Raw genomic sequence first — 115,343 nt, forward strand, 5'->3', positions numbered from 1 at the left:
ACATATAGTTCGGAATTTAATGAGGATTACTATAAAGAATATTGGGGATCTGTATCCAACTTTATTAAAAATGGTTTCGGTTTCTGTATCCTTCATAAAGGAAAAGTGGTTAGTGAATGTACTTCCATTTTTTCTTCACTTCAATTCTCAGAAATTGATATTGCAACTCACGAAGATTATAGGGGACAAGGATTAGCATCTATTATTGCCAAAGCCTTTATAGATCATTGTCTCGAAAATGAAATAATACCACGCTGGGATTGTGACAAATTAAATAAGTCATCTATAAAATTAGCTGAAAAATTAGGATTTGGAAATCCTGTGAAATATTCAATTTTTGTATAAAAACATCTATTCTTTTATTTCAGAAAAGGGCGGCAGCTAACCTTCTAGGCTCTGCCTTTTATATGTAAACTAAGGAGAGAAATAATGAACGAATTACAGGTATTTAGTGAACTACATAAATTTTTAAATAGTTTAGGCCCTATGGAATTTACTCTTGCACCCAAGAGTTTAACCTTAGGATATAAACCCATCCGTTTTGCTGGTAGAAGGCAAAAGTTTGCCACTTTATATGGTGAAAAACGCTACAACTGTCTGATTCTCCATGTTGACCAGGGGAATCTAGAGTCTAAGAAAGGTAAAATGACTCAAAAAGAAATTCAACAACTTTTACATTTTGATATCCAACAAATAAGAGGTTTTGCTTTAAAGAAAAATGAGGCTTATATTCCGTTTGAGGTAATTGACACTAAAGAAAAAATAGAAGATTTAAAAGACTTTGTTCAAGAACAATATATGATTTTCATCAAACGATAATTAGTTTAAAGAATAAGGAAGTCTCTCCAGCACTGATGAGGTTTTCTTAACTAACAATACTAGATCAACTGAATTTGGCTCATAAATGATTTTGTCATAAAACATCCTTATTTTTATAAATTCCCCACCTTCCTTTCTCTTCATCAAACACTATATATAAATGAAAAGACCTTAAGGAGAAGAAAGGACAGTGGTGGATGATGGTAAAATTTCGAATGGTGCGGACAAATTTTTGGAGTAATCCGATTGTATTAGAAGAAATGACTCCGGAGGACAAATATTTTTACCTTTATTTGCTTACGAATCCTTACACAACTCAAATTGGAATCTATAAAATTACAAAAAAGCAAATGGCTTTTGATTTGGGTTATTCGATTGAAAGTGTCCAATCGTTAATGGTTCGGTTCATCGAGCACCACAAATTGATTCGTTACAATCCTGTAACGAGAGAACTCGCTATTAGAAACTGGGGGAAAGATAACCTGGATAAATGCGGGAAGCCGGTTATGGATTGTATCCTGTCCGAATTAAAAGAAGTCGAGGACCGTTCTCTTATCCGTTATGTTGCGGAATTGATTCGTAATCAAGACGTTCACAGCCTATATGAATCTTTTTATAACCAAGAAATAACGGTTTTCAGCAAGGAAGATAGAGACCCTGAAGAAAATGATACATATATAACCGAATGTGGAGATGTTGACGATTCGTTCGTGCAACGAAATACGATACGTGGACAAAAAGAAAAAGAAAAACAAAAAGAAAAACAACAACAAAAAGAAAAACAGCAAAAAGCTTTCTACCCAAGTATAGAAAAAATTCCAGACAAAGATCAGTCCTTGCTGTGTAAACCAAAAACAGAAGATGTAAAAGAAATGGCTGAGTTTTGGGAGGCTAATGGATTTAGTTCACTGGATGTAAATGCGAAACAGCAGCAGTTGACCTTAATGCAGAGATCCAAAGGTTTGCTTTATGAGTTGTCTCGAGATGGATGATACTGTAGATGTCATTTAGATTGTGAATGTTACTATTTAACCTGGTAGGTAAAGTGAAATGTTCCTTCATTTGTTCTTAATTGGGGTAGAATTTATTCTCAGAGTCGAACATTTTCAAATGAATGTTCTTTTGAAATTAGGTAATATCAGAAACGTGAGAGATTAAAATTCAACCTGAGTCAAATGGATTAATAATATTCAAGGATGAAGGAAGGAATTTTAAAAACAAGGTCTAAATATATCAAGCGAGGAGGTTTTAGTATGAAAGATGAAAAAATAAAGTTGTCATCAGAAGAACGTGAGGAATTACTCCAAACATTGAAGGCCCGTTTTGAGAAAAACATGAATCGCCATCCAGGACTTGAATGGGCTAAAGTACAAGCAAAACTAGAAACTAATAGTGGAAAACTGTGGTCTCTTTATGAAATGGAGAGAACTGGCGGTGAACCGGATGTTATTGCTCATGATAAAAAGTTAGGCGAATATACTTTTTGTGACTGTTCAGCGGAAAGTCCTAAAGGCCGCAGAAGTGTTTGTTATGATCGTAAAGCGCTGGAGTCGAGGAAAAAACATAAACCAGAAAACAGCGCTATTGATATGGCTGCTGACATGGGCATTGAGATTTTAACGGAGGAGCAATACCGGAAGCTGCAGGAACTTGGAAATTTCGATACGAAAACATCCAGCTGGGTGAAAACACCTGCTAATATTAGAACACTAGGTGGGGCCATCTTTTGTGATCGCCGCTACGACACTGTCTTTGTGTACCATAATGGAGCGGATTCCTACTATGCTGCCAGGGGATTTCGAGGCTCGCTAAGGGTCTAGGACTGAATCCTAATAAGAGTATCAGCACCCAAATCTCGTAAAGTTAACTTTACAGAATAATTATGCAATATAGACTATAAGTTTTTAATTTGAAGATGTATTATTGCATGAGAATACCTCGAAGGGAATTTTCCTCATGAATATTACATCTTTAAAAAAAACTGTATTACTTTTACATAAATTAAATTTACCGAAAATTACGTTTGTCAGACTACTCATTGCTCATACTGGAATTTTACCATGGGGGAAATAACGTATGAAAAAATCCAACATTATTTTTTTTGAAAGGAAATTTCCAAGTGCAAATATGATTCTAATAAAGGATCAGCTTCCAATTCTTATTGACACTGGATTTGGGAGTAATGCGCATGAAACAGAACAATTAATGAAAGAAGCAGGCGTTACCCCAGAAGAATTACAGCTTATTGTGAACACGCACTATCATAGTGATCATGTAGGAGGCAATTTTCATCTTCAAAATAATTATGGGGTTAAAATTGCTGCTCATAAATGGGATGCTGATTTAATTAATTCATGTGACCCTGAATCCTGTAATGCAGAATGGTTAGATCAGCCTGTAGAACCTTATCGGGTCGATATAAAGCTGTCAGATAACGATGAGATTTATACAGGAAGCAGAACATTGAAAGTCCTGCATACACCGGGGCATACGCTAGGGCATATTTCTTTATATGAACCTGAAGAAGAGATATTAATTTGCGGGGATCTCTTTCACAAAAATGATGTCGGCTGGTTAAACATCTTTCGAGAGGGCGTTGCATCTATCCAACGATCAATGGAAAGTTTGAATCGGTTATCCCAGCTCCGAATTCGGCAGGCCTATTCAGGACATGGACCTCAAATCGATTACCCTCTAGCTGCCATTGATGCAGCAAGGAAACGGTTTGAAAAGTGGCTTAAGGCCCCAGAAAAAATTTCATGGCATGCCTGCAAAAGGATTTTTGCATTTACACTCATCATGAAAAACGGATTACCTAAAGAAGAAATTGATAAATATTTATTAAAATGTGGATGGTTCCTAGACTTTTCACGCTACGCTTTTCAGCTTCAGCCAGAAGAATTTATCCAAGTCCTGGTTGATGAAATGATTCGTTCCGGTGCGGCAAACTGGCATAACAATCATTTAATCGCTACAGCTCCCTACGTAGCACCACAAAAGGAATGGATGGATAAGAACATCAAGCCGAAAGATTGGAAGCCTCAAGATTTTCTTACATAGTATTTAAAAGCCACCCGAAAACAAATTACCTAACCAATACTTCAACGACGAGTTATTAGCTTTTAAGAAAGAAATTGCGTTTTATCCGCGGGGATTAAACATATATTATAAAACCTTAAAAGGGGGTAGTTTATATGACATTAAAAGTAGGAGATATTATTACGTTTGAACGGACCTTTACAGGTAGGGATGTTGAATTATTCACAGAGATTTCCGGTGATGAAGGGATTCATCATGTGACCCCGGATGAACAAGGAAGACTTGTAGTTCAAGGGTTATTAACGGCAACCCTGCCAACAAAAGTAGGCGGCGATCATAATGTACTGGCTCGTACGATGAATTTTGAGTTTCTAAGACCTGTGTTTACGGGGGATGTCATTATTTGTGAAGTGAAAATAGAAAAATATGAAAGGCAAGAAAATAATAGAACCGCTATTATTGCATCCTTTTTATGTAAAAATCAAAGTGAAAAAGAAGTACTTAAAGGGGATTTCGCAGGTGTAATACTTTAAATTTTTATCTTTTCTTTAACTAGTAGTTGCCTTTGTAAAATAGCTGAGGTGACATTTTGTAAATTCCTGTCTTATCCACTTGATATTGCCAACAACCTCCTCTCCTTATATCATTAGGTATATAAAGAGAGTTAAGGGGGGACACATTATGATCCCAGCAAAGCAAGATCCCATTTCAATCACCACAATAAGAGAAAATGGCGCAGAATCCATCGTCGGTTGGTTTGAGCAGCATAAACAATCGTTCTATATTCTCGGCTGGTGCTATCTTAGGAATCAGCAGCAAATCGAAGAGCTTTTTTACCGGTCTATTATAAAAGTGAAAAAGGAATTGCCTCGATTTAAAAATGAAGCATCATTCGAAATGTGGGTTACATCCATTTTTATACATATCTGCCAGGAGCTTTCTGACGATACCAGTGTACAAGTTTCTGAGGAAAGTGAACAACATAAGGATTTATTTAAAGCACTCTATCAGTTGAAACAGCCTGAGAAAGAAGCGGTTGTTCTTAGATATATAAAAGGAATCTCTAAGGAGGAGACAGCACATCTTCTCCAATTTTCTGTGGAAAAGTTGAAAGAGCATTTGTTTTCGGGAATCCAGTCACTTAAAAAAGAATTGGGGTATGGCTCAAGCTTTAATGGCTGTAAGGAGTATCATAAGGATTATATCGATTACTTGGAAAGAACCCTTGATCGATCGAAAAAGATAGATTTAGAGAAACATATTTATCATTGTCAAGACTGTCAGGAGGATTTGGGTACCTTTCAGGATGTCATGTTAACCATGGTAAATCTTACTGAAAGGATAGAGGATTTCCATGTGCCATTTGGTTTCATGGAGAACGTCAAGGCTAAGCTGGCAGAAAGGGATAAGCAAAGACAACAGAAGCACAAGAAACGAAAGAGAATCGGGATTGCTTTGGCAAGTGTCTTAGCATTATTAATCGGTATAGAAGTTTTTACAAGGGCTTTTACCAACCTCTACTACACATGGACTGAAGAGGATCCGCAATTGCGAGCCTTTCTGCAACAGGGACTGGGTGAAAGGCTGAACCTGGAAGCGGAAAGCAATGGGATAAAAATTAGAATCAAGAGTGCGATTGCGGATGATATGCAGACACTTGTTATGTATGAAATAGAAGATACAGCAAAGGATAATCAATATTTCATAGATTATTATGAGGGTGTTGCTGTAGAGAACAAACGTGAAATCATGGATCAGGAAACATATCAAACGCAATATTTTCCAGACATTAAATCGGATGAAAATAATAAAGTAAAAAACGTGTTTCACGGGAAGATGAGTCTGCGGCCGCTGATAACGGATCACGGAACAATCAAACTTAAAATTACCAAGCTTCTAACATTGTTTGATCCTTCCTCTGATAGAAATCGTCTTTCTTACGAAAACCTGGAATATGATACAGGGGAGTGGAACTTCGAGATTCCTGTAACAAAGCATCCCTCTATCGAATATGCATTGGATGGGAAGACAGAAGTCGAGGGTGTTCAGGTTCGATTTGATAAACTAAAGATTGCTCCAACGATGACGATTCTCGAGCTTGCTGTTAATAATGGAGAGCAGCAAGGAAAACGGGTTGAGAATCTGACTGTTGGCAATCTAGAAGTGAACAATAAAAAACTGAAAGCAGACAAATATGGAAGCTTTTTTACAAATCAACACACGGATTGGGATATTTTTCAAACACGCTTTAACTCTCTTTTTGGAGAAAAACCAAAAGAGGTGAGTGTACAATTGGAATCGGTTAACCTATCGATAGACGACCGAAAAAACATCCCGCTGAATCTTTCTAGAGGATTTCCGCAGCCGTTTGAATATGCAGGCAGCACTATTTCGATCGACAAGGTGGAAATTGGGCAGCCTACCACGATTGTAATCAGCAATCATAAAGTTGAGAATCGAGCATATGAATCGTTTCAATTCAATATTATCGGTGAGGATGACAATCAAATTGAATCAATGCAAATGAGCTCTGAAGGTGTGATGGTGGATAAAAACGGGACAAAGTATGATCTGAATCAAAGTCCTGCCGCTTATGAAGAAGTCGAGCAGCCCCGTTACTTCGCTACAGTCGAAAAAATAAAGTTACAGGGTGAAGACACGACAGAGAGCGTAATTCCTAAAAGGCTGGAGATTCATGGATATACTACAACAAAATATTTGGATGATGTTGTGAAGATTTCCCTGGATTAACACGTGAAAAAGAAGGTGTTCAGCGAGCATAATAAAGTGTCTGGACCACTGGGGATTTGTGCTTTTCTAATGCACTAAAAAAATTACCTGGAAAAGATTATATTTAAATATCATGAAGTGATTGCTATAATACTAGTTGAGAATATTGCTTGACCAATTGAATCTTTCATAGCTAATAGGTGCCTTATCATTGGATAAGGTTAAAAGGGAAGCCGGTGTGATTCCGGCGCGGTCCCGCCACTGTTAATCGGGGATAACCTCGCAATACCACTGTTCCACCAGAAGGAATGGGAAGGAGAGGAAGTCGCGTTACCCGTAAGCCAGGAAACCTGCCTATCTAGCTTGCCAACGAAATCCTTCGCGGAAAAGGATGGGCATAATCAGTTAAAATTATTTTATTTGTCTGGTTTTCGCATGCCTTGTTTCCGAATGGAAGCAGGGCTTTTTTCGTTGTTCAAGACAAGAATTCAAGATATCAAGCTCATCTCGAACCATAAAAGATAAAAGAAGGGAAGAGGATTGAGTATGAAAAAGTTTTTGGCATTACTATTAACTGTATTGGCAGCGATGACGATCAGTGCTTGCGGGACAGGAGATGACGGGGGAGGAAAGAACAATTCTGCTCAGAAAGCATCTTCGGAAGTTGAAAATAACGGAAAGTCCAACAATGAAACAAGTGAGAAAGCAACGGTTTACCCGCTTACAGTGAAGGATGCAACGGGTTTAGAATTAACTTTTGATAAAGCACCTGAGCGCATTGTTTCCACTTCTCCATCAGAGACGGAAATTTTATTTGCCCTAGGTTTAGGCGATAAAATTTACGGTGTATCAGATTATGATGATTACCCGAAAGAAGCATTAACGAAGCCTAAAGTAGGAGGGGTAACCAAGCCGAATGAGGAAGCAATTATAGCGGCCAATCCAGATCTAGTCATTGGCGGCATTTCAATGAAAGATGATATTGTGAAGAAATTCCGAGGTTTAGATCTTCCGTTATATAAAACGGAGCCGAAAAAGATAGACGATATTTTAAACAATATTATCCAAATTGGTGTCATTACAGATACGCAGGTAAAAGCAGAAGAACTTGTTGCGCAAATGAAGAAGGATATTAGTACTGTAACGGATGCCGCTGCCACTCTAAATGAAAAAGATAAGAAAAAAGTATATATTGAATTTTCCCCAGGCTGGACGGTTGGGAAGGGTGAATTTATGGATGAACTGATTACGATGGCTGGAGGGATTAATATTGCCTCAGATATGGAAGGCTGGAACGCAATCAATGAAGAGAAGATCATTCAGGATAACCCAGAAGTGATTCTGTATACCGCTAAAGCTGTAGATGATAAATCGGGCAAACCGCTGGAAGAATTAATTAGATCAAGAAATGGCTGGGGGAAGATTACAGCCATTCAAGACAACAACTTGACTGGGATAGAAGGGGGTATTATGTCTAGGCCAGGTCCGCGGATAACAGATGCTCTTAAACAAATTGCGGAAGCCATATATCCGGACTTGTATAAGAAATGAAGAGAAGATTAGCAATATGGGGGGGAGCGGGGGTCGTTCTCCTTCTTCTTTCAGTGATTGTTAGCTTATCACTTGGATCTGCCAACCTGCGTCTTTCGCATGTTTGGGGAATTATTCTGCACCAGCTTCCGTTTCTAGAAGGCATTATAGATAAAAACTGGGCGCCATCATCTGAGCAAATCATCTTAAAAGTCCGTTTGCCGCGGGTTTTTCTTGCTATCCTGGTTGGCGCGTGTTTGTCACTTGCGGGTGCTGGTTTTCAAGGGGTTTTGCGCAACCCATTAGCTGACCCGTATACATTAGGGGTAGCGTCTGGTTCCGCAGTAGGTGCTGCTTTCCTCATTTTATTCGGCTTTCATACGATTTTATTTGGTGTTTGGACCATCCCATTGGTTGCATTTGTGACAGGGTTAATCAGTTTGCTTGTAGTGCTTCGCTTAGCGAATGTACAGGGAAAGTATAAATTAGAAACAATCATTTTATCTGGTGTTGTTGTCTCTGCTTTTCTAGGTGCGATTGTATCCTTTATGGTATCAATGTCCGATCAGGTGGTGAATGAAATCGTCTTTTGGCTAATGGGGAGTTTAGCCCTAAGAGGCTGGTCATTCACCTTTGTGCTCATGCCTTATTTAGCGATTGGGCTAGTGGTACTGCTGTCATACGGACGAACATTGAATTTATTTGCATTAGGAGAAAGGCAGGCAGCACACTTGGGTGTCAATATTAAACGTACACGGGTAGTTGTATTGGTTGTTTCCACCCTCATTACTGCTGCTGCAGTGTCTATTGTTGGCACCATTGGCTTTGTCGGCTTGGTCGTTCCGCATTTAGTCAGACTGATGGTTGGACCGGATTACCGAATATTATTGCCTTTGTCAGTGATCTTCGGGGCCATATATGTACTCTGGGCGGACACGATTGCCCGTACAATCCTTAGCCCGACGGAGATTCCACTCGGGGTTGTGACCGCAGTCCTTGGCGCGCCATTCTTTGCATACTTGCTTCGGAGAAACAAGCAAATGTCAGGGGGGAATTGACGGATGTTTATTGAGGTTGATAGGCTGTGTAAACGGTTTGATAATCAGTCAGTGCTTGAGGAGATTAGCCTTTCCGTTAAACGTGGAGAATGCCTGGGGATTATTGGACCGAATGGAAGCGGGAAGTCTACATTATTGAAGCTGTTATCAGGCGTGGAAAGTGCAACAGCTGGAAAAATTGAATTAAATGGGAAGCAGATTGAACAATATTCTCGAAAAGAACTGGCCAAATGGCTGGCAGTCTTGCAGCAGGAATCTTTACCTCCTATTGGTTTTACAGTAAGAGAGGTAATCGAGATGGGACGGTTTCCTTTTCAAAATTGGCATGGAGAAGAAGAAGCTGACGTTGAACGGCTTATTGATTCCATTCTCGATAAATTGGGGTTAAATGATTTAAGTGAACGCCATCTTGAAAACTTAAGCGGTGGAGAACGTCAGCGAGTAGCTCTTGGCAAAACGATGGCACAGCAGCCAAAGCTCCTTATGCTTGATGAACCAACCACTTATCTCGATATTGGCCATCAGATACTCCTAATGGATCGGATTCAAGAATGGCAGCAGCAGGATGATTTGACAGTTATTTCGGTTCTACATGATTTAAATATAGCTGCGCTCTATTGTGACAGGTTGTTGCTTTTACATAATGGGAGAGTTGTAGCGGCGGGATCTCCAGAGGATATTATTCGAACTGATTTGATTGAGGAAGTTTACGGTACTGTACCCATTGTGATGAACCATCCTGTTTATGGGTTACCGCAAATTATCCTTCAGGGAGAAGGTATCGCTCAGCGGACAATTTTACATAAGATGAGAAGAAAGCGGAGGAATGGTTATGTCCATCAATAGAATTGTAGTGGCAGGAACGGGGAGCGGTGTTGGAAAGACTACGGTAGCTGTAGGCCTAATGGCAGCTTATAAAGCACTGGGCTATACGGTGCAAGGGTTTAAATGCGGACCAGATTATATCGATCCAACCTACCAAACCGCAGTGACCGGCAGGAAATCTCGAAATTTAGACAGCTGGATGTGTAGTGATTTAGCCGTGAAGGAAATTTTTATACGCGGTTGTCAAGGTGCGGATGTGGCTATTATCGAAGGGGCAATGGGATTATTTGATGGGAAGGACCCTCTCGCGGATACGGGGAGTGCGGCAGAAATTGCCGAGATTACAAATAGTCCAGTACTGCTCGTTGTTGATTGCGGCGGGATGGCAAGAAGCGCAGCTGCAATAGTAAAGGGGTTTCAAATGTTGTCCCCTGCTATTCGCCTTTGTGGGGTGGTTGCTAACCGTGTAGGAAGTGTGGGACATTATGAGTTAATTCGAAAAGCAGTCGAAAAAGAATGCGGGATTCCTGTTATTGGTTACTTATCAAAGGATGATAGGCTTTGCATGCCAGAGCGTCATCTTGGACTTGTTCCTTCCATTGAACGCGGAGAACTGAAGCCTTTCTTTGACTTGCTTTCGGAAATGATTCTAAATAACTTTGACTTAGAGCGTCTTTATCAAATAATGGGCTCAGATGTTATTGAATCCCCGTCTATTTTATTTGGAACTCCAAAAAAGCAAGAGAGTAAAGTAAGAATCGCTGTTGCAATGGATGAGGCGTTTCATTTTTACTATCCCGAAAATCTGGAACTGTTAGAGTATTATGGAGCGGATCTTGTCTTTTTCTCACCACTTAATGGGGAACAGGTCCCTGCGGATGTACATGGGCTCTATATAGGCGGCGGCTTTCCGGAGGAGTTTGCAGCTTCTTTATCAGCGCAGGACGATGTACTCGTGTCTGTTAAGGAGGCTATCCGAAGTGGTATTCCTACGGTCGCGGAATGTGGCGGATTTATGTTCTTGTCCGAATCTATTGAAACAGTAGAAGGAGTGGAATATCCGATGGTAGGCATGATTCCCGGCAAGGTGAAGATGCATACGAAGCTTGCCGCACTTGGTTACCGGGAAGTAACAGGAATGGACAAGAATTTCCTAATTGGACCGGATGAAAGAGTCAGAGGACATGAGTTTCATTATTCAACCTTCGAGTCATCTCAGTCGTTTACTCCATCCTATATCACAACTGGATTACGGGGTATGAAGCGTGAAGGCTTCTTGTTAAATAATCTTGTCGCAGGCTATACCCATATACATTTTGCTTCTGCACCAGTATTAGCTCGTCGCTGGGTAGAACAATGTTCGATTTTTAAAAAGGGATTAATATTAGAGTATTAACGAGCACCCCATGTTTTGCACATACAAGCTGGACATCCTCCTCCTAATAATAGGAGCGAGGATTTTTTTCTTTTTGTTACGACTTAGTGCGATATCAATTTTACAATGGATATTAAAATGTTATGAGATTTTTGAGTATTGTACTATGATAAATTTGAATTGGGCAATTGTGGTATAGGGCCCTTTGACTTATCCAAAGGTCATTTTTTATAAGGAGTTGTGATCATGGCACGAGTTTTATTTATAAATGGCGGATCGGAAGGGCATGTCAATCCAACAATCGGAGTGGTGCAGGAGCTGATTACGCGTGGCGAAGAGGTCGTATATGTTACAATCGAGGAATTTCGTGAGCGAATGGAGAAAACAGGGGCGACAGTAAGGACCTTTGATGGTCAAGAATTTATAAAAGCCTTTATCTCCGGCGGGAGAAATAATTTACTCGAAAGAATCAATGGTCTTTTGCGAACAGCAGATATTATGGTGCCTAGTGTTCTAGAGCAAATCGAAGGAGAGCATTTTGATTATATCATCCACGATTCGATGTTTGGCTGCGGACGGTTGCTTGCTCAAATCCTTAAGCTGCCAGCCATCAATTCTTGTACTTCTTTTGCACAGAGTAAAAGCGCATTCGATAACATGTTCAAACAGCTTTCTAAAAATATTCCTGCAGAAACATTTGATGAATATCATAGACTGACGGATAGCGTAAAGGAGAATTATGGTGTGGAAATCCATTCGCCTTATGAAGTCTTTTGTAATCCAGCACCGCTTACAATCGTCTATACAACCAGGGGGTTTCAACCTTTTGGAGAGGAGTTCGACCAAACATATAAATTTGTAGGTCCATCCATCACTTCAAGGCCAACGCATGAAAGCTTTGACTTAGCTGCAATTAAAGGGAAAAAACCAATTTACATATCCCTGGGAACAGTCTTTAATCAAGCCATTGATTTTTATAAGCTTTGTTTCGAGGCATTTGGCAGCACGGAACATACGGTGATCATGTCTATTGGGGAAAAAACTCGAGCTTCTGATTTGGGGGATATACCTGAAAACTTTATTGTGAAAAATTATGTTCCGCAAACGCAGTTGCTGAAATACACGAAATTGTTTATTACACATGGCGGAATGAACAGTGTCCACGAAGGTCTCTATTATGGGGTTCCGCTCATTGTCATCCCGCAAAGCGCCGATCAGCCGGTCATTGCCGGTCAAGTAGCCCATATCGGTGCTGGTATTCAATTACAAATGCAAGGCTTGACGGCAAATCAGCTGCGTGAATCCGCAGACCTCGTGCTGAACCAGCCATCATTCCATAAAGCGGCGGCAAAAATGAAAGGTTCCTTGCAGGAATCGGGCGGGTATCAGCAGGCCGTTGATGAGATTTTTGAATTTAAAAGACAATTTAACAGCTAACGAACATTGCGGCCAGTCCTTAAGTAAGGACTGAGCCGTTGTTTTTTAGAACAATACTAATAAAAACACAACAAATTCATTTAAAAGTTGTGTTAATATGGCAATACTAGATAAAGAGAATGGAGAGGACAGCCGGTGAAAATAAATCAATTAATTGCTAATAATATTAACCGTTTAGATGTCATCTTGCCGGAAGATCAGACGCTCGGAATTGCTGGTTTGTCCGGATCTGGTAAAACGACATTTTGCCAAACTATTGGGGAAGAATCCAAAAAGCGTCTCGTATCGTTATTGCCAAAGGCTGAATATCAGTATTTATTTCCTAATATTATGGAAACGAATTTCAGTGCTATCAAGATGGAAGACATGCCTTTAGTTCTGTTTCTCGGGAGATCATCCATTTCGTCCAATCCGCGTTCAACAATTGGCACACATACGGGGGTTTTTACAGAGATTCGTGAGCGGCTTGCAGAAATCTTTCATCTCTCGCCAGAAGTTTTTTCCTTTAACAATGAATTAGGCTGGTGTCCTGCTTGTAAAGGGCGCGGAACTACTAAAAATGTTGAATGTAAAAAGTGTGAGGGCAGGCGTTATAATCCAGAAGTTGAGCAAAAAAGAATGGAATTATTGGGGCAGCCACATAGTATTTCAGATATCAATAACTTAAGCATTGAATCGATTCTTTCCCTTTCAGAGGAATTACATATTAGTGAAGCGAAACAACTTACCCTTAAACATATTATCAATATGAATATTGGTTACTTAACATTAAATCGCATAATGGGTACATTGTCAGGGGGGGAATTAACACGGCTTTATTTGGCAGAATTCATGGCGGCAAGTGAAAATACCGTGATTATTATTGATGAAATCTCGGTTGGTCTTGATCACCAAACCCTATTGAAAATTTTAGAACAGATTAAACAATTGGGCTATAAGAACCAAATTTGGCTGATTGATCATTCAGACACGGTGCTAGATACAGCTGATGAGCAATTGTTCTTCGGGCCTGGCAGTGGGAAATACGGTGGAAAAATTGTCGAAGAATCCCCTCGTCCAAAACCTGTTTTTTGCGAACGGAATCAGGCGTTGCCAACAGAATACTATCAATTTGGTGATCTTTACTGCCGTAATATTCAAATGGCTGAAATTCAGATTCCTAAAAATAGACTTGTAACCGTTACGGGTGAATCTGGATGTGGTAAGTCTACCCTTGTCAATGAATGTATAGCCAAAGAGTTTGTGAAGCGATATCCAAAAGATAAGCTGGTCATGGTGGGGCAGGACCGAAACCAATCGATTACCAGCCGGTCAACCGTCGCGACGTTTCTTGATATTAAAAGGAAACTCACCAAATACAGTGACGAGATTGACGATATTTTTCAGCGCTCGATTGAAGATATTATTGACGAACTGCCACATGAAGACATCGCTCATAAACGCTTGAGTTTACTGATCAAACTAGGACTCGGTTATTTGACCTTGGAAAGAAAAACACAAACTCTGTCGACGGGTGAATTTCAATGTGTACATTTAGTTTCGGAGCTCTTTGCCAACTCTAAAAACCCGCATACGCTGTTTATTTTTGACGAGCCTTCAAAGGGGTTATCACAAAATATATTAAATCAATTCATTGATAGTGTCAGAGGCATTCTGCAGGATGAATCTGTCAGTATGATGATGATTGAACATAACGATTATATGTTGGAAAGCTCTGATTTTATCATTGATTTTGGTAAAAGACAGCTTGAACCTGTCAAGCATCTTGATGTAGTCAGTCATGATGATTATATTGATCTGAAAAATAGGGAAGATACCGCTGCTCCATCGCCTATTTCGTCAACACTAAAGGTACAAAACGGTATTCACTACTTAGGAGAAAATCATATTGCCTATTTTAAAAATGCAGAAAACGTCTATAAGGGCGGCATTTTAAAAAGCTTATCATCAATGGCTCGTCTGATTTATGGTGAATACGATTCTAATACAATAGCGCCCGTCATTGCTATTGATCTTGAAAGGCATTTGTATAGCCAGTATAGTTTTCTCTATGAGATAGGCGGCCTGATCAACCATATTGTGGCTGCTCATCCAACCAATAAAGATACAGGAAGCTTCGATTTCTATAATCAAGAAAATCATTGTCCGGTTTGTTCTGGCCGCCGGGTTATTGAAAAATTTGATTTTGATGTTGTTATTCAAGACAAAAACGCACCATTCTGGGATGGCTTACTACATCCAGAAGTAATGAAAATATTAAAATTTTATCAATATCCCAAATTGCAATTCCTTTTTGATGAGATCAAGAATGAACTTGGTCAAGATATTAGTAAAACCTATAATGAGATGACAGAAGCAGAAAAGCATACCTTTTTATACGGGTATTGGGAAAAGTCATTCTATGATAAAGCTGGTAAGACACGGAGGACATGGGAGGGCTTTAATAAGATTATTGGAATGTATATAGTCATTTCTAAATCAATTATTAAAGAGCAGATAAAAGAATCAAAAGAGAAGATTACCTGTCCAATTTGTGAAGGAACCGTGCTAAACCACCATAAAAAACTAACATTTGGTGACAAGGATATTCGAGAGATTATTCAACAACCTATTGATCAGGTTATAAATACTGTAGGGGAGTTACCAGAATTAATAAAATTGAAATCTATTGTCGGCGGCGATATAGCTCTGACGGAAGATGTCTCACTATTGCCTAGGGAGACACAAGTCGCGCTGAAAATGTTTGAATTAGAACAAGCAAGTTTTACGGGTTATGAGATGGTATTGCAAAATGTTTTACCATTCTGGGGTACAATCAAGGACAATATCGAATCCATTAGCAGCAAGAATAAAGTGACCATCTGTGATTTTCCTGCTATCAATCAAACAAGGGAAACGATCATAGATAAGTATTTCACCAATGGAAAATACAAAAAACTAACGTATGTCTATGAAGCATTTGGTTACAAAAAATTAGTTACACAAATTAATAAAATTAAAAAAAGCCATCCATGTCCGTTCTGTAAAGGAAAGAAAGTAATATCAGAAGATAATCTGCATGATGGCGTGTTAAAATTAACAATTCCATGTGTTAGTTGTTATGCGAGCGGCATCAATGATGAAGGTCGTAAGGAAATCGTTGAAGGCATAGACGTGCAAACTTGGCTGACTGGGAAAGTAAGTGATGTTGTAGCTGAAGGCTTACTAACCCAGGGTGTTGCGGATATTCTAATTTTCAATCGTATTCGTGAGTTGAACAAACGAGAGATGATGGCGGTTTATCAATACCTTGAGCAAACTAATTAAATTTGAATGATTAAAACAAATAGATTCAATCAAAGTTTTTCAAGATCGATAGGCTGCTATCGTAGTATAATAATGATATCGTTAAAAATAGACCTAATCATGTTGATTATTAAGGGAGGGGAGAAATTGATGAAAAAGATTTTTGCTGCCTTTGTTGCAATCCTCGTTATAATTTCAGGATTTCAAATGGCTGAGCCAGCTCATGCTGCAACTAGCAAAACAAAATATGTCACAGCTAGTACATTGAATGTTCGAAGTGGGCCAAGCACTAACTACAAGGTGATTACAACCGTTAAGAAGAATCAAGCTGTAAAAGTGACTCAAACTAAAGGGGATTGGGATAAGGTAACAGTTGGAAGTAAAACAGGCTGGGCATCAAATAAATACCTTATAATCAAGAAAACTACAACTGCAGTAACTGCTTCTAAAACGAAGTATATTACAGCTGATGTATTAAATGTACGTAGCGGTCCAAGTACAAAATATAAAGTAGTGACTACGGGTAAAAGGAATCAGGCCGTAAAAGTTACACAGACCAAAGGATCATGGGATAAAGTCATTATTGGAAGTAAAACAGGCTGGGTTTCAGGAAAATATTTGACGACTAAAAAGCCAGCCTCACCTAAAAATTTAGCAGAAGGCTTAAAAACAGTAGGAAGTAATATGCAGCTAATTCTCGTAACTTCGAATGGTTACAATACATCTTCAGCTGAAGTTCGTACCTTTGAGAAGAATTCACAAGGTAAATGGGTCCCTGTTTTAACAACAACAGGATATATTGGAAAATATGGATTCGCCACAGCTTCAAGTATGAGTGAAGGCGGTAAAAAGGCTCCAACTGGAAAATATACAATTGGAACAGCTTTTGGCAGGTATGGAAATCCGGGAACAAAATTACCTTTCCGAAAGATTACGAGTGATGATGTTTGGGTGGATGATCCGGAATCTTCTCTTTACAACACCTGGCAATCTCGTAAGGAAACACAAGGGAAATGGAAGAGTGCCGAAAACATGAATATTTCCGCCTATACCTACGGTTTCGTCATCAACTATAACACCAAACGAATTCCGTATAAAGGAAGTGCGATCTTCTTCCATATCGGCAGCAGTTACACACTCGGATGTACAGCAACGTCTGAAAGTAATGTCGTAAAAATTTTAAAATGGCTAGACCCTAAAAAGAATCCAGTCATCATTCAAACACCTATCCAGGAGTTAAACAAATATTAAAATAAAAAAACCTACAATGGGTAATATCCCCTTTGTAGGTTTTTTTGTCCTAAATCAGTAAATAATACCCATAAAAACTATTGACTAGGGACTTTATACCTCTTTTTCCATATATTTTAAATAATTCCAAATATTCATGAAATTATAGTTTGTTTGACCTATAATAAAGTTGATAAAAATAATAGGGGGTCTCAGGTGTTGAAGAAAAAATTTATTGTTCCTGCAATATTGTCGTCTGCGCTGTTGGTAGGTTCTATTCCAGCTATTAATGTACTTGCAAAGCCGGTGGATTCAAATGTGGTTAATAGTGTACAAGCTTCTAAGAAATGGAATGAGAAAGCAAGCGTTCCTTTATTTGTGAAGGAGCGATTTGCGGAAAAGTTCTCTTCCAGCACCCCTTCCAATGCACTAAATTATTTAAAGAAAAATGAAGGAAAAACTGGTATTAAAAATCCGGATAAAAAACTAAAAGTTAAAGATACGCAAAAAGATAAATTGGGCATGACCCATGTCCGCTTTAATCAGTCAATAAACGGAGTTAACGTAGAAGGCTCGGAAGTTATTGTACATTTTAATAAGGATAATGAGGTCGTATCCGTCAACGGAAGAATCAACCAAACGATTGATGAGGCTGCAGTGGACACAACTGCCACCTTAAGCAGTGATGCAGCATTAAAGAAGGCGATGTCCTCTGTTAATGCACCTGCTGAGTTGACATATGAGCCGACTACTGAACTTGTAGTCTATCCTTTTGAAGGTGAAAATCATACAGCTTATAAGGTGAATGTAAACTTCATGGGGGATGAGCCAGGAAACTGGTTTGTCTTTGTAGATGCAAAAACAGGTGAAGTTGTAGACAAGTATAATGGCTTAATGCATGCGGATGAAATGAAAACACAAAAAGGTGCTGGAAAAGGTGTGCACGGTGCTCATAGGGAATTACATATTTCCCAAGTGAAGGATCCTCAATCGGGAACTAAATTCGCGTTAGCAGATTATGCTCATGAGGGCCTTGAAGGAATACTTACGTATGATGCTAAAAACGATAATATTGCCAGCAATGATACATTGTATGTAGGGGACTCTGCTTCGTTTAAGGGAGACTACGACCGAGCTCTAGTCGATGCACACTATAATTCAGAAAAGGTATATGATTATTACCTTAATGAGCATGGCCGCAATTCCCTTGATGGTAATGGAATGGCGATTATTTCTAGGGTTCACTATGGCAATAATTACAACAATGCATCCTGGAATGGACGTTGGATGACCTATGGTGATGGTGACGGTGAGTTTATGATTTCTCTTTCAGCGGGTCTTGACGTTGCTGCGCACGAAATGACTCATGGCGTTATCACACATTCAGCCAATTTAGTATACCGCAATCAGCCTGGGGCATTAAACGAATCCTTCGCTGACGTCTTTGGTGCACTTGTTGATGATAAGGATTGGGAAATGGGCGAGGATATTATGGCGCCGGCTGCTAAAGCTAACGGCACGACAGTTTTGCGTAGCTTAAGTAATCCAAACGGTGTTGTGGTCGCAAACGAGCAAAGAAGGGCATATAGTACAAATGGCGGAGTCTATCCGGCTCATATGGATGAATTTTATCACATGCCGCTTAACGTAGACAATGGCGGAGTTCACGTGAATTCCTCGATTACCAACCATGCCGCTTACTTAATTGGACAAGAAATTGGAAGGCACAAGTTAGGGCAAATCTACTATCGTGCATTAACCGTTTATTTAACTGCAAATTCTGATTTCAGTGATGCACGTAAGGCCATCGTTCAGTCGGCAATTGATCTTTATGGTGAAGGAAGTAAGGAAGTTGCTGCAACTAATTCAGGATTTGATGCGGTGGGAATTTACTAAAATAACAGCAAAATAATAATAGAAGGATGTTGTATGCCCCCCGGACTAATAGTCTAGGGGGGTTTTTGTTATGGCTTACGAAACTATTAAAGAAGAAAAATTAGGGAACTGCCAAGCACTTATAAATAATTATGGTAAAATTTATTAATAATATTCTAAAAAATGCAGGTGATAGTAGATGAATATGGTTGCTTCAAAGAAAACAGAAAGAATGGCGACAAGTATTTTTACAGAGTTAGCAGATAAAAAACGAGAGGCAATAAAGAAAGGGATGGATGTTATTGATTTAAGTGTCGGCAGTCCAGATTTGCCGCCTCCTCCTCATGTTGTTGATACAATCGTTAAATATAGTAAGGATACTACAAAATATGGATATACCTTGAAGGGAATTGATGAATTTAACGAAGCAGCAGCCTACTTTTATAAGGAGCGCTACGGAATTGAACTTAATCCTGAAAGGGAAGTATTACAGCTAATGGGTTCTCAAGATGGTCTGGCTCATTTGGCGACCGCAATGATTGATCCTGGAGATTATGTTCTCGTTCCGGATCCTGGTTACCCTATATACGAACAAGGTGTCATGATTGCTGGTGGTTCCATTTATCCAATGCCTTTATTAGAAGAAAATAACTTTTTACCACAATTACATGAAATTCCTTTAGAAATTTTACATAAAACGAAGATGATGATTATCAGTTATCCGGGTAATCCTGTTACAGCCTTAGCTAATAAGGAATTTTTTGAAGAGGTTGTTGCTTTTGCTAAAAAATATAATATTCTAGTCGTACATGATTTCGCTTATTCGGAACTGATTTTTGATCAAAATCCACAAATCAGTTTTATGTCAGTTCAAGGGGCAAAAGAGATAGGTATTGAATTTAACTCATTGTCCAAAACGTTTAATATGGCTGGCTGCCGGATTGGCTATGCCGTTGGGAACGAAGAGGCATTGAAAATATTAGCTTCCTTTAAGTCCAATATTGATTATGGAATTTTTTATCCGATTCAAATGGCGGCGGTTTCTGCTTTGACAGGTGATTTCAGTGTGCTTCAAAAACAGGTTGAGGAATACGAGAAACGAAGAGATATTTTAATTTCCGGGCTCGCAAAAGGCGGCTGGCAAGTGGCTAATTCACCCGCGACAATGTTTGTTTGGGCAAAAATTCCTTCCGGCTGGACATCCCGCCAATTTGCTTTTGAATTGATTGAAAAGACAGGAGTAGTGGTTGTTCCAGGAGATGCTTTCGGAAAACAAGGGGAGGGCTATGTGAGGATGGCGATTGTACAATCTCCTGAAAACCTGGAAAAAGCAGCAAAAGGAATAGCGGAGTTTCTTCAATAAGTTTGCAAACTAATCACTCGGAGGAAAAAGGTGAAAAACGGGAATTCGGCTTAAAATAGTCGAATTCCCGTTTAATTAAGTATGGCTTAATGGGTAGTCCCGCCGATTTCCTTCATATCTTTGGTTTCATTAGCCGCAACAAGCGCAGCAATTTTAAGTCCTTTTACAATCACGTCAAGGCTCAGACTTGGAGCATTATTGTCGACCGTTTGCTCTGGAATATAGGGAATATGAATAAAGCCACCGCGGATTTCTGTAGCGTTTGTATTTATATAATGCATTAATCCGTAAAATAGATGATTGCAGACGAAAGTTCCTGCTGTATTGGAAACAGCAGCCGGTACACCAGCCTTTCTCATTTCGTGAACCATTCGTTTAATGGGCAGGGTTGTCCAATAGGCAGCAGGTCCATCCTCGAATATGGCTTCATCAATTGGCTGCTCTTTCTGATTATCCGGAATGCGGGCATCATCAATATTGATTGCAATCCGCTCAGGTGTCACTTGGGTACGGCCGCCTGCTTGACCAACGCAAATAACCACATCCGGATTATGGGTTTCAATTGCTTTAATTACTACCTCAATTGAATCATGAAAGACAGTGGGCACTTCTTGAGTTACTATTTGTACATTATCGATAATAATTTCATCTAACTGTTTCACAGCTTCAAGTGCAGGGTTTACTTTTTCATGCCCAAAAGGGTCGAAGCCTGTCACCAATACCTTTTTCTGCATTCATCAACTCTCCTATTTTATGAAGAAATAACATAAACATCCTTTATATCATACAATTTGCTGACATGTTAGAAAAGCAAATTTACTCCATGATGGGTTCAATTTCCTTTTGTGGAAAAATAAAAAAATCGTCCATTGTGTGTCAAAATACACATCAGATTTCCCATTCCTGTGTTATGATAACCTTATACTAACTTTTGGAGGTTTCGAGCCATGCAACTTACATTAGATGACACTAAAAATGCCAAAAGTGATAAACCGGTCTTTTCAAGGACTAATCCATTCCAAGCGAAGGTTCTTAAAAATATTAATTTAAATGGAACAGGCTCTAGCAAGGAAACAAGGCATGTTGAGTTATCATTAAAAGATTCAGGTCTTTCTTACAAACCAGGTGATGCACTTGGCGTTATTCCATCCAATGATCCTGAACTTGTGGCTGTGCTTATTAGCGAAATGGGATGGGATGAAGAAGCAGTTGTAACTGTTGGAAAACAAGGTGAAACCATGCTGCTCAAGGAAGCGCTGACAAACTATTGTGAAATTACATTGCTAACGAAGAAAATTTTACAAGGAGCGGCTGCATTTACAGAAAATGAAGAGCTGCAAAAGCTTGTGCTGGTTGAAAATGCAGCCCAGCTAAAAGAATATTGCAATGGGCGCGATCTGCTTGATATGTTACGTGAATTCGGGCCATGGAAAGCAACAGCTCAAGATATCGTCTCTTTATTAAGAAAAATGACAGCACGTCTCTATTCAATTGCAAGCAGCATTACCGCTAATCCGGATGAAGTTCATCTGACGATCGGGGCTGTACGTTATACAGCGCATGGTCGCGACCGAAAAGGCGTATGTTCTGTTTTATGTGCAGAGCGCGTTCAAGAAGGAGATACGCTTCCGGTCTTTGTACAAGCTAATAAACACTTCTTCTTACCAGAAACTTTGGACAAAGATATTATTATGGTGGGTCCTGGTACAGGTATTGCGCCATTCCGTTCGTTTATCCAAGAACTTGCGGTTAATAAAGCAACGGGCCGCTCATGGCTGTTCTTCGGGGACCAGCATGCAGCGTCAGATTTCCTTTATCAAGGCGAGCTGGAACAATATCAAAGGGATGGAGTATTAACAAAACTTGATACTGCATTCTCACGCGATTCGGATCAAAAGGTCTATGTACAGCATAAAATGCTTGAACATAGCAAAGACTTGTTTGAGTGGATTGAAAAAGGAGCTTATTTCTACGTTTGTGGGGATAAGGAACATATGGCAAAAGACGTCAACGAAGCACTTCTTACTGTCATTGAAAAAGAAGGCGCGATGGACCGTGATGCTGCCGAAGCGTATCTAAAAGATATGCAGCAGCAAGGCCGTTATCAACGTGATGTGTATTAATTAAATTTTGTTTTAAAAGAACTCTTTCGTACTTAGTGATACGAAGGGGTTCTTTTTTTGAAAATCAGCATAGGAAATTATAGGAAACTATAATCTAGCATGGTAAAATGTTTTATATGAATCTAGAAGATTATAAGATTGGAGAATGAAGGAATGAAATCAATCTTAATGAGGACAGGGATATTGGTTTGTTTGCTGTTCCTCGGATGGTCTTTTGATAAAGCATCCGCGGAGATGACATGGCCATCCAAATGTAAAGCATTATATGGTGAGGTTAAACCCAATCAAAATCCATCCCCGCAGCATATTAACTGCCTATTGACGAACGCAGCATTGGCAGCCAATATTCCTCCGGAAGTGGTAAAAGCAGTGGCTAAACAAGAAAGTGATTGGATGCAATTTAAAAATGGTCAGCCTAATATATCAAATGATGGCGGAATTGGCATCATGCAAATTACCAAACATGAGGGATATAAAGATCAGGAATTGAAAGATGATATTTATTACAATATCCAGGCGGGTGTCGAAATTCTTAATATCAAGTATAAGGATACACCCAAAATAGAAGGTGTAGGACCAGAGGTTATTGAAAATTGGTATTTCCCAGTAATGGCTTATAACGGGATTAAGCCTGTAAACAGTCCTATTTCACAAACTGATGAGAAGAGAAATACGAATGCTTATCAGGAAAAAGTCTTTTCTAAAATTAAGGACGATAGCTTTTTAGGAGATACGAAGTTAGCACAATTCTCTTTTACTAGAAATGATTTTGATTATGATTCTAACAGTAATGATAATATTGTTTTCATAACGAAAGAATATACCATAACTGATCAAATGCATATTTCCACCCATCTTTTTCAAACGGGTAATAAGGTAATTGTAACAAAGGACGGGGTGAATTTAAGGTCAAAACCAGGGAATGATGGAACTCCCTCGTCAAGTGTAAAAGAGTTATCGAAAAATACAACACTCACGATTGACGGGAATTTTGCCTTTGATAAATTTTCGGACAGTAACCAATATGTATGGTATCCGGTCAAAATAGAAAACTCGCAAGTTCAAGGTTTTATTTCTTCGGCCTATATTAGTAGAAAATTAGATTCTCCTAAAGTCAATCCCGTAGGAGATAATGATAAATCGCTATCTGGCAAAGTTACTGCGGGTGTCAGAGTACAAGTAAAAAATGGAACACAGTTGATTGGTAATGCTGTGGCTGATGGAAATGGGAGCTTTAATGCTGCCATTCCTGTGCAAAAGGCAGGATCGAAATTAGCAGTAACCTATATGGATCAGTTAAATGCTGTCAGCCTTGTTACAACCATTGTAGTAGCAGATAAAACAGCTCCAATTGCGCCAAAGGTGAATAAGGTTACAAATAAATCTTCGGAAATATCCGGTAAAACAGAAGCGAATGCAGCTGTGTCCGTAGTAATTGCCGGGAAAACCTATAGCAAAAAAGCGGATAAGTACGGAAATTACAAAATAGTCATACCGGTACAAAATACGGGAGCTAAGATAACGGTTACTGCGAAAGACAGTGCAGGTAATGTAAGTGTGGCTAGCAAAGTTACTGTGGTAAGAGCGGCGCCGAATATGCCTAGTGTGAATAAGGTGAATAACAAAGCAACAACAGTGTCGGGTAAAACAGAAGCAAAAGCAACCGTAACTGTAAAAATCGCCAGTAAAACCTATAAAGGAAAGGCGAATAGTTACGGGAATTACAAAGTGGTAATACCAGTTCAAAATACAGGAACTAGTTTATCAGTCACAGCAAAGGACGGCGCTGGCCGGGTAAGTGCTTCTAGAAGCATTAAAATCATTCGTGTCGCACCAAACCTTCCTATAGTAAATAAAGTCAGATACAATTCTAATACAGTGTCTGGAAAAACCGAAAAGTATGCAACTGTAACCGTGAAAATTGGTAAAAAGAACTATACAGCAAAAGCAAATGTTTATGGAAATTTTAAAGTGAAAATTCCAAAGCAGCGGGCAGGAACAAAATTATATGTGAATGCCAAAGATGCAAAAGAGAAGATAAGTGCAACAAGAACCGTTGCTGTATCAAAATGAAAAGGTCAATAACTATTTAGAATCTGCCCAGTCTTAGGACTGGGTTTTTATGTTTTGGGAACAATCCCTAATCCGGGAGGTGCATTGTAATTTTGCGAGTGCAAAATGTTTTGGCGCATAATCCTTAAAAAAGCAAAAATAATTGGCGGCATTTAAGTGCAAAAACATAATAAAATCCTAATTTCTTGCGGGGAAACAAGTTGGCATGGTTTTTGCATTATAGAATATGAATATATGGTGCAAATGATGAAAATCAAAATGAATCAGAAACTAATTTCACCATACGGATTCAGAAAGTTCAATTATAAAAAGGAAAGGGGAAATGACTTTTTATGTGGATCATTACTGTGCATTCCACAAGCAATGTCCAAATGTTTGAATTCGACAATCAAGATGAAGCAAAAGCGGCTTTCAAGGATATAAAAGGGTGTAAATATCTCAGCCATGTGATTTACTATAATGATTTTGATTTAGCTGAAGCGCATTAATTCATATAGAGATATTTTAATTTGAAAATAATAAAAGTATATCATTATAGTTTTGAATTTTACTAAGATATTGATAGTAAAATATTTTTCAAATTAATAAAAAATTATTTTACATTTTAAAAAAATATAAGTATTATATTGATATTATAGTTTCAATTTTCTAAATCGCTCAAACCATTAGGTGCGGGGGAACCAATTAGATGGAAATCGTCTAAGGGGTGAATCCTTTTTAGGTAGGGCTACTCAAGAGGCCCGAATCCGACAGCTAACCTCGTAAGCGTTTTATGAGAAGGAAGGTGGAGCTTGTGACGCAAGAAATCATGTGTCTACAGGTCTATTTTACGAGGACTTGTGGGCACTTTTTTTATCCTCCTCATTATTAGACTCTTCTGATAATATGAGTGAATTTTTTAATTTTTATCAACCAGGAAAGGACTGAATAAGGATGTTAGCCCAAAGGAAACATGAAATTTACCAGCAGCCAGAGGAACAAGATAATGGACCAAAATTAAAACGCGATTTAAAATCACGTCATTTAACGATGATTTCAATTGGAGGAGCTATTGGCACAGGGCTGTTTCTTAGCAGCGGTGCAGCGATTAATACAGCCGGACCCGGTGGTGCCTTGCTTGCTTATGCGTTTGTCGGAGCGATGGTCTTCTTTGTTATGACGAGTTTAGGAGAAATGGCTGCGTTTATGCCTGTAAGCGGTTCATTTAGTACATACGGATCGAAATTTGTTGATCCTGCTTTTGGCTTCGCAATTGGCTGGACGTATTGGTTTAACTGGGCCATGACGATTGCGGCGGAGTTAGCGGCCTCGACGATGATCATGAAGTTTTGGTTTCCAAACAGCCCATCATGGGTATGGAGCGGATCGTTCTTGGCATTAATTTTTCTGTTAAACTATTTATCTGTAAAAGGATACGGTGAAGGGGAATATATTCTTTCTTTTATCAAAGTCTCTGCCATTGTGCTCTTTATCATCGTTGGCGTACTGATGATTTTCGGTATTATGGGCGGCGAGGCAGTAGGCTTTAAAAACTTTACAGTCGGCGATGCGCCATTTTCAGGCGGTATATTAGGTACTTTTGTTGTCTTTATAGCAGCCGGATTTTCCTTCCAAGGGACAGAAATTGTTGGTGTGACTGCAGGTGAAAGTGAGGATCCTGCAAAAAATATCCCGAAGGCAGTTAAAAGTGTTTTCTGGAGGATTCTATTATTCTATATTTTTGCGATCTTTATTATTGGACTTCTTATTCCTTATACAAATCCTAATTTACAAAATGATAGTGTTATTGTCAGCCCGTTTACCCTTATTTTTAAAAAGGCCGGGATTGCATTCGCTGCTTCACTCATGAATGCTATTATTTTAACAGCTGTATTATCTGCAGGGAATTCGAGTCTTTATGCCTCAACCCGTATGCTATATTCAATGGCTAAAGCTGGGCAGGCACCGAGGATTTTTGAAAAACTTAACAGCCGCGGGGTGCCAGTTGCGGGCATGGTTTTAACTTGTGCGATTGGCGCACTTGCATTTTTAGCTTCTTTCTTCGGTGATGGGGTTGTCTATATTTGGTTAATGAATGCTATTGGGATTACTGGATTTATCTTTTGGCTTGGTATTTCCATCAGTCATTATCGTTTCCGAAAAGCCTATATTGCTCAAGGCCATTCTTTAGATCGTTTACCGTATAAGGCCAAATGGTTTCCGCTTGGACCTATCTTCGCTATTGCTTGCGGCGTAATCGTTATTTTAGCGCAAAATTTCCAAGCATTTTTGGCGGATAAAATTGATTGGGGCAGTGTTGTAGCTGCGTACTTAGGAATTCCGCTCTTTCTATGTTTATGGTTTGGTTTTAAATTCTTTAGGAAAACAAAAGTGGTTAAACTTGAAGAAGTTGAATTTGAGTTTGATAAAAAATATGATTAATAAATATAGCAAGGGATAGCCGCACACACATGCAGCTATCCCTTGCTATTCTCTGCTAGTCCTTTTGTATCTGTCTACTCGAATAATTCCCGTAATTCAGCAGGGACTTCACGGCTTTTTCTCGTCTCTGCGTCCATCGTTACACATGTTATCAGTGCATCAGCACATTTTTCACCATGTTGATTATAGATTTCCTGAAAAAGCACATAACTGCTTCGTCCCACCTTTTCCGGCCGGGTTTTGATCGAAAGCTGATCATTTTGTTTACATTCTTTACGATAGTTAATATTGATGTTTACTGTAACAGTTTGGATTCCCATCTCGAGAAATTTATCATAAGGAAGCTTAGCATTTTCATACCAGTTTTCGCGCCCCCACTCGAGGTACTCCAAATATTTCGCATTGTTGACATGACCGTTTACATCAATTTCCGTAGAACGCACAACAATCTCTAATACATCCTCCATTACCTTTTCACCTTCCATCGTAATTTATTTTAATAATATCCTATCATAATCAACACATTCTTAGGACGGGTTTTAAAAGGAGAGGGGAAAATAATATTCCCTAAATTTTTTCTGGTATTTAACTAATGTATATAATGGCAGTATGTTTACTAATATTTACACGTGACTTTGAAGTTATGCTTATACAACAACAAATGGGCCATATTGTGAAGTATAGACATATTGATACAGGGAAAATTAAATTAATGCTAAGCTCAACTTAAGCCCAAGATTATAATGAGTGGTTTTCTGATGAGTAGGTACAAATAACACAAACACTAATACATTTTTAATCTTAGGTTAATAGAAATATTTAGGGTGTCTTTTAATGAAGCTGCCTGTATAAACGGCAGCTTTATTACGTTAATGGCACCTATTACTATCGGAATTATTCGACGTAGTTGGCTAGTAAAATGTCGCCATTTGCTAGTTACGAGGCGACATTGAATAGGTAATATAATATTTGTCCCGTTAATTAGGTAGAACGCAATCACAACCAAAACTAGTGAATGTGTAGATCGCTAAAGGAGGACCCAATATGAAGTCTCATACTCGTATTAAAATCCCGGCAGGATTTTGGACAGGCATAGATCAATTAGGGATTGCCCCCCACGACGTGGTTCGAAAAGCACGACTGCCGCTCACCATTATTACTGACCCAGTTGTCACCACCGACCAATATTTCGCAATTTGGCAGGCTTATTCGGATCTCATTGACGACACTGCCGAAGGAATTATCAAGCTTACGACCGTCTTTGAAACAGCGCATTACCCACCCGCAGTCTTAGCGACTTACCATGCTCGTGACTACCGTGACGCTCTAAAACGAATGGCACGGTACAAGCCGCTGTGTCCCCCTGAAAGCTTACGTATCACGGAGGGAAGTGAGTACTGTACCATTGAACTAGATTGGTTGTCTACCGAGCAGCCAGGTCCACCGATGCTGGTTGGAATCACTCTGGCATTTCTTTTGGAGCTTGGACGTCGAGGCACAGGTAAACCGTTGAAAGCGAGATTTGTCGAATTTTCTCACTCAATGGGAGACATACAGGCACTTGAAGCTTACTTCGGCTGCCATATCCGGATTGGTGCAAATTGTAACAGGTTGACGCTACATCGAGGAGATCTAGACCTCCCCTTTGTCTCGTACAACGAAGAGTTGCTGGAGATTCTGACTCCCGTATTGGACAAATCGTTAGATGAGCAGCAAAGCAGTCGCTCAATCACCGAAATGGTTAAGTGGATCATGAAACGTAGCCTAGCAGGAGGGCGCCCTGACATACAGACTGTCGCAAGCGAGTTGGGGATGAGCAATCGTACCTTGCAGCGACGTCTTACTGACGAAGGTACGAGCTTCAAGCATCTTTTGACACAAGTCCGACATGAGTTGGCTCGAGAGTACTTGGCAGACCCCTCGTTCGATATTAAAGAAGTAGCCTTCATGATTGGATATGAAGACCAGAACTCGTTCTACCGCGCCTTCCGCATTTGGGAAGGTGATACTCCCTCAAATTGGCGTACTGAACATTTAGATACAAACTCGACAAATTAACTTTGTCTTAAAAGGAAATTTTTTAACACGATATTAAAAAGATTAACCTAATAATTACCTTAAGGGGTAGGAGCGTTTTTATATTAACTTTTTATAATCATAAAAGGTAAATGAAATGGAGAAATGTATTATGGATATGGGATTAAACAATAAAACAGCTTTAGTTACAGGATCAACGAAAGGTATAGGTAAAGCAATTGCCATTGAACTTGCCAAAGAAGGTGTCAATGTACTAATTAATGGACGAAATTATGAAGAGGTAGAGCGAATTGTAAATGAAATTAAATCGGATTTCCCGGCTACTTCTCCTCAAAATGCTACAGCTGATATTGTTGATATTCAACAAAGAGAAGCTTTATTTAAAAAATACCCCGCTATTGATATTTTAGTTAACAATATGGGTATTTATGAAATTATGCAATATGAGGACATTGACGATGAAGTATGGGAGAAATACTTCCGTACTAATGTTCTTGCTGCAAATGGATTATCTAAATTTTATTTACCTAAAATGTTAAAAAATGATTATGGTCGCATTATTTTTATTGCGAGTGAAGAAGCAATCATGCCTTCAGGACAAATGCCTCAGTATTGTATGACAAAATCAATGCTATTATCATTGTCAAAAAGCTTATCAAAAATAACAATAGGAACAGAAGTTACAGTCAATACGATCATGCCAGGACCAACGCTATCTGAAAATGTTCATCAAATAATTGAGGGTATATATCCTAATGATGATATGACTTTTTCAGAAAAAGAGAAAGAATTTATGACTACAAATCTACCTCACTCTGAAATACAACGATTTATCAAGCCGATTGAAATAGGTAGACTAACTACATTTGTGTGTAGTCCTTATGCATCCGCATTTAAAGGTTCTCCAATCCGTATGGATGGGGGAATGGTACCGACAATTTTTTAGCACTTTTCTATTTCAAATATTGTATATAAGTTTAACAAATGTATAACAATAGGATGCTCTAATACTATAGAATTGGAGTTTCCTATTTCCTTTCTTATTCCACAAAAAGGGTGCTTTTCTTCAATATCCCAAATAATAAATAAGCCGAAAAAAATACAAGTTTTCATTCATTATATGCATATTTTTACCTTTTTTACATTTAAAAAACTTATTGATATAAACAGCATTTTTTAATTATCAAATATAACTAAATACTTCTAAAGTAACTATTATTTAGAAATCAGAATTGTTAAACTACTAATAACATCATGGGTTGGCTTCAATTTAATCCTATAGGAGGGAAAAAAATGAAGCACAATGAAAGTTTGATTCCGTTTCTAGTAGTTGAACAAGCAGAAAGGGGCAAATTACTGACTAAAGAACGGGAGGACGCAAAGGCGGCCTATTTGGAATTCAGCAAAAATCGCAGCTACTACGAGGAACAAAGAGATCTAGAAATTCAACAAACGTACTATGAAAATGCTGAATTTGAGAAAAACAGTATTCATCGTTTATTAGAAAAGACTCATAAGAATAAGCTTGGATACTCTCCGCATCGTTATGTTTACCCATGGGTGGATCTCCAGGAAAATGGGCAACTGAAAAGCTTATATTCAGGGAAAGGAATGGATCCCCTTGCTGTGATTGAGGAGGATATTCGGATTCTTGAAAACATAGAAAGTGGGAACATTACTAGTTTAACAGAGGAAATGACCTTTAATTGTGAGCATGTGGTACCTCAGTCATGGTTTCATAAACAAGAGCCAATGAGGGGAGACCTGCATCATTTATTTTCCTGTGATCCCGTATGCAACAGCCGCCGCGGAAACAGCCCTTATACTGACTTTGTTGATTATGTTCCGGAAAAGCTGGCTTTAGGAATCCAGGAAGGCTGTGGAAAAGCAGATGAAGGAAAATTTGAGCCTGAGTACGGAAAGGGAATTGTTGCAAGGGCCACATTTTATTTTTTAACCCGGTACCAAGGAGCAATCAATACTAATCAAGTGAATCTGCAGGTTCTACTAGATTGGCATAAGCATTTTCCAGTTTCTCTTTATGAAAAACACCGCAACCTGGCCATCTATGATTTACAAGGGAATCGGAATCCGTTTATTGATTTTCCGGAAATGGCTGAGAATTTGTTATGTGAATAAGAAGATTTTGGCGTAAAAATTTTTTCGCGGTTTTTTAAATAGTTACTCAAATGAAACAGCAGCACTTAATTTAGTGCTGCTGTTTCATTTATGCATTTTGTTTTTTTCTATTCGCTGTAATACTCCCATTAGTCTTGAGAGTGCTTAGATGAGCAATCCGATTACCTTTTGTCCCTTTAACTATAGCTCCGTTTCGTTTGATGGTGGAGGAACCAATGGTGTGTGGTTTCACTGTACTCGCCATAAAAGCCGTCTCCTAATTACCCGCATTCTTTTTCCTTTTGAATTGTCTCAAAAATCGGTTATTCGTTCCTAATAAGATTATTTTCGAGGTGTAGTAGGTAAATTCCTTTAAGTTTTCATTTGTAAATATGTTATCTTTGTGAATAAATACGGCTAGTCCTAATTTTAATTGCCCGTAATTGCGAACCGAAATGAACTGTCTAATAGGACTTTCACTTAATTCCATTCTACTGTTGACAGCAGATTCTTGAACCCGCACATAAGGCATATCTAGTGCAGAGTTTATTAATTTAGCAACACTTTCGAGATCTGTTGGCGTTTTTAAATAAACTAATTCTATATCGTTGTTTTTACCTGCAAAGTACCAAACAAATTCAATTTGACGTTCAGGAAGACCAAATATTCTTTTGATTTCTGTGTGTTTACTCATCATGAATATCGTGACTTTTTCGTCAATTATTCTAAGTGCAGATTGTTGATCGAATGCTGTTAATACATCTCCTAACTTGTCTTCAAGATCTAAGTATGAATCGAAATCATCAGCCTTACCTGAAAGAAGTGCAGGAGTTTTTTTCATGATTACATTTTTAATTATTAATACAGCATTTACCAAACCCACAAGGAATAAACCGTAAGTCAAGATTAAAAGGATAAATTGCAATGCTTGTAATAAAGGACTTTTCTCTTCGTGGTATTTAAAAAAATCAGCAGTAATAAAATTGGACAGCTTTTTATGGAGATCTTTTAGTAGGTCGGAGTCATTGGTGATTAAATAAATGGAAAATAAAGATATGATTAAAAATAAAATGAAGCCTGGCACGCCAAATTGTTTAAATCTCTCTTTCCAAGCCAAATAAGCACCGCCCCCCTTATTTGGCTTAATTTTACAAAAGTAATGGTATATTTACAAGGTGTTGAAGAGTAATTGGTTAGTATTTACCAGGAAGAATAGGTCGAGCTCTTTGTAAAGTAGTACAGAATACCTTGGTCCCATTTTTAAGGGCTTTTTCCCTTTCGTTAGATATTGTAACTTGTATGTTAATGTCCAAAAGATTTTTAATCTTGGAGCGAATCATCAAAACATCTCCTTTCCCAATGGCTATATTATTTATCATTTACCCCGGATAGAACATATTATGTGTAAAAGGTAAATATTGCATTTAGGTGGCCAAGTTACCAGGAGGCAACAAAGGAATCAGACCCCCGATTATTAATGCAGCGGGGGTCTGACCTTTTTCAAATCCCATAAATTAATGATCTCTGTTATCTTTATTAAAATGCAAGGAAGCATTAAAATAATTCTACAATCTTCCTTGCAGATTCTATTCCGTTTTCGATACAATCGGGGATCCCAACCCCATAATAGGAACAGCCAGCAAGGATGATTCCCGGGTAGTCTGCTGCCATTTTGCCTTCAAGAGCCTCGACACTTTTGGGATGACTGATTAAATAATTCGGCATTTGACCGGTCCAATTCGTGATTTCACTGGCAACCGGCTGGGCACTAATGCCAAGGGATTTGTAAATGTCTTTAAGTGCTGTCTCAAGCAGATTTTCCTTACTCATTTCCTTTAATGAAGCAAAAGCTGGATGACTGCTCTTATAAAATAACCGAACAAGCAGGTTCCCGGATGTTGAGGTATGCTCCCATTTCCGGCTTGTCCAGGTACAGGCATTGCAGGACAATTCATCAGTTTTCGCGGTAATAAAACCCGTTCCGTCTGCAGGAAGTATGGTGTCAGGCACCTCAAAGCCGAGATACACACTGATCAGTGAACTGTTTTTCAGGTTGGAAAATTCACTTCGTAGTTCAGGGTCATCGATTAAGCCTTCTGCGGCTGTGTGCGGAATGCTAAGCATGACATAATCTGCTTCGATGATTTCCTGATTGTTTAGAATCAAATGATAACGACTGCCAGCTTTATCGATTTTATCAACCTTTGTATTTTTGAAAATTTCTGTTTCGCCAAGCTTGGTCGCATACGCGTCAATCAATGAGTCTAAGCCATTTTTGAAGGAAAGAAACTTCCTTTCCCCACCTTTGAATTTCTCCTTATTGGCTTCAAATCCTTTTATAATACTTCCGTATGTTTCTTTATAATCAATCAAATACGGAAGGGTAGAGGCGATGGTTAAGTCGCTGAGTTTCCCCGAATAGACCCCAGAAAGAACTGGAGCAATTTGTTTCTCAACTAATTCCGTTCCAAGAAAATGCTCAAGAAAGGCACCAACTGAATCGTTTTTGGTGAACGTTTCATTTTTTGTATAAAAATCCTTTAGCGCTTCCACTTTTCCTTCTGCAGAAACAAGCGTACTTTTTGCCAGTGATTCAATGTTTGTGGGAATTCCGAAAACCGTCTCATCAGGAATCGGCTTCAATTCTCCATCGCTATATATAAAGGAACGTCCTGTCGTATTGTAGACAACCTCGTTCTCCAAGCCAAGTTCTTCGATTACAGACATTGTCTCCATTTTTCGGGCGACAATGGAATCCGCACCCGCTTCCATCACAAAGTCATCTTGTTTGACGGTACAGATTTTTCCGCCAAGCTGTTCGGATGCTTCTAATAGAATCAGCCTGACATCCGTTTTATTTGTTATTTTCCACTTTTTAAATTCATACATGGCCGATAGCCCAGTAATACCGCCACCAATTATAACGACTGTTTTCACTTTTGCCACCTCTTATATCTCCATATCTTAGTCCCCATAAGTTTACCATTACCAGTCAGATTCCGGTACAATCATGGTCAGCATCCCAGAAATTTTTGATTATGTAAACTGAATGTGTTATACTATTAACATATTAAAAGGGCGGTTTTAAAAAACCACTATTAAATTCTATATTGAAAACTCTCCAAATTTATCTTAACTGCTGGATTCGGTAGTTTATTCCTTCTAAAAAACATTACTTAGATCTGTTGAAACGATCGAATGATTCTTCCTCAAATATATGAATCATTTTAAAAATCCTATTTTAAGTTACGGCCATAACAAAATGCAGGCCATTTTACCATCTATATAGACATTTAGCTGAAATTTTGATTCATGAAATCAGTATTTTTTTTTTTGCTGTGATTAATGAAAATAAGAATTACACTTATTTTCATGATTTTAATCCTATCTTGCGCTGTTACATATTGTTCCTACTAACTGTCTTATCTATGTAGCAGCTTGTGATTCTGCAAATATAGTTTGAAAAAGTATGTTAAAACCTACACAAAGAAAGGAATGATAAAATGGGAACTGGTCAAACTAGATATCTATCTGTAAAAGAAAAGATGACAGATGATTATTCGTACGATAAAGTACCTATAGAAAAAAGGAATATGGGCTGGTTTAGTATTACAAACATAACCTTTGGAATCGCAACAGCTATTTTTTACTTTCAAATGGGAAGTGTAATGGCGCTTCAATTTGGGGCGGTTAACGCAATTATATCAGCCGTTTATGCCATCGTTGTGGCTGGAATACTCGGAACAATTATTGCCTATTTATCAGCTAAATCTGGTATGAATGTAAATTTATTATCCAGAGGAGGATTTGGATATATAGGCGCTTCATTAACCTCGTTCATTTACGCATCGAACTTTATTATGTATTGTGCATTTGAAGGCATGATATTAGTTGCTGCTATACACGCATTTTTTCCCTTCATCCCAGTATGGCTGTTAATTATCATCTTCGGTTCAGTTGTAATACCTTTGAATTGGTTCGGTATCAAACAGCTGGATAAATTACAAAAATGGTCATTGCCAATATTCGGTGTCTTTTTAATTACAACCATCACTGTAGCATTCAACAGAACTTCGCTTTATGATGGAAGCTTTTGGACATATATGCCTGAAGGAGTTCAAGCAGGAGGAACCGCTTTACTGCTTTGTATTGGAATGCAGCACGGCATTATGGGGTTAACAGCTCTTCTTGCATCAGATTATGCTCGTTTCCTTAAACCGAAGGATATCAAAATTGGCTCATTCATGATTGGTTTTATCCCGCAAGTTTTTTGCTTTGGAGTAATGGGCGGTCTTGGAATATGGTTTGGTGTCCGTTTAGGAGAGTCCAATCCGGGTGTTTACATTGTGTCACTTCTTGGTTTGGGTGGGGTTTTATTCACTTTGTTGACTCAAATCAGAATTAATATTACCAATATATATAGTGCATCACTTTCACTATCTAACTTTTTTGAGAATGTTTTTAAATTTAAGCCAGGAAGACGATTCTGGATTGTTGTGGCAGGGGTAATATCGATTGCCTTGATGCTGGGCGGAATTCTGGATCATCTAGATACTGCTATGACATTCCAAGGGGTATTCCTTTTGACATGGGCGGCTATTTTGGTTACTGACTCTTTAGTGGTGAAAAAAATATTAAAGATTGGCCCTGGTTACTATGAGGCAAGACAGGAGAATTTGTATAAGTGGAATCCCGTTGGTGTTATTCCACTCATTATAGCAAGTGTATTAGGTACGATTGCTGCATTGGGATATATGGGATTGTTCTTACAAAGTACGGCGGCCTTTTTTGCAGCGATTCTAGCATCTATCCTTACTGTAGTCCTAGCTGTTTTAACAAAGGGAAAATATTATAGCATGAGTAAAGCTGGTGATATATCGGAAGAGGATAATATTGCTTCATAGTATGGATGAAAAAGGGGCTTATCAGTTCTCATAAACGGTTCATAAGAACAGCGGGCAACTAGAAAAAAGGTAACTTGTTTTTTTCACTAGTGAGTGTGATAAACTTACTTATAAAACTCACTTATAAATTGTTTGACCCGAGGAAATAACCCATCATGCCAAATTGGTTGATGGGTTATTTTTTTCGGTATCAGAAAAGTTATTCGGAGACGGAATATCGTGCTGTGTATCCCAGAAAGTTCATTTTTTCATTTTCATCATGATAGGCAAAATAGCTTCCAGGGTTTTGGGTTGATCCAATGATCTCCTTGTTCGAAAACTTAAAATGGTGTTCTTCCATTTCTTTTTCCAAATAGTTTGGGTGAAATGCATTCGGGCTCGGTGTCGGATAAAGGGATTGAATTTTCTTTAATGACTTAGTATTTGCTTCATAATAGACTGAATTCCCGATTATGCAGGAATTATTTTTTAGATAACGTTTTAATATATGAAACGGTGACTCCTTATAAATCAAGGAATACTGAGTAGAAGAAGTACTATCTATAAAGAAATCTATTGAACGATGTGCAAGCGGCAATTGCAAATCACTGTTGACAATATACAAAACGGATAAATGTGGGTGAAGCTTTTCAATGCTTTTCTTCAATGTTTTAATCATTTCAAGAGAGTAGCAGGTGAAAATATAGGTTGTATTTTTAGGAAGTGTAGATAGATATTTTGGCAGCATCATCGAAACTTCAATATTGGTTTCAAGTATCACTTTATTTTCCAATGTTTGATGTAATAGCTCGTTATACATCCACAATTTTCCCTTTTCTATAATACTTACAAAATCGGGATTCCATTTTCCTACATCAATTTCATAAATGGAATATTTATTAGGGGAAGATTGAAGGTTGGACGTAAACAGAATTCCTTCTTTGATTTCTGCCTGATAGCCGCAGCTGCAACGCAGGCTTCCTTCATAAATACGCTGCCCAAGGATGCTGGCCTGTTGTAAATTTAATTCGCTTTGGCAATGTGGACAGGAAAGGAGGGGAACAAAAAGTAAAGGAACACCCATCGTTACATGATCTTGTTCCATTTCCTTCATAATCTCCCTATTAATCTTGGAGTCGATAGAATGGATTACATTCGAAATTTGTGCCTTCTCTTCTAATAACCCCTTCTTTTTTTCCATGAGCAGGCTGCTAAAGTAGCTCATATCAATATTATTCCCACTGTTCGTCAATCGTTTAAGGGATAAGATTTTGTGAATTTCTTTTAATGAAAAACGATAATGTTTGAGTTCATTAATCAGTTCCATGTCTTCCATACAAATGGTATTCATTCGATATTGAGTGTTTGCTTTTTCGGGAATTAACAGCCCCGTCTCGATATAATATCTAACCGTATCAACAGATACACTAAATTCTTTAGCGAACTGTCCAATTTTCATACTATTCCTCCTGTTCCATTCCTCTAGATGAAAAACTGGAGTAACTCCACTTTTCTTTCAAAAATTCGTTAAAAATAGCACTTGTAATAGTCTTAACTCTATTTACTAAACTAATTATACAGAAAAATTATAATTGTTTGAAATAAAAGAAAAGAAGGAGGCATGTCTTTTGATAACAAAACAACTTTCTGTTAAGGATGAAGTGATTATATGGAGAAGGCATTTACATGAGAATCCAGAACTATCCTTCCAAGAAGTACAAACATCTGATTTCGTATACAATCTTTTAAAAACCTTTTCAGGCTTAGAAGTAACTAGACCAACTGCCACAAGTGTGCTGGCTGTACTAAAAGGTGGAGGAAAGTCCAGTGAAAAACAGTTTACCATTGCTTTTCGCGCTGATATGGATGCGCTTCCAATTCAAGAAGAAACAGATATTGAGTTTCGATCAAAGAATCCAGGAGTCATGCATGCCTGTGGACATGATGCCCATACAGCCATGCTCTTAGGTGCAGCGAGGGCTCTTTCGGAAATGAGGGATGAATTAAGCGGCGAAATTAGATTTATTTTTCAACATGCCGAAGAAATGCCGCCTGGAGGGGCAAAAGAGCTTGTGGAAAAAGGTGTTGTGGGAGGTGTTGATTATGCTTTTGCCCTTCATGTTACACCTTATCAACATTCTGGTTCTATTTGTATGAGGGAAGGTGTGCTTTGTGCATCAAATGATGATTTTGAAATTAAGGTCATCGGCTTTGGAGGGCATGCATCAACCCCTGAATTGACGGTTGATCCGCTTGCCGTAGGGGTAGAAATTGCCTCCAATATACAGCATATTGTCTCGAGAAAACTACCGGCACTGCATTCACCCGTTATTTCTATAACTCAATTCCATGGCGGGAGTGCACTAAATATTATTCCCGATACAGTTGAGCTTGGTGGTACGATTCGGGCAATCGACCCGGACATTCGCTTAAAGGCTAAGAATTTTGTCAACCAGATTGTGAAAGGAATTACCGAGGCACATGGGGCTCGCTATGAAATCGTTTGGCACGAAGGCTATGCCAGTGTTGTAAATGATAAAGAGGCTGTTCGGATCACAAGGGAGGCAGCAGAAGAGATTTTTGGACAAGAAAATGTAATCGGTGTGGAGGAGCCATTATTCGGCGGAGAAGATTTTTCAGCTATTGCGCAAAAGGTCCCTTCATCGATGCAATTTCTAGGTGTTCATCATGAGAATCTTGGGGAAGCGTATCCGCTTCATCACCCGAAATTTAATATTGATGAGGCTGCATTACAATATGGAGTCGATTATTTTGTTGGTATTGCCAACAAGCTATGTAAATAATAGATTTCTATAATATTTATAAGGTGGGATGAGATTGATGTTAAAAGATCCAGTAATTGCAACTACTATTATTTTAATTCTGATTGTTGTTGGAGAAATTATTTCTATTAAAACTAGAGCACGGATCCCCATGCTTGCGGTTGCGCTATTTGGCTACTTAGTTCTAATTTGGTTAGGGGTTTTTCCTAAAGATTTATTAGAAAACTCGACTCTTTCAACTCTAGGCTCCCTGATGTTCGCACCCTTAATTGTTCATATGGGAACGCTTATACCAATTAAGTTAATTAAACAACAATATAAATCAGTTTTTATTGCGTTACTTGGGATTTTGATTTCGACCATTACGATTTTATTAGTGGTTACACCTTTTTTGGGGTACGAAATTGCAGCATCTGGTGTAGGTCCCATAAGCGGCGGTGTAGTTGCGTTTTTAATTACATCAGAAAAATTAAAAGAATTAGGGCTGGCTTCCATCGTTACGGTTCCAGCAGTTATTCTTGGCCTACAAACATTGATTGGGCTTCCGCTTGCCACCTTTTTCTTAAGAAGATACGCGAAAAAGCTTATTTTGGTAAGACGATCTGAACCATACATTGCTGCTGCAGCTGAAGCAGCTGCTGAAACGGGTGGTAAACTAAAGAAAGAAGCGACTGAAACGGGGAAGAAATACTGGCTGCCGGAAAGATATGCAACAGCTCCGATTTTAATGTTTCAATTACTGCTGGGCGGAACGCTTGCGGTTGTGTTGAATCATTTTACAGGGATTAACTATGCTTTGTGGGGATTAGTGATTGGTTTAGTAGGGACCTACTTTGGCTTCTATCGTCAAAGCATGTTAGAACAGTCTAATTCTTTCGGTATTGTCATGCTTGCTATTGTTTTTGCTGTTATCGCTACGATGAACGGTGTTACCTTTCAAATGCTCCTTGACTATTTCCCTGCTATCATGGCGATATTAGCTATCGGAGCAGTTGGAATTATTCTTGGCGGTTTAATAGGCTCCAAGCTTGTAAAGTGGGATCTCAATAAAGGCATTCCGGTTGCCTTAACGGCAATGTTTGGTTTCCCAGGAGACTATCTCATTTGTGAAGAAGTCAGCCGAAGTATAGGAAAGACAAAAGAAGAAGAGGAATATATTTTTAACGAAATATTATCACCGATGTTAGTAGGCGGATTCACGACTGTGACCATTGCCTCCGTCTTTATTGCAGGTATTGTCATGGGGACGCTTTAATAGATTCGTAAGCTGTTACTATTAAAAATGAAGGCTAATATGTAGCAGGGGACTGCTAATATTAGCTTTCTTTGAGTGAAAAAAGAAAGGAAGTTTCAAATGAATATAAAGGTGATTCTAATGGCGGGGATGGCTGTGTTTTTATGGGGATCAGCATTTGCAGCCATTCGCGCAAGTTTACTAGGAGGCTATTCAGCCGGTCACTTAGTACTTTTCCGATTTCTGATTGCATCTTTTGTGTTTGTTCTTTATTTTTGGGTGTCAGGCACCCGACTTCGATTACCGAATAAGGAAGATATTGTTAGAATTCTACTTCTTGGATGGATTGGAATCAGTGTGTATCAATTAGGGGTAACCTATGGTGAAAAAACGGTTTCTGCTGGAACAGCTGGCCTGCTTATTGCCTCCGCTCCTATTTTTACAGCCTTAATTGCGACCATGGCATTAAAAGAATATCTTAGTTTTTTCGGCTGGTTAGGCATGGGAGTAGGGTTCATAGGTATATCTCTTATTACTTTCGGCAGCGCCGGATCGAACCTTACTATTTCAACAGGGTCCATTCTTTTGATTATTGCCGCCATTGCAGCATCCATTTTTTTTGTATATCAAAAGCCATTGTTTAAAAAATATAAACCTATTGAATTGACAGCTTACTTTACATGGGCGGGGACCATTCCCTTTTTCATTTACTTCCCCGGGTTGATTCAAGAAATTCAAGCTGCAACTGTTGAGGCAAATCTATCGGCCATTTATGTTGGGATCTTTCCCGCAGCCGTCGCTTATGCCATGTGGGCCATTGCCTTATCATTAGGGGAAGCAGGTAAAGTGACAAGTATGATTTACATTGAGCCGGTTTTTGCCATTGCCGTAGCATGGATCTGGCTTCATGAACTGCCAAATGTGTTATCAATAATAGGTGGTATAATAGCTGTTTCAAGTGTTTTCATTATCAATGTGTTAGGAAAAAGAAAAGCCGCAGTGGAGCGACGGGCTGCCAATAATCGAGGCATATTGAACAGGCCCAGCTGAGTGCTGTGATAATAAGAAATGACCCAGTTTTAGAACTGGGCCATTTTTATATTAAATTTTTTTGCCATATCTTCAGATGCTTTTCCTCAATTCTTGGCGGGCGGTAAACTGTATGACTTTACTTTTAACAACAATCGCTAAACGAATGGAAACAATAATTGAAATAATCGCAAATACAACAATCATGGATACGACTCCGGACCACCCATATTGACTATAGAATGTGCCGCTTACTGTTCCGCCAATACTTGAACCTGCATAATAGAAAAACAAGTAAAGGGATGATGCTTGTGCCTTATCGTGTGTCGCTGCTTTTCCTACCCAGCCGCTGGCAATCGAGTGACCGGCAAAAAAGCCGTAGGTAAAGATGGCGATTCCTAAAATCTTAAACCATAAATTCGTGTTTAGTGTGATACAGGCTCCAATTAATAAAATCCCTAGCGACAATAGAAAAATTTTGCTTTTTCCATGTTTGTCCGCCAGCATTCCCATCCATGTTGAGCTGAAGGTTCCAACCATGTATACGATAAAAATAAATCCAACCAAGGTTTGGCTCAATGAATACGGCGGTTTAATTAACTGAAATCCTATATAGTTGTATAACGAGACGAAGCTGCCCATTAATAAAAATCCGATGATAAATAGATAAATCAGACCAGGTTCCTTGAATTGACTAAATAACGAGCTTGTAAGTTTTTTTAACGCAAATTTTTGCGGTGTGAAATGTTTAGATTTCGGCAGCATCCACAAAAACACGAAGCTTGAAGCTAAACTAATAACGCCAATGCCGATTAAGGCGATATGCCAGCCAAAATAATCCGTTAAAATTCCGCTGATTATCCGGCCGGCCATACCGCCGACGGAATTCCCGCTAATGTATAACCCCATGGCCATCCCTAAGCTTTTCGGGTCAATTTCTTCCCCTAAATAGGCCATAGCTACTGCCGGCAATCCAGCAAGCGTGATTCCTTGCAAGATCCGCCCCGCTATTAGGAGGTGAAAGTTAGGTGTAAATGCAGTTAAAATGGAAAGAATCGATGATGCAAATAATGCAATCGTCATGACCGATTTACGCCCGAATACCTCTGATAAAGACCCAGCTATTAAAAGACTAATCGATAAAGCAATCGTGGCAGATGACAGGCTTAAGCTTGATACTGCCGGGGAAATATGGAATTCCCTTGAAAAGTCCGGCAGCAGCGGCTGTGTCCCCCAAAGGATAGCAAACGTACTGAAGCCGCCTGCAAATAAAGCTAAATTAATCTTTTTAAAAGCACGTGTCCCACGTTGAACATATTCCATTTGTCATGCGCACTCCCTATTTGAGTTGAAATAATTGATGAATAAATTGAATAAATGGTTCCACAGCAGGTGATACGTAACTATCCGTCAGCCATGCAACCCCTATTTGCCTTTTACTGATTGGATTTTTCACACGAATAAGTTTAACCTTCCTCTTATCCAAGAATTGTATATCAGGCACTAAGGATACGCCCAATTTTGCACCAACTAACCCGGAAACAGTGCCGATATCTTCCCCTTCAAACACTACATTTGGAGAAAAACCAGCCTTGTGGCATAAATCGTTAATAATCGTTTGCAGCTCATTCACGTCTTTAAAAGAGATAAATGGTTCATTTTTTATCATATTTAAATCAATTTCATCAAAGCCTCCGAGCGGATGGTCTATGGAAACAATCACAAATAACTCCTCTGTTAAGAAAGGCAGCCATTTAATCTCTTTTTCCTCATCGTGAAGCATAATAAGAGCTAAATCAATCTTTCTCGATTTTAATTGGTCGACTATTACCCGGTTTGAGGCTTGGTGTAATTGGAACTTAACATTAGCATGCTTTTTATGATAGGCACTTAAAATTTCCGGAACAACGCTTATACCAAGTGAAGGTAAAAAGGACAAGGAAATGGTTCCATGATCTGGATGGATTTCATCCCATATTTCTTGTTTGCCTATCTCAATTTGTTTGATGGATTGCTCCACACGATCTAAGAATATTTTTCCATATCGGTTTAAATAAATGTTCCTGCCTTTACGGTCAAAAAGCTGTACGCCTAATTCGTCCTCCAGCTTTGCAATCGACCGGCTAAGTGCGGGCTGTGAAATGGATAATTGTTTTGCTGCTTGTGTAAAATGCTGAACCTTTGCTACGGTTTGAAAATAATTGATTTGATCCCATTCCATCTGTATACCTCATAAAGTTTTATTTGCTTCTTCTTTATCATACTCTCCTTTATGTATAACTTCTAATTGTTAATTTGCATGAAATTAATGCGTATATGTTATAAAACTACTTTAATAAAAAAGTGCAGCATTTTGTATGGAGTAATAAACTTGGGCTTTCCCGAAACTTTTTCTAGAGGTATGCTATGAGGGGGGGAGGGATGAAAGATGGTTATCACCTTAACTATGTTAGTAATGGGGATATTATTAGGATTTGTAGGAGCGGGGGGCTCTGGATTTATTATCGCCATTTTAACAGTTCTATTTGGAGTACCAATCCATACGGCTTTAGGAACTGCCTTGGCTGCCATGGTGTTTACCACTTTGTCCGGTACATACAGCCATTTTCGCCAAGGAAATATATCGGTAATAACCGGTGTCATTGTTGGTGGATTTGGTTCGTTTTTTTCTTATATTGGTTCAACGCTGTCCGGTATGATTCCAGTTTACTCCATGCATTGGTTAACAGCAGGGATGTTATTTTTGTCGGCTGTCATCTTGGTCGTACGTTTATTTGTTTTCCAAAAAATAACCTCAGACCGTAAAACGAAAGAACCTGGAGGCAAATTATATTTTCTTAAGAGGGCGGCATTTGTCGGTATTATTACTGGATTATTATCCGGAACATTTGGGATTGGTGCGGCTCCGTTCATTCAAATCGGGCTGCTTGTTATTATGGGTCTTTCTATTAAACAATCTGTAGGAACAACGATGCTTGTGATTTTACCAATTGCCGTTGCGGGGGGAATTGGCTACTATTTTCAAGGTTTCCTAGACTTTAAACTGTTATTTGAAGTAGTGGCAGGAACAATGATTGGATCTTATGTTGGGGCTAAGTTTACAACACTGGCACCACAGCCGGTATTGAAAAGTGCAATGGTCCTAACACCTATTGTTGCTGGAGCACTTTTGCTAATAAGTTAAAAGAACTCCATTGCATGAAAAGGAGAAAAAAACTCCCTTTCATGGTCAATCCGTGTACCATTGTTCGAAAGGGAGGAATGTTCCTTATTTTTTTGTGCTAAGTAATGTCAAATCAATATAGCCAATGTTGCCCGGATTCTGTGAGCCAACCATTAGATAAGACTTACCATTTAACTCATCAATAGCCTGGAGGCCGGTAACTTCTCCGCCATCTGGTGCCGAGATAATACGGGAAAGTTCTTTTGTATCGACATTATAAGCCCAGCCAAAGTTATTGGTGTGCATGTCGCTGTCTTCGGCAATGAATAATGTTTTGTATTTTTCAGAGTAAGCTAGATTGTCAGGGTTGGCAATTTTATCAGGGTTCGCTTTATTTCCATCGGCATCTTTAACAGCAAGGTCTTCGCCGGTTAACAATCCGGACATTTTTGTTACAACATAATCGCTATTAATTGGTTTGCCTTCACGGTCTTTTTGTCCCTTAGCCATACTCATCTCATATACCGTACCTGCACTTAATTTTGGCAATTGAACATCGTCTGCAGGGTCAGTTGGATTTTTAGTCATGCCTTTTTCGACATAGGACATTGCCATATAAATTTTATTATCGGCTTTGTTAAAAGTGAGAGTTTCCATCTTGTTGAACTCAGAGGTTGCTCCAAGGATAGCTCCATAACGGCGGGACTCCAAGAACGCTGCCGCCTTCTCCATACCCGGCTTCACTTTCAGCCACTCAGAATCTTTTCCACCATTTGAATTCGTTTTAATTTGTGTAAATCCATTAGCTTTTGCATAAGAAGCATCTGTTGTTGTTTCAAAAATATCGCTGAATTTGAGAGATTCAGCTAGATTCTTAATTTCTTTATCGCTGGCATGTCCTAATTTAATCCATTCGATATTAGCAGAACCACCGTTTTGATCGCTTGTTTGGTTCCATTTTGCAGCATATAACGTACCAGCGGTTAAGTCATTTGCTTTATCCGCTATGTACATGAACGACATCGTATAGCTGCCGTCATCACCAAAGTAGACAGTACGATTGTCAGGTGCTACGGTAACATTTTCAAATGACAGTCGCCCCATGCTATAGTGCTTGACTGCCTCCGCTTCACCATTTGGGTGAACCTTTACCTCAGTAGTATGTCCATAAAGGTATGGATTCCCTATTACATTAGCATTCTGATAATAGTTGCGTGCAAATTGGGTTACAGATGATTTTTCAGGATTTGCCTCGAATGCGCGGGCATCCGGCTCATATTCTTCACTGCCTAAATGGGTATTCCAAGGAGATAGAACACCGGCGCAAGGTGTCCAGACACCGCCATCTGCTGAAAAATCAATCGGGTTAATATCCGTGATTTTCAGTTCACCTGTTTTCTTATCTTGAACGACAGTATTTAAATACAACGCTTTTGGCATATTGCCCATTTCATTGCTTGGCATGCTTTCAAAATGATTGATCATATATAGTTTGCCGCTTTCTCCATTCACGCTTAGAAGCGAATTGCCATCAGGCGAGGTGGAAACATATGGATTGCCATTTTTATCTTTGATGATATTGCCATTTATATCATGGGCAGCACCGACTATCTTGCCGTTAATGATTTCTCCAGGGCGGGTTAGTGCTTTATATTCTAAAGGGACGATTTTTTGACTGCCGTCTTTTAAGGTAACGATGGCGGATGCTTCGCTATACATAGAGGAACGTTTCGCATCCGTATCAGGCGCTTGCATTCCGGCAAATTGAACTGATTTTACTTCAACCGGTTTATTAGGATTGGCATGGACATTGATGGCTGTTGGAAATAGAATCGCTGCACTTAATAGTGGAACAAGGACCTTGCTTTTTTTCAATTTGAAATTCCTCCTAGTAGTTTAATAGAGTATGTCATCTTCTTTATCATAGGCTTTGATTGTAAAGGCAGTATTCGATTAATGTTAAGAAAATTTGAAGTTTTGTAGTGAATAAGTACCGTGCGCAAAGCGGGGGCATGAGACAGAAGAACTATCACTGTGCATCATGCAAGTTGCTATTCAATAGTGAAACTTTTAAACTGAAAGGAGAATGAATATGTGGCGGGTGGTCAAATTATGGCGAAGTCTATTGTAGAGAAGTTGAATTTGCGAAAGTATGAAAAGGCAGCAATTTTAAGTGTTCCAGATGGAGCTGATTATTTTGCGGGTCTCGAAGGGTATGATTCGGAGTTAAAGGATGGTACCTACGATTTAATCTTTGCTTTTGTATTGGAAATGGGATCGCTTAAAGACCTTGTTAAAAAAGTAATCAGGGAAAATCACCTGAATAAGAATGGCTATCTTTATTTAGCTTATCCGAAGAAAGGGAATAAAGTATACCCAACCTTTATTCATCGTGATGAGTTAATGAGCGGGTTGGGTGCTGATGAGAATGGGTATATTGGGAGCAGCTCGGTTAAATTTGCCCGGATGGTTGGATTAGATGAGGTCTTTACAGTCGTTGGATTGAAGGAGGAGTCAAAATCTAATAAGAGTACCGCGGCGAAACCGAGCCAAAGGGTTGATGATTATGAAGCCTTAATTCCAGATGTGGAAGAGGAATTGCAGGGTGAACCGGAATTACTGGCCTTTTATCAATCGCTTACTCCAGGTTACCGGAAAGATTGGGCGCGTTATGTGTATAGTGCGAAACAAGAAGCAACAAGGGCAAAGCGCAGTGAAGAAATGAAAAAGATACTTGGTGAAGGATTCAAGACTAGGGAGCTGTATCTTAAAAGTAAAAGGTAATGGTAGCCAAAGAGCAATAGGTACCCGTAATCCTTAAATAATGAAAGGAGAAATATGATGTCAAACAACAAAATCCTGAAAATACAAAAGCTAGGCTTTCCGTGGGAAACAGAAGATCCGTTCTTGATGACCGTGCATCATAAAGACGCTTATCCTGCAGGGAATGAAAAGCAGGGTCCTGCTGTTTCTCTGGAAGGCAGGAATCTGGGGGAAGATTTTACGATAAAAGATGGTTTTAGAATGTATCATGGCACCACTGTACCGGGGTTTCCGGCACATCCTCATAAAGGATTTGAAACTGTAACCATCGTGCTGGAAGGGTTGGTCGACCATTTTGATTCAACCGGGGCAAAAGGGCGTTATGGGAATGGAGATGTCCAATGGCTGACAACGGGAAAGGGCTGCCTCCATACGGAAATGTTTCCGCTGGTGCATCAGGACAAAGACAACCCGCTCGAACTTTTTCAAATATGGCTGAACCTGGCAGCTAAGGATAAGAAGGCAGATCCGGATTATAAGATGCTGTGGGCTAAAGATATTCCAGTACTAGAATCAGCAGATTCAAATGGGAAGAAAACCACTGTCAGGCTAATTGCTGGACAACTGCAAGGAAAAAACAGCTTAGATCCAGCAGCCGCCTCTTGGGCAAAAGATCCAGATCATCATGTTGGTATTTACCTTATTCGTATGGACCCTGAAGCAGCATTTACACTGCCTGCGGTGTCAGGCACCCTGAACAGAAATTTATATTTTTATGAAGGCGAAGAAATTCATCTCGACGGAGAAACCATCTCAGTTTACCATCGTGTAAAGCTGATAGGTGACCAAGAAATTGAAGTCACTAATGGCACCAAAGAGGCTTATATTCTGGTGCTTGAGGGAGAGCCGATTGGTGAGCCAGTTGCCCAATACGGTCCGTTTGTGATGAATACAGAGGAAGAAATCCGTGAAGCCTTTAACGACTATAGGAGAACACAATTTGGCGGCTGGAAATGGGGACGCCAAGATCCTGTCAATGAGCGCAGTGCAGGAAGATTTGCGCAGCACGGGGACGGGAAAATAGAAAAAAGATAATAAACATTTTGGAAGCTTCAAAGGGCTTGATTCAAATGAGAATCAAGCTCTTTTTTCGTAGATGTTTACTTATCACTAGAAAGGGTACTGTTTATCATAAACAATATAAAGGAGTTGGTATCCTTGAAATTAGAAGTAAAATGCAATGTGGAAGATTGTAAATATTGGGATGAAGGAGACCGATGTATAGCGGATTCCATTTATGTGGTTGGACATCATGGCAGCAGGGAAGCGGACAAAGTTGAGGAAACGGCTTGTAAAACATTTGAAAAACGTAAATAAAACACTTGAAAACCTTTTTTCTTGGCTGGACAGCTAAAGGCTTGTCCAGTTTTTTATTTTTTTAAAATGATAAAAAACCAGAAAAGTTGGGTATATAAAGGTATCAAGTGAAAATGGGAGGAGAGAAATTGTAGTATGAGGATCAAATACATATTTTGTCTATTAAGCTTGTTTCTGCTTAGTGCACTTACTGCCTGTGCTCAAAAGGAAGAGCTTTCAGACGGGACAAAGCTGATAGACAAGGGAAAGTTTATTTTTGCAGCTTCCGGTGAATTTAAACCCTTTAGCTATTTAAACAATGACCTGTCCATGACGGGCTTTGATATCGAGGTAGGGAATGCTGTAGGAAAGGAACTAGGGCTGAAGCCAGTCCAGAAACGAATGAAATTTAAAGGGCTCATAGAGGGCATTAAAACAGGCAGGGCAGATGCTGCTGTTGCCAGCCACACCATTAACCCCGATCGTGCCAAACATGTTGCATTTTCCACGCCATACTATTATTCAGGACCACAAATCTTTACACGACCTGACAGCAACATAAAAACGGTAGAAGATTTAAAAGGCAAAGAAGTAGCCGTTGCGAAGGGTTCTACATATGCGGATGTTGCCGGAAAGTATACGAGCAATCTCAAAATGTATGACAGTGATATTACAGCATTAAAGGCACTTAGTATGGGCCGCCATGACGCTGTGATTACCGACTTTGTCACAGGGAAAAGTTCGCAGCAGGAAGGGTTTAAGATTAAAGGTCAGCAGCTAATTGAGCGAAGTGAACAGGCAATTGTTGTGCCTAAAGACAATCCAGAACTTTTGAAACGAATCAATAAAGCACTGCAAAAGCTTCGTGATGATGGAACACTTGCCCGAATCAGCCAAAAGTATTTTGGGCAGGATATTACCAAAAAACCAGAATAATAGAATGATTTTTTTTTGAAGAAAGGAAGTTGTTAACTTGCCAAGTTTTTCGCATTTTTTTCAGACGTTTATTAGCAGCAAGGAACTTTTCTTGGATGCAACATTACTAACCTTAAAACTTACAATCGTATCGATCCTAATTGGTATTATATTTGGTTTGTTTTTTGCTTTATTAAAAATATCAAGAATAAAAATACTAGAATACATATCAAACGCCTATGTGTTTCTTGTACGAGGAACACCGCTCATTGTCCAGATTTTTGTTCTATATTTTGGCTTCAGCGGAATTTTTCTAATTCCCGACTTTTGGGCCGCCGCTCTTGCTCTTGCGTTTCATAATGGTGCCTATATTGCGGAAATTTTCCGCGGATCCATCCAGTCGGTGGATAGAGGGCAGATGGAAGCTGGCCGTTCCCTTGGGATGACCAGAGGTACTGCGATGCGCCGGATTATTCTTCCGCAGGCTTTCAGGAGAGCACTGCCGCCGCTTGGAAATCAGTTTATTATTGGGCTAAAAGATTCATCATTGGCAGCCTTCATCTCCATGAATGAGCTATTTAATGTGGCAACAACGTTAGGGTCGAATAATTTTGATGAAATGACCTATCTATTAATCGTTGCAATCTATTACTTGGTGCTAGTTGCATTGTTAACGTTGATTGTGAGTCTGCTGGAAAAGAAATTAGCCATAAGTGATCGCTAGGAGGAGCTAAGATGAATAGTAAAGAAATGATTAAAATAGAAAACTTAAATAAATCGTTTGGCAGTTTGCACGTATTAAAGGATATTGAGTTGTCTGTCCACGAAAGCGAGGTAGTATGTTTGGTAGGGTCTTCAGGCTCGGGGAAAAGTACACTGCTTAGATGTCTGAATTTTTTAGAAAAGAAAGACAGAGGAAGTATTTTTATCCGCGGGGAAAAGGTATCACCAGATACTCACAACATCAACCATGTTCGGCAAACGGTGGGAATGGTTTTTCAACATTTTAATCTATTCCCTCATAAAACCGTGCTGGAAAATATCATCGAGGCCCCGATTATAGTAAAGAAAATTCCCAAAAGCCAAGCTAAAGATGAAGCGATGGAACTGCTTCAAAAAGTAGGGCTCGAGGATAAGGCAGATGTATATCCAAGTAAATTATCCGGCGGACAAAAACAGCGTGTAGCGATTGCAAGGGCGCTTGCGATGAAACCGGATATAATGCTCTTTGATGAACCGACTTCCGCTCTTGACCCTGAGCTTGTTGGAGAAGTATTAGCGACAATGAAGGAGCTTGCGGATGAGGGTATGACCATGGTAGTTGTTACACATGAAATGGGCTTCGCACGCGAGGTCGCTGATTCCATTGTATTTATGAATGAAGGAAAAATCATTGAAAAAAATAGCCCGGCAGAATTTTTTGACAATCCCAAGGAAGAACGCACAAAGGAATTTCTTCAGACTACATCACTTAAATAATGGAGCATGGGGACGGTTCTCCTGCTTTATTCCGGCTTTTAAAACTAAGAGAATTTCTTAGCAGATGTAATTGAATATAAGTAATAGTTTATGCTTAAAAAGGGTTAGTTCTCCACTATTTTAAAAGTGGTAAGGATTAACCTTTTTTAGAGGTTTGTAACTGTATATTTCTGATTAAAGCTCGGTATTTTGCGGGTTTTTTGAAAAAAATATGAGGCGGAACATAAACCATAAAGTCCCAAAATACATATGCATAGAAGAAATTGATACTAAGGAGGGACATTATGGCAACACGCCCAAAAGCATTACAACGGGGAGATACAGTTGGGATTGTTACTCTAGCTAGTCCTTATCCATCTGAGTATATAAATCAGGCCGTAGCTACTCTTGAGAAGAGTGGATTTCAGGTTGTCGGAATTATCATCGGCGAATGTACCGATTGTATAGAGGCATACGGTAAGAGCTGGGACGATGTAATTCATGATTTTTTAGTACCGTTAGGAAGCCATTAATAAAAAATCTAACCACATCACATGGAGTATATAAAACAACCATCCCTATCGGTGCCAATATTAATCTTGACTCTAGGAATAATAAAATTACAATTCTTGAACCAACCGTAAGTTGGTAGCATGCTGCGTTAGCCATGCATAGACTATCGTGTATAAGATTGGAGGTTTTTACACAATGGCAGGTCCTTATATGTATAATTACAGACCTAATCCTTATTCTCCGTCCTACTATCAATACACATACCCATATCCTGCAACCTATTACGGGGGGCCTCCCCCAGGATACTGGCATACAGGCGGTCAGTTGGCTGGTCTTTATGCGAATGGACATGTAGGTGGCGGTAATGGAGTTGGATATAATGTTGGCGGACATTTAGGAGGACAGCACGGTCTAGGTGTTTATTCCAGTGGTCAGCTAGGAGGCGGACATGGTCTGGATATGCATGCGGTTGGTTCTTTAGGAGGTCAAAAAGGCCTTGGTGTTCAAGCGGGAAGCCAGTTGGGAGGCGGGCATGGACTTGGCCTTCATGCCGGCGGACAATTAGGCGGCCAGCATGGCTTAGGTGTTCAAGCTGGCGGCCATTTAGGCGGAGGACACGGATTAGGCGCACATGTCGGCGGAAAAGTAGGCAAATACAACGGCAACCTAGGCTTCCAGCTCGGAGGCAAAAAAGAATACGAATCATCATCCTAGAAGCATGGGCTCTCATGCTTCTTTTTTGCGGTTAATGAAACATGGGGACGGTTCTTCTGCCTCAATGTTCTTGTAATGAGGCAGGGGGACATGCTTTTTAATAAAAACTTAATAAATTCCTTCATTTTTTTTAAAGGTTTCTCCTTATACTAAAGTCATACTCAAAGTATGAGGTGAAGCGAAATGCAAATGATTTCATTTTTGAATGAATTTATCAAACATCCTAGAAGTATGGGGGCGGTGGCTCCTAGCTCTAAGAAATTGGCAAGGAAAATGGTGGATGTAATTAATTTTAATAAAGCGAAAACGATTGTAGAATTAGGCCCTGGGACAGGTTCGTTCACAAAGGAAATTATGAAATGGAAAAAGAAGAGCACCCTATTAATTCTTATTGAAATTAATGAAACGTTTGTCAGACGCCTGCGGAAGGAATACGCAAATGATACAAGTGTCCATGTTATTCACGGGTCCGCAGAAAATATAAGGAAATATCTAGGTGAGCTAAATCTGGCTGCAACCGATTATGTACTATCCGGATTGCCATTTACATCTTTACCATCCGGTGTATCCAAACGAATTTTACAAAACGTCAGAAATTCACTAACACCTAGGGGGAAGTTTATAACCTTCCAATATTCATTAGTGAAAAAAACATTTATCCAAAAGTATTTTCCGAGCATAAGAGCTAAAAAGGTATGGCTCAATCTTCCGCCTGCCTATGTACTATCCTGCAATAAATAGTGGAAGCACAAGAATTCGTCTCCTGTGCTTCACGCAAACCTTTTAAGCCTATTTTACTAACTGCCAGCGATGTTGACGATTCCTGGTTTTCTTTTTGCCTTTATGTTCAATTGTTACTGTGTATGGTTTTAATTCAGGTAATTTCTCCCCTTTCTTGACCTCTACACGCTGAGCCCTTTTCACTTCGCCGCCGCCATGTCCTACTTCAATGTAAGTTCCGGAAAGAGTTGCGGTTTCCCCTGATTTTAATGTCAGCACAAATAAACTCCCCTTTATTCTAATTTGTTTACTCCATAAATATATAGCTGGTAAATCGGAATTATGAGAGAAAATAAGGCTTCATTTGTGGACAATTCGTCCTTCGTCAATTGAGACATGGGGACGAAATAGTTAGATACCTGAATGAAGCACAAGAACCGTCCCCGTGTCTCACCCGTGTCACATTAAGAAGGATTTTCTCTTCGAATGGCGAAATATATGGTGATGAATGTTGAAAGGGGAATTTTTATGTCGATGGGAGCTTTGGTTGTTTTTTCGAGTGATTTGCGTTTTCAATCTGATGGTAAGGTGAAACAGTTTGTGGAGAATTGTTCAGCAGCTTTTACTACGTTGTTTCTTGATGGTGAATTAGTTGTTGCTGTGAAGGAGTGTGAGGAAGAGAAAAAGTCGTATGAAACGATTAGAATGACTGCAGGAGCGATTGCCCGTGAATTATGTAATCGTAAAGTAGAAAAAGCCGTCATTCAAGTGGAAGATTTGACGAAGGAATTCTCAAATTTAGACGCAGGAAAGTCTGTAGCGGCTTTTGTTGAAGGCTGGCATTTGGGTTCATATAAATTTATTACATACAAATCAGAAGAATGTGCTTTTAAAACAGAATTGCAGGTCAGAGGCGGAGCGGATGTTAAATCATCTATTGAGGCTGGGCAAATCCGTGCTGCGGCAGCCGCATTTTCCCGCGATTTAATGAATGAAGTTCCAAATGTGTTGAATCCAGAGACCTTCCCGGCCATGTTAACAGAGGAATTTGCGGGTACAGATGTCAAAGTAAATGTATTTCATAAAGAGAAGCTGGAGGAGCTGGAAATGAACGGCGTCTTAACGGTAGGGCGCGGCAGTAAATACAAGCCGGCCTTTGTTGAGCTTGTATACCAGACTGATGGGTCAAAGCCGCTGGTTGCTCTTGTTGGCAAAGGGGTAACGTTTGATACAGGCGGAATTAGTTTAAAAAGCGGCAGGGATTTAAGTGATATGCGCATGGATATGGGCGGAGCAGCCGCCGTTACCGGTGCGGTAAAACTTTTATCAGCAATACAAGCGAAAGTAAATGTTGTGGCCCTTATTCCAATCGTTGAAAATTCACCTGATAATACTTCGGTGCTCCCAGGTGAAATTATTCGTTATAAAAATGGCAAAACGGTTCAGGTCGGCAACACGGATGCGGAAGGACGCTTAATTTTAGCTGACGGTTTAATACGTGCAGGTGAATGGAATGCTCAATACGTTGTTGATATCGCAACATTAACTGGAGCCATTCATAATGCCCTTGGTTCAAAAATGGCAGGGGTTTTCGGTGATGAACAACTGTCGTTTGAAATGAAACAAATCGGCCGGGAAAATGGCGATTTTATTTGGCCGATGCCGTTAGTTGATGAATATGAGAAATATTTAAAAAGTGATTATGCTGATTTTTGCAATATCAGCTCCAAAGGAGAAGCAGGGTCGATCACAGCGGGACTATTCCTGCGCCGCTTCGTGCCTGAATCCTGCCGCTGGCTCCACGTGGACATGGCCGGCGTAATGGAAAGCGAAGAAACGGGATACTACCCAAAATCCGCAACAGGCTTCGGCGCCAGACTACTCGCCGATTATGTAACATATGTATCTAAGTAAGAGACATGGGGACGGTTCTTCTGCTTCATTGAAAGGAAGCAGGAGAACCGTCCCCATGCTTTATGACCCTGAAATTGCTTTTGGTATTTTGGGTTGATAAACTATTTTTAGGTTAAGCATAAAGAAGGGGAGATTTACATGATCATTAATAAGATTGGAAAAATTACTGTTTATGTAAAAGACCAAGAAGTGGCTAAGGATTTTTGGATAAATAAAGTTGGTTTTGTTTTAAAAATGGAGCAGCCAATGGGACCGGATTTCTCATGGATTGAAGTCGGACCAAGTGAAGATGAATTTACCACTTTAGTCCTTTATTCTAAGGAAGCAATGGAACAGCATGAGCCGTCTAAGGTAGCACATCCATCGATTCTTTTTAGCACTACAGAAATAGAATCAGCGTATAAGAAAATGAAACAAAATGGAGTAAAAGTCGGTGAAATGCTAAGAATGCCATTTGGCACCATGTTTTCATTTCAAGATCAGGAAGGAAATGAATACTTATTAAGGGAAGACAAATAGAGAAAAATAATAAAGAGGAAGCTGATACGATGGGAAAAGACCCAGGATGGAACTTTGATAATAGTTATGCCCGTCTGCCGAAATCCTTTTTTTCGAGTCAGAATCCACAGCCTGTTCGCTCGCCGAAATTAATTATTCTTAATGAACCATTGGCAGCGTCTCTTGGATTTGATCCTGAGTCCTTAAATAGCGAAGAAGGAACAGCAGTTTTTGCGGGCAATAAAATCCCCGAAGGTGCCTCACTTTTAGCTCAAGCTTACGCAGGGCATCAATTCGGTCATTTTACGATGCTAGGGGACGGCCGAGCAATGCTTCTTGGCGAACAAATCACCCCTTCAGGCGAACGCTTTGATATTCAGCTGAAAGGTTCAGGTAGAACACCGTACTCACGCGGCGGTGATGGGCGCGCTGCTCTTGGACCGATGTTGCGTGAATACATCATCAGTGAAGCTATGCATGCGCTTGGCACTCCTACCACCCGAAGCTTGGCGGTGGTAACAACCGGTGAATCCATCTACCGTGAAACTGAATTGCCTGGGGCTATTTTGACTAGAATCGCTGCCAGCCATCTACGTGTGGGTACGTTTGAATATGCTAGAAATTGGGGCACAGACCAGGATCTTCGGGCTTTGGCTAATTATGCAATAGAACGCCATTATCCTGACATCAACGGTGCCGAGAATCAATATCTGGCATTTCTTCAGGAATTGATCAAGCGTCAAGCTTCACTGATTGCCAAATGGCAGCTTGTAGGCTTTATCCACGGGGTCATGAACACCGACAACATGACTATTAGCGGGGAAACAATTGATTATGGTCCTTGCGCCTTCATGGATACCTATGACCCGGCTACAGTATTCAGTTCGATTGATGTTCAGGGCCGTTATGCTTATGGAAATCAGCCGTATATTGGCGGCTGGAATCTTGCCCGATTCGCTGAAGCTATCTTGCCGCTGTTGGATGAAGATGAGAAGCAAGCCGTCAAATTAGCTGAGGATGCCATTTCAGAATATGGTAAGCTGTATCAAGCAAATTGGCTTGTAGGAATGAGGGCAAAATTAGGGTTATTTAATGAAGAAGATGAGGACGAATCTTTAATTGAGGACCTGCTGAAGTTGATGGAAAAGCACCGTGCAGACTATACCAATACCTTTCGTGCGGTAACCTTTGACAGACATGAGGAAACGGGATTATTAGGCACGGAAGAATTTTCTCAGTGGCGGGAACGCTGGCAGACCAGACTAAGCAGGCAGGACGAATCAAAAGCAGACTCATATCAGTTAATGAAGAACTCCAACCCTGCTGTTATTCCAAGAAATCATCGGGTAGAAGAAGCGTTGGAAGCTGCAGTCAATCAAGAGGACTACGGTGTAATGGAACGACTGCTTAATGTTCTTTCAAACCCATACGCACACACACCAGAACAGGCCGACTATTGTACGTTACCGGCACCAACAAACCCACCATACCGCACATTCTGCGGAACATAAGGACGCATGGCGGCGGTTCTCCCGCTTCATTAGGTGCCCTAAATAAAGTTTAACTAAAAAAGGCATTTCACTTTTTAGTGAAATGCCTTTTTTACCTTATTACAGACAGTTTCCATGTTTGCTTGCCCCGTTTTGTCCTTAAGAAGCCATATAAAAGACAAATTCCGGCTATACAAGCCTCGTTGTGTCCTTAAGACTAAGCCGTCGCAGTACTTCTTCTCTCAAGCCACGTAACCCCAAGAAACAATACCCCTAATGCCACTCCGCATCCGATAACAAACCCGCCGCCGTGAATTAGGATTGCGGCAATCCACATGATGCTGAGAATAAAGTGGGCAGAACGCAATTTCTTTTTCCCTTTTTTATTCCGGTTAAGCAAATACCCATAGCCTGCCAGGAAAAGCAACAGTACCAAAGCGGCCGCTCCTGTGAGATTATCGGGTTTTTTGAAATCAGTAATTAAATAATAGCCGCCATGTATAACAACAAGCGCCAATGCAGCCCAGCCAAAATAAGTATGAAAGCTGAATACCTTCTTTGCTGCAATTTTTACGTACTTAAACGGTGATTTTAATTTTTTCTTTAATAAATACCATGAAAAACTAAGCGTCCCAACAATAATCGCTCCGTTTCCCAATAATTTAAAAATCCCGCCAGCTTCGTCATCATCGCCTTTAAACTTTTCATGATCAAGCTGATGATATAAAGGCTCATAATAAAGATAAAAAGCCAACAATGCAATGCATATCAGACCTGCTATAATGATAGGAAAATATCCTTGAAGCTTATTTTTCATTGGGATCCTCCCTTATATCTTTAGTATTAACCATAACTATAAAGGAGAATCCTTAATATTTTCTTAAGCTGACATTAAAAGGTGAGGAAACACGAGACCCGCTCTATTTACCGCAATAATTCCCTAAGCACATCTTCCAGCACCGTCTCCTCGGAAACAAGCCATTTTTCCGAAATCTCCCGATAGATACACTTGCCGCTTTCTAAGTAGCTATAGATAATTTGCGCTTCATCGATTTCTTCTTTACTGACTGTGTTTGGTAAACTTGGATCATCAGCCGTCAACCGATCTTTCAAATGTACCTTGATTGTGGGAATCAGTTCCTCAACATTTCCAAGCTCATATTTTTGACCAAATAAAATCTTGCTTCTTTTAATAAGAAATAGTTTAAACGAACGATCGGTTAAAAATTCAACCATCACAATGGTCTTATTTTCTTCCGTAAACTCAATGACCTTTTCCTTGTAAAGCAAAGAATGGATGGCTTCCAAAAAGTTGCGGTACTTTGCTGCGGTTTCGAACTCGAAATTCTCGGCAGCATGCAGCATTTTTTGTTTCATTCCCTCGAGAATCTCCAAATCTTCGCCTGTTAATAACGCAATGATCTTGTTAATCATCATCTTATACTGTCCGGCCGCAGAATCACCGAGACAAATACCCATGCATAAGCCCAAGGAATAGTTCAAGCAGGGGGAATGTGTTTTAGAAGAGCTGCTGCATAGAATTTTGCAAAACTCTTTTAATCCAACAACAGCCATTTCCACCGTATTTCTATTCTTAAAAGGGCCAAATCTCAAGCAATCTTTATTTGCGCAGGGGCCATTGGACACTTCAATCCTTGGATAGTTGTCCTCCATATGGACGTTGATAAAAGCATAAAGCTGCGGATTCTTCATTTGCCGATTAAAAAATGGCTTTATTTCATGGATAAGGCGGCATTCCAGCATGAAGGCTTCAAATTCGGTATCCGTTAGAATCACATCAAAATCTTTTATATTTTGTCTCAACTTTTCTACCTTTTTCGAATGGGCCTGCGAATTTTGAAAATAAGACTGGACCCGCCGCTTAAGATTCTTCGCCTTTCCCACATAGATGACGCTGCCATTAGCATCCTTCATAAGATAAACTCCGGGTGATAAGGGAAGCGCCTGTACCTTTTCTTTTAAAAACATATAAATCGCGCCTCTACTAAAATGATTTATAACAATTTTAGCACATCTGCTTCGATTTTCTTCGGATCCGTTGTCGGGGCGTAACGCTCGGCAACCTGCCCATTACGGTCGATTAAAAACTTGGTAAAGTTCCATTTTATTTTACTCGAAAGAATGCCCTTTTTCTGTTCAGTTAAAAATTTGAACAGCGGGTCAGCATCTCTTCCATTTACATCAATTTTGGCAAACATAGGAAAGGTAACACCATAGTTTACCTGACAAAACTCGGTGGTTTCCTTGATGTTTTCAAACTCCTGATTATTGAATTGTGCGCACGGAAATCCAAGGACCATCAAACCTTGTTCTTTATATTGTTCATATAATTGTTGCAGCCCTTTAAACTGTGGGGTGAATCCACATTTGCTGGCGGTATTGACGATGACGAGCACCTTTCCTTCATAGTCTCTTAAATCTTTCTTTGCACCGTCAGGCGTTTTTACTGAAAAATCATATACCGTACTCACAATCAAATCCCCCTAACGTCTAATTAAAATGGATTATACCATTTCGGATGGAAATAATCCTTCCATTAGGTGCCTCCATGGCCCATGGAACACCTTTTCAATAAACCTATTAATCCTTTTGGACTAGTTCTTGAATAGGTCTTAACTCCTGTTTTGATATTTTGGATAAAATTTATAAGAATTTCGAATATTCAATTATATAATAGGTATTGGTGTGAACCATTATTAATAGAAAAAGGGGGAAAAATCGTGAGGAAAAAGGTCTTATCCGCAGGTTTGTGCTCTGTTCTTTCACTATCATTACTGGCAAGCGCAAATCCATGGACGGTAAATGCTGAAGGTAAGCAGAGTCAGGCAGTCCAATCTTATGTCACTGGAAAGGGGACGGAATGGAAGGGAATCCCGCTTAACGGGTTAATACCGGAAACAGCCTCAGACGCTACAAAAATTGAACTGGAAAATGGCATGACGAAACCGATTTACTCTACCGATGATGCGATTGTAGAAAACTTGTTTGTCGAAACAGAGATTGATAGTGATAGAGATGGTAAGCGCGACCGTGTTTCGATTAAAGTCTATCGTCCGAAAACAGATCAGGGTGTTAAGGTGCCTGTCATTTATGAGATGAGTCCGTATCGCTCCGGTATTCTAAATGTTCCTGTCTTTAATGTCGATGTTGACTTAAATCCTGTTTCTCATCCCGGCAACGGCTTTGGCCGCGGCGGCAAGCCGTATGCTCTTGCAGAAGGACAAGCTGCCAATCTAGGTTCATTAGGAAATTACTATGTCCCTCGTGGCTATGGTGTCATTCTTGCAGAAAGTATCGGGACGGGGAAATCCGATGGCTGTCCGACAACAGGCGACGAACGGGAAATACTTGGGACAAAAGCTGTTATTGATTGGTTGAACGGCCGTGCGAAGGCGTTTACCGGGGATGGAAAAGAGGTCGCCGCCGATTGGTCGACTGGGAATGTCGGGATGACTGGCACTTCTTACAATGGAACATTGCCAAATGCTGTAGCGGCAACTGGTGTTGACGGCTTGAAGACTATTATTCCAGTAGCGGCTATCAGCAGCTGGTATGACTATTACCGTGCTAACGGAGCCGTTATCGCCCCAGGCGGATACCAAGGTGAAGACACAGATAATATGGCGGAAGCAGTATTAACGCGCATAAATCCGCAGGTTTGTAAAGATGTTATTGCCGAGCTTAAACGTGATCAAGATCGTGAAACAGGGGATTACAGCGAGTTTTGGGCACACCGTGATTATGTAAAGGATGCTGATAAAATAAAGGCAAGTGTCCTTGTTGTCCACGGGCTGAATGACTGGAACGTGAAGACGAAGCAGTTTGCCCAGTGGTGGGAAGCATTAGGGGAAAATAATGTCCCTCGCCGATTATGGCTGCATCAGGGCGGACATTCAGGCCCGTCCGGAAATAACTGGCCGCAATTACAAAATAAATGGTTTGACTATTACCTATACGGGATAGAAAACGGCGTTATGACTGAGCCGGCAGTTGATATCCAACGTGAAGATAGATCATGGACTAAGGAAGCAAGCTGGCCTGCACCAGGCACTGTTTCTACAAAACTTCATTTAACGGGCACCGGAAATGATTTAGGGGCAATGGTTTTAAATCCGGTTCCAAATCAGCCGCACAATAATCAAACGATTATTGATGCTCCGAAAACAAAGGCAAATACATTAATAGCCAATCCGGATTCAAATTCCCCGAACCGCCTAGCCTATTTAACACAGGAATTAACCGGGGATGTTCGGATCAGCGGAACACCTAAAGTGAGTATTCGTGCCAGCATTGACCGTCCAGTTGCGAACTTAACAGCCTTGCTCGTGGACTATAGCAGCGGAAATCCTGTCATAGTTTCACGCGGCTGGGTCGATCCGCAAAACCTCCATTCGGCTGATCGTTCGGAATCACTTGTGCCGGGAAGAGATTACACCTTCGAGTGGGCAATGGAGCCGAAGGACTATATCTTTAAAGCCGGACACCGTATCGGCGTTGTTTTGATCTCCAGCGATTTTGATTACACCATCCGCCCTGAAGCAGGTACAAAAATTACTGTGATTCCAACACGGAGCGAAATTACATTGCCAATCGTTGGCGGAAAGAACGCCTTTAATCAATAATTATTTAGAATACCAGTCTATTAAAAGGAGCCTTTTTCCATTATGATCTGAACCCAAAAAGTTAGACACTGAAATTTAGGCAGCTACCTGGGCATGAGTTCGGTATAGAACCGGACTCATGCCTTTTAATTTTGCCTTAATCCGTTTGTGATTATAGTAATAAATATATTTCTCTAATTCTACTTTAAAATGCTGCATACTCTCAAATTCTTTTAAATAGAGTAATTCAGACTTTAATAAGCCAAAGAAATTCTCCATGACTGCGTTATCTAAACAATTCCCCTTACGTGACATACTCTGAGTAATCCCACGTTCTTTTAAAGCATGTTGGTACTGCTTCATTTGATAATGCCAACCTTGATCAGAATGGAGGATGGGGGTGTCTCCGTCATTTAGACGTTTAAAAGCTTTATCCAGCATTTTTGAAACAAGTGGATAAACAGGACGCTTTTCTGTGTTAAAAGCGATGATTTCCCCGTTGTATAAATCTAGAATGGTGGATAAATATAGCTTCTCTCCATGTAGGTGGAATTCTGTTACATCCGTTACCCACTTCTCATTAGGCTTTGATGCTTTAAATTCACGCTCCAAAATATTAGGGGCAATTTTACCTACTTGCCCACGGTATGAACGATATTTTTTCATGCGTACAAGACATTTTAATCCCATTTCATTCATCAGGCGGCGAACAGTTTTATGATTAATTTGTAATCCTTGATTACGTAATTCCAACGTGATACGACGATATCCATATCGTCCTTGATGTTCCTCAAAAATATGATTAATTAGTTCTTTGACTTCCTTATATTTATCTGGACGATTCATTTGTTTAATCCAGTAATAATAGGTACTACGCGCAATACCAGCGACCTTTACTAGATCGATAACTTTAAATTCATGCCTTAATTCATATATTACTTGCGCTTTGTCTTGTTCCGTAATTTTTCTTTTTCTTGAATTAAGGCACTCAACTTTTTTAAATAGGCATTCTCCATACGTAAACGCTCAATTTCAGCGCGTAACGCTTTTTCAGATCCTTCCGCCGGTTGAGCTTTGTTTGTTTCTTTTTTCATGGATGAACGCCCCTTTGTCTTTGGTTGAAGAGCGTCAATCCCTTGAGTTTCAAATAAACACTTCCAATTCCCGACTGTTGTAGAGGCTGGAATGTTAAATGCTAAAGCTGCTTCATCGATGGACGCTCCCATCTCGTTTATATAATTTAGTACGTCCATTTTAAACTCTACTGGATAGTTTGTATATGTTTTGTGGAAAGCTGCTAATCCATGTTCACGATACTTAGCTACCCATTTTTTTAACATCGTAATATTTACACTATATTTTCCAGCTATATCTTTAAAGGATTCTACCCCCTCAAGGTAGTCATAAATAGCTTCTAGTTTGGTTTCTAAAGAATATTTAGTCATAAAAAACTGCACCTCCAATTGTTAGTTGTGTCTAACAATTGGGGTGCAGTTCATTAGTGGAAAAGGCTCTTTTTATTTACATAAGAATCTATTGTTTTTTAAAACATTATAGTGTTATAATATGCTAGCATGATAATATGGTAACGCACTAAAGTAAATTAACAAAAAGGGGCTCAATTCACATGAAACGTATAGCAACTTTCGTTTTAATAATTGCAGCTGTATTCTCCGTACTTACAGCCTGCTCAAGTAATACATCAGGATCGAAGGAAAAAGGTAAAACATTGGTTATTGGGGTAGACGATAAATTCGCGCCACTTGGTTTCCGGGATGAAAAGAACAATCTTGTCGGCTTCGATATTGATTATGCAAAGGCAGCCGCAAAAAAAATGGGCCTAGAAGCAAAATTCCAGCCAATCGACTGGAGCACAAAAGAGTCTGAACTAAGCAGCGGCCGGATTGACCTGATTTGGAATGGTTATACTATTACCGATGAAAGAAAGAAGAAAGTTCTTTTTACAAAGCCTTATTTAAAAAATGCTCAAGTAGTCGTGACAAAAGCTGGTTCAAACATTACAAAACTTGCTGATTTAGAGGGCAAAACTGTTGGCCTGCAGTCACTATCATCTGCTTCCGAAGCTTTGGATGCAAACCCAATTAAGTCAAAAATTAAAACAGTAACCGAGTTTAAAGATAACGTACTTGCATTAAATGATCTAAAAAGCGGCCGCTTGGACGCAGTCGTAATTGATGAGGTTGTCATTGATTACTACATGTCAAAACAAAAAGATACATTTAAAGTACTTGATGAAACCCTTGCACCTGAAGAATACGGCATTGGTGTGAAAAAAGGGAACGAGGAATTACTAACAAAGCTGCAGAAATCACTTGATCAATTGAATCAAGATGGTACGGCTGCTGAAATCTCGAAAAAATGGTTTGGAGAAAATAAGGTATTACACTAATATCTATATAAGGCAAAGCAGGATTTCCATGGGAAACCCTGTTTTGTTTTTGGAGGAATCCTTTTATGTCTTTAGAATATATCACTCAGATTTTAAAGCCGATGCTTCAAGGGGCACAAATGACGGTTCTTTTGTTCATTATTGCCATTGTTGTGTCCATTCCGCTTGGCTTTTTATTAACGCTTGCAGTCAGAAGCCCCATTAAGCCGCTTTCTTGGCTGGCACAGGCATATATTTACGTTATGCGGGGAACTCCGCTCTTGCTGCAGCTATTATTTATCTGTTTTGGCCTGCCGATGCTGCCGGTAATCGGAGAATATTTGGTGCTGGACCGCTTTGTCGCAGCATGTCTTGGATTTATTTTAAATTATGCCGCTTACTTTGCGGAGATTTTCCGCGGCGGTCTGCTTGCAATCGATAAAGGACAATATGAAGCCTCTCAAGTCCTCGGATTAAATAAATGGCAGATGACAACACGGGTTATTTTGCCGCAAATGTTCCGTATTGCCCTTCCGGCGGTGGCGAATGAGTCGGTAACGCTAGTCAAGGATACGGCGCTGCTTTATGCAGTGGCGGTACCGGAACTGCTGCACTTTGCCGAAACGGCCGTTAACCGCGACTTTACCATTGTTCCTTTTGTGGTTGCCGGAATTATTTATCTTATAATGACACTTTTATTGACCTTGGTGTTTAAATGGATTGAACGGCGCTTCAGATTTGAATAGGAAGGAGTGAGGAATGTGGCGTTTATTGAAGTTTCAAATATGAAAAAATCGTATGGCAAGCTGGATGTCTTAAAACAAATCAGTTTTGATGTGAATAAAAACGATGTGGTCGCCGTGATCGGTCCCTCGGGTTCCGGAAAAAGTACAATGCTCCGCAGCCTTGTTCATCTTGAAGAAGTAAATGGCGGCAGTATTCGAGTTGGCGATGATTATTTGGTTAAGGATGGAGTTTATTCCAAACCTCAGGAAATCAAGCAGATTACAACAAGGATGGGGATGGTATTCCAGCATTTTAATCTATTTCCCCATCTAACGGTTAAGGAGAATCTTGAGCTTGCTCCTCGATTAGTAAAAAGGGAGTCGGTGGCGGAAATTAAAAGCCGCAGTACAGACCTTTTAGAAAAGGTTGGCTTGATTGACCGCGCGAATGCTTACCCTGCAAATTTATCAGGGGGGCAAAAGCAGCGGGTTGCAATTGCCAGGGCACTGATGATGAATCCGGAAATTATGCTGTTTGATGAACCTACATCCGCACTCGACCCAGAACTGACAGGCGAGGTCCTCCAGGTTATGAAGCGCTTGGCGCAGGAGCATATGACAATGATTGTTGTCACTCACGAAATGGGATTTGCCAAAGAGGTAGCAAACCGGGTCATGTTCATGGATAATGGGGAAATCATCGAATCCGGGCATCCAGCTGAAATGTTTTCGAATCCTCAATTTGAACGGACAAAGGCCTTTTTAAGCAGGCAGTAGGAATATTCGAAAAACGCAATAGAATTAAATCATTTAAATAGAGTCAGTCCGCATACCGCGGACTGACTCTATTTAAGAATTCGATCAATCGTTTGAAGCATTAATTTAATTCCTTTTCGATTCAGGCGGAAATGATTCAGTCCACCGATTAAGTATGTTTCCGTAGCCGGGTGGTAAAACATAAATGTCCCTGTTGAGCCTGCATTCCCCCACACATTATATTTTTCCGGCATTAAGACCGGAATCGTTTTAAAATTCATTACCCCATAGCCGTAATCAATTCCGATGAAAAACTTACTGCAATTCTGCTTCATTTTTGCAATTGTGCTTTCGCTGATTAGTTCGTGCCGGACCAATGCCTTCATAAACTTGAGCAGGTCTTCATTTGTGGAAATAATACCACCGCCAGCATGCATAACGCTAAGGCATTTATAATCGGTGATATTAATATTATTTAGATATAAGTGGGCCAAAGGGGTGTCGCTGTTTTCAATTGGTTCAGAGAAGACCAAATAAGAGTGTTTCATCTCCAGCGGTTGAAAAATATACTCACGAAGCACCTCGCCATAAGGCTTATCAGTTACTTTCTCAATGATTAACCCTAAAAGATGGTAGCCAGTGTCGGAATAGTGAAATCCTTTTCCGGGAGGGGAATGTGGTTCTAGATGCTGCTTTGCCCAAATAATTCCCTCTTTAGCCGTCCAAGAACGTGATGGTTCCTCAAGGATAAGATCGACAAACGATTTACCTTGTTTGGGTTTGTCCTCAAAAAAGTCATGCAGCCCCGAGGTATGGTTCAATAAATGTTTTATTTTAATATCATTGGTGTAATCCGTTCCTTTATAAACATGTAAGTTTTCTAGGAGATCGGGTTCCAAATACCGAGCGATTGGATCTTCAAAAGAAATTATGCCCTTTTCTACTAAAATACTAGTAAGAACTGCTGAAATCAGTTTGCTGACACTGGCAATATAATATGGCTGTTGCGGATTGGCAGGCATGCTGCCAGTCGAACCTTCAGCCATATTTATATAGATATCATGTTTTTCGGAATTAACTAACATATAAGCATTGTATATCTGTGAATCTTTCTTTACGGTTTTTCGAAAAAGCTCTTCAATTGCGGCTGTTGTCTGAGCCGTTTTCATCCCACATCACACCCTCGAATTTTTAAAGTTCAATAAATAGGTTAATTTACCCATACTATAATATACTTGCCATTCTTAAAATATGTTGATTTTAAGAATTATAAAAAAAGCGTTGATATCAATTTACAATGATACACAAGGAGTCAATGTACAAATTTCTAATGTAAAAGTCTAATTTGATAAAACATGAGTATTATTTTAGTAAGAAAGGAAGTGATATGATGAAAACAATCGGCGTTTTGGGGGTGGGCCAGGCGGGCGGCAATATTGCCCAAATTGCAGCAACCATGGGCTTTCAAACCGCTCTAATTAACACGAACCAGAGGGACGGCATAGTCAATACAAAGGTCGAAAGAAAATTCTTTGTCCCCGGATATAATGGAGCTGGTCAAAATCGGTCTATAGGATTAAAGGCGGTTAATGAACATTACCGAGAACTCATTGACTTTGTGCAGAAATCTTTCAAAAACATAAAGCTTTTGTTAGTGGCTTTTTCTACTGACGGCGGTACTGGCTCGGGAATGAGCCCATTACTTATTGACCTGTTATTGGATAATATGCCAGGTGTCAACGTAGGTGCAATAGCGGTTGTTCCTGATCGCAATGTCCTAGCTGGTAACCGAATTAATGCAACTGAATGTATCACGGAGATCTCTAGAATTGATTCTCTTTCCTCGGTCTTCCTAGTTGACAATGACCAAATGCGAAAATTAAACCCACAATCCAGCAAACATCAAATCTATCTATCCTCTAATCAACAGGTCATGGAAGCCATTAACCATGTGCTGCAAATAACCCGGAAAAGCTCTTTTTACGGAAACTTTGATGAAACTGATATGATGAATATTTTGGCGACTAGAGGAGTAACAATTATTTCATCGGCAGCAATCACAGATGCAAAGACCACATCTGAGGTGGCAAGTAAAGTGCAGCAATCCTGGCTTAATTCCATTTTTTGCCCGGTTGAATCTGCAGGTGTCATTCGCGCTGGCTTAATTTATGAAGGATCGGAAAAAATGGCAAAGTTAATAAATGTCCCTGCCATTTTTGAGGCTGTCGGGGAGCCATTAGAATTGTTTGAAGGAACCTACATTACCGAAGCAGATCCGACCATAACTACGATTTTGGCGGGGCTTCCATTCCCAAGCCGTAGGATGGTTGCTATAGAGGAAACGCTTGAGAAAAACAAGGATCGGTTGCAAAACTTAGTAAGTAAGGAGTTTACTCAGAATTATGAGTCGAAAATACCTTGGGCTTCGAGTCTGAAAGCCAAACCGCAGGAGAGAAAAACGGGGAGTATTACGTCAAAGTTGTCGAAATATCAGAAGTAAGTATTTAAAAGGGCAGTCCTACGCTAAGAGAAATAGATGGGGCTGCTTTTTTTGCATATAAAAACAGTGCCTTCTGCATTAATCTGAAGGCACTGTTTTGAATCTTTCTTAAACTTTAATCTATTTATTTTACAATAAACACAGGACATGGAGATTTTTGAACCACGTAATGACTAACGCTTCCTAAGAATACTTCTTTCAATCCACTTAATCCACGGCTTCCCATCACCACGAGGTCTGCCTGTGTTTCATTAATGAAGTCAATAATTGAAGCACTAGGGCTGCCTTCGATTAGGTGTGTATTTGTCTGATTTGGGAGTTCACTCAGCTCTTGCTCTACATCTTTAAGCATTTTGTTTGCTTCCTCGAGCTGTGTTTTACGTATCGGATCGATTGCATATACACCGTAGTGGTAGGCCGTATAATTTGAATTTACTACAGTAATAACATCCAACTTAATACTGTTGTCTTGTTTTGCGAGCGTAATGGCTGTGTCCAAAGCCTTTTTGCTTAACTCGGAATTATCATATGGTACAACGATTTTAGAAAACATATTTAACATGTTTTCACTCCCCTTAGCAATGGAATTTATTTCTTCCTACTACTATTTTATCACTGCAAAAAGGCTGCAAAACCATTAAACTTTGACAATATTAAGGCAGTATTATTTTATAATTCATCCGCCAACCCCAGCAGCGCAATCCCAATCATCACAATCACAATCACGACATAATGCAGTCTGCTTAATTTTTCCTTCAAAAAGATACGCGACAGGATCACCGACACAATACTGTAGGATGCGATCAGCGGTGCAGCAATAATAGCGTTTTTCGCCATGGCGAACACGTAAAAGAATTGCCCGGCTGTTTCCAAAATTGCCGCACACCCTTTGTCACGTTCACTAAAAATGTTAAATGGCACCTTTTTAACACCCTTAAGAAACACAAAAGACACCACAGCACAAATAAGAAAGGTATACTCATAGGCAATCAACGCAGCATCTTCACTAATAAGCTGTAGCTCGTCCAAATAAATTCCGTCGGCAAAAGTCCCAAGCCCATCAAGAATACAATATAAAATCGGGAATGTAATCGCTAAGAAACCAATCTGGTATTTTTTATCAATCTGTACGTTGCTCGCTTTAAGAGCTTCTGTTACTGCTCTTTTTTCTAAAACAGCCAGTCCAATTACGCCCAAGCTGATAACTACCACTCCAACAATATGTATAACCCCAAGCTCCCGCGGGAAAAAAATAAACAGTAGAATCGCAGTAATCGCTCCGGAAGAGTTCTGGACCGGGGAGGCAATGGAAAGCTCAATGTATCTTAAACCAATATAGCCAATCGCCATTGATAATATGTAAAAAGCCGATACAGGCAGGTATTTGACTAAATCAATGGGGTCAAATGTCAGTCCTTTAAAAAGCATGTAGGCAGTGGCGTGTATGCCCATGACCAGACCAACCATAACGACAATTTTTAAATGGCTGTACTTATCATCGCTGTCGGTGCCTTTTTTGTAAAATAGGTCAGCACCTCCCCAAGCCAAAGTTGTTAATAGTGCAAATGCAAACCACATTGTTCCGTCTCCTTATAAATTCGATTAAAAAAAACTCTATTATTATAAACAAATAGATTGAACAAGTCTATGAAACTCTGGTGGTTCCTTTTTTAGCAAGAATATTCTAAAATTATATCTAGTGTTGATAGGGGAGACAGGGGGACAAAAGATTGAACGGAAAAGTAAAATTATTAACAGCCATGCTGATTTGGGGGAGTATTGGCTTATTTGTAAAAAATATTAATTTATCATCGAGTGAAATTGCTCTGCTAAGAGGCGTTATCGGAAGTTTATTTTTGCTTGTTATATGTGTACTTATAAAACAAAAGCTTTCTTTTCAGGCAATAAAGAAGAACGCCATATTGCTAATCCTGTCTGGGGCTGCAGTCGGGTTTAACTGGATTCTTTTATTCCAAGCTTATCAATATACGACGATATCTAACGCCACGTTAAGTTATTATTTTGCCCCCATATTTGTCATGATTTTGGCACCATTTGTCCTTAAGGAGAGATTGGCCAAATTTCATGTGATCAGCATTGTCGCTGCCATGCTTGGTTTATTTTTGGTAAATATCGGTGGAGCAGGCGGGGGTGCATCCGGCCAGCATGTAATCGGGATTTTATATGGGTTGTCGGCTGCGGTGATGTATGCCAGCATTGTCTTGATCAATAAATTCATCAAAAATTTATCAGGTTTTGAAACAACGCTGGTCCAATTAATCGTCGCTGTTGTAGTCCTTTTTCCATATGTCTTACTAAAAGATTCGCTTGATTTTTCAAGCCTTGGCGTACGCTCCATTTTATTTGTCTTAATAGTTGGTATTATTCATACCGGCGTTGCTTACTATCTGTATTTTACCTCCTTAAAGGATTTAAAAGGGCAGACAATCGCGGTTCTTAGCTATTTGGATCCGGTTTCTGCAGTCATTTTTGCTGCTATATTTTTGAGCGAGAGCATGACAATCGTTCAAATTATAGGCGGAGTGCTAATCCTAGGATCGACCTACTTTAGTGAAAGAATGGAAATAAGGGCAAAAAAGTTAAAACCTACTATCTAAAAAATCCCCTCCGCATTCGTGCGTGAGGGGATATAGTTTTTTCAAAGATAAATCATATAATCCTCCGGCAAAACTCTTTTCAAGAATTGTTTTGTCCGATCTTCCTTTGGATTCGAGAAAATCTCTTTTGGCGGGCCTTCTTCTACAATGACCCCGCCGTCCATAAAGACAACTCTATTGGCAACATCCTTGGCAAACGACATTTCGTGGGTGACAACCAGCATCGTGGTGCCCTCTTTGGCGATATTCTTCATGACCGTTAACACCTCGCCGACTAATTCCGGGTCTAAGGCAGAGGTCGGCTCATCAAATAGAATAATATCCGGATTCAACGCGACAGCCCTGGCGATACCGACCCGCTGCTGCTGTCCGCCGGATAATTGGCTCGGATAGGCGTCGTATTTTTCCGACAGGCCTACTTTATCCAACGCCTTCTTGCCGATCTCGATGGCTTCCACTTTCGGAACCTTTCTGCCAATAATCAGCCCCTCTGTGACATTTTCGAGCGCAGTTTTATTATTGAACAAGTTATAGTTTTGAAAAACAAATGCCGTTTTCTGCCGAATGGCATGAATTTGTTTTTTCGTGGCTGTATGCAGATTAACTTCGGTGTCGCCGAAATTAGCGTGTCCTTGGTCGGCTTTTTCAAGAAAGTTGATGCAGCGAAGCAGTGTAGTCTTACCAGAACCGCTTGGGCCGAGAATAACCACCACGTCACCTTTAGCAATTGTTAAATCTACACCCTTTAATATTTCATTTTGACCAAAAGATTTATGAATGTTTTTGATTTCTAACATAATTTTGCCTCCAGTTTCATCTAGGCATGTGCAGTTTTATATTTACTTAAGCGTTTTTCATAGCGTTTAAAAATATACTCTACTAAACTACATAAAATGAGATAGACTAGAAAAATATCGATATAGGCTTCCACATAATTGTATCCGACATTTGCCGCTACTTTTGCCCTCAGCGTGATTTCCTGCAGCGACATGGCATATCCGAGCGATGTTGCCTTAATGAGATTGACGGTTGCCGTACAAATATTTGGCAGGGCCGTGACTAGGACTTGAGGGATAATAATCCTTCTAAAGGCCTGCACATTGGTTAAGCCCACGGAATAAGCCGCTTCCAGCTGCCCTTTACTGACGGTGCTGATCGCCGAGCGAAATATCTCAATCATAAGTGCCGTGGTGTTAATGGAAAACACAATAAAGGCATACCAAATCGGATTGATATCATAGACATTTTTTTCAATATGATATTTTTCAAAAAGTGATGTCAATAATAACGGAACACTGCTATAAACAATGAAGATTTGGACAATGACAGGTGTTCCTCTGATAAATGAAACATAAACTTGCGCAAACCGCTGCAGGACTGGGATTTTGTTAATCCTTGTTAAGGCAAGCATAAAGCCTAGCGGCAGGGCAAGTAGTAGGGAAATAATAGTAATAATCAAGGCTGTAGGCACACCAGATAATGCTACGAAAAATGTATCCACCAAAAACTTATAATCCACGCTGTCACCACCTTACGTAGTCTTAATGACTTGTTTTCCTTTGCTAAAGATTTTTTCTAATTTTAAGAAGAGCTGCTCAATCACAATCGAGATCACCCAGTAAATGACAGATAGGGCAAGATAGGTTTCGAGTGCATGGGCATTAAAGCGGCCGTCGATGATCAGGCTTGCTTTTCCCATGACATCGATTAATCCAATGGTATATGCCAATGAGCCTTCTTTAATTAATTCCAACAAGCTGTTACCGAAGTTTGGCAGGGCGACAACAAAAGCCTGTGGAAAAATAATTCTTCGGTAGGCCTGAAAATTGCTGAGCCCGACACTTACTGCTGCCTCGTATTGACCTTTATCAATCGATTGATAGGCAGAACGGATCACCTCAGCCATGGCCGCAGCAAATTGCAGTGAAAAGGTAATGACAATAAAAACGAGTTTATCAACGTTATCAAGCAATAAGCCGAAGTTTTCAGCCAAAGCCGGTAAGCCGTAATAAACTAAGAAAAGCAGCACAATAGACGGCGTACAGCGTAATGCTGTGATATAGCCGTTTGCCACTTTTTGGGCAATCTTGCTATTTCCTAATTTCATTGCTGCTAGAATAAACCCGAGAACCGTGCCGAAAAGGACCGAAAGACCAGCTACAAGAAAAGTCACTTTAACATAAGGGAGTAACATAGGGAACGACTCCCATATGAAGCTTTCATTAAAATATTTCTCCATGTTTTACCCTCAACTTTTTCATGTGATTTGAGTATTAAAGTTTTACATAAAAATCTGTCACTCTCTTGGTTGTGGGAGAGTGACAGGCATTATTATCGCTTAGCAGAATCTAATACTTCGAATAAATCTCTGCCATAGAATTTTTTACTTAATTCATTTGGTTTCTTTTCTTCCTTTAACTTTTTCATGGCTTGGTCAAAGGCATCGGCAAATTTCTGTTCCTTTTTATTAAACAGAGGCCACGTTTTAATCACGGCAAACTCGTTATAAACCACATCATCCTTTAAGTTATAGTAAGGACCGTTTTTATCGAGAACCTGCTTCTTGAAGGCACCCTCAATAATAACACCGCCGTCCACGCGTCCTTCGTTTACCCACTGGACGACATCGACTGTAAACGCATCTCCAGCCTTTAATTTCACCTTATTATCCGGATGTGCTTTGTTATATTCATCAATGACGGTATATTGCGCATTGTTTGCAGCAATTGGGGCTAAAGTAAATTTCTTAGAAGCAAAGTCTTCGAGTGTTTTGACGTCTTCATTTTTCTTTTTTAAGACAAGGCCGGTACTGCTAAGACCAAGGAATTCCTTCGGGTAGATAAACTTCTTTGTTCTTTCCTCAGTCCAGAAGGCATTTTTTACCCCTACCTGATATTTTCCTTGTTCAACCCCTAAAAGCAGGTCATCACTTGAGGTACCGACAAATTCAAATTTGTAATCCGGAAGTAATTCATCCACAAGCTTCATGACTTCCACATCATAGCCGGTTGGATTTCCATTTTGGTCTAGATAGGACATCGGTTTTGATGCCTGATCAAACGCAACCTTTACTGTCCGTACTTTTGCATCGCTGCTATCCTTAGACGAGGATGCAGAGCTGGTGCCGCAGCCAGCAAGCAGCGCCATTAAGGCAAGCCCTGTTGCCGCTGTTTTTAAAAAATTTTTCGTTTTCATTTTTCATAACCCCTCTTTTATTTAATATTTTTAGAAAATCAAGTTTATATATTAATCATATGTGAATAGTTGGTTTTAGGTTTAAAAAAGATGGCCCTCCTTTTGAAAGGCAGGGGAGAGCCCCATAACCGTCGTGATCTATACTTGCTCTGTAGATATTATTTTCTCTTGTTCAATCGCAGCTAAGGCTAATTTTTTTATGGTCATATCGTCCATTGGCGGGTTGTGGAGTCCAGCCCTTACATCCCGATAATATTGTTGTAATGGGTTGCTGCGCTGTAAGCTTTTCGCTCCGACAATCCGCATCGCTTTATCAACAATCGAAATGGCCGAATTGGTGACAACATGTTTAACTACTCCGAGTTCATTTGTAATATGCTTTCTTTGTGATTCGTTATCATATGCGGATGCAACGCTATAAATAAGGTGTCTTGCATTAATTAATTCTAAATCAATTTCGCCTATAAGCTGCTGGACATTTGGCAGCTGGCTGATTGGTCCGTTTAAACTATTCGGCGAATGATGATTGGCAAAATGTACCGCATAATCACGGGCAGCCTTGGCTACACCGAGATAACAGGCTGGGATATGAAGAATCCATCCATTTATTTTGCCGCCGCTCGGTAGTTCCGGAAGCTCAACGAGTCTGGATTGATCCACTTTCACATTTTCCAGCACAAGGTCATGACTAGCGGTGCCCCGCATGGAGATAACATCCCAAGTTTCATCAATGGTCAGTCCGGGGCTATCCTTATGAATGAGAAAAAAGCCCACCTTTTGTTTTTCTTCAATCCAGGCGGATGTTAGGAAATAAGTTAATACTGGCGATGCTGTAGTAAAGATTTTACGGCCATTCAACACCCAGGCTCCATCTTTTTTTACCGCATATGTTCCGGGGCGCCCGCCTCTAGTTGGACTTCCTGTTTGAGCTTCGCTGACGGAACGGTTGACTAATGCGCCGTTAAGGACCTCTTTTGCAAAAAATTGCAGTTTTTCTTCCGGCCAAAGTTTTTTTTCAAAAATTTCTCCGACGACTCCAAGGTTCCAGCCGATGGACAATGCTGTACTGCTGTCGATGCTTGCCAGTGTCTCTTGGAACAGGACCATATCATATACCTTTAATCCTTCGCCGCCATAAGCCTTTGGAACGGTAATACTCGGATAGCCCATTTTTACGAGATCATGAATATTTTCTTCGGGGAAAATAGCCAAGTCATCGGAAATGACGCCTCGTTTATGAAACTCTTCTTTGTTTTTTCGTAATTTATCCACCCATAATCGCTGACTTTCTGTTTTAACGAATAGATCATTCAATCATGATCCCTCCCTAAGTGTATAATTCCGATTGGTTTTATTGGATTAATGATAACGAAGGTTATAATAGCTGTCAAGACTTTTAATTGACTCTTATTACTATTCACACTATTTATGTGGAAAAAAGATGGTTTTTACTATAATAATATTGTTTATTTGACAATTTAGTGACGATTCCTCCTTTTGGCGGTGCATTGATTCAATGGTCCTGCATTATGTGGTAAGATAGATGGAGGAAAATAAATGAAACTATTGGCTGGCGGACAAAGGCAGTCCATATTATGTTATTATTACAATAGATTTTCCGACCATTTTGGGGGAGGTAATGAAATGAGGGAGGAAAGCTTTGCGTCTCCACGTCTTGATGGAAAAGCAGCTTTTTCTGATAAACGAAACATTTCTACTTTGTTAACGGATTTGAGGCTTTTATTTAAAGGTCCTGTATTAATAGCGAATGCTCTTCCTGTACTGACCGGTTTTTGGCTGGCGATTTATTTTACAGGCGGGTCCTTAAGTGGTTACTTGGATTTGTTTCTTTTGACGATTATCGGCAGTACGCTGGTGATGGCGGGGGCACTCGTTATCAATAACTGGTACGATGTCGATATTGATACAATTATGGATCGGACAAAAAAACGGCCAACGGTTACGGGACATTTTTCGCTGAAGGCTGTTTTAATGCTGGGCATCGTTTTGACGGTCCTCGGTTTTGCCATGCTGATGTTTACCACATGGGAAGCCGTGATTTATGCGTTTATTGGCTGGTTTACCTACTGCATTTTGTATACAATGTGGTCAAAGCGGCGCTATACATTAAATACCGTTATTGGGAGTATATCAGGGGCTGTTACCCCGTTGATCGGCTGGGCCGCGGTGGACACAAGTTACCATGTCGTTCCGATTATGCTGGCGCTGATTATTTTTGTTTTTCAAATGCCGCATACGTTTGCGATTGCGATGAAAAAGTATGAAGAATACAAAGCTGCTGGTGTCGCGATGCTTCCAGTGGTCTACGGATTTACGATGACAAAGCGGCAGATGGCTGTATATATTGCCTGCTTGCTTCCACTGCCATTCTATCTTGGTTCGCTGGGAGTTACCTTTGTGGTATTAGCAACTTTGCTGAATGTGGCCTGGCTGGCAGTTAGTATTTATGGCTTTTTCACAAAAGATGACATGAAATGGGCACATGTGATGTTTCTGTGCTCAGTAAACTATATTACCATCTTGTTCGTGATGGCAATTGTTGTGACATTGCCGGTATTTAATTAAATAAGAGACCCCGTCGAGGATCGGCAGGGTCTTTTCTATAGTTTTGGAGGGGCTAGGTGCCCGAGCAGATTATTTTTTCTGGATTCCGGTTGTATAAATGCATTCTATGTGCCCGAAAGTCGGATTTTTCCCGGTAGCCGGTAGAATAGAATAGCGTTCTATGCGCCCGCCGGATGGAATTTCCCCGGTAGCCGGTCGAATAGAAGCGTTCTACGTGCCTGAACAGTAGTATTTTTCCTGGTTTCGGTCACGTAGAGGCATTCTACGTGACCGAACGGTAGCATTTTTCGTGTTTCTGGTCACCTAGAGGGGTTCTACGTGCCCCAAACGGCGGTCTTTTCGTGTTTCTGGTCACGTAAAGGCACTCTATATGCCCGAATGGCGGATTTTACCCGGTTTCCGGTAACATAGAAGCGTTCTATGCGCCCGCTCGAAGGATTTTCCCCGGTAGCGGGTCGAATAGGAGCGTTCTATGCGCCCGGCGGATGGATTTTACCCGGTAGCCGGTCGAACAGAAGCGTTCTACGTGCCTGAACAGTAGTATTTTTCTTGGCTTCGGTCACGTAGAGGGGTTCTACGTGACCAAAGGGCGGTATTTTTCTTACTTCGGGTAACGTAGAACCGGTCTAAGTATCCCGAAGAACCATTTTTCCCAGCCTTCGGTCACATAGACAGCACCATTAACCCCATACAAAAACTCCCTAAAAAACCCTACACCGTTACCCCCGGAAGCAGACTCTGTAAAGCTTGTTCCTCTTCTTCATTTAGCTCCACCAATGGCAGGCGGACACCGCCAACCGGTACCCCCATCATATTCAAGGCGGCTTTTACCGGAGTTGGATTTGGTGCTGCGAATAAGCCTTTCATAATCGGAAGCAGACGACGGTGTGCCGCAGCAGCACCTTGAATATCACCGCATCTAAACTGGTTAATCATTTCCTGCATTTCATTGCCGATAATATGCGATGCAACCGAAATAACGCCAGCGCCGCCAATCGATAAAACGGGGATTGTCAAAGCATCATCACCGCTGAACAGTAGGAAATCTTCCGGTGTTCTCTCGATGATTTCGGCCATCACATCTAAATTGCCGCTTGCTTCTTTAACAGCAACGATATTATCAATCTCTGACAGACGAACAATCGTATCTGCAGACATGTTCACAGATGTCCGCCCTGGGATATTATAAAGCATAATTGGTAGTGATGTTGATTCTGCAATAGCCTTGAAATGCTGGTATAAACCTTCCTGTGACGGCTTGTTATAGTAAGGCACAACAAGCATAATTCCATCTACACCGGCTTCTTCGGCCTTTTTCGTCAAAGCGATTGATGCTCTTGTGTTATTGGAGCCCGTTCCGGCAATGACAGGCACTCTGCCAGCTGCAGCTTCTACAACTAATTGAAACAATTCCACTTTTTCTTCAGTCGTTAAGGTAGGGGATTCGCCGGTTGTCCCGGAAACCACCAATCCTTCCGTACCAGTAGCAATTAAGTGATTTACTAAATTTTTTACAGCGTTAACGTCAACCTCGCCCTGTTGGTCAAATGGTGTAACCATTGCGGTTAAAACTTGGCCAAATTTCATCATTCTCACCCTTTTAAAAATTTTTTAAAAAAAATTAGAGGGATTAGGCCGTTCAATATCAACGCAAAAAAGCAGCAATGAAGGGGGTCCCCGAGGGTTCCCATCGCTGCTGCAGTAGAAACATATAAATTACAAGTTCCCATGCGTGAGATAGCCCTCCATATAGTTTCCTATATGACAATCCTGTGCTTGTTCAACACAGAACCAGCATCAAGAACAATGAGTTTCTTGATACTTCGGCAAATTCCCCTTTCCATAACTATCACAGGATCTCATTATCCTCAAATTATGTACTAATGGTTTTTGCGCCTCTATCCTCACTTCAAAAGGTTTGAAGTAAGAAAATATCTAATTGATTGTAATATAACAGAATATTCTAGGTAATTCAAGGGATATAGCAATTTGTCGAAAAGATATTTAGAAATTAAGAGTTTCGCTATTTGGGTTTTCCATGGTAGAGGAGAAATGTGGAAAAGAAAATTCCGCAGCGAAAACATTGCAGGCCAAATAATGGCTGCAGCTTTTGACGATGCTCGCTGCTATTTATTATTGACGATTTTTCCAAAAAAAGTTTACTATAATTTTGAAACACAGAGGATAGGTTTGAGGTGAAAAAGTCAACATGAATTTACCAAAGGATTTTCAAACCAAAATGGCAGGGATTCCCGTGAAATCTTGGCTTACTTGGAAGGCGAGTCGCTGATGGTTGTTGGTTCAAAAGGCTGGTACCTTGTAGACGTCGATGGTTTTTCTATTGGCTGGGGCAAGCTGTCTGAGCAAGTGTTGAAAAACCATTATCCAAAGGGGTTAAGATGGCTGGCAAAATAAAAATTAGGGAAATCTTTTGAAAAATCTTTCAATCGTGAAATCGTTTACAAATTATTTATGTATGCTATAATAAAGGTAATTAAATTATTGATCACATGTTACTGATACGATCAGGCATGGTGGTAAAACGGATGGTTTATTTTGGCCTGTCTGTTATACTGCCATGCCTTTTTGTGTTTTAATTAATGTGTTTAAAGCAGGCTGATTAGGAAAATAGTATTAATAATCATGGCCTTGTTTCAATATGACATAGTAAAGGAGATAAAAAAATGTTCAATTTTTTTAAAAAAGGAAAGTCACAAGCTTTAGATATCTATGCACCGGTTAATGGGGATATTTTGCGGATTGAGGATGTTCCAGATCCCGTATTCAGTCAAAAAATGATGGGTGAAGGGGCCGCAGTAATGCCTAATGGCGGAAATATCGTGGCTCCGGTTAATGGCAAAGTGCTCCAGGTTGCTCCAACTAAGCATGCGATTGGCCTTCTAGCAGATGATGGAACGGAAATATTGATTCATGTCGGCTTAGAGACCGTCGCACTAAATGGCGAGGGCTTTAAACCTGCTGTTAAGGAAGGGGATAAAGTATCCGTTGGGCAGCTGTTACTGGAGGTTGACTGGGACTTTGTTGGCGCAAATGCCGTAAGTACAGTTACCCCAATCGTAATCACAAATAGCCAAGGAAGCGGCAAGGATTATGTTACAACAGAGGAGAAAACCGCTGTTGCAGGCGAAACGGTTATCATTAACGTTAAATAATTTTAAAAAAATATGGCTTTGTTAAAGGGCAATGTTGGTATTTGTAGCTCTGTTGATTAGAGCCGAAATCAACAGCCTGGTTTAACAAAGCCAAAATAAAAATTTTAAGGAGGTGGTTGCCTTCCCGTTGCTAAACGGTTTATAAATCTGCTGTAGGATTTTTGTGATGGACTTATTTTTTTAATTAAATTTCTTAGGGGGTAATGGAGATGAAAAAGTACTTTCAAAGACTCGGAAGTTCTTTGATGTTACCTGTTGCAGTACTGCCGGCAGCGGCGGTCTTGATGGGAATCGGGTACTGGATTGACCCAGCAGGCTGGGGCGGTGGAAGCCCGGTTGCGGCTTTCTTAATCAAAGCAGGTAGTTCGATTATAGATAATATTCCAATTCTATTTGCCGTCGGTGTTGCGTTAGGGATGTCGAGGGAAAAGGACGGTTCAGCAGCGCTCTCTGGGCTTGTTGCCTTTCTCGTCGTCAAAACCTTGCTGTCACCTGATTCTGTTGCGATGTTACAGCAAATTGACGTAGCAAAGGTCGACCCAGCATTTGCAAAAATCGGGAATGCCTTTGTCGGAATCATTTCCGGTATCGTGGCTTCGACGATGTACAATCGTTTTAGTCATGTAAAATTGCCGGATGCACTCGCGTTCTTTAGTGGTAAACGGTTAGTACCGATTATGACAGCGGTTTCAATGCTCGTAGTTTCTGTCGCCTTATTCTTTATCTGGCCTCCAATCTATACATTATTAGTTAACTTTGGTGAGGGAATTGCGAAATTAGGCGCTGCTGGTGCTGGTTTATACGGCTTCTTTAACCGTTTATTAATTCCAACTGGTCTGCACCATGCATTAAACTCTGTATTCTGGTTTGATGTGGCGAATATCAATGATATTGGTAACTTCTGGTCCGGAAAAGGGGTAAAAGGCGTTACTGGAATGTATCAGGCGGGATTCTTCCCAATTATGATGTTTGGCCTTCCTGCCGCTGGTCTTGCAATGTACCATACTGCAAAAACAAAGAGGAAGAAAGAAGTCGCCTCGTTAATGATGGCTGCTGGATTCGCGGCATTTTTCACTGGTGTTACTGAGCCGCTTGAGTTCTCCTTTATGTTCCTTGCACCAGCATTGTATGTGGTCCATGCTATTTTGACAGGTCTTTCTTTAGCAATTGCGGCTATGTTCCATTGGACAGCCGGATTTGGCTTTAGTGCCGGATTAGTCGACTTTCTTTTAAGTTCCAGACTGCCATTGGCTAATCAGCCTTATATGCTGCTTCTCCAAGGTTTAGTCTTTGCGGTTATTTACTATTTCTTATTCCGTTTCATTATTGTGAAGTTTAATTTGGCTACACCTGGACGCGAAGAAGATTTTGATGAAGAAGTGCCAACAGCGGGTGCGGTTGGAACCGCAGCTGGCGGGAACAAATTTGCTGTTATGGCAGAGCAGATTTATGCCGGCTTAGGCGGAGATGCCAATGTTGTTTCTGTTGATAACTGTGCAACACGTCTAAGATTAGAAGTTAAAGACATGAATGTCGTCGACCAGAAGAAAATTAAAACAACCGGAGTTCCGGGTATTAACGTCGTCGGTCCGAAAAACATTCAAGTCATTGTCGGTCCAAATGTGCAATTTGTCGCAGACGAAATCCACAAAATGCGCAAAGGAAAATAAACTGTAGCAAAAGAAAACGCTTGGGCTGATCTGGCCCAAGCGTTTTTGCTATGAGGGCATGGGGACGGTTCTTGCGCTTCCTAAAAAGGAAGCGCAAGAACCGTCCTCATGCTTCATCGTTTTCGCAGCCTCTCGATGTGAAGGGAGATGTAGCCTAGTTCGTGGTGCGGCAGGTTGATGTCGAAGTGCTGTGCTAGATGGCCTGCGACGGTCGTTGCGCATTTGAAGGAAGTGGGGAACTTCTTTTGGATCATGGTAAGCATTTCATCATCCATGATGTGCGGCTCACCGCTGCTGATTCGTGAAATGGCGAAGCGAAGATGGGTTACTAATCGCTGGTAAGAAAAATCATCTTCGTCGATTTCAATGTTTAAAAAATCCCTGATGGTTTGTACCATTTCTCCAATTATGGCTGTCTGTCTTAGTGTTTGTTTCATGTCGCCAGTCTGCAGCTTTGCCGTATGGATGTGAAGCGCAATATAGGCCGCTTCGTCGATCGGCATTTGAATGTTGGTCTTTTTTTCAATATGCTTAATAGCCCATAGGCCAATTTCAAATTCTTGTTTGTATAGAATCTTAATTTCGGGCAATAGTTTGTTTTTTAAATAAATTCCGTCCTGAATCCGCTCGATGGCAAATGACAAGTGGTCTGTTAAGGCGATATGAATGTGATCATTTAATCTTGTTCCAAGAGATTCCTCAGCATGGGAAATGATTTCCTCTGAGAGGGCAAAATGCTCTTCAGGGATTTTGAGCAGCAGCTGCTGGAATCTTTCATTTTCTTTTAAAACAAAAAGCTTCTCAATCTTGCTTCGATTGACAATGTCGTTTTTTTTCTTTTGAAAGGCAATCCCCCCGCCAATGGCAATCTTTTCTTCATTTTCGTCCGTTACAATGACGGCGTTGTTATTTAATATTTTTTTAATTTTCACCTGAAACCGTCTCCTTATTTCCTGCTAAGCAGTGGAATAGTGATGGCAATTTTTAAAGGATGATTTCAATTATAGTATTATCAATGGATGAAGTGAATAATAACAGTGTTTCTTTCATTAATATTTCGCCATTTTGGCTGTTTCTCCTTTTTTATTTTTCATACATTCATAAGGATTGGGGAAAATGCTGCTGTAATTTCTAGATTTTTGTCGAAGAGGGGCGAGTGGGCAAAAGCTTATCCGGTAATCTTAAATTAGCTTATAATATAATTGGCAATTATAGATTCTTAAAGCCTGGATCAGCACTACAACCTTTAAGAGTCTATTGAATGAGATGCTGCTTGTTAGGAGTTTATTTATGAAGGAACATTATTATGATAAATTACTGAATATAAATACGAGGGGAGATAGGCTGGAGGGTGCGGCAAAAAAGCCCCACCGCTACTATCCCTATGAGCCTACGCCGTATAGTGCGCTAGAGGAGTTATTTAAGAACTATGAGGTGAGTAGATTTGATCATGTGGTAGACTTCGGCTGCGGAAAAGGGCGGCTGAATTTCTATATACATTATTTCTATCATGCTTCGGTTACGGGGATTGAGATGAATGAAACACTGTACCAAGAGGCGTTGGAAAACAGCAAAACATTTGGGAGAAAAACGAAGAACCGTTTGGAGCGGATTCAGTTTCATTGCTGCTTAGCGGAGGAATATACGATTTCCCCGTCAGACAACAGGTTTTATTTTTTCAATCCATTTTCGATACAGGTTTTTAGGAGTATCATAAATAATATCTTGATTTCCATAGAAAATCATGAGCGGGATGTGGAAGTAATCCTCTACTATCCATCACAGGATTACATCTATTATCTTGAAAACGACACCGCTTTCGAACTAAAGAAAGAAATAATTTTACCACATGATTATTTGCGTGATTCAAATGAACGGTTCTTGATTTACCGGCTTGGATAGGTGTTATTGTTAGTATTGGTGTCATGCACCAAACCAAAATGGTCCCTTTAAGGAGGGGTGCACTATTTATTACAGGCTATGGACGTTTATAAATGTTTTTCTGATTGTCGTTTCGATAGTGTACATATGGGTTTTTCGCCCGCATGATGGTTCGTTGGCAGTGATTGGGCAGGTTTTGGCGCAAGCAGCCATTATTTTATTTCTAGTCAATATTAATATGTATTTTATTTTTCTGGTGATACGGAAGACAACGATTCGTAAGGTGAAGATTCGCTTGGCGAAGTTTTCGCGGCATTTTATGAAATGGCATATCCCAATAGCTATTTGTGGGACGGCAGCAATTACTGGGCATGCCGTTATTAATATAACGCAATTTGGCCCCTTGATCGGCTTTACCCATTTAAAACTGCTGACCGGCTATCTGGCTCTAGCTATGTTAAGTCTAACCCTATTTGCCGGCTTGCTGCGGCACAAAAAAGCATCAGGCTTCCGCCGCAAATTTCACCTAACCGCAGCCATGACCTTTTTAGGAATATTTATTATTCATATGGTTGTACTTATATAGTTATGGGTGTCAGGCACCATGTGAAAAATTCACATGGTGCCTGACACCAAAACAAGTTTGAGGTGTAGAGATTATGGAGAGTATTACGGTTGTTTCGCTTTTGGATGTGATTAGTGAGCTGTTTTCGGAGGAGATTTCTATTGCGGTTTCGAATACGGTGGAATATATTTATTATCGGCCTAGTAAACGGGTTGATTTGAAGATTCGTCCGGGCGATCTGTTAAAGGAGGGGACCATTGCTCATAAAGCTATTAGTTCCAAACAAAAGGTTTCGGAGTTTATTAATCGGGATATTTTTGGTGTTCCTTATCATGGCATGGCAGTGCCATTTTTTCATGAGGGGAAGCTTGAGGGCTGTGTAACGGCGATTTACCCTGCCCTGACAAGCGGGAAGTTGGTCGTGACGATTAAGAGTGACGACGGCTGGATTCCGCTTCCGTTTTCAGAGGTGGTTTACCTTGAGTCAAAAGATAAAAAGACCTATGTTCATGCAAAGGAGCACTGCGGCACGCATAAATATTCGCTGCAGGAATTTGAGTTTGTGCTGCCAAAGGATTATTTTATCCGCTGCCACCGCTCGTTTATCGTAAACGTCAATCATATTAGGGAAATATACCCTGATACCCACTCCACCTTTGTGCTTTCAATGGATAACGGAGATCGAGTACCTGTCAGCCAGTCGTATTCCAGCTACTTCCGCCGGCTGTTAGGGTTTTAATTTTTCGGCGATTGACTAAGGGGCGAGAAGAAAGGCCTAAAGTAGAATTTGCTCGTTAGTGAACAAATAATAATTGAAAAATCCAACAGGTGAAAATATTCTGCTTTAGAATGAAAAAATGCTGCTTTGTCTGAATTTTTCTGTAATATATCCCTGATTTCCTTATTGCAAAATTATTTAGGTTAAAATAATAATAATTTCATATTTGGGAGTGGGATGGGATATGGAAAATAAATTTGAACGGATTAGAGACAAACGGCTTTTAGACCGCGTTGTATCACCGGAAGAAGCAGCCTCTTGGATCCAAGATGGGATGACTTTAGGGCTGAGCGGTTTCACACGTGCCGGCGACGTGAAAGCGGTGCCATTTGCGCTGGTAAAACGGGCCGAAACAGAGTCATTTAAAGTTAACGTTTATACAGGGGCATCGTTAGGCTCGGATGTGGATAAGCTTTTTGCGGAAGCGGGGATTCTCGGAAAAAGACTTCCCTTTCAAGCCGATCCAACAATGCGCAGTAAAATTAATAATGGGGAAATGTTATTTGTTGATCAACACTTGTCACATACAGCAGAATTGGTCCGTGCGGGGGTAATGGATCCAGTAGATTTTGCAATTTTGGAAGCGTATTCAGTTACAGAGGATGGAATGGTGATTCCGACCACTTCTGTGGGGAACTCTATGTCCTTTGCATTGAATGCAAAAGCTATCATTATTGAAATTAATTTATCGCATCAAGTGAATTTAGAAGGATTGCATGATTTATATGATCCCGGAAAACAAGGCGAGAGAGGTCCGATTCCATTAACGAAGGTTGAAGATCGTATTGGTTCGATTGGAATTCCGGTAGATGTTGAAAAAGTAATGGGGATTGTATTTACGAACCAGCAGGATTCTCCTTCAACCATCGTACAGCCGGATGAAGAGACGGTCATCATGGCGAATCACTTAATCGAGTTTTTACGTAAGGAAGTGGAAGCTGGCCGTCTGACAGAGCGCCTTGCACCGCTGCAATCAGGAATCGGTTCAGTGGCAAATGCGGTACTCCATGGCCTGTTAGACTCGGAGTTTGAAAATTTAGAAGTGTACTCTGAGGTATTACAGGACGCAGTGTTTGACTTAATCGATGCTGGCAAGGTGGATTTTGCGTCATGCTGCTCGATTACCCTTTCTGAGGAAAAAATGAACCAGGTGTACGGCAATTTTGAGAAGTATCGTGACAAATTAATCATGCGGCCGCAGGAGATTTCCAATCATCCGGAAATCATCCGCCGACTTGGATTGATTTCGATTAATACAGCGCTTGAGTTAGATATTTACGGAAATGTCAACTCAACACATGTTTTAGGAACAAAAATGATGAACGGCATCGGCGGATCGGGGGATTTCGCACGCAATGCCCGCTTAGCAATTTTTGTGACGAAATCGATTGCCAAGGGCGGCAAAATTTCAAGTATTGTGCCATTTGTTTCTCACGTTGACCATACCGAACATGATGTTGATGTTATTGTAACGGAGCAGGGATACGCCGACTTGCGCGGTTTGGCACCAAGACAACGGGTTGAATTGATTATTGAACGCTGTGCTCATCCAATGTACCGTGAACAGCTGCGCGAATATTACAAGGAAGCATTAACAAGAGGCGGGCAAACACCACACGTGCTGGAAAAAGCCTTCTCCTGGCATATCAACTTTGCCGCTAACGGAACAATGCTCGAACCAGTGCAGGAAACAGTCTAGACGGTTGGGGGAACATTCATATAAAAAGGGATATTAACATAGAACGGAAAGAAAAGCGCTTTGATTTGGGGGAATCAAAGCGCTTTTTGACGTACTCTTTAAAGTAGGTGTTAAAAGTGGTGCCTGACACCACACCACATTGCTATGATAATATTGGGATTAATAGGTTAATTGATTATATCCGGTTAGGGGTTGTTGGCAGATGGGGAAGAAGGTATATGTTGTGAGGCATTGTGAGGCGGCGGGGCAGCCTAGTGAGTCGCCGCTTACAGATAGAGGGGTCGAGCAGGCGAAGGAGTTAGCGGGGTTTTTTGAGGATGTGAAGGTTGACCGGATTATTTCCAGTCCATTTGTACGGGCGATTCAATCGATTGAACCAACAGCGGAACAAAAAGGCATCAAGCTGGAGACTGACCCAAGATTATCCGAGCGGGTATTGAGCACGGTGGATTTACCGGATTGGCTGGATAGGCTTAAAGCCGCTTTTGATGATTTGGATTTAAAAATTGAAGGCGGAGAATCAAGCAGGGAAGCGATGAACAGGGCAGTCAGCGCCCTGGAAGATGTTCGTCAATGTGAAGGTGAAAATACTGTCATCGTATCCCACGGAAATTTAATAGCATTGCTTCTCAAGTACTATCAGCCTGACTTCGGTTTTGAACAATGGAAGAATCTTAGCAACCCGGATGTTTTTCTTTTAAAAATCGACCCAAATAATAAGGTCTCAGTTGAACGATTATGGAGATCATAATAATGGTAATAACCGTATCAAAATGCATTGGTGTCAGGCACCATGTGAATTTTTCACATGGTGCCTGACACCGCCGGGAGGTGAAAAAAAACATGATGGACCAGAGCCGTTTACATGATCATGACCGTAGTCAAAACCATAGCCAGAACCAAAATAATCGAATAGAGGCGCTTGATTATTTGCGGGGGTTGGCGTTGATGGGGATTATTTTGGTGAATATCGGTCCGCTGCTGGGGATTCTAGAGCCTGCTTCCGCACATTCATTGGATGCTTCCTATTGGAGATTTTTATATTTATTTGTGGAAGGCCGCTTTTATACGATTTTTACTTTTTTATTTGGGGTTGGGTTCTATATTTTCCTCACCCGGGCCAATGCTAAAGGGAAGAAAGGCTATCGCCTATTTTTGAGACGAATGGCCGCCCTGTTTGTTTTTGGATTGGTTCACGTTCAGTTTCACCCCGGGGAGGCGCTGGGGCTGTATGCCGTTTGCGGCCTGATCATTTTGCCTTTTTATAAAGCCAGCAAAATAATGAATCTTGTTTTTGGGATGTTAATGCTTATTGCTTTTGCGGCTTTTTCTATCAAAATCTTCATGGTTGTGCCGCTTATGCTATTAGGAATTGCAGCGGGCCAATATCGTGTATTTGAAAAGCTTCAGCCCAAAAAGATTGCCGTTTTTACAGGAATGATGCTCGCACTAAGTGCAGCCGGGCTGACAGTTCAAGCACAATATGCGCCCGTTCAGATCGGCGTTGCCACCGAACAAGCTTATCTGCAAAAGCAGCATTTTATTCGTACCGGGATTGCTATTGGTCCCATTGTCTCTGCGTTTTACACGGGGTTATTGCTGTTACTTTTACAGCGGCGTTTATTTCAAAAATTATTCTCCCCATTAAAAGATTACGGCCGGATGGCGCTGACGAACTATATATCGCAAACCGTCCTCATATTATTCGCTGGAAATCTGTTTGATTTTGACGGGCGGATTAGTTACCTGCAATCTTTGTATCTGTGCCTGATTATATATGTTCTGCAGTTCATTTTCAGTACGGTGTGGCTGCGATATTTTCGCTACGGTCCCTTGGAATGGATATGGAGGATTTCTACATATTGGAAAATACCACCGATGCGCAGGTAATCATGCTGAACATCGGTGGTCAATAATTAATCAAAATCTGTTATTTCTTCAATTTCACATCATGTTCCTTCGCTAATTTCTCCAATTTGCTTTGGTATTCGCGTATATGTGTACGGGCTTCTGCCAGCATGTCATTCGCCTCTTGAATTAAATTGGCGTTCTGTTCCTCAAGCGCTTGTTTGATTTTGGCAAAAGCATTAAATTGGATGTCCGCTCCCTTTATATAAATCTCATGAATTTCCCGGACCTCATCTGTTTCAATTTTAGCTGAGTCTAATTCCTTAATAAATTCATTGTAGTTCGGGATGACATCGTTCATTAAAACATCATACAACGCCTGGTCATCGGTATAATTTGCTCCGGTCACACTCTCATAAGCGGAAACAGCCGCCTTTTCATATTTCGCAGCGTCTTTCATTTCTTTATTCACATAATTCATTAAGTCATCCTGCACGGGGTCGCCAAAGCACCCAGTTAATAACACCATCGTTAGAAAAAGAAACACAGCCGCAATGCTTTTCTTCAATCCTCCCCACCTCCTAAATTGAATTTATGAGGCAATGGAAGTCCATTATGTACGTGAAAAATTCAATACTTAAAGCCTGTTGTAAAAATTGCAAACGGTTGAATTCTGAAAATTCATTGATAAAAATTCTCAATTAGCATTGACTTAGTTGGTTATGTTGATATAATCGGTATTGTAAGAGTAAATGATAATGATTTTCAATATCACTTACAAAAAGCCTAGATTAAGAGAAATGTTGGGGAAGCCATGAAGAAAAGATATTTATTACTTACAGTACTAATATTGTCTGCCGGTTCATTGTTTATTGGCGTCAGCAGAATCTCTCCTTTAGATTTATTGAACGTTCAATCTGAGGAAACACAAATCTTTTTAATCAGCCGGCTGCCAAGGCTTGTGGCGATTTTGCTGGCTGGGGCAGGAATGAGCATTGCGGGATTAATCATGCAGCAATTGAGCCGGAATAAATTTGTCTCGCCAACAACGGCTGGAACGTTGGACGCCACAAGGCTGGGAATACTCGTTTCCATGCTGCTGTTTGCAAATGCGTCCATGCTGGAAAAAATGGCAGTTGCTTTTGCTTTCGCTCTTGCCGGGACGTTTTTGTTCATGCAGATCCTTGACCGTATCAAGTTTAAGGATGCCATATTCATTCCGTTGGTAGGGTTAATGTTCGGAAATATCCTGTCTTCCGTAACCACCTTCTTCGCCTATAAGGCGGACGTGATTCAAAATATGTCTGCGTGGCTGCAAGGGGATTTTTCCATGATCATGAAGGGCCGATATGAATTACTGTACATAAGTGTTCCAATTATCATCATTTCCTATTTGTACGCAAACCGTTTTACGGTTGCGGGAATGGGGGAAGATTTTTCAAAAAATCTTGGGCTTGCATATCGGCGAATCGTGAATATCGGATTAATTCTTGTTGCACTCATAACTACGACAGTTGTATTAACGGTCGGGACGATTCCGTTTCTTGGCTTAATCATTCCTAACATTATCTCGATTTTTAAAGGCGACCACTTACAAAAAACTTTGCCGCATACGGCACTGCTGGGCGCGATATTCCTTCTCATTTGTGACATTTTAGGCAGGGTGATTATTTATCCATATGAGATTTCGATCAGTCTTATGGTTGGTGTCATCGGAAGCGGCATCTTCTTATACCTGCTGTTCAGGAGGAAAGACTATGCGTAACTCGATGAAAATGGCCAGTCTGGTATTGATCGCTGCTGGATGCTGTGCACTCTACTTATTCGATGACTTAAACGGGAGCTTCGATTATGCCCTGCCAAGGCGTGCGATAAAAGTCATTGCTATGGTGATTACGGGATTAACGATTGCCTATGCGACTGTTGTGTTTCAAACCATTACACATAACAAAATATTAACGCCCAGCATTATGGGGCTGGATTCACTTTATTTGTTCTTGCAAACCTTGATTATTTTCTTCCTTGGATCGAGTCACATGGTGGCGGTCAATAAACAGGTGAATTTTTTAATCTCTGTTGCCATTATGATTATTTTTGCACTGCTGCTTTACCGCTTTTTATTCAAAAAGGGCGGTCAGCAGATCTACTTTTTACTGCTTGTTGGGATTATCGTTGGTACGTTTTTCTCAAGTATTTCAACCTTTTTCCAAGTGTTAATTGACCCAAACGAGTTTCAGATTGTGCAAGACCGAATGTTTGCCAGTTTTAATAATATCAACTCTGATTTAGTATGGCTGGCGGTTATGATTGTCGGGGCTGTGATGATTTACGCTTTGCGCTTTGTGAAATATTTGGATGTCTTGTCACTGGGGAGAGAGATGGCGATTAACTTGGGGGTTCCCTATGATTCTATTGTAAAAAAAATGCTCATAATTGTCGCTGTATTTATTTCCATTTCGACAGCGCTTGTAGGCCCGATCACGTTCTTTGGCCTGATTGTTGCCAATCTGTCGTACCAATTTTTTAAAACGTATAAACACCGGACGCTAATTAGCGGGGCGATTGTGATGAGTATTATTGCTCTGGTCGGTGGGCAGTGGGTAGTTGAACGGGTGTTTACCTTTTCGACGACACTGAGCGTAATCATTAACTTTTTCGGCGGCGTTTATTTCATCTATTTACTATTGAAAGCGAGGAATGCTAAATGATTCAGGTTCTTTCACTGTCAAAGTTTTACGGGAAAAAGGCGGTTGTGGAGGATGTGTCGGTGACGATTCAGCCTGGAAAAATAACCTCCTTCATTGGACCGAATGGGGCAGGGAAGTCGACGCTGCTCTCCATGGTAAGCCGGCTCCTTGATGCCGATACGGGTGAGGTGCTGATTGACAAGGCCGATGTCCGGAAGATGAAATCGAATGAGTTTGCCAAAAGGGTTTCGATTTTAAAACAGTCGAATTATATGAATGTTCGGCTGACGATTCGCGAGCTTGTTTCCTTTGGCCGCTTTCCTTACTCGAAAGGGCGGCTGACGGATGAGGATGAACGGATTGTCGACCAATCGCTTGAATACATGCATTTAATGGATATGCAGGATCGTTATTTGGATGAATTATCCGGCGGGCAGCGGCAGCGGGCGTTTATTGCGATGGTCATTGCCCAGGATACGGACTACATTTTGCTTGATGAGCCGCTTAACAATTTGGATATGAAGCATTCCGTCCAAATTATGAAAATTTTGCGCCGGCTCGTCCATGAGCTGGGAAAAACGGTTGTCATTGTCCTGCACGACATTAACTTTGCCTCCGTTTATTCGGACTGGATTGTCGCGATGAAGGACGGACGGGTTGTGAAAAATGGACCGACTGAGGAAATTATTCAATCAGAGGCTTTGAAGGAAATTTATGATATGGACATTCCAATTCAAAAAATGGATGGATGCCGCATTTGTGTATATTTCAATTCTTAATTTAAGGGGGATTATGAACATGAAAAAATGGAGTTTACTAAGTGTTGTTTTTTCAATTATTCTTGTACTGGCGGCGTGCGGCGGTACAGCGAAGGATGAAGGTAAGTCTGAAAAGGCTTCAGGAAGCAGCGAATCTGCGGAGCAAATTACCGTTAAGCATAAATATGGCGAAGCGGTTGTGGATAAAAATCCAAAAAAAGTCGTTGTGTTTGACTTTGGTATATTGGATACATTAGATGAACTTGGCGTGGACGTTGCAGGTGTTCCACAGGCTACCATTCCTAAGTATTTGGCAGAATACGCCGATAAAAAATATACGAATGTCGGCAGCTTAAAGGAGCCTGATTTTGAAGCAGTACATGACCTAAAGCCGGATGTTATCTTTATTACAACGCGTCAGGCAGAATTATATGATCAGTTTGCGGAGATTGCCCCAACTGTGTATACCGATATTGATTATACGAACTACATGCCCAGCTTTGAGAAAAACATGAAGCTTGTTGGAGAAATTTTTGGGAAAGAAGATCAGGTTGCGGCTAAGCTGAAAGATATTGACGCAACTGTTGAAAAGGTGAAAAGTGAGGTTACTGCAGCGGACCAAAAGGCCTTGATTGTCTTGGCTAACGAAGGAAAAGTCAGCGCTTATGGACCTAGCTCCCGCTTCGGATTGATCCATGACGTGTTTGGTTTCGGGGCAGCTGATAAGAATATTGAGGTTTCAACACACGGTCAGAGTGTTACCTTTGAATATATTATGGAGAAGAACCCGGATGTCCTGTTTGTCATCGACCGAAACGTCGCAGTCGGGGGTGAAACAAGCGCCAAACAATCCGTTGAAAACGACCTAGTAAAGAAAACCAACGCCTACAAAAACGGCAAAATCATCTACCTAAAAGCCGACACCTGGTACCTAAGCGGCGGCGGCCTAAAATCCGTCCAGCTCATGGCAAACGAAATCGAAGCCGCACTCTAGTATTGGGTTAATGAAAAAAGGGTGACAGTGGCACCATGTGAAAAAATCACCTAGTGCCTGACACCACAAAAAGACAATCCACCTAAAATGTCCACCCTGTGTGGACATTTTTCCTTTTTGTGGGATGTTTTTATTATTTCTGTAACTTTAGTAACATTAATGTAAAATTTTTCTTTAAATTATCATAAAATTTTGTAAAATAGTATATAAACAATCCTAATTATTGATTTGGGGAGATTTCTATGTCGAAGGGCTTTCCTATTTTTGGAGAGGAAAATGAAGCAAGTATCTATAATCCGGAAGAACTGATTGATTTGTTTCTTAACAATACTGCTGACGGTATTTGTATTGTTGACATGGAAGGCCGGTTTATTCGTGTAAATCCAATGTATACGAAAATATTTGGGTACACGGAGGAGGATGTTCTCGGTAAGAAATTCACCGAATTTCCCAATCCCGATATCGTAAGAGATATAGTTACAGCCGTTTGGAAAGGCGAATCATTTCATAACATCCATACACAGCGCTACCATAAAAACGGAAAGGTGCTTAATATTGCTGTTTCCTATTCTCCATTCAGGAATATTTCTGGTGAAATTATCGCAATTATTGCGGTTTATCGCGATTTGACTCACCGCGTTAAAATGGAAAGGGAATTAAAGAAAACACGCGAGCTCTATCAACTAATTGCCGAAAATACAACGGATTTAATCAAGGTTTATAATAAGAACAAAGAAATTATTTATGTTTCTCCTTCATATGAAAAGGTACTCGGGATCCCCGCAGAGGAATTGATTGGGAGAAGTATTTTAGATTTTATTAAAGAAGATGATACTAAGATATTTCGAGGTATTTTTAAGAACCTATGTGCCGGTAAACCGCAAATAATGCAATACAAATTGGAAAGTGCCTCAGGGGGAGTGATCCACGCAGAATATAATATTACCCCGGTCTACAATGAAAAACAGGAGATTGATTCCTTTGTTTCAGTGGGGCGAAATATTTCTGAACGGATCAAAAATGATGAGGCAATTCGTAATTTGGACCGGCTTTCGATAATTGGGCAGCTGGCTGCCGGAGTTGCTCATGAAATCAGAAACCCGCTTACCTCCTTAAAGGGCTTTTCTAAACTAATGAGGAATACAGCAGACGATAAGGAAAAACAAGATTATTATTTATCCATTATTATGAATGAGCTAGAGCGCATCGATGTCATTGTGAATGAATTTATGTCATTGGCCAAACCTCAAGCCATTCAATTTGAACGTGCGAATCTTTTTTCAATTATCGATAGTACGGTTAACATACTTCACCCGCAAGCTTTGTTACATAACGTCGAAATCATTAATCACTTTTACACTAAAGATGTTGAACTGCTTTGCAATGCAAATCAGCTGAAGCAGGTGTTTGTTAATTTTTTAAAAAACGCAATAGAGTCAATGCCTGCAGGCGGGCAAGTCCATATTCAAGTGGAAAAGTTAACAGGTAAACGCGTTCAAATCAGCTTCAAAGATGAAGGCATTGGAATTGACTCCGAATTATTACAGTTTTTGGGCACCCCATTCTATACAACTAAGGACAAAGGGATCGGACTAGGGCTGACCATCAGCAACAAAATCATCCAAGAACACAACGGCACCATGACCATCGAAAGCCGCCCTGGCAAAGGAACCACCGTAAATGTTGAACTGCAATATATTTAGAGATGCTGCGAAGGGTGCCTGACACCCTTCGTGGACAAAGTGCTTGTTTTGTCCACTCGAGACGGACAAAATGAAAATAAATGTATTTGTGGTTTAGGATTATTTTGTGTAGCGGTTGGCGTAGCTTGAGGCAACGAAGGCGTTTGGTTTGATTTTGGGTTCGACGCCCATGGATTCCATTCGGGTGACCATTTCTTTGACGAATTCGCTTGTTTTGTTTCGTTTTCCTGCGCCGATATCAATATGTCCCTCCATGGTGAAGGTGGCTCCTTTATAAATATGGGGCAGGACAATTTCGATCAGTTCGTTTTTTCTTTCCTCTGTGAATAAAGCAACAATTTCTTCGGTTAATGATAATTCCAGTGATATCCTTTCATGCAGCTGCGTCATTTTACGGGGGATGACCACTTTTTTAATACACGCCCATACCCCTTTTCCCTCATTTTGAATGACTATTCCGGTAATAAAAACAGTATGCCGTTTATGAACTTGAGAGTCAGTTCCTACCATTAAACGAAAATTTCCGGACGGGTCAGCATTCATAAACTCTATAATCCGTTTAAATACATGTTCAAAGGACATCCTGCTCTCTTGCAGATTTTTAAATAAATGGCTTTCTGGCCTCGGACCTTTCATAAAAGAAACACCACATCTTTCCCTTCTTGTTGAAGATATCAGTTGGATTCTTACTTCTATTTTATGGAAAATTGTGTAATGGTGTGCAATCAGCAACAGCTGCTATCTTTCTTTTTATTATCAATTGTAAAAATCGTACTGGGTGGTAGTGTACATATTTTTCAACCGGATCTTTTGTAAAAATATTATTTGTAGTGGCTGGATATGAATATTTTAGAAATGCTTAAACCATTTTTAACAATTGATGACCCGATAATACTGGATTTTGTAATATGTATTCTTAAGGAATATCTTAAAGTGCCTAAGGAATAGTCGGTTGCTTTATTAAGAGATGCCATTTCTTCTATGGAAAAGGAAAGAATTTTTATTAGGGATATTGATCATTTTCCATTCAATGATGAGGCAGTAGAGCTTTTAATTAAGGGTTTTTTTAAATACATATAATTTACCAATCATTTACACTGAATTAATAATTATTGTGTAGGATTAATGAGTGTAAGAGGGAATTTGTATGAATATGTCATATTTTGTACAGTTTGGAGGTGGTATTAATTATCAATTATTCCCTTATTAAGAGAAAGAGGGCCATTCTTACATAGAGTCTTGTCAATAAAAGAAATCTTATTTTGTGAAAAAAAGCTATCTTTTAATAAAAATGTTAGGCTTTTTACTACTTTATATTACATAAACATAATCGGTTTTTTGAAACTTATTAACTTATCTATCGTTTGAGAGGAGCTTGCAATAATAATGAGGAATGGTAAATTAAACCATAACGATAACCCTTTTACAAAGGAAATGGATCGACGGACCTTTTTGGAGGGGACAACTAAAATTGCTGGGATTACTTTAGGATTAACGCTAGTAAACTCATTGACTAGTATACCTGTGAGTGCAGCATCTAGTTCGTCTGTTTTTCACTCACAAGGCAATAAACCAGATTTAGTTTTTCCGGTAATAAGTGATGTACATATTAATTCTAATAGTAATCGCACATTAGAAAAATTTGTTACTACTTTAGAGCAGTTAAATAAAGTTGTACCTGACCAAGATGCTTTTTTGGTAGTTGGAGATTTAACGGATTATGGATATGCATCAGAATATGATAAATTTATGTCTGCTTATAACGTCAGAAAACAGCCGAAAGCAGTTTCTATGTTTGCAATCGGAAACCACGACTATTGGAATGGCTTATCGGTAGCAGATGCCCAAAAACTTTTCCTAAAGAAAACAGGGATGGAATCCATTTACTATCATAAGATAATCAAAGGTTATCATTTTATCATTCTTCATACAGAAGATGGCAAAACAGAGGGCACCTTCTCAGCAGCACAAATCAAGTGGCTCGGAGAACAGTTAAGATTAGCAAAAGCTGATGATCCGAAAAAACCGATTTTTGTCTTTCACCATCAGCCTATTAAAGGGACTATCTATGGAAGCGAATGGGGCTTCTCTCAAAATAGAGATCTTTTTTACGATACTTTAAAAGCCTATCCGCAAGTTATCTCTTTTTCAGGTCATACTCACTATCCGCTAGATGACCCTAGAATCATACACCAAAAAGATTTTACTTCTATTGGCACTTCAACAGGTGCTTACTTGTGGCTTGATAGCGGAAGAATCCAGGGGGAAGTCCCTGAAGATGCTGGTATCCTTAATCAAGCTCTGATTGTAGAGGTTTATAATAACAAAGTCATCATTAAACGTCGTGATATTCATAACGATGACTGGACAGGTGAACCATTCGAAATTAGCTATCCTGCTAATAAGCATAATTTTAAATATACAGAAGATAGGGACAAAAAGCCTCCTTTCTTTACAAATGATGCGATGCTTTCTATTGTGAATGAAAAAACGACTGCTGCCGGTTTAGCCATCATGTTTACCCAAGCTAAAGACAATCTTCTTGTACATGACTATAAAGTGGTAGCAAGAAATGTAGAAACAAAAGAAATAGCTAAAGAATTTCTTGCTTTCTCAGAGTTTTATAAAGATCCTGTACCCAATCCATTAACATTGCAAATTGACGAATTAAAGCCGAATACAATGTATGAGATAGAAGTTCATGCACTTGATGCATATGGAAATATAAGTAATAACTCTTTGAGAGTATTGGGGAAAACTTTGGACGGTGTAGAAAAAGAAGTAAAAATTAGCTTATCAAAAAATGTATTAAATGGAATAGAAGATACGGTTGAAGTTACGGTGGAAAATGCTAGAATTCCAAAAAGTGATTGGATTGGTTTATATGAAATAAATGAGACACCGGGACCCATCGCGTCAATATGGTGGATGTACACCCAAGTAACAGATGGAATCTGTAGATTTACTTATAATCCAAAAAATAATATAAATCCGGGAAGATATAAGGAAGGTTCAACGTATAAATTGGTTTATTTCTATGGCAGTGGATATGATTCTGTTGCATCTACAACATTTACCGTTGGTAGTAAATAAAAAAAGAAATGAATGAAGAACTTATAACATGTGGTTGTGGATCAAAATAGAATTATCTTTAAGGAGGAGAAACCATGTTTCAAAATATAGGAGTACCGGGATTAATATTAATTCTTGTTATCGCTTTAATCATATTTGGCCCATCTAAGCTGCCTGAAATTGGACGTGCTTTCGGAAGCACGCTTAGAGAATTTAAAAACTCTGCTAAGGATTTAATGACAGACGATAAAGAAGAAAAAAAAGAGAAAGTTAATTAAGTAAAACGGAGATGTAAGTAGTAAGCTTACATCTTCTTTTTTAAGGCTCAATTAAACTTGCTTGGTTGATTTTCTCTCAAGAGCTTCGCCTTTCAAGCAACATAGTGACAAAATAACAATTACATTAACATAACTTTTTTAAGCAAGGGGAAATTGTATGCCTATTGAGAAAATGCTTTTGGCAGATCACCTTGAGGAACTGAGAAAACGAATTATTTATACTTTGATTGCTTTTATCATTTTTTTAGCAGGATCATTTATATATGTGCAGGATATTTATACATGGCTTATTCGAGATCTTAACCGCAAATTAGCTGTATTAGGGCCAAGTGAAATTCTTTGGGTATACTTTATGATTTCAGGCGTGATCGCGATTGCTCTTACCATTCCAATTGCTGCTTATCAAGTATGGAGATTCGTCAAACCAGCGCTAACTGAAAAAGAACGAAAAATAACGATTTCGTATATTCCGGGATTGTTTATCCTTTTTCTCGTTGGTTTATCTTTTGGTTATTTCATTGTGTATCCAATAGTTCTTACATTTTTATTGTCCTTATCTGAAGGGCAATTTGAAACTATATTTACATCTGAAAAGTATTTCAAATTCATGATTAATTTGACACTTCCATTTGGATTTTTGTTCGAAATTCCGCTTGTAGTTATGTTCCTGACTTCAATCGGGATTATTAACCCTATGATACTTTCCAAAGCAAGAAAGATATCGTACTTTTTAATTGTTCTCACATCAGTGTTGATTACGCCGCCAGATTTTATATCAGATATTTTAGTGACAGTACCACTTGTAGTTTTATATGAAATTAGTATTAACTTATCAAAAATTATTTATAGAAAGAAACTTAAGCAGCGGTCGAATAACGAAATTAAAATAGAGCAAGAGTCTTAATGAGAGCAACATCTATCCGGTTGATGTTATTAAGCTTCACATAAAGAGTCTAAAAAACGTACTTTTGGTGTCGAAAAACATTTGCTTGTTAGGGTTAACAATGGAGCTTGAGCTATCTAATTAATTAAAAAGGCCGGAACAAATCCAATTATTATTCAATCTGGATGGACTGAAGGGTTTTATGGAAAGATCTTTAAACAAGGCAATAAAAACTTACGATTTATGGTTTATGTAGTAGGGAAAAGCTTGGCCCAACATAATAAAGACGTACGTCCCTTTTACGAGAAACTAATTGAACGAGGAAAGCATGCGAGAAAGGGCTATATTGCCCTTGGGAATAAATTTATCCGAATTGCCTTTTTAATGATAACGCATAAGAAGCCCTTTGAATCTAAGTAGACTGATTATAGTATTTTCAACGAGATTAAGAAAAAACTACAATACACAAAAATGGAGACTTATTTAAACATCGCTTTAGCTGCCTAAAAGATAAAAAACAATGAATCACTCTTCTGGGATCAAGGGAAAATCGACTTTGGTGCTGGAGGCAATACGACCTCGAGTGACAGCATGATTACCTTGTCCTGTCAATGCGAATTGTACGTTAATAGACCGGTTTGAACTAACCAGGCTGCATTCATGCGGAATTGAAGCAAGGTATTTCCTATTCAGATCCGAGAAGAGTTGATTCATTCATAAGGTTGTCTGTCAGTACTTATGGTATCTTTTGTTAATTTGATGCGTAAGGTGTATTTCTTATGCCCTAAAAATAAAAATTCTTACTTGACATAGTACGCTGACACCTTTTGTGGACAAAGTGCCTGTTTTGTCCACGTCGTACGGATTAAATGGGAATAAATGTATTATTGTTTTGCGATTATTTAGTGTAGCGGTTGGCGTAGCTTGAGGCGACGAAGGCGTTTGGTTTGATTTTTGGTTCGACGCCCATGGATTCCATTCGGGTAACCATTTCTTTGACGAATTCGCTCGTTTTGTTTCGCTTTCCGGCCCCGATATCAATGTGTCCCTCCATGGTGAACGTGGCCCCTTTGTATATGTGGGGCAAAACGATATCAATGAGCTCATTTTTTCTCTCCTCGGTAAACAAAGCGACAATCTCTTCAGTTAATGATAATTCGAGTGATATCCTTTCATGCAGCTGCGTCATTTTACGGTGGATGACCACTTTTTTAATACACGCCCATACCCCTTTTCCCTCATTTTGAATGACTATTCCGGTAATAAAAACAGTATGCCGTTTATGAACTTGAGAGTCAGTTCCTACCATTAAACGAAAATTTCCGGACGGGTCAGCATTCATAAACTCTATAATCCGTTTAAATACATGTTCAAAGGACATCCTGCTCTCTTGCAGATTTTTAAATAAATGGCTTTCTGGCCTTGGACCTTTCATAAAAGAAACACCACATCCTTCCCTTCTTGTCGAAGATTTCAGTTGAATTTCTACTGTTATTTTATGGGGAATGGTGTGTTGGCGTGCAATCGGCTGCAATGGCTAACTTTCTTTTTTTAGAGATATAAATAGAAGTTCCAGAATTTAAATAGAGCTTTTGTAAAAAATATTATCTAAGGTATCTAGATATGAATATTTTAGAAAAACTTAAATGAGTCTTAATATATACCGGCGAAGCTTGACATTGAGTTTTGTGAGGAGTACAATTTAAACATAAGTTTAAAATACTAACAAATGTTTACGAATGAGTAGAATGGGGTGAGGATTTGTCTGAGAGAATGACTGAGAAAGAGCAGTTGATTTATGATTTAATTCGAAAGAACCCCTATATTTCTCAGCAGGAGCTTGCAGAAGCAGTAGGATTGTCACGTCCTTCGGTTGCCAATATTATTTCAGGGCTGACCAGGAAGGGGCACATTGTAGGCAGGGCCTATGTATTGAATGAATCACAGCAAATTGTTTGTATCGGCGGGGCTAACCTAGACCGAAAATTCCAAGTGAAAAATAAAGCAAGGCTGGGCACATCGAACCCAATTAAGTCCGTAAAAAGTGTTGGCGGGGTAGCTAGGAATATTGCAGAAAACTTAGGCCGACTTGGACAGGACGTCATATTATTAACAGCTTGCGGTGCCGACAGCGATTGGGCGTATATTGAAGAGTCATCAAAATTATTTATGAATCTGGACTATGTGGCAAAAATTCCGGGGATGGCGACAGGTTCTTATACCGCCGTATTGGATACGGATGGCGAATTGATTATAGCCTTAGCCGATATGGAAGTGTATGAAGCAATTACAACTGAGCAGCTTTTAAAGCAGGATGCCTTGCTGAGCCGGGCAAAATGCATTGTTGCAGACTTAAATTGCCCAAAAGAGACACTTCAATTTTTATCCCATTTTGCCCAAAAGCATGACAGGCCGCTTGTACTAATCCCAGTTTCATCCCCAAAAATGGAGCGGCTGCCTGATGATTTAAGCGGTGTGACCTGGATGATTACGAACCGCGATGAATCAGAAACCCATTTTAATATCAATATTTCGGATCAAGAGGCATGGGAACAGGCGGTTGAAAAATGGCTTTCTTTAGGAATAGACAATGTCGTCATTACAAATGGCAAAAAAGGCGCGATGATCGGCAATAAGGAAGAAGGGACTTTTCATGTTCCTGCTATAGAAACAGAAGTTGTGGATGTCACTGGTGCAGGCGACGCTTTTTCCTCAGCGGTTATTTTCTCCTGGCTCGAAGGGAAAAAATTAATCGATATTGCCAAAGCGGGGGCAGTTAATGCTTCTAAAACATTGAAATCAACGTATACAGTACGTCAGGAATTATCCGCAGCACAATTACAACAAGACTTGGAGGACTAAATCATGAAAGAATATATTACTTTATCAGAAGAAGTTAAGCAGGCGAAAGAGCAAGGGAAACCAATTGTAGCGCTTGAATCAACGATTATTTCACACGGTATGCCGTATCCTCAAAACGTTCAAACTGCCCGCGAGGTAGAGCAAATTATCCGTGACAATGGAGCAGTCCCTGCGACAATCGCAATCGTAGATGGAAAAATTAAAATTGGTTTATCAGACGAGGAGCTCGAAATGTTCGGTAAGGCTTCAGATGTTGCTAAGGCTTCCCGCCGTGATTTAGGCTATTTGCTGGCAACTAAGAAGTTAGGGGCAACCACCGTTGCGGCAACAATGATTTGCGCGGAATTGGCTGATATTCATATTTTTGTGACTGGCGGAATTGGCGGTGTTCACCGCGGTGCGGAAACAACAATGGATATTTCAGCGGATTTAGAAGAATTGGCACAAACAAATGTAGCGGTTATTTGTGCGGGTGCGAAATCGATCTTAGATTTAGGCTTAACAATGGAATATCTTGAAACAAAAGGGGTGCCGGTAATTGGTTATCAGACGGATGTCCTGCCAGCGTTCTATACTCGTTCAAGCCAATTTGCGGTGAACTTCCGCGCGGACGATGTTGAGACCATCTCTAATACATTAAAAGCAAAATGGGATTTAAACCTTAAAGGCGGCGCGGTAATCGCGAACCCAATCCCTGAAGAACATGCAATGGATGAAAAAACAATCACAAATGTAATCGAAACAGCCCTTAAGGAAGCAACCGAGAACCATATTGCGGGGAAAGAAGTAACGCCATTCCTGCTAGCAAAAGTAAAAGAACTAACCGGCGGAAAAAGCTTAGACTCCAACATCGCCTTAGTAAAAAACAACGCCGTACTAGGAGCAAAAATCGCCGTTCAGCTTGGGAACTTAAAATAAAAAATAGCCAGAAAACAAATATAGAAAAACCAAAAAGACAGAAGGCACCACTACAGAAGGTGTTCCCTCTGTCTTTTTTTTTTTTTTTGGTTTTTATTGGAAAATGGTGTCAGGCACCACTCGTGGACATTTGTACGTCTGTAGTGGGCACATTTTTTGGTGGATTTTAATTTGTGCTGATTTGTAATAATGGTAGTTTTTTGTTCATAGATTGGTACTGTGTGTTTGATGCTTTTGTCCTATCTGATATTAATGGTGTTTGGTAGAAATGCAGGATGTATTTTGGCATGGTTCATTTTAAAATGGTTGTAACTTCCTTGTTATACATAATTTTAAATAAATATTCAATGGCGGAGGTTTTTTATGAAGAAGAAAAAGAAAAAAATTGCAGGGATTTTGGCTGTAAGTTTACTAACAACAACTGTTCCATGGGCAACAGGGTTTGCCGAGAGTCCAAAATGGACAAACGTCAATGTATACGAGGAGCAGGATGGAAGCAAGTTTAATAGCGAAAACTATGACTTTGTGAAATTCTCAAAAATTGGGGCACAATTAAAAGAAATCGAGAAGCAGTCAAACCGTATCAAAGTTGAGGTACGCGGCACCTCAGCAGACGGACATCCCCTCTACGTAGTCACTATTGCCGACCCAACCACACAAGGGAAGTTTGGTAAAATTCAAGCATTGAGAAAGCAAATGTTTAAGAACCCGGGAAAGGCCCAAGAGTGGATCGCCAATAACCAGGATTTTAAAGTGCCTATTATGATTAATGGGTCCATCCACGGAACGGAATTCGCCGGAACTGATGCCATTCTTCAGTTAATCGAACGCTTCGCAACCGAAAATGACGAGGAAACAAAGAACATCCTTGCGAATAACATTCTGATTTTCAACGTTGTGCAAAATCCGGATGGACGTGTTGATGCCACCCGTTTTAACGGTCAAGGGATTGATTTGAATCGTGACTTTATTACTCAGTCTCAGCCGGAGACAAGAGAGACGGTAGAACTTATTAAAGAATGGAATCCGATGGTGTTTCTCGATACACATGGATACGTGAAAAATTACGCACCTAACCTGCAGGGACTAATTGAACCATGTACACCGCCGCACAATCCAAACTATGAATACGATCTCTATAATAAGTGGGCGTACAAGCAGGCTGAAGCGATGGAAGCACAAATAATGAGCCAAAAGGACAAGTTCTCGTCAAGCACCCTGTATCAAAATATGAAAGGTGTTTATGTGCCTCAGCGAAATGACAAAGATGGCTGGGATGATTATCCGCCAATCTTTACACCAATGTATGCAATGTATCATGGGGCATACGGTCATACATTAGAAACGCCGACCAATGACTGGGATGGCGTCCGTTGGATGTATAACGCGATTATCGGGGCACTAAATTTTGCTACAGAAAACAAGCAGGCGATGATTACCGACCAAATTGAAATGTTTAAACGCGGAATTAACTTTGATCATCCTTTCCATAAAGATGGGTTCTTCCCGAAGGCTTATATCCTTCCAGTTAATGAAAAAGATCCGACTGTAACCCATAAAGCAGTTAATCATTTAATCAATAATGATATTGACGTCGTTCAGGCTCCAAAGTCATTTACGCTTGATGGAAAAACTTATCCAAAAGGGACTTTTATCGTTAAAATGGACCAAGCAAAAGCGGGGCTGGCGAATACGATGCTGTGGGACGGCGAGGATATCACTAATACGATTAATGCGATGTACGATATTTCTGCATGGAGTCTGCCGGAGCTTTGGGGATTTGAAGCTATTCCTACCCAGAGCGAAGTCGATGTTACAACAACTAAGGTTAATAAAATTTCCGAGCAAGGATCTGTATCAGGAAAGGGTCCATACTTAATTCCGAACAGCTCCGTTCAAGCAGTTAAGCTAGTCAATACTTTGCTCCAGCAGGGGGTAGCTGTAAAACGCGGTGCAAATGGTGATTTTTACACAGATGCCGCTGCTAATAAAATTTCAGCAGCTGTAAAGGAATCAGGACTGCAAATTGAATCAGCTCAGAAAGCTCCGCAGGACGCTGTTGCTTTAACCAACTTAAAAGTTGCTATCTTAAAGGACGGAGGAATTAGTAAAGTCCAGTCCCATAGTGGAACAAAGCTGTCCTTAAAACGTCTCGGCTTTGATGTGACAGAAGTAACTCCGGTTGAAGTGGCGGAAAATGGTTTAACCGGGTTTGAAGTATTTGTTTATAGTGGTTCATCCAGCTTAATTACTGTTATTGCAAGTGCGTCAAGCAAAGAATTCGGTCTCCAAAATTCATCTCAAGTAGCTAAGCTAAAGGCGAATATTACTGATTTTGTTTCCCAAGGCGGTAAATACATCGCGGTAGGAGGAACTGCCTCACAGGCAACGAAAACGCTTGGCCTGACGGATGATACCATTAATGTCGGAGGTTCTGACAGCAATGGAATCGTCAAGGTTGACTACGAAGGCACTGGTTTAACAGGCGGCTATGGCCAGGATGATATCGGATTTGTCTATCGTCCAACATGGTACACCAATACCGGGAATGATAAAGTAGCTGCTAAATATGCCAACACCGATAATTTCTTCCTTGCCGGCCACTGGAGAAATAACAGAAACGCTAAAGGGCAGGCCGTAATGGTAAAAGAGCAGGATAAGGACGTAACACTAATTGGATTAGAGGCAGGCTTCCGTGACCACACCGACTACCTGTTCCGACTCCTATCCAATGCTATTTTTGAAAAATAAAAGTCTTAAAGAGAGGTCTGGCTCCAGTTGGAGAGCCAGATCTTTTTTTAAAAATAAAAAAGGGTAGACCCTTGATGGATCGACCCTTTTCTTCATGTTAATTTACTTGATTGTTATTGTAACTGAATTGAAGTTGTTTCCGTTGCTAAGCGGATTATAGTTTTTCTCGATATTGCCGGCAGCGTCTACTGCGAAATAATTGATAGTTGTGGTATTATCAATTTTTAGTGTCTCAGCTAATTCACGAGTGCCGCTCAGCTGGATTTTCTTCGATTGGAACGTAGGGCGGCTGCCGTCAAGTGTATAATAAACAGTTGCCGGTTCGCTTAATTCAAACTCAACCTCTACTGGTCCATCGAACTTGCCGTTTCCAGGCACAGCTTTGGATTTCGGAGGCTGATGGTCTTTTGCATTAGCATAGGCAACTTTTATTAAACCAATTAAACCATTGGAGAACTCCATGGCCTCTTCATGTCCTTCTGAAAACGCCGGCTGGAAGCCAACTGCCTGCCATCTCTTTGTAGTGTTATTCCATAAATCTGCCCCAACCTCGAAGTTCCAGGCGTAAATTCCCTTTTCGTACCACAGGTAGTCAGCCGAGTTACCTGCAGCGGAGTATAGGACATCCGGAATTGGACCTGTACGGCTTGGTAAAATAACTGTACCGCGGTGGTCCTGAATGTCATTTAACATGATATCAGACGCTGCCCAGTAGAAGGCTTCTTGACCTGCAGTCGGGCGTGGCAATGTAACACGCTTAGGATCATAGGCGCCAGGTGACCACATGAAGTAGCCGCCATAGCTGTGAATATTCATCGCAAACTTAATATTTGGATTTTGGTCTGCAAGCCAGACAAGGTTTCTTGCTTCCGGCTCGGAGTTTTCAGAAGGTCCGGCAAAAGTATCACTAGTACAACTTGTTGATGCGCCAACAAATCCGTCAAATACAGAGCCGACAGAATGGTTGCGGTTTAGGTCAACTCCCCAAGAATTGCGGTATCCAGGGTCGGACGCCGTAGGCCCACAGTGGTTTGTCATATTTCTCCGCTGCATATTGTAATCGTTAAAACTGTAATTGGCACCATCCGGGTTAACTGATGGAACAAGGAAAATATCCAGATTGTCGACAAGCTTTCTTGTCTCACTGTCCTGGTCATAATTACGCAGCAGGCGCTCTGCTGTTTCAATCGTCACAAGAGGTGTGACCCATTCACGGGCATGCTCCTGAGCGTAGCCAAGAACCCCCGGTTTAGAACCGTCGCGATGCTTTCCGATACGGATTGCCTTGACCGTAAACGGATCGCGGGATACACTTGAAGGCGCTTTCAAATTATCCGTTAATGTTGCGGCTGCAGGGGCAACAACTCCGGAACCGGCATTACCGCGGTAGGTAGTCGCGGATACAAGCTGGCTGGCATTAGCATTTAAGGCATCGACGACTTGTTTTGCCGTACTAGTAACCTTGCCTGAGGCATCAGTTGCTAGATTTACTGAAATCTTTTTCCCGTCAACCGTTATTTTTAATGGGGAATTATTGGTTCCAGGATTCTTGAAATCTACTGAAATATCATTGCCGCCTTCATGACCCCAAGCTTTTGAGGAAACGACAACAGCAAGGTTTGTAGTACCGCCAATTGTTGCCTGAGCAAGACGTCGGTATCCGTTTGTTTTATTCGGCATGTCAATGATTTCTACTAAATTAGGAAATTCTTTTGCTAGTTTTTCTGCCCGCTCATATAATTCATTAGGGGCCATGTAGTGGTCAACAAAGTCGGTTACATAATTTGTTTTCTTATGCTTCGGTTCTTTCCCCAGCCACTCGGTTACGTTGCTAGTAGCTGTGCCGCCAAGATTACTTTCAATTTTGACCGATGAAGGAACGGCGTCAACCTGCAAAAGTAAATAGTGATACATATATTCTCCGTAATCAACAAATCGAGAAAGGGTTGCTGATTTTTCCACTTCACCCTCAGTCCAGGTTGCTTTAAGTGCTGTACTTGCTGATGCACCAGCACTCGTTTTTACTTCCATATACAGGAATGTGCCAGATTGGTTGGTAAAATGATTGGCACGAAGAACCTTAAGGGTATCTTCTGATGCTGCTAGACTTGCTTGCAGCTGCATAGCTGTTTGTCTCTCAGCCACCCTGGCGTTCCATTGCGTTTCGGTAATCAAGGTATCTTTCACTTTAATACCATACGTATCTAGCATTGCAATTTCCGTTGGTGTGACAACTGCATCTACTTCATAGACACCATTATTCTCTTCAATTCTGTGGGTAAGGTCAATGCCAAGTTCAAGCAGCTTGTCCTTCGCTTTGTCATTTGGAACTACTAATTGCACAATAGAGACAGATTCTTCCTTTGGCAGCGGCTGGTCAGGCCGCTCTACCGCGGATGTGGGAGTACTAAGACCGGGGTAGAATGTAGAGAACCCCAATCCGGTCACAGCAGTCATGACCATTAAATTTCTTTTCCATTTTGGTTTTTTTCTTTTTACCAAAAAACTGCACCTCCAAAACTATCAATGATTTTGTAATACAAGCTTATATTAAAATGGATATTCATAATTTTATGTCAAAAAATCTGACAAATAGTTTATTTCGTTCAACAAAATTTTTAAAATAAAAATATTTACTATTATGTTAGTAAACAAAGGTCAAAACATGAATTAATACATATTCGTCATAGCAAGTGCAAATTTAATACATTAATATAACAGCTTTTATAGTACGGACCTGAGCCGCAGTCTAATGCTGTCGATAAATGTTTGAATATGGAGATATAAAATTTATCGAAAAATTTAAAAGCGCTTGATTTCCGTTTTTGTTATAATCAAGGTAGGATATTATTACCATTTTTATGTATTTAAAGAGCCGAACGAAAACGAAAGGGGTGGCATTATGATGCGGATTGTTCGAGAGAAGGAGCTGGAGTTTTTAAGGAACGAGCTTAATTACTTGGCGGAATCGGAAGTGATTACGGCCGAGAAGGCGGAAGAGATTCAATCGCTGTATGAAGCAAGAGAGAAGCCTTCTTTTACGCGGACGCTTTTGTATGTGGGATCCATTTTAATTGGTGCCGGGATCCTCAGTTTTATCGCCAGCAACTGGGCAGAGATCGCCAAGCCGGTTAAATTTCTACTAATTGTCGGCATCTTCATAGCATGCAATTTTGCCGGATTTAAGCTTGAACGCAATTACCAAAAGACGTCCAAAAGTTTTTATTACCTCGGTGTGCTTGTATTCGGGGCAGGAATTTTCTTGGTGGAGCAAATGTTTCACATTGGGGGCAGTACGCAGGATGCGTTTTTATGGTGGGGGATTGGGATTATGCCGTTAGCCTGGGTGCTGCGGGATAAGTGGATTTTGCTTGCCGCTGTGTTTTTTTTCCTTTTTCATCTCATGGATGCTCCGTATCTTCAAGGTAAAGTCATTCCTATTTGGATGATTCTTATCATCGCCGCAATATATTTTTTAAATGGAAAAATTGGTTTTTCAAAAGGAATTGCTCTTGTAAACGGGGTTCTTCAGTTAGCCTTTTTAGCCACAGTGATTAGCTTTTTTATCACTAGAATGAGGGCATTCGATGAGCCTTATATTTTTGGAATTATCTATTTAGCAATAGGTATCGCATTAGTCTTGAATAAGGGGAAAATTCATGATATTTACGTGTATTTAGGATATATCACACATGGGGGAGCGGCATTGCTATTGTCCTTCAAGGACTCGTGGCCGATGGAACTGCCATCGCTGTATATTCCTTTTTCGCTGGCGTATCTCCTGTTTCTCTTATTCTTGATCAAACGAGGAAGCCTGTTCAGCATCATTCTTTTATGTGTTATGATTTTCCGTTTTTATCTTGATCTATCCTTTGAGTTTTTACCGAAATCGTTCGTCTTTATTATCGGCGGCGTCCTTTTACTAGGCTTTGGGTTTTATTTTGAAAAACAAAGGCGGAAGGGAGAGGGCAAACATGTTTAATCGGCCGAAATTGTTGCTATTGGCTTGTGCAGTACCGGTGCTCATTCTTCTGGCAATGTGTTACAAGCCCCTTCTTACGTTGTCTTCTGGGCAGGAAATAACTTTGCAGACTAAGCCGGTGGACCCTTCGGATTTGTTCCGCGGTGATTACGTCATCCTTCGCTATGAAGCAGAGGAGATCCCGAAAGAATTGGTAGATCAAGATGTGATTAAGCAGATGGATCGAGGCTGGAACTGGGGACTGGAAGAGCTGGGAGTGTATGTTGTTTTGGAGAATAAGGATGGCATCGACCATCCCGTGAAAGTAACGCTGCAAAAACCGAAGAACGGAGTATACCTAAAGGGTAAGCTGGATTATATTGGGACAAATGGTGAAGGAGGCGAAGTAGCCTTCATCCAATACAGCCTCGACAAATACTACGTCGAAGACAACACAGGCACCAAATGGGAAGAAGCCTCCACCAAAGGCCAAATCCTCGCCAAAGCCAAAGTCAAAAACGGCTACGCCATACTAACCGATATCGAAATGGAATAAACGGTTTAAAGTTAAAAAATGTAAATGGGTGTCAGGCACCATGTGAATTTTTCACATGGTGCCTGACACCCAAACTAAACCTTTGCTTATGATTTTTTGGATACTCTTATAACATTGTATACGCTGGCTGCTAAGCCGCCCCAGATGATGACGATGCCGACGATCATCATGGTGATTGCACTTCCTGACATGCTAGGCAACCTCCTTTTTATCATTTGAGTTTATGTTTGATTTCCATCCTTTAAAGGATAGGATGACACCAATGACAACAACGGCGGAAACCACTGCAACGCCTGCAGTCATGATCAGTCCGGTTGGATAGCCCTCATAGTTTTTCTCTAAGTTCTGGCGGATACTATCGAACATCATATATCCGAGCACTAGAGGTGTAATTACAGCAAGGGAGAACTTCCACCATGCCCCGGTACGTAAGTCGGAAATGTCGTTCGCATGCTTCTGGAGACCAGTTAGTCCTTTAAAGAACCAAGCAATTAACACTACTTCTACTAATCCAGCAAGAGCCACACCGAAGTTATTAATAAAATAATCAACAATATCTAGTAAATACAACCCGCCGTTGGTAGCGTAAAGCAGTGAGATTACTGTGGCAGCAAACCCGCCGGTTAGCACTGCTTTTGTCCGCGAAACATTGAATTTCTCCTGAACCCCGGCAATAAACGTTTCAACAATTGAAATTAATGAAGTCATTCCGGCGAAAACCAGTGACAGGAAGAATAATACCCCAAATAAAGCGTTCATTCCCGGAAACTCATTAATAATACTTGGGAAAACAACGAACGCCAATCCAATTCCGCTTTTAACCACTTCATCAATAGGAACACCCTGCTGCTTGGCCATAAATCCAAGAGCCGCGAATACACCGATACCTGCAAGTAGTTCAAACCCAGAGTTGGCAAACCCGGTAATAAAAGCATTATTGTTAATATCCGATTTTTTCGGAAGATAGCTGGAGTATGTCAGCATGATCGCAAATCCAATGGATAATGAGAAGAAAATCTGTCCATAAGCCGCAACCCATACTTTTCCGTCAAGGATACTATCCCAGTTTGGTTTGAAGAAGGCATTTAAACCTTCCGCAGCACCATCAAGCGTTAGGGCCCGGATGACAATAATTAAAAACATAACAACCAATGTTGGAATAAAGATTTTATTTAGTTTTTCAATCCCTTTTGATACGCCTTTATAAAGGACAAATAACGCAACTGCCCAAACAAGTAACAGTGGAATTACGACCCCGGGAACTAAATTCCCAATCACTCCCGGTGTTTCCGATAATTTTAAAACATGGCCGAATAAAAACTTGTCTGGCGCTGAGCCCCATTGGGTTCCAAATGAATAAATCGTATATTTAACGGCCCATGCAATAATCACAGCATAATAAGTACAAATGACAAAGGAGATTAAGACCTGCCACCAGCCAAGCCATTCTGCTTTTTTACTCATTCGGAAGAATGATAGCGGGGCAGAACCGCGATATTTATGACCGATTGTAAATTCTAATATTAAAATTGGGATCCCTGCTGTTAATAGTGCAAATAAATATGGGAAGAAAAAGGCACCTCCGCCATTTTCATAGGCGACGGCCGGAAACCGCCATATATTCCCCAATCCTACTGCAGAACCCACGGCAGCCATGATAAAGCCGTATCTAGAGCCCCATTGTTGTCGATTTTCCATAAAATTGTCCTCCTATATTATATTTCCATATTTATTAAAATTCAGATAACTTTATTACTATCTTAATATATCAGCTTTTTTGGTAATGTCAAACTCTTTGGAATAATTTTTTAAATTACAATTTTTACTATTCAATAAGTTTCCATCCTTTCGCACTATGGTAAATGGTGATTTATAAATGGAAGCCCTTTCAAAAAAGCTGTTTTTAGTAGAGTCGTGCAACTACCGTTCGATATTTTCTAAGAATAGTAAAAATGTTGTTAAACAAGAGAGCGAGGACCCAACGTGTATGGATCAAATGATAAGAAATCGTACTTTATGTTCAATAGCGAAAATTCAACAAACATTTGGATGAAAAATATTGTCAACCTATTTTATAAATAGGTTGACAATAACCCACCTTCGGCATTATCTTAAAACTATGGAAATTATGGATGGAGTGGGAGAGTAGAATATGAAGTTTAGAGCGTTAGATATTACACTTATCGGAATGTTTGTTGCACTAATGGGGATTGGAGCCAACATTACGGCGATTGCTCCGTTTTTAACTGTTGGCGGAGTGCCAATCACATTGCAAACCTTTTTTGCGATTCTAGCCGGGTTAATTTTGGGGGGCAGATTGGGCGCGGTTGCGATGACAAGTTATATGTTGGTTGGTTTAATAGGGGTCCCTGTATTTGCAAAATTTGGGGCAGGTCCTTCAACAATACTCAGCCCGACATTTGGATTTATTGTTTCATATATTTTGATTGCTTATTTAATCGGCAAAATAGTAGAAAAGAAAAAGAGCTTGGGTGCTTTTATTACGGCAGCCCTAATTGGAATGATTATTAATTATCTTTTCGGAACCAACTGGATGTACTATGCCTATAAACTATGGTTTACAGCACCGGAAGGCTTTACTTACCAAATGGCCTGGCTATGGATGGTCCCACCGCTGCCAAAAGACATTGTACTATCCATCTTCGCAGCAATCATGGCACACAGACTTGAAAAAACCGTACTATCCAAAGGCCAATTCAAAAACCTGAAAAGAGCCTCCTAAATAGTGGGTTTTGGTGTCAGGCACCATGTGAATTTTTCACATGGTGCCTGACACCAACGATAACATTAATAACAACATCAAAAAGTGGTATAACCAATATACGGTTATACCACTTTTTTGTCTGATTGGGCTTTTTGGGCGGAGACTTTGTTTTTCCCAAGCTGTTTGGATTTGATGAGGAGCTCGTCTGCTTGGACGTAGCCCTTTTCCATGGAACTAAGCTCAGTTATTTTGTCGTAATAGAGCCCGAATGAGCCGGTGCAGCCAACTGTAATCTCTCCCCCGCCGTATTCTGCCAGCACGGAATTGTTTCTAATTTCATCACGCATCATCCTTACCAAATCCAGTGTCTCCTCGAAGTTTCGTTTTCGCAGGTAAATTGTAAATTCTTCCCCGCCGCTTCTAAACAAATAATCATCTTGAGAGAGAAACTTTTTTAATGTGGCGGCGAAATGCTGAATCACTTTATCTCCGACGGCATGGTTATAGCTGTCGTTTATTTGTTTGAAATAATCAATATCAGCAACCACAATGCCGATACGCTCTTCTCGTTTATTGAATTCGGCCATTATTTGATCCATATAGGTTCGGTTATACGCGCCTGTTAAAAAGTCGGTATAGGCCATCTGCTCGAACTTGTCCCGTTCAAGCTTATTTTGAATGCTTTGCTGTTTAGAATGAAACGATCTGCTGACAATATAGTTCAGGAGGAATAGAACAATTAATAATTCCCATTGCCCATTTTGTAAAAATAGGAATAAAAATCCATTAGATAATGCTGCTTTCCCATAATCCAGCAGACTGACACTTTTTAAAATAAAGTTACTTGCTTCTTTGAAGGATTTTAAATCGCCCATAATTTTAAAGACGATAACCATAAATGTTCTAGAAAGATAAGAGGACAGACAAGTTAATAGAAATAAAAGAATCCAAAATCCAAACGGAATTGATTGAAAACTATTATAAAAGTATTGAAACAAAAAGTAAGCGATAGAATTCGTAATAACAAAGACGCCAATATTATAAAAAGTATCGGTAAATTCCGTAGGGTCGGCTGTTTTAGTCCATTTTCGGTAAAAATAAACTGTAAAGCGATAAACCGCCTCAAAAATGAATAGCCCAAACGGTCCGGTAAACATGACAAACGACAAATCATAACTGATTCCATAATCAATGTTTGTGCTGCCATTTTTCGAGAAAATGCGCAGATGGTAATATAAAGCGGAAAATAGCCAGTACAATGACAGCGCCTTCAAAAAATCACTCTGACTTGTTAAAATACCGGCTGAACTAAAAGCAATCACCAAAGCTATCAAAAAAAGTGAAAGATCATAAACTTTTGCTTTTGGCATCACCGTTTTACCCCTCTCAAAGAACCTTCTAAAAAGACAAGAATGTCATCAAATTTTTCCGCTATCCTACCTCTATTTTACAAAATTTCAGGCTTAATCGTATAGCAAATTTAAAATTCATTTGTAAAAATCGTAAAAAATTGTCATTAGTGTGAATAGGTGAGAGTTAGCGGGATCACCCTATTTGGTAATTTCAAACATTGTTGTAAATTTGAAAATTTGTTACATTAGAAAAGTAATTTTTTAAAAAGAAAGAAGGGGAGAAACTATGGGAATCATTGAAAATATCATAAACGGAACCAATACGTTGCTATGGTCTTATGTGTTAATTATTTTACTAATTGGTTCTGGTTTGTACTTTACAATCAATACGAAGTTTGTACAATTCAGGATGGTCGGAGAGATGTTCCGTTTAATGGGAGAAGGGGCAACGGGTGATAAAAAGGGGATATCATCCTTCCAGGCGTTTTGTATCAGTACGGCTTCTCGCGTAGGGACAGGGAACCTTGCCGGTGTTGCCATTGCGATCACAACAGGGGGTCCGGGAGCGGTTTTCTGGATGTGGCTTATCGCCTTAATCGGCTCAGCATCAGCGTTTGTTGAGGCAACGCTGGCGCAAATTTACAAGGTAAAAGACGGCGATACTTTCCGCGGCGGTCCTGCTTATTATATGGAAAAAGCGTTGAATGCCCGCTGGATGGGGATAACATTTGCTGTGTTAATCTCATTAACATTCGGCTTGGCGTTCAACTCGGTTCAAGCGAATACGATTACAAGTTCATTAAATAATTCATTTGGCATCAGCAAAACAGTCATTGCTATTGTTTTAGCTGTTGTTACCGCCGTCATTATTTTTGGCGGACTGAAGCGAATTGCTAAAGTGGCAGAGTGGATGGTTCCGGTAATGGCTGGTGCTTATATTTTAATCGCTCTCTATATTGTGGTAACGAACCTTACGGAAATTCCGCAGGTTTTCAAGTTGATTTTTGAAAGTGCGTTCGGATTTAGAGAAGCTGCCAGTGGTGCTTTTGCTGCAGCAATGATGAACGGAATTAAACGTGGTTTGTTCTCCAACGAGGCTGGTATGGGTAGTGCGCCAAATGCGGCCGCAACAGCAAGTGTCAGCCACCCGGTAAAACAAGGGTTAATCCAATCACTTGGCGTATTTGTTGACACATTGGTTATTTGTAGTGCTACTGCTTTTATCGTTCTATTATCAGGAATGTATACTTCAAAGGAAGCTAACGGAATCGTTTTAACGCAAAATGCTCTTGAAGGATCACTAGGGTCATGGGCCGGTATTTTCCTTGCATTTATAGTCTTCTTATTCGCCTTTAGTTCTGTAGTCGGAAACTATTACTACGGCGAATCCAATATTGAATTTATTAAAAATAACAAGGCCGTATTGACGATTTATCGTATTGCGGTTGTCGGCATGGTCGCTTTTGGTTCACTAGCAGATCTAAGTTTTGTTTGGAACCTGGCTGACTTATTCATGGGACTGATGGCGATTATTAACCTCATTGCCATTTTATTATTAGGCAAAATTGCCTTCAAAGCATTGGCCGACTACACCAAACAAAAAGCAAACGGTCAAAACCCAGTCTTCTACACATCCAACATCAAAGGACTAAAAAACGTAGAAGCATGGGAAGAAGCACCCTCACAAGCGAACAACAGCAGTAAACTAGGTTAACGATATTTAAATTTGATGATAAATTTGGTGTCAGGCACCACTCATGGACAAATCCTGCATTTGTCCACGTCAGGAGGACAGTTGTCTTTCTGTGGTGCCTGACACCATTTTTTTATCCGTCTTTTTTCTTATGTTAGGTAATAAATTGGTAATAAGTAGAAGTGTTTTATTAGGATAGGGGTGGCGCTATGAAGGAGTTAATGTTTATGAAGATTGCTGTTGATGTGGCGCTTGAGAATGTGCTTACGAACGGTGGTGGGCCGTTTGGGGCTGTTGTTGTGCGAAACGGGCAAATCATTAGTGTCGGCCGCAATCAGGTAACAACAATAAATGACCCGACGGCCCACGCGGAA

The 115,343-nt window shown here is 40.1% G+C and carries 104 protein-coding genes and 3 riboswitches (2 of these 107 cut by a window edge); of the genes, 73 read left to right on the forward strand and 31 right to left on the reverse strand.

The annotated features are described in order from the left end of the window. The 16 genes from A6749_RS15045 to A6749_RS15120 all read left to right on the forward strand — a co-directional run. A protein-coding gene (locus A6749_RS15045) for a GNAT family N-acetyltransferase (protein ID WP_066391077.1) crosses the window boundary here: on the forward strand, positions 1 to 345 show its 3' end. It extends 432 nt beyond the left edge of the window; only the last 345 of its 777 coding nucleotides appear in the window; its start codon lies beyond the left edge, outside the window; it ends in the stop codon at positions 343 to 345. A gap of 84 nt (positions 346 to 429) precedes the next feature. Further along, positions 430 to 819 (forward strand): hypothetical protein, encoded by a 390-nt coding sequence (locus tag A6749_RS15050; RefSeq protein WP_066391079.1) that lies wholly within the window; start codon positions 430 to 432, stop codon positions 817 to 819. 200 nt (positions 820 to 1,019) lie between these two features. Beyond that, positions 1,020 to 1,811, forward strand: a complete 792-nt coding sequence (locus tag A6749_RS15055; RefSeq protein ID WP_066391084.1) for a hypothetical protein — start codon at positions 1,020 to 1,022, stop codon at positions 1,809 to 1,811. Between the two features lie 261 nt (positions 1,812 to 2,072). Then, on the forward strand, positions 2,073 to 2,639 hold the full coding sequence (locus A6749_RS15060) for a DUF4256 domain-containing protein (protein WP_066391087.1): 567 nt from the start codon (positions 2,073 to 2,075) through the stop codon (positions 2,637 to 2,639). A 256-nt stretch (positions 2,640 to 2,895) separates the two neighbouring features. Beyond that, positions 2,896 to 3,879: an MBL fold metallo-hydrolase gene (locus tag A6749_RS15065; protein WP_066391089.1), complete on the forward strand. Its 984-nt coding sequence runs from the start codon at positions 2,896 to 2,898 to the stop codon at positions 3,877 to 3,879. A gap of 134 nt (positions 3,880 to 4,013) precedes the next feature. Continuing rightward, positions 4,014 to 4,391: a hotdog domain-containing protein gene (locus tag A6749_RS15070; protein WP_066391091.1), complete on the forward strand. Its 378-nt coding sequence runs from the start codon at positions 4,014 to 4,016 to the stop codon at positions 4,389 to 4,391. A 148-nt stretch (positions 4,392 to 4,539) separates the two neighbouring features. Next, complete coding sequence (locus tag A6749_RS15075; protein WP_236719673.1) at positions 4,540 to 6,609, forward strand: DUF4179 domain-containing protein; 2,070 nt, start codon at positions 4,540 to 4,542, stop codon at positions 6,607 to 6,609. Between the two features lie 161 nt (positions 6,610 to 6,770). Continuing rightward, positions 6,771 to 6,960: riboswitch (cobalamin riboswitch) on the forward strand. 174 nt (positions 6,961 to 7,134) lie between these two features. Next, complete coding sequence (locus A6749_RS15080; protein WP_066391097.1) at positions 7,135 to 8,139, forward strand: ABC transporter substrate-binding protein; 1,005 nt, start codon at positions 7,135 to 7,137, stop codon at positions 8,137 to 8,139. After that, a complete protein-coding gene (locus A6749_RS15085) occupies positions 8,136 to 9,176 on the forward strand; it encodes a FecCD family ABC transporter permease (RefSeq protein WP_066391103.1) in 1,041 nt (346 codons plus the stop codon). Before A6749_RS15080 ends, A6749_RS15085 begins: the two co-directional genes overlap by 4 nt. Before the next feature lie 3 nt (positions 9,177 to 9,179). Beyond that, a complete protein-coding gene (locus tag A6749_RS15090) occupies positions 9,180 to 10,022 on the forward strand; it encodes a heme ABC transporter ATP-binding protein (RefSeq protein ID WP_066391104.1) in 843 nt (280 codons plus the stop codon). Then, entirely contained in the window at positions 10,009 to 11,397 is a 1,389-nt protein-coding gene (locus A6749_RS15095; RefSeq protein ID WP_066391105.1) for a cobyrinate a,c-diamide synthase, read from the forward strand. Before A6749_RS15090 ends, A6749_RS15095 begins: the two co-directional genes overlap by 14 nt. A 225-nt stretch (positions 11,398 to 11,622) precedes the next feature. Further along, a complete protein-coding gene (locus tag A6749_RS15100; RefSeq protein WP_066391106.1) occupies positions 11,623 to 12,813 on the forward strand; it encodes a macrolide family glycosyltransferase in 1,191 nt (396 codons plus the stop codon). A 135-nt stretch (positions 12,814 to 12,948) separates the two neighbouring features. Further along, positions 12,949 to 16,119 (forward strand): ATP-binding cassette domain-containing protein, encoded by a 3,171-nt coding sequence (locus tag A6749_RS15105; RefSeq protein WP_066391112.1) that lies wholly within the window; start codon positions 12,949 to 12,951, stop codon positions 16,117 to 16,119. A 129-nt stretch (positions 16,120 to 16,248) separates the two neighbouring features. Then, the gene (locus tag A6749_RS15110) at positions 16,249 to 17,349 is read left to right on the forward strand and encodes an SH3 domain-containing protein (protein ID WP_236719799.1); all 1,101 of its coding nucleotides are present in this window, start codon (positions 16,249 to 16,251) and stop codon (positions 17,347 to 17,349) included. 198 nt (positions 17,350 to 17,547) lie between these two features. Continuing rightward, the gene (locus tag A6749_RS15115; RefSeq protein WP_066391117.1) at positions 17,548 to 19,224 is read left to right on the forward strand and encodes a M4 family metallopeptidase; all 1,677 of its coding nucleotides are present in this window, start codon (positions 17,548 to 17,550) and stop codon (positions 19,222 to 19,224) included. Between the two features lie 178 nt (positions 19,225 to 19,402). Further along, positions 19,403 to 20,566 carry an LL-diaminopimelate aminotransferase gene (locus A6749_RS15120; protein WP_066391123.1) on the forward strand — a complete coding sequence of 388 codons (1,164 nt, stop codon included), beginning with the start codon at positions 19,403 to 19,405 and terminating at the stop codon, positions 20,564 to 20,566. Positions 20,567 to 20,652: 86 nt separating this feature from the next. Here A6749_RS15120 and pcp read toward each other — a convergent pair whose 3' ends face one another. Further along, complete coding sequence (pcp, locus tag A6749_RS15125; protein WP_066391126.1) at positions 20,653 to 21,300, reverse strand: pyroglutamyl-peptidase I; 648 nt, start codon at positions 21,298 to 21,300, stop codon at positions 20,653 to 20,655. Positions 21,301 to 21,513: 213 nt separating this feature from the next. Between pcp and A6749_RS15130 the strand changes: the two genes are divergently transcribed. The 4 genes from A6749_RS15130 (at position 21,514) to A6749_RS15140 (ending at position 27,183) form a co-directional block, all read left to right on the forward strand. Next, complete coding sequence (locus A6749_RS15130) at positions 21,514 to 22,689, forward strand: sulfite reductase subunit alpha (protein WP_066391127.1); 1,176 nt, start codon at positions 21,514 to 21,516, stop codon at positions 22,687 to 22,689. Between the two features lie 153 nt (positions 22,690 to 22,842). Next, positions 22,843 to 24,762, forward strand: a complete 1,920-nt coding sequence (locus tag A6749_RS15135; protein ID WP_066391128.1) for an Ig-like domain-containing protein — start codon at positions 22,843 to 22,845, stop codon at positions 24,760 to 24,762. A 332-nt stretch (positions 24,763 to 25,094) separates the two neighbouring features. After that, positions 25,095 to 25,250 carry a hypothetical protein gene (locus tag A6749_RS28625; RefSeq protein ID WP_169809863.1) on the forward strand — a complete coding sequence of 52 codons (156 nt, stop codon included), beginning with the start codon at positions 25,095 to 25,097 and terminating at the stop codon, positions 25,248 to 25,250. A gap of 156 nt (positions 25,251 to 25,406) precedes the next feature. Next, a riboswitch (cyclic di-AMP (ydaO/yuaA leader) is annotated at positions 25,407 to 25,546 on the forward strand. Between the two features lie 245 nt (positions 25,547 to 25,791). Then, positions 25,792 to 27,183, forward strand: coding sequence for an amino acid permease (locus A6749_RS15140; protein WP_236719800.1), 1,392 nt, complete (start codon positions 25,792 to 25,794; stop codon positions 27,181 to 27,183). 74 nt (positions 27,184 to 27,257) lie between these two features. Here the strand turns inward: A6749_RS15140 and A6749_RS15145 are convergent, their stop codons facing one another. Continuing rightward, positions 27,258 to 27,650, reverse strand: a complete 393-nt coding sequence (locus tag A6749_RS15145; RefSeq protein ID WP_066391130.1) for an acyl-CoA thioesterase — start codon at positions 27,648 to 27,650, stop codon at positions 27,258 to 27,260. 577 nt (positions 27,651 to 28,227) lie between these two features. On the opposite strand from A6749_RS15145, the gene A6749_RS15150 reads away from it, so the two are divergent. From A6749_RS15150 to A6749_RS15160, 3 genes are all read left to right on the forward strand, one after another. Beyond that, positions 28,228 to 29,241 carry an AraC family transcriptional regulator gene (locus A6749_RS15150; RefSeq protein WP_066391133.1) on the forward strand — a complete coding sequence of 338 codons (1,014 nt, stop codon included), beginning with the start codon at positions 28,228 to 28,230 and terminating at the stop codon, positions 29,239 to 29,241. Positions 29,242 to 29,371: 130 nt separating this feature from the next. Then, complete coding sequence (locus A6749_RS15155; protein ID WP_066391137.1) at positions 29,372 to 30,166, forward strand: SDR family NAD(P)-dependent oxidoreductase; 795 nt, start codon at positions 29,372 to 29,374, stop codon at positions 30,164 to 30,166. A 347-nt stretch (positions 30,167 to 30,513) separates the two neighbouring features. Next, entirely contained in the window at positions 30,514 to 31,359 is an 846-nt protein-coding gene (locus tag A6749_RS15160; RefSeq protein ID WP_084797844.1) for an endonuclease I family protein, read from the forward strand. A gap of 88 nt (positions 31,360 to 31,447) precedes the next feature. Here A6749_RS15160 and A6749_RS28435 read toward each other — a convergent pair whose 3' ends face one another. The 3 genes from A6749_RS28435 to hemG form a co-directional block, all read right to left on the reverse strand. After that, complete coding sequence (locus tag A6749_RS28435; RefSeq protein ID WP_161487149.1) at positions 31,448 to 31,603, reverse strand: hypothetical protein; 156 nt, start codon at positions 31,601 to 31,603, stop codon at positions 31,448 to 31,450. 12 nt (positions 31,604 to 31,615) lie between these two features. Continuing rightward, on the reverse strand, positions 31,616 to 32,455 hold the full coding sequence (locus A6749_RS15165; RefSeq protein WP_066391139.1) for a hypothetical protein: 840 nt from the start codon (positions 32,453 to 32,455) through the stop codon (positions 31,616 to 31,618). Positions 32,456 to 32,892: 437 nt separating this feature from the next. Then, positions 32,893 to 34,275, reverse strand: coding sequence for a protoporphyrinogen oxidase (hemG, locus tag A6749_RS15170; RefSeq protein WP_066400982.1), 1,383 nt, complete (start codon positions 34,273 to 34,275; stop codon positions 32,893 to 32,895). Positions 34,276 to 34,841: 566 nt separating this feature from the next. On the opposite strand from hemG, the gene A6749_RS15175 reads away from it, so the two are divergent. Beyond that, positions 34,842 to 36,242 (forward strand): purine-cytosine permease family protein, encoded by a 1,401-nt coding sequence (locus A6749_RS15175; protein ID WP_066391145.1) that lies wholly within the window; start codon positions 34,842 to 34,844, stop codon positions 36,240 to 36,242. 199 nt (positions 36,243 to 36,441) lie between these two features. On the opposite strand, the gene A6749_RS15180 is transcribed toward A6749_RS15175, so the two are convergent. Continuing rightward, positions 36,442 to 37,680, reverse strand: a complete 1,239-nt coding sequence (locus tag A6749_RS15180; protein WP_066391148.1) for a MerR family transcriptional regulator — start codon at positions 37,678 to 37,680, stop codon at positions 36,442 to 36,444. 169 nt (positions 37,681 to 37,849) lie between these two features. Here A6749_RS15180 and A6749_RS15185 point away from each other — a divergent pair, with 169 nt between their 5' ends. The 3 genes from A6749_RS15185 to A6749_RS15195 all read left to right on the forward strand — a co-directional run bounded on the left by A6749_RS15185 (position 37,850) and on the right by A6749_RS15195 (position 41,288). Continuing rightward, positions 37,850 to 39,025, forward strand: a complete 1,176-nt coding sequence (locus A6749_RS15185; protein ID WP_330220444.1) for a M20 metallopeptidase family protein — start codon at positions 37,850 to 37,852, stop codon at positions 39,023 to 39,025. Positions 39,026 to 39,062: 37 nt separating this feature from the next. Next, positions 39,063 to 40,259 carry a hypothetical protein gene (locus A6749_RS15190; RefSeq protein ID WP_066391150.1) on the forward strand — a complete coding sequence of 399 codons (1,197 nt, stop codon included), beginning with the start codon at positions 39,063 to 39,065 and terminating at the stop codon, positions 40,257 to 40,259. A gap of 99 nt (positions 40,260 to 40,358) precedes the next feature. Further along, positions 40,359 to 41,288 carry a DMT family transporter gene (locus tag A6749_RS15195; protein WP_066391153.1) on the forward strand — a complete coding sequence of 310 codons (930 nt, stop codon included), beginning with the start codon at positions 40,359 to 40,361 and terminating at the stop codon, positions 41,286 to 41,288. 72 nt (positions 41,289 to 41,360) lie between these two features. Here A6749_RS15195 and A6749_RS15200 read toward each other — a convergent pair whose 3' ends face one another. Both A6749_RS15200 and A6749_RS15205 read right to left on the reverse strand, forming a co-directional pair. Next, positions 41,361 to 42,590, reverse strand: coding sequence for an MFS transporter (locus A6749_RS15200; protein WP_066391155.1), 1,230 nt, complete (start codon positions 42,588 to 42,590; stop codon positions 41,361 to 41,363). A 16-nt stretch (positions 42,591 to 42,606) separates the two neighbouring features. Then, positions 42,607 to 43,488, reverse strand: coding sequence for a LysR family transcriptional regulator (locus A6749_RS15205; protein WP_066391157.1), 882 nt, complete (start codon positions 43,486 to 43,488; stop codon positions 42,607 to 42,609). 207 nt (positions 43,489 to 43,695) lie between these two features. Between A6749_RS15205 and A6749_RS15210 the strand changes: the two genes are divergently transcribed. After that, positions 43,696 to 44,451: a sulfite exporter TauE/SafE family protein gene (locus A6749_RS15210; protein WP_066391164.1), complete on the forward strand. Its 756-nt coding sequence runs from the start codon at positions 43,696 to 43,698 to the stop codon at positions 44,449 to 44,451. Between the two features lie 84 nt (positions 44,452 to 44,535). On the opposite strand, the gene A6749_RS15215 is transcribed toward A6749_RS15210, so the two are convergent. Then, positions 44,536 to 46,305, reverse strand: coding sequence for a PhoX family protein (locus A6749_RS15215; RefSeq protein WP_066391167.1), 1,770 nt, complete (start codon positions 46,303 to 46,305; stop codon positions 44,536 to 44,538). 234 nt (positions 46,306 to 46,539) lie between these two features. Here A6749_RS15215 and A6749_RS15220 point away from each other — a divergent pair, with 234 nt between their 5' ends. The 9 genes from A6749_RS15220 to A6749_RS15260 all read left to right on the forward strand — a co-directional run bounded on the left by A6749_RS15220 (position 46,540) and on the right by A6749_RS15260 (position 52,890). Then, a complete protein-coding gene (locus A6749_RS15220; RefSeq protein ID WP_236719801.1) occupies positions 46,540 to 47,214 on the forward strand; it encodes a YdeI/OmpD-associated family protein in 675 nt (224 codons plus the stop codon). Between the two features lie 57 nt (positions 47,215 to 47,271). Beyond that, positions 47,272 to 48,288 (forward strand): pirin family protein, encoded by a 1,017-nt coding sequence (locus tag A6749_RS15225; RefSeq protein WP_066391168.1) that lies wholly within the window; start codon positions 47,272 to 47,274, stop codon positions 48,286 to 48,288. A 123-nt stretch (positions 48,289 to 48,411) separates the two neighbouring features. Beyond that, entirely contained in the window at positions 48,412 to 48,570 is a 159-nt protein-coding gene (locus tag A6749_RS15230; RefSeq protein ID WP_066391171.1) for a DUF1540 domain-containing protein, read from the forward strand. 135 nt (positions 48,571 to 48,705) lie between these two features. After that, positions 48,706 to 49,485, forward strand: a complete 780-nt coding sequence (locus A6749_RS15235; RefSeq protein ID WP_066391176.1) for a transporter substrate-binding domain-containing protein — start codon at positions 48,706 to 48,708, stop codon at positions 49,483 to 49,485. 37 nt (positions 49,486 to 49,522) lie between these two features. Further along, the gene (locus A6749_RS15240) at positions 49,523 to 50,188 is read left to right on the forward strand and encodes an amino acid ABC transporter permease (RefSeq protein ID WP_066391177.1); all 666 of its coding nucleotides are present in this window, start codon (positions 49,523 to 49,525) and stop codon (positions 50,186 to 50,188) included. A gap of 11 nt (positions 50,189 to 50,199) precedes the next feature. After that, the gene (locus A6749_RS15245) at positions 50,200 to 50,943 is read left to right on the forward strand and encodes an amino acid ABC transporter ATP-binding protein (RefSeq protein WP_066391183.1); all 744 of its coding nucleotides are present in this window, start codon (positions 50,200 to 50,202) and stop codon (positions 50,941 to 50,943) included. A 284-nt stretch (positions 50,944 to 51,227) separates the two neighbouring features. Then, positions 51,228 to 51,455: a hypothetical protein gene (locus A6749_RS15250; RefSeq protein ID WP_066391184.1), complete on the forward strand. Its 228-nt coding sequence runs from the start codon at positions 51,228 to 51,230 to the stop codon at positions 51,453 to 51,455. A gap of 175 nt (positions 51,456 to 51,630) precedes the next feature. Continuing rightward, positions 51,631 to 52,149: a hypothetical protein gene (locus tag A6749_RS15255; protein WP_066391186.1), complete on the forward strand. Its 519-nt coding sequence runs from the start codon at positions 51,631 to 51,633 to the stop codon at positions 52,147 to 52,149. A gap of 183 nt (positions 52,150 to 52,332) precedes the next feature. Then, positions 52,333 to 52,890: a class I SAM-dependent methyltransferase gene (locus A6749_RS15260; protein ID WP_066391190.1), complete on the forward strand. Its 558-nt coding sequence runs from the start codon at positions 52,333 to 52,335 to the stop codon at positions 52,888 to 52,890. Positions 52,891 to 52,938: 48 nt separating this feature from the next. On the opposite strand, the gene A6749_RS15265 is transcribed toward A6749_RS15260, so the two are convergent. Next, on the reverse strand, positions 52,939 to 53,148 hold the full coding sequence (locus A6749_RS15265; RefSeq protein ID WP_066391194.1) for a YjzC family protein: 210 nt from the start codon (positions 53,146 to 53,148) through the stop codon (positions 52,939 to 52,941). Between the two features lie 207 nt (positions 53,149 to 53,355). Here A6749_RS15265 and A6749_RS15270 point away from each other — a divergent pair, with 207 nt between their 5' ends. The 3 genes from A6749_RS15270 to A6749_RS15280 all read left to right on the forward strand — a co-directional run bounded on the left by A6749_RS15270 (position 53,356) and on the right by A6749_RS15280 (position 56,792). Continuing rightward, positions 53,356 to 54,783, forward strand: coding sequence for a leucyl aminopeptidase family protein (locus A6749_RS15270; RefSeq protein ID WP_236719674.1), 1,428 nt, complete (start codon positions 53,356 to 53,358; stop codon positions 54,781 to 54,783). A 138-nt stretch (positions 54,784 to 54,921) separates the two neighbouring features. Beyond that, the gene (locus tag A6749_RS15275; RefSeq protein ID WP_407937510.1) at positions 54,922 to 55,302 is read left to right on the forward strand and encodes a VOC family protein; all 381 of its coding nucleotides are present in this window, start codon (positions 54,922 to 54,924) and stop codon (positions 55,300 to 55,302) included. A 29-nt stretch (positions 55,303 to 55,331) separates the two neighbouring features. Next, positions 55,332 to 56,792, forward strand: a complete 1,461-nt coding sequence (locus A6749_RS15280) for a protein adenylyltransferase SelO (protein ID WP_066391197.1) — start codon at positions 55,332 to 55,334, stop codon at positions 56,790 to 56,792. A 196-nt stretch (positions 56,793 to 56,988) separates the two neighbouring features. Here A6749_RS15280 and A6749_RS15285 read toward each other — a convergent pair whose 3' ends face one another. The 3 genes from A6749_RS15285 to A6749_RS15295 form a co-directional block, all read right to left on the reverse strand. Beyond that, positions 56,989 to 57,588 carry a hypothetical protein gene (locus A6749_RS15285; protein WP_066391199.1) on the reverse strand — a complete coding sequence of 200 codons (600 nt, stop codon included), beginning with the start codon at positions 57,586 to 57,588 and terminating at the stop codon, positions 56,989 to 56,991. A 107-nt stretch (positions 57,589 to 57,695) separates the two neighbouring features. After that, positions 57,696 to 58,760: a GIY-YIG nuclease family protein gene (locus tag A6749_RS15290; RefSeq protein WP_066391201.1), complete on the reverse strand. Its 1,065-nt coding sequence runs from the start codon at positions 58,758 to 58,760 to the stop codon at positions 57,696 to 57,698. 26 nt (positions 58,761 to 58,786) lie between these two features. Beyond that, positions 58,787 to 59,263, reverse strand: a complete 477-nt coding sequence (locus tag A6749_RS15295; RefSeq protein ID WP_066391203.1) for a glutathione peroxidase — start codon at positions 59,261 to 59,263, stop codon at positions 58,787 to 58,789. Between the two features lie 249 nt (positions 59,264 to 59,512). Between A6749_RS15295 and A6749_RS15300 the strand changes: the two genes are divergently transcribed. Further along, positions 59,513 to 61,414, forward strand: coding sequence for a Xaa-Pro dipeptidyl-peptidase (locus tag A6749_RS15300; protein WP_066391205.1), 1,902 nt, complete (start codon positions 59,513 to 59,515; stop codon positions 61,412 to 61,414). 75 nt (positions 61,415 to 61,489) lie between these two features. Here A6749_RS15300 and A6749_RS27695 read toward each other — a convergent pair. Then, a protein-coding gene (locus tag A6749_RS27695) for an IS3 family transposase (protein WP_153042994.1) occupies positions 61,490 to 62,838 on the reverse strand; the annotation gives its coding sequence in 2 pieces (ribosomal slippage) (positions 61,490 to 62,394 and positions 62,394 to 62,838; 1,350 coding nt in all). Positions 62,839 to 63,020: 182 nt separating this feature from the next. On the opposite strand from A6749_RS27695, the gene A6749_RS15315 reads away from it, so the two are divergent. The 3 genes from A6749_RS15315 (at position 63,021) to A6749_RS15325 (ending at position 65,284) form a co-directional block, all read left to right on the forward strand. Beyond that, positions 63,021 to 63,803, forward strand: a complete 783-nt coding sequence (locus tag A6749_RS15315) for an amino acid ABC transporter substrate-binding protein (RefSeq protein WP_066391207.1) — start codon at positions 63,021 to 63,023, stop codon at positions 63,801 to 63,803. Between the two features lie 65 nt (positions 63,804 to 63,868). Next, on the forward strand, positions 63,869 to 64,528 hold the full coding sequence (locus A6749_RS15320; protein ID WP_066391214.1) for an amino acid ABC transporter permease: 660 nt from the start codon (positions 63,869 to 63,871) through the stop codon (positions 64,526 to 64,528). Between the two features lie 15 nt (positions 64,529 to 64,543). After that, positions 64,544 to 65,284 (forward strand): amino acid ABC transporter ATP-binding protein, encoded by a 741-nt coding sequence (locus tag A6749_RS15325; RefSeq protein WP_066391217.1) that lies wholly within the window; start codon positions 64,544 to 64,546, stop codon positions 65,282 to 65,284. A 68-nt stretch (positions 65,285 to 65,352) separates the two neighbouring features. Here the strand turns inward: A6749_RS15325 and A6749_RS15330 are convergent, their stop codons facing one another. After that, on the reverse strand, positions 65,353 to 66,432 hold the full coding sequence (locus A6749_RS15330) for a serine hydrolase domain-containing protein (RefSeq protein ID WP_066391219.1): 1,080 nt from the start codon (positions 66,430 to 66,432) through the stop codon (positions 65,353 to 65,355). A gap of 221 nt (positions 66,433 to 66,653) precedes the next feature. Between A6749_RS15330 and A6749_RS15335 the strand changes: the two genes are divergently transcribed. Continuing rightward, positions 66,654 to 67,763, forward strand: a complete 1,110-nt coding sequence (locus A6749_RS15335) for an FtsZ/tubulin family protein (RefSeq protein ID WP_066391225.1) — start codon at positions 66,654 to 66,656, stop codon at positions 67,761 to 67,763. 124 nt (positions 67,764 to 67,887) lie between these two features. Here the strand turns inward: A6749_RS15335 and A6749_RS15340 are convergent, their stop codons facing one another. Together A6749_RS15340 and A6749_RS15345 are read right to left on the reverse strand one after the other, a co-directional pair. After that, positions 67,888 to 68,325: a universal stress protein gene (locus A6749_RS15340; RefSeq protein WP_084797847.1), complete on the reverse strand. Its 438-nt coding sequence runs from the start codon at positions 68,323 to 68,325 to the stop codon at positions 67,888 to 67,890. Positions 68,326 to 68,432: 107 nt separating this feature from the next. Then, positions 68,433 to 69,341 carry an EamA family transporter gene (locus A6749_RS15345; RefSeq protein WP_066391228.1) on the reverse strand — a complete coding sequence of 303 codons (909 nt, stop codon included), beginning with the start codon at positions 69,339 to 69,341 and terminating at the stop codon, positions 68,433 to 68,435. 152 nt (positions 69,342 to 69,493) lie between these two features. Between A6749_RS15345 and A6749_RS15350 the strand changes: the two genes are divergently transcribed. Then, entirely contained in the window at positions 69,494 to 70,381 is an 888-nt protein-coding gene (locus tag A6749_RS15350) for a DMT family transporter (protein ID WP_066391229.1), read from the forward strand. 41 nt (positions 70,382 to 70,422) lie between these two features. Here the strand turns inward: A6749_RS15350 and A6749_RS15355 are convergent, their stop codons facing one another. The 5 genes from A6749_RS15355 to A6749_RS15375 form a co-directional block, all read right to left on the reverse strand. Then, positions 70,423 to 71,178, reverse strand: a complete 756-nt coding sequence (locus tag A6749_RS15355; protein ID WP_066391230.1) for an amino acid ABC transporter ATP-binding protein — start codon at positions 71,176 to 71,178, stop codon at positions 70,423 to 70,425. 20 nt (positions 71,179 to 71,198) lie between these two features. Then, a complete protein-coding gene (locus A6749_RS15360) occupies positions 71,199 to 71,900 on the reverse strand; it encodes an amino acid ABC transporter permease (RefSeq protein WP_066391231.1) in 702 nt (233 codons plus the stop codon). A 12-nt stretch (positions 71,901 to 71,912) separates the two neighbouring features. After that, positions 71,913 to 72,575 carry an amino acid ABC transporter permease gene (locus tag A6749_RS15365; protein ID WP_236719675.1) on the reverse strand — a complete coding sequence of 221 codons (663 nt, stop codon included), beginning with the start codon at positions 72,573 to 72,575 and terminating at the stop codon, positions 71,913 to 71,915. A gap of 137 nt (positions 72,576 to 72,712) precedes the next feature. Next, complete coding sequence (locus A6749_RS15370) at positions 72,713 to 73,576, reverse strand: transporter substrate-binding domain-containing protein (protein ID WP_066391239.1); 864 nt, start codon at positions 73,574 to 73,576, stop codon at positions 72,713 to 72,715. A gap of 138 nt (positions 73,577 to 73,714) precedes the next feature. Beyond that, a complete protein-coding gene (locus A6749_RS15375) occupies positions 73,715 to 74,890 on the reverse strand; it encodes an acyl-CoA dehydrogenase family protein (RefSeq protein ID WP_066391241.1) in 1,176 nt (391 codons plus the stop codon). 330 nt (positions 74,891 to 75,220) lie between these two features. On the opposite strand from A6749_RS15375, the gene cyoE reads away from it, so the two are divergent. Further along, entirely contained in the window at positions 75,221 to 76,162 is a 942-nt protein-coding gene (cyoE, locus tag A6749_RS15380; RefSeq protein ID WP_066400988.1) for a heme o synthase, read from the forward strand. Between the two features lie 711 nt (positions 76,163 to 76,873). Here cyoE and dapA read toward each other — a convergent pair. Then, positions 76,874 to 77,749, reverse strand: a complete 876-nt coding sequence (dapA, locus tag A6749_RS15385; RefSeq protein ID WP_066391243.1) for a 4-hydroxy-tetrahydrodipicolinate synthase — start codon at positions 77,747 to 77,749, stop codon at positions 76,874 to 76,876. 143 nt (positions 77,750 to 77,892) lie between these two features. Beyond that, positions 77,893 to 78,071: riboswitch (Lysine riboswitch) on the reverse strand. Between the two features lie 353 nt (positions 78,072 to 78,424). On the opposite strand from dapA, the gene A6749_RS27700 reads away from it, so the two are divergent. The 3 genes from A6749_RS27700 (at position 78,425) to nagE (ending at position 81,005) form a co-directional block, all read left to right on the forward strand. Next, positions 78,425 to 78,577 (forward strand): methyltransferase RsmF C-terminal domain-like protein, encoded by a 153-nt coding sequence (locus A6749_RS27700; RefSeq protein ID WP_407937511.1) that lies wholly within the window; start codon positions 78,425 to 78,427, stop codon positions 78,575 to 78,577. Positions 78,578 to 78,846: 269 nt separating this feature from the next. Beyond that, positions 78,847 to 79,335 carry a PTS sugar transporter subunit IIA gene (locus tag A6749_RS15395; protein ID WP_066391247.1) on the forward strand — a complete coding sequence of 163 codons (489 nt, stop codon included), beginning with the start codon at positions 78,847 to 78,849 and terminating at the stop codon, positions 79,333 to 79,335. 209 nt (positions 79,336 to 79,544) lie between these two features. After that, positions 79,545 to 81,005 carry an N-acetylglucosamine-specific PTS transporter subunit IIBC gene (gene nagE, locus A6749_RS15400; RefSeq protein ID WP_066391254.1) on the forward strand — a complete coding sequence of 487 codons (1,461 nt, stop codon included), beginning with the start codon at positions 79,545 to 79,547 and terminating at the stop codon, positions 81,003 to 81,005. Positions 81,006 to 81,118: 113 nt separating this feature from the next. On the opposite strand, the gene A6749_RS15405 is transcribed toward nagE, so the two are convergent. Beyond that, positions 81,119 to 81,937, reverse strand: a complete 819-nt coding sequence (locus tag A6749_RS15405; protein ID WP_066391256.1) for a PRD domain-containing protein — start codon at positions 81,935 to 81,937, stop codon at positions 81,119 to 81,121. Positions 81,938 to 82,295: 358 nt separating this feature from the next. Here A6749_RS15405 and A6749_RS15410 point away from each other — a divergent pair, with 358 nt between their 5' ends. The 6 genes from A6749_RS15410 to A6749_RS15435 all read left to right on the forward strand — a co-directional run bounded on the left by A6749_RS15410 (position 82,296) and on the right by A6749_RS15435 (position 87,818). Next, positions 82,296 to 82,907, forward strand: coding sequence for a methyltransferase (locus A6749_RS15410; RefSeq protein WP_066391257.1), 612 nt, complete (start codon positions 82,296 to 82,298; stop codon positions 82,905 to 82,907). Positions 82,908 to 83,067: 160 nt separating this feature from the next. Further along, positions 83,068 to 83,472, forward strand: a complete 405-nt coding sequence (locus A6749_RS15415) for a hypothetical protein (RefSeq protein ID WP_236719802.1) — start codon at positions 83,068 to 83,070, stop codon at positions 83,470 to 83,472. A 73-nt stretch (positions 83,473 to 83,545) separates the two neighbouring features. Further along, positions 83,546 to 84,190 (forward strand): LytTR family DNA-binding domain-containing protein, encoded by a 645-nt coding sequence (locus tag A6749_RS15420; RefSeq protein ID WP_066391266.1) that lies wholly within the window; start codon positions 83,546 to 83,548, stop codon positions 84,188 to 84,190. Between the two features lie 223 nt (positions 84,191 to 84,413). Next, a complete protein-coding gene (locus A6749_RS15425; protein WP_066391268.1) occupies positions 84,414 to 85,928 on the forward strand; it encodes an acetyl-CoA hydrolase/transferase family protein in 1,515 nt (504 codons plus the stop codon). A gap of 202 nt (positions 85,929 to 86,130) precedes the next feature. Then, positions 86,131 to 86,679 carry a histidine phosphatase family protein gene (locus tag A6749_RS15430; protein WP_066391270.1) on the forward strand — a complete coding sequence of 183 codons (549 nt, stop codon included), beginning with the start codon at positions 86,131 to 86,133 and terminating at the stop codon, positions 86,677 to 86,679. A gap of 95 nt (positions 86,680 to 86,774) precedes the next feature. Beyond that, positions 86,775 to 87,818 carry a DUF418 domain-containing protein gene (locus A6749_RS15435; protein WP_066400989.1) on the forward strand — a complete coding sequence of 348 codons (1,044 nt, stop codon included), beginning with the start codon at positions 86,775 to 86,777 and terminating at the stop codon, positions 87,816 to 87,818. A 40-nt stretch (positions 87,819 to 87,858) separates the two neighbouring features. Here A6749_RS15435 and A6749_RS15440 read toward each other — a convergent pair whose 3' ends face one another. After that, positions 87,859 to 88,344, reverse strand: coding sequence for a hypothetical protein (locus tag A6749_RS15440; RefSeq protein WP_236719676.1), 486 nt, complete (start codon positions 88,342 to 88,344; stop codon positions 87,859 to 87,861). Between the two features lie 246 nt (positions 88,345 to 88,590). On the opposite strand from A6749_RS15440, the gene A6749_RS15445 reads away from it, so the two are divergent. From A6749_RS15445 to A6749_RS15465, 5 genes are all read left to right on the forward strand, one after another. Next, positions 88,591 to 89,541, forward strand: a complete 951-nt coding sequence (locus A6749_RS15445) for an ABC transporter permease (RefSeq protein WP_066391272.1) — start codon at positions 88,591 to 88,593, stop codon at positions 89,539 to 89,541. Further along, on the forward strand, positions 89,534 to 90,484 hold the full coding sequence (locus A6749_RS15450) for an iron chelate uptake ABC transporter family permease subunit (RefSeq protein ID WP_066391274.1): 951 nt from the start codon (positions 89,534 to 89,536) through the stop codon (positions 90,482 to 90,484). Before A6749_RS15445 ends, A6749_RS15450 begins: the two co-directional genes overlap by 8 nt. Further along, on the forward strand, positions 90,481 to 91,242 hold the full coding sequence (locus A6749_RS15455) for an iron ABC transporter ATP-binding protein (RefSeq protein ID WP_066391276.1): 762 nt from the start codon (positions 90,481 to 90,483) through the stop codon (positions 91,240 to 91,242). Before A6749_RS15450 ends, A6749_RS15455 begins: the two co-directional genes overlap by 4 nt. Before the next feature lie 19 nt (positions 91,243 to 91,261). Then, entirely contained in the window at positions 91,262 to 92,215 is a 954-nt protein-coding gene (locus A6749_RS15460; protein ID WP_066391281.1) for a siderophore ABC transporter substrate-binding protein, read from the forward strand. Positions 92,216 to 92,457: 242 nt separating this feature from the next. Continuing rightward, positions 92,458 to 93,918: a PAS domain-containing sensor histidine kinase gene (locus tag A6749_RS15465; protein ID WP_066391283.1), complete on the forward strand. Its 1,461-nt coding sequence runs from the start codon at positions 92,458 to 92,460 to the stop codon at positions 93,916 to 93,918. Between the two features lie 99 nt (positions 93,919 to 94,017). Here A6749_RS15465 and A6749_RS15470 read toward each other — a convergent pair whose 3' ends face one another. Continuing rightward, positions 94,018 to 94,554, reverse strand: a complete 537-nt coding sequence (locus A6749_RS15470) for a ribonuclease H-like YkuK family protein (protein ID WP_066391289.1) — start codon at positions 94,552 to 94,554, stop codon at positions 94,018 to 94,020. 750 nt (positions 94,555 to 95,304) lie between these two features. On the opposite strand from A6749_RS15470, the gene A6749_RS15475 reads away from it, so the two are divergent. The 4 genes from A6749_RS15475 (at position 95,305) to A6749_RS29405 (ending at position 98,571) form a co-directional block, all read left to right on the forward strand. Beyond that, complete coding sequence (locus tag A6749_RS15475) at positions 95,305 to 97,011, forward strand: metallophosphoesterase family protein (protein WP_066391293.1); 1,707 nt, start codon at positions 95,305 to 95,307, stop codon at positions 97,009 to 97,011. A gap of 74 nt (positions 97,012 to 97,085) precedes the next feature. Further along, entirely contained in the window at positions 97,086 to 97,268 is a 183-nt protein-coding gene (locus A6749_RS15480; RefSeq protein ID WP_066391297.1) for a twin-arginine translocase TatA/TatE family subunit, read from the forward strand. 157 nt (positions 97,269 to 97,425) lie between these two features. Continuing rightward, positions 97,426 to 98,172 (forward strand): twin-arginine translocase subunit TatC, encoded by a 747-nt coding sequence (gene tatC, locus A6749_RS15485; protein ID WP_066391299.1) that lies wholly within the window; start codon positions 97,426 to 97,428, stop codon positions 98,170 to 98,172. Between the two features lie 123 nt (positions 98,173 to 98,295). Beyond that, on the forward strand, positions 98,296 to 98,571 hold the full coding sequence (locus tag A6749_RS29405; protein WP_084797849.1) for a transposase: 276 nt from the start codon (positions 98,296 to 98,298) through the stop codon (positions 98,569 to 98,571). 478 nt (positions 98,572 to 99,049) lie between these two features. Here A6749_RS29405 and A6749_RS15490 read toward each other — a convergent pair whose 3' ends face one another. Then, positions 99,050 to 99,586, reverse strand: a complete 537-nt coding sequence (locus A6749_RS15490) for a ribonuclease H-like YkuK family protein (RefSeq protein ID WP_066391301.1) — start codon at positions 99,584 to 99,586, stop codon at positions 99,050 to 99,052. Positions 99,587 to 99,924: 338 nt separating this feature from the next. Here A6749_RS15490 and A6749_RS15495 point away from each other — a divergent pair, with 338 nt between their 5' ends. The 3 genes from A6749_RS15495 (at position 99,925) to A6749_RS15505 (ending at position 104,682) form a co-directional block, all read left to right on the forward strand. After that, positions 99,925 to 101,013 (forward strand): carbohydrate kinase, encoded by a 1,089-nt coding sequence (locus A6749_RS15495; protein ID WP_066391303.1) that lies wholly within the window; start codon positions 99,925 to 99,927, stop codon positions 101,011 to 101,013. 3 nt (positions 101,014 to 101,016) lie between these two features. Continuing rightward, positions 101,017 to 101,931, forward strand: coding sequence for a pseudouridine-5'-phosphate glycosidase (locus tag A6749_RS15500; protein WP_066391305.1), 915 nt, complete (start codon positions 101,017 to 101,019; stop codon positions 101,929 to 101,931). A gap of 363 nt (positions 101,932 to 102,294) precedes the next feature. Beyond that, the gene (locus A6749_RS15505) at positions 102,295 to 104,682 is read left to right on the forward strand and encodes a M14 family zinc carboxypeptidase (protein WP_066391306.1); all 2,388 of its coding nucleotides are present in this window, start codon (positions 102,295 to 102,297) and stop codon (positions 104,680 to 104,682) included. Between the two features lie 102 nt (positions 104,683 to 104,784). Here A6749_RS15505 and A6749_RS15510 read toward each other — a convergent pair whose 3' ends face one another. Continuing rightward, the gene (locus A6749_RS15510; protein WP_084797850.1) at positions 104,785 to 107,184 is read right to left on the reverse strand and encodes a M14 family metallopeptidase; all 2,400 of its coding nucleotides are present in this window, start codon (positions 107,182 to 107,184) and stop codon (positions 104,785 to 104,787) included. A gap of 400 nt (positions 107,185 to 107,584) precedes the next feature. Between A6749_RS15510 and A6749_RS15515 the strand changes: the two genes are divergently transcribed. Then, positions 107,585 to 108,664: a DUF2157 domain-containing protein gene (locus A6749_RS15515; RefSeq protein ID WP_066400992.1), complete on the forward strand. Its 1,080-nt coding sequence runs from the start codon at positions 107,585 to 107,587 to the stop codon at positions 108,662 to 108,664. Next, the gene (locus A6749_RS15520; protein WP_066391308.1) at positions 108,657 to 109,199 is read left to right on the forward strand and encodes a GDYXXLXY domain-containing protein; all 543 of its coding nucleotides are present in this window, start codon (positions 108,657 to 108,659) and stop codon (positions 109,197 to 109,199) included. The genes A6749_RS15515 and A6749_RS15520 overlap by 8 nt, the downstream gene beginning before the upstream one ends. Positions 109,200 to 109,285: 86 nt before the next feature. Here the strand turns inward: A6749_RS15520 and A6749_RS27710 are convergent, their stop codons facing one another. Next, a complete protein-coding gene (locus A6749_RS27710) occupies positions 109,286 to 109,390 on the reverse strand; it encodes a methionine/alanine import family NSS transporter small subunit (RefSeq protein ID WP_084797852.1) in 105 nt (34 codons plus the stop codon). Between the two features lies 1 nt (position 109,391). Beyond that, entirely contained in the window at positions 109,392 to 110,897 is a 1,506-nt protein-coding gene (locus A6749_RS15525) for a sodium-dependent transporter (protein ID WP_066391310.1), read from the reverse strand. Between the two features lie 454 nt (positions 110,898 to 111,351). Here A6749_RS15525 and A6749_RS15530 point away from each other — a divergent pair, with 454 nt between their 5' ends. Beyond that, the gene (locus A6749_RS15530; protein ID WP_066391312.1) at positions 111,352 to 111,942 is read left to right on the forward strand and encodes a biotin transporter BioY; all 591 of its coding nucleotides are present in this window, start codon (positions 111,352 to 111,354) and stop codon (positions 111,940 to 111,942) included. A 104-nt stretch (positions 111,943 to 112,046) separates the two neighbouring features. On the opposite strand, the gene A6749_RS15535 is transcribed toward A6749_RS15530, so the two are convergent. Then, positions 112,047 to 113,294, reverse strand: coding sequence for a GGDEF domain-containing protein (locus tag A6749_RS15535; protein WP_066391314.1), 1,248 nt, complete (start codon positions 113,292 to 113,294; stop codon positions 112,047 to 112,049). 268 nt (positions 113,295 to 113,562) lie between these two features. Here A6749_RS15535 and A6749_RS15540 point away from each other — a divergent pair, with 268 nt between their 5' ends. Both A6749_RS15540 and A6749_RS15545 read left to right on the forward strand, forming a co-directional pair. Beyond that, a complete protein-coding gene (locus A6749_RS15540; protein WP_066391315.1) occupies positions 113,563 to 114,990 on the forward strand; it encodes an alanine/glycine:cation symporter family protein in 1,428 nt (475 codons plus the stop codon). 188 nt (positions 114,991 to 115,178) lie between these two features. Further along, positions 115,179 to 115,343, forward strand: partial view of a nucleoside deaminase gene (locus A6749_RS15545; RefSeq protein ID WP_066391317.1) — the 5' end (the start) only. 303 nt of this gene lie beyond the right edge of the window; only the first 165 of its 468 coding nucleotides appear in the window; it begins with the start codon at positions 115,179 to 115,181; its stop codon lies off the right edge, out of view.

The organism is Neobacillus mesonae (genome assembly GCF_001636315.1).
Lineage (GTDB): Bacteria > Bacillota > Bacilli > Bacillales > Cytobacillaceae > Neobacillus > Neobacillus mesonae.

Excerpts from the sequence above, each read along its gene's own strand:
- A6749_RS15050 (WP_066391079.1), top strand. The coding sequence starts at position 430 with ATGAACGAATTACAGGTATTTAGTGAACTACATAAATTTTTAAATAGT.
- A6749_RS15055 (WP_066391084.1), top strand. The coding sequence starts at position 1,020 with ATGGTAAAATTTCGAATGGTGCGGACAAATTTTTGGAGTAATCCGATT.
- A6749_RS15060 (WP_066391087.1), top strand. The coding sequence starts at position 2,073 with ATGAAAGATGAAAAAATAAAGTTGTCATCAGAAGAACGTGAGGAATTA.
- A6749_RS15065 (WP_066391089.1), top strand. The coding sequence starts at position 2,896 with ATGAAAAAATCCAACATTATTTTTTTTGAAAGGAAATTTCCAAGTGCA.
- A6749_RS15070 (WP_066391091.1), top strand. The coding sequence starts at position 4,014 with ATGACATTAAAAGTAGGAGATATTATTACGTTTGAACGGACCTTTACA.
- A6749_RS15075 (WP_236719673.1), top strand. The coding sequence starts at position 4,540 with ATGATCCCAGCAAAGCAAGATCCCATTTCAATCACCACAATAAGAGAA.
- A6749_RS15080 (WP_066391097.1), top strand. The coding sequence starts at position 7,135 with ATGAAAAAGTTTTTGGCATTACTATTAACTGTATTGGCAGCGATGACG.
- A6749_RS15085 (WP_066391103.1), top strand. The coding sequence starts at position 8,136 with ATGAAGAGAAGATTAGCAATATGGGGGGGAGCGGGGGTCGTTCTCCTT.
- A6749_RS15090 (WP_066391104.1), top strand. The coding sequence starts at position 9,180 with ATGTTTATTGAGGTTGATAGGCTGTGTAAACGGTTTGATAATCAGTCA.
- A6749_RS15095 (WP_066391105.1), top strand. The coding sequence starts at position 10,009 with ATGTCCATCAATAGAATTGTAGTGGCAGGAACGGGGAGCGGTGTTGGA.
- A6749_RS15100 (WP_066391106.1), top strand. The coding sequence starts at position 11,623 with ATGGCACGAGTTTTATTTATAAATGGCGGATCGGAAGGGCATGTCAAT.
- A6749_RS15110 (WP_236719799.1), top strand. The coding sequence starts at position 16,249 with ATGAAAAAGATTTTTGCTGCCTTTGTTGCAATCCTCGTTATAATTTCA.
- A6749_RS15120 (WP_066391123.1), top strand. The coding sequence starts at position 19,403 with ATGAATATGGTTGCTTCAAAGAAAACAGAAAGAATGGCGACAAGTATT.
- pcp (WP_066391126.1), bottom strand. The coding sequence starts at position 21,300 with ATGCAGAAAAAGGTATTGGTGACAGGCTTCGACCCTTTTGGGCATGAA.
- A6749_RS15130 (WP_066391127.1), top strand. The coding sequence starts at position 21,514 with ATGCAACTTACATTAGATGACACTAAAAATGCCAAAAGTGATAAACCG.
- A6749_RS15135 (WP_066391128.1), top strand. The coding sequence starts at position 22,843 with ATGAAATCAATCTTAATGAGGACAGGGATATTGGTTTGTTTGCTGTTC.
- A6749_RS28625 (WP_169809863.1), top strand. The coding sequence starts at position 25,095 with ATGTGGATCATTACTGTGCATTCCACAAGCAATGTCCAAATGTTTGAA.
- A6749_RS15140 (WP_236719800.1), top strand. The coding sequence starts at position 25,792 with ATGATTTCAATTGGAGGAGCTATTGGCACAGGGCTGTTTCTTAGCAGC.
- A6749_RS15145 (WP_066391130.1), bottom strand. The coding sequence starts at position 27,650 with ATGGAGGATGTATTAGAGATTGTTGTGCGTTCTACGGAAATTGATGTA.
- A6749_RS15150 (WP_066391133.1), top strand. The coding sequence starts at position 28,228 with ATGAAGTCTCATACTCGTATTAAAATCCCGGCAGGATTTTGGACAGGC.
- A6749_RS15155 (WP_066391137.1), top strand. The coding sequence starts at position 29,372 with ATGGATATGGGATTAAACAATAAAACAGCTTTAGTTACAGGATCAACG.
- A6749_RS15160 (WP_084797844.1), top strand. The coding sequence starts at position 30,514 with ATGAAGCACAATGAAAGTTTGATTCCGTTTCTAGTAGTTGAACAAGCA.
- A6749_RS28435 (WP_161487149.1), bottom strand. The coding sequence starts at position 31,603 with ATGGCGAGTACAGTGAAACCACACACCATTGGTTCCTCCACCATCAAA.
- A6749_RS15175 (WP_066391145.1), top strand. The coding sequence starts at position 34,842 with ATGGGAACTGGTCAAACTAGATATCTATCTGTAAAAGAAAAGATGACA.
- A6749_RS15180 (WP_066391148.1), bottom strand. The coding sequence starts at position 37,680 with ATGAAAATTGGACAGTTCGCTAAAGAATTTAGTGTATCTGTTGATACG.
- A6749_RS15190 (WP_066391150.1), top strand. The coding sequence starts at position 39,063 with ATGTTAAAAGATCCAGTAATTGCAACTACTATTATTTTAATTCTGATT.
- A6749_RS15195 (WP_066391153.1), top strand. The coding sequence starts at position 40,359 with ATGAATATAAAGGTGATTCTAATGGCGGGGATGGCTGTGTTTTTATGG.
- A6749_RS15200 (WP_066391155.1), bottom strand. The coding sequence starts at position 42,590 with ATGGAATATGTTCAACGTGGGACACGTGCTTTTAAAAAGATTAATTTA.
- A6749_RS15205 (WP_066391157.1), bottom strand. The coding sequence starts at position 43,488 with ATGGAATGGGATCAAATCAATTATTTTCAAACCGTAGCAAAGGTTCAG.
- A6749_RS15210 (WP_066391164.1), top strand. The coding sequence starts at position 43,696 with ATGGTTATCACCTTAACTATGTTAGTAATGGGGATATTATTAGGATTT.
- A6749_RS15225 (WP_066391168.1), top strand. The coding sequence starts at position 47,272 with ATGTCAAACAACAAAATCCTGAAAATACAAAAGCTAGGCTTTCCGTGG.
- A6749_RS15235 (WP_066391176.1), top strand. The coding sequence starts at position 48,706 with ATGAGGATCAAATACATATTTTGTCTATTAAGCTTGTTTCTGCTTAGT.
- A6749_RS15245 (WP_066391183.1), top strand. The coding sequence starts at position 50,200 with ATGAATAGTAAAGAAATGATTAAAATAGAAAACTTAAATAAATCGTTT.
- A6749_RS15250 (WP_066391184.1), top strand. The coding sequence starts at position 51,228 with ATGGCAACACGCCCAAAAGCATTACAACGGGGAGATACAGTTGGGATT.
- A6749_RS15255 (WP_066391186.1), top strand. The coding sequence starts at position 51,631 with ATGGCAGGTCCTTATATGTATAATTACAGACCTAATCCTTATTCTCCG.
- A6749_RS15260 (WP_066391190.1), top strand. The coding sequence starts at position 52,333 with ATGCAAATGATTTCATTTTTGAATGAATTTATCAAACATCCTAGAAGT.
- A6749_RS15270 (WP_236719674.1), top strand. The coding sequence starts at position 53,356 with ATGGCGAAATATATGGTGATGAATGTTGAAAGGGGAATTTTTATGTCG.
- A6749_RS15275 (WP_407937510.1), top strand. The coding sequence starts at position 54,922 with ATGATCATTAATAAGATTGGAAAAATTACTGTTTATGTAAAAGACCAA.
- A6749_RS15280 (WP_066391197.1), top strand. The coding sequence starts at position 55,332 with ATGGGAAAAGACCCAGGATGGAACTTTGATAATAGTTATGCCCGTCTG.
- A6749_RS15285 (WP_066391199.1), bottom strand. The coding sequence starts at position 57,588 with ATGAAAAATAAGCTTCAAGGATATTTTCCTATCATTATAGCAGGTCTG.
- A6749_RS15290 (WP_066391201.1), bottom strand. The coding sequence starts at position 58,760 with ATGTTTTTAAAAGAAAAGGTACAGGCGCTTCCCTTATCACCCGGAGTT.
- A6749_RS15315 (WP_066391207.1), top strand. The coding sequence starts at position 63,021 with ATGAAACGTATAGCAACTTTCGTTTTAATAATTGCAGCTGTATTCTCC.
- A6749_RS15320 (WP_066391214.1), top strand. The coding sequence starts at position 63,869 with ATGTCTTTAGAATATATCACTCAGATTTTAAAGCCGATGCTTCAAGGG.
- A6749_RS15330 (WP_066391219.1), bottom strand. The coding sequence starts at position 66,432 with ATGAAAACGGCTCAGACAACAGCCGCAATTGAAGAGCTTTTTCGAAAA.
- A6749_RS15335 (WP_066391225.1), top strand. The coding sequence starts at position 66,654 with ATGAAAACAATCGGCGTTTTGGGGGTGGGCCAGGCGGGCGGCAATATT.
- A6749_RS15340 (WP_084797847.1), bottom strand. The coding sequence starts at position 68,325 with ATGTTAAATATGTTTTCTAAAATCGTTGTACCATATGATAATTCCGAG.
- A6749_RS15345 (WP_066391228.1), bottom strand. The coding sequence starts at position 69,341 with ATGTGGTTTGCATTTGCACTATTAACAACTTTGGCTTGGGGAGGTGCT.
- A6749_RS15355 (WP_066391230.1), bottom strand. The coding sequence starts at position 71,178 with ATGTTAGAAATCAAAAACATTCATAAATCTTTTGGTCAAAATGAAATA.
- A6749_RS15365 (WP_236719675.1), bottom strand. The coding sequence starts at position 72,575 with ATGTTACTCCCTTATGTTAAAGTGACTTTTCTTGTAGCTGGTCTTTCG.
- A6749_RS15370 (WP_066391239.1), bottom strand. The coding sequence starts at position 73,576 with ATGAAAACGAAAAATTTTTTAAAAACAGCGGCAACAGGGCTTGCCTTA.
- cyoE (WP_066400988.1), top strand. The coding sequence starts at position 75,221 with ATGAGGGAGGAAAGCTTTGCGTCTCCACGTCTTGATGGAAAAGCAGCT.
- dapA (WP_066391243.1), bottom strand. The coding sequence starts at position 77,749 with ATGAAATTTGGCCAAGTTTTAACCGCAATGGTTACACCATTTGACCAA.
- A6749_RS15395 (WP_066391247.1), top strand. The coding sequence starts at position 78,847 with ATGTTCAATTTTTTTAAAAAAGGAAAGTCACAAGCTTTAGATATCTAT.
- nagE (WP_066391254.1), top strand. The coding sequence starts at position 79,545 with ATGAAAAAGTACTTTCAAAGACTCGGAAGTTCTTTGATGTTACCTGTT.
- A6749_RS15410 (WP_066391257.1), top strand. The coding sequence starts at position 82,296 with ATGAAGGAACATTATTATGATAAATTACTGAATATAAATACGAGGGGA.
- A6749_RS15420 (WP_066391266.1), top strand. The coding sequence starts at position 83,546 with ATGGAGAGTATTACGGTTGTTTCGCTTTTGGATGTGATTAGTGAGCTG.
- A6749_RS15425 (WP_066391268.1), top strand. The coding sequence starts at position 84,414 with ATGGAAAATAAATTTGAACGGATTAGAGACAAACGGCTTTTAGACCGC.
- A6749_RS15430 (WP_066391270.1), top strand. The coding sequence starts at position 86,131 with ATGGGGAAGAAGGTATATGTTGTGAGGCATTGTGAGGCGGCGGGGCAG.
- A6749_RS15435 (WP_066400989.1), top strand. The coding sequence starts at position 86,775 with ATGGACCAGAGCCGTTTACATGATCATGACCGTAGTCAAAACCATAGC.
- A6749_RS15445 (WP_066391272.1), top strand. The coding sequence starts at position 88,591 with ATGAAGAAAAGATATTTATTACTTACAGTACTAATATTGTCTGCCGGT.
- A6749_RS15450 (WP_066391274.1), top strand. The coding sequence starts at position 89,534 with ATGCGTAACTCGATGAAAATGGCCAGTCTGGTATTGATCGCTGCTGGA.
- A6749_RS15455 (WP_066391276.1), top strand. The coding sequence starts at position 90,481 with ATGATTCAGGTTCTTTCACTGTCAAAGTTTTACGGGAAAAAGGCGGTT.
- A6749_RS15460 (WP_066391281.1), top strand. The coding sequence starts at position 91,262 with ATGAAAAAATGGAGTTTACTAAGTGTTGTTTTTTCAATTATTCTTGTA.
- A6749_RS15465 (WP_066391283.1), top strand. The coding sequence starts at position 92,458 with ATGTCGAAGGGCTTTCCTATTTTTGGAGAGGAAAATGAAGCAAGTATC.
- A6749_RS15470 (WP_066391289.1), bottom strand. The coding sequence starts at position 94,554 with ATGAAAGGTCCGAGGCCAGAAAGCCATTTATTTAAAAATCTGCAAGAG.
- A6749_RS15475 (WP_066391293.1), top strand. The coding sequence starts at position 95,305 with ATGAGGAATGGTAAATTAAACCATAACGATAACCCTTTTACAAAGGAA.
- A6749_RS15480 (WP_066391297.1), top strand. The coding sequence starts at position 97,086 with ATGTTTCAAAATATAGGAGTACCGGGATTAATATTAATTCTTGTTATC.
- tatC (WP_066391299.1), top strand. The coding sequence starts at position 97,426 with ATGCCTATTGAGAAAATGCTTTTGGCAGATCACCTTGAGGAACTGAGA.
- A6749_RS15490 (WP_066391301.1), bottom strand. The coding sequence starts at position 99,586 with ATGAAAGGTCCAAGGCCAGAAAGCCATTTATTTAAAAATCTGCAAGAG.
- A6749_RS15495 (WP_066391303.1), top strand. The coding sequence starts at position 99,925 with ATGACTGAGAAAGAGCAGTTGATTTATGATTTAATTCGAAAGAACCCC.
- A6749_RS15500 (WP_066391305.1), top strand. The coding sequence starts at position 101,017 with ATGAAAGAATATATTACTTTATCAGAAGAAGTTAAGCAGGCGAAAGAG.
- A6749_RS15505 (WP_066391306.1), top strand. The coding sequence starts at position 102,295 with ATGAAGAAGAAAAAGAAAAAAATTGCAGGGATTTTGGCTGTAAGTTTA.
- A6749_RS15515 (WP_066400992.1), top strand. The coding sequence starts at position 107,585 with ATGATGCGGATTGTTCGAGAGAAGGAGCTGGAGTTTTTAAGGAACGAG.
- A6749_RS15520 (WP_066391308.1), top strand. The coding sequence starts at position 108,657 with ATGTTTAATCGGCCGAAATTGTTGCTATTGGCTTGTGCAGTACCGGTG.
- A6749_RS27710 (WP_084797852.1), bottom strand. The coding sequence starts at position 109,390 with ATGTCAGGAAGTGCAATCACCATGATGATCGTCGGCATCGTCATCATC.
- A6749_RS15525 (WP_066391310.1), bottom strand. The coding sequence starts at position 110,897 with ATGGAAAATCGACAACAATGGGGCTCTAGATACGGCTTTATCATGGCT.
- A6749_RS15530 (WP_066391312.1), top strand. The coding sequence starts at position 111,352 with ATGAAGTTTAGAGCGTTAGATATTACACTTATCGGAATGTTTGTTGCA.
- A6749_RS15535 (WP_066391314.1), bottom strand. The coding sequence starts at position 113,294 with ATGCCAAAAGCAAAAGTTTATGATCTTTCACTTTTTTTGATAGCTTTG.
- A6749_RS15540 (WP_066391315.1), top strand. The coding sequence starts at position 113,563 with ATGGGAATCATTGAAAATATCATAAACGGAACCAATACGTTGCTATGG.